Source organism: Nafulsella turpanensis ZLM-10 (genome assembly GCF_000346615.1).
Taxonomy (GTDB): Bacteria; Bacteroidota; Bacteroidia; order Cytophagales; family Cyclobacteriaceae; genus Nafulsella; species Nafulsella turpanensis.
In genome coordinates, this window is sequence record NZ_ANNU01000038.1 from 1 (window position 1) to 86,599 (window position 86,599).

Below are 86,599 nucleotides of genomic sequence, written 5' to 3' on the forward strand. Positions count from 1 at the left end.
GCTGAAAATTGTCTTCTCTTTTGCATAGGATAACAAGTTAATAATTTACACTTAACCTGCTGTCCTATTTTCGGGGTCCATTATAGAAAGCCTGTCCGCCCCTGAAGCTTACTAGTTTTTATTCTTTCAGGAGTAGCTTCGGGGTGGCTTTGTCCTGCAAGCTTAATCCCCACTTAGCCAGTATCGGTTCTTCCAGTGATTTTTCACGGTACTCATCGGGCGTCATAATTGGGATACCGTATACGATGGGGTAATATCGGCGGCACTCCGCACAGCTTAGAAGGCCTTCTACGATATCTCCGTTTTCGTCTTTTACAAAAGGCCGGAAGGCCAGCTCGTGTTTATCTACGGGACAGCATAGATTATCTAAAAGTGATACTTTCATTTGATTTCTTTAGTTTAGTTTGTTTAAAGCATCCTGATAGGAAGCAGCAGCCTGCCGGGAAGATTCAGCATTCAGTATACCTGAAATAACCGCGACTCCGTTAAAATCCAGCTCCTGAAGGTGAGACATATTGTCCACGCTGATTCCACCGGAAAGGAAAAGCGGCATTTGGGTTATTTCCCTGGCTTTCCTGATGGTTTCCGGCTTTACAATTTCGCAGCTGGCAACGGAGGAGGAAGGAAAGACGGAGCAAAAAGAAACATAATCCACCCTGTTTTCCTCGGCCCAGTAAATAGGGGCCAGGTTATTGCTGCAGGTAATACCTGCCATAAACCTCCTCCCAATCTCCTGTTTTATGCGCTCGTAATTTTCAGGAATGGCATCAAAATGTACGCCATCCAGGGAAGTGCCCTTCAGCAGCTCCCATTCTTCGTTGATCAAAACAGGCACCTGGTAAGCGGAGGCAAGTTTGATTATGGGCCCGATAAGTTCCCTCTTTTCGGTCAGGCTAAACGTATCCACCCAGTTATTCCATATCTGCAGCACCGCTATCCCTCCCTCCAGGGCCTGCTCCAGCTTTTCCAGCAGAACCGGCTTTTCAAGAGCGGGATTCAGCACCAGGTAAATGCCTCCGGTAATCTTCTTCCCTCTTTGCATCGGTAATTTTTTAGCGTTGAAAGATCTCCATTATCGCCTATTCCTTTTTAAGCCAACAGGTGTAGCAGCGGCCTTTATTTACTTCATACCGGCTTTCATGGCTTTAAAAAAGGCTTCCCAGTAAGGGTCCTTCCCATCAAAGAAAAGATGTTTCTCTTCCTCATTTTCAACAATGCGGAAACCTTCCTGCCGGTCGGTCATTTCGCCCACTACCGTAGCTTTGATGGACTTGCTTTGAAGGTGCGTAACCAGTTCCTGCTCCCTGCCTTTCCTAACGGCCATAATCATGGAACCCGCCCCTACACAAAAGCGGTGATCAATGCCAAACAGCCGGGTAATCCGCCGCTGAGCTTCTCCCACCGGCAGCTTATCGTTGTGGATGAGGAAACCACAGCCGGAGGCCTGTGCCATTTCGATAATAGCCCCCACTACGCCTCCTTCGGTTGCATCATGCATGGCTTTTAACTCCTCCCGGTTCCGGAGTAGTTCTGTCGCACGGAGGGCATCCTGCAGGGAAGAGGTCTGGTAGAAATTCTCACAGCCCCTCTCAAACACTTCTTTCCCTAGCTTATTTTTTACCGTTTCCGGAAAGCTCATGGCCAGAATGGAGGAGGAAGCTAAAGCGGTTTCTTTGGTAACCACAATTACATCTCCGGGCGCGGCACAATTGCTCGTAATAATTTCGTCTTTAGGAGCCGTCAGAAACATGGTTCCCCCTCCTGAAATGGTCGAATCCTGGCCTTCGGCCTGTCCTGTATGCCCACCGGTGATAGCTACCCCGATTTCTTCACAAAACTCATGGATGTACCTCCAGTATTCTTTAAATGCCGCTAAAGAAAGGCTGGTGGGCAGGTTGAGCACAAACTGGGCATACATAGGCGCAAAGCCGGTTGTAGCCATATCGTTCGCCAGCAGATGAACCGAAAGCCAGGCCGATTCCCTGAGCCCCAGGGAAGGAATAAGGGACAGCGGATCGCTGGACACAGCCATGCCCATCCCATTTCCCAAATCAATAACGGCCGTATCTACTCCAAAGCGGGGACCTGTCAGCACTTCCTTTCTGCTGTACCCGCATTGCGGAAGCAGCACTTCCTTAAAGGTTCCGCTGCCTATTTTTCCTGAATTGTCTTCGAAAGCACTCATGAATCCACATCATTCAGCCGCACATGTAAACCAAAAAAATCGCCATAGGGCATTCCCCACTGCTGCACCGGGAACCATTTGGGTAGACCGGTGGCCTTCCACTCCACGGTGTAATCTCTTCCCTGCAGGGCTTCCTGGATGACGGCAATTAATTTCTTTGGCGTATAGAAAGTAGCGGTTACGTAAAAAGGATTTTTGCCGAACATTTCCTGAATCCTCCTGCGGGCAACTTTCGGGGAATTCCTGTTCATCATGCCAAACACAATGCCGTACTTCCCTACACGAACAGCCTCCCTGATTACCTTTACCGGGTCTTTATAGTATTCGAAGGTGGTAATAAAGGCAAGTGCATCGAAGGTATGATCTTTAAAGGGCATGTGGTGAGAATCGGCCAGGACAAGATCTCCATCGAAAAGGTGAGCTCCCTGCCCCAGCATAAAAGGAGAAATATCGCCGCCGCTGGCTTCAATGCCTATTTCATGCCACCAGCGGGTAAAGCGGGTGGTTCCGCAACCAAATTCCAGCAGGGTCTTTACCCGGGTGTCTTTCTTTATAAGCTGGCCGATAACTTTCTTTTGCCAGATTTCGGCCCGCTTGTAGCGGCCTTCGTACCACAGCTCATAGGTATCGGTGTGGTCCCTGTTAAAAAACCATTCTTCACGCCCCTGCCACTTACGGAGGTTTTGGGTAACAAGGTCGAATTTCTTTTGCTCAATATTGCTCATTGTCCATTATTTAAAACAAAAAATGCCACAGCCCGGATCCAGCAGACAGGCAATGGCACTTACGCATTAAATAACAACTAATGTGCTAAGCAATTTTGCATTTCCTACGCTGGTATTATCCAGATCAGGTTGCGGGTATAATCTCAGCCTCCCATTTGGTCTAATACCAATTGTTAAGCACCCCGTGCAACAGTACGAAGATATATAATTATAAGCAGAAGGCGAAAAAATGCCTGCCAAAAATACAAATCTCAACTTACTCAGGGCTGCCACTTTATTGTTCCTTTACCTTTATGAATAGGCTAAGGAATATTGTCGGCTATTAGTTGTCGGTGAAAACACGAAAACTATTAATATAATTGCAAGAATTAACCTTACCCAAAGTCCGGTAAATTACTGGTCACCTTCTTCACAGCATCCTCCTTTCTAAACCTTTTACCTTTTCCGGTTCTTTACATTAGCTTTTTTAGCTGTTCACACAGAGCCTTATTGGATTTATTTACAAAACCTCTTACCTAAACGGCATTGATTTTTAATCCTTCAACCCATGAGCAGGATTAAAAATCCTGCCCCGTAACTATTTATAAACTCAACTGACTTTGCAGGAATCTTCCAAATACTTGGCGAGCCAAAAGGAAAAAGCTCAGGTCTCTTCAACTTCTGAAACATCCTCATTTCCAAGAGTATACCCAAGCGGGTTTAGGATGGGCACATGATCTGCAACTGCTTTTAAAAAGCTGAATAGCGGCAGAAAGACGATCATACCAATAATACCCCAAACGGCTCCCCCCACCACAATGGTGAATATCGTAAACAGCGGATTGATATGGACACGTTTGCCGACTAAGTAGGGAGAAATAAAATAACTTTCAACAAACTGGGTAATGACCATGGTACCCAATACAATCCAGACAGATTGCAGACTTGCTGTGGTGATAAAGGCAAGGACAACGGCAATGGAACCTCCCACAATATTTCCAACATAAGGAACTATAGCCAGTACTGCAGCAAGAATGGCAGTAGTGATAGGGCTTTTTATCCCGGAGATCGAAAATCCTATCGCATACAGACTGGCGTCAATCAGGATGACAATCATTCGGGCAAAAAAGTAATGCTGGGCATTTTTTATGATTTCTGAAAGAACCTGTTTCCCCCTGTTTTTATCTTTATCAGGAAGGTACTTTAGTACCGCATTTTCAAATTTTCTGCGGTACAGCAGCATAAAAAAAATATATACCAGAATTAATAAAATGGTTCCTGAAAAATTAAGCACCTTTTCCAGAGATGTTTGCAACCAGCTCCTTACCGGTAAGTCTTCAATGGGAATGCCGATTTCTGCCTCCTGCCCTTGGGCAATTTCCTGCTCAGGATTGGTAAAGCCGGGGCCTCCCATCGTAAAGCCGCTTTTTTCCTCGATAAAGGCCTCCAGCTCATTCATTCGGGAGGTGAGCCGGTTTTGGATATCCGGCCATTGTTTTACCACCCCCTGGAGCTCTAAACCTACCGCTCCCATTATGCTAAGGATTAAAACAAGGAAAATAAGGTCAGAAAAAAAGGAGGACCAGGCTCTTTTGAACCCTTTTCTCTCCAGGAAATTCGCAACAGGAGTAAGTGTCATGGCCAGAATGATGGCAAGAAAAAAGGGGGCCAGCACACCTTTGGCCAAAGCAAGGCCATGGAAAATAAAATAAGCGATACCTGAAAGCAGAAATAAAACCAGTAAAAATCGCTTCTTTTTATTATCCATAGAATGAGTTCAAAACTAATGCATATACCTCAGATCCGGACATTCCTCCCTCACACTTTCCGGGCAGAAATAATAGTGCCATAAAACTTAAGAAAAAGCACCTTGTCCGGCATTAAAGGAATCTTATAGCATTACCGTTTAAAAGCCATTTTGTTTGGTTTTAAGCCTCTTTTCCTGTTTGAAGAAGGATTGTTTACTTCATTAACAGAAAAGAAAGAAGCGAAACTGGCTTTCCAGTAATTTTAGAAAGCAACAGGCATGTTCTGGCAGATTATTCCAGCTGCTACTGAGCTCTACTTTGCCTTTTGCCGAATGCTTTATTGAAATTTATGCAGGGACTTCATCCGGGCCGCTGGCAGCATACCCGCATCCGTTAAAAAGTAAGCATATCATGGCTTGGAACTCACCTCACAGAAATAAAAAACCTCTCTTCCTCCTCCAAAAGGGAAGGGTTGGATTAGATTTTAAGGTACCCGTTCCTTTAAATTATAGACATTGACTGATGATTTATAAAAGACAAACCGGCAGAAAAAATCCGGCACAAAGGCATCCAAGGCCCTTTCTATAAAAGGTTTATGTAAGCTTACTAATAGAAGTCCTACACATTACCCGCCACCTTCTTCACTGCATCATCAAAGCCGACCCAGTAACTTTTAATGGTTACCACACTCTGATGGTCCCTAAGGGCCGGAGACCTTTTCAAGAGACGCACCTTTGCGCACAATGGTGGTGAAGGTAGCCGAACCCAGCAGGTGGTGATTTCTTCTGTTCTGTAATGCGATTGTAAAAGGTCCCCTCGTATTTCCGCGCACTTCTGCAACCCTTACCCGCGTCCCGGATTATTTAATGGCAAAGAGTTTTTGCGCCTCTGCCGCCGTGGCCGGGCAAACTCTGCTTTTTAAAGTTCCGGTAACGGCCGCTTTCTCCTCTTTACATTAGCCCGATTTATTGGGAGAAGGTCAATTGGTTACTTTCATGTCTTTTCCCTCAACAATCAGTATTCCTTTTCCTCTTGTCGCTACAACTAAACCGATAAAGACCTTTTGCTGGGGCATAAACAGCACTTTATGTACGGGTCGTGGGGCTTTATATTTATATCCTCCGCTAGGGGTAACCACCTGAACTAAACCTGAAATTCGTGATAGAACGATTATTTCCTCACCGCTAATGTTGTTCATTTGGTCAAGACTAAGAACCCAACCTCTTCCCTTCTGCAGTCTATGAAAGTCAGCTAAAGAATCACCTATATGATAATAGGTTACCCTTGTATCATCTCCGGCAGCATAAAGCGTTTCACCTGATCTATTAAAATGGAGAGCTCTTACCCACTTTTTTGCTTTTGGCAGGGTATTTAAAAGACGAGCGGTCTTTGTGTCCCACAGGAAAATATTTTTAGCTGCGTCTGCGCTGGCAGCTGTTTTACCATCTGCCGAGAGGGCCAGTGCAGTAATATCGGCTGTGTGCAGGCTTAGCCCGGGCAGCTGTTTGTCTTCACGATAGTTATAAACCGCAAGCTTCCCGTCTGCTCCGCCAAAAATGAAGACATCTTCTTCAGGAATAAATTTAGCAACAGTTACCGCTGCGGTATGGCGGATGGTTCTCAGTGGCCTTTCTGACTGAATATCCCACAGAACTACTAAACCATCTTTACCTCCGGATACTATTTTACTGCTATCCCGGGAAATATCAACAGCTAAGACCGACCCGGAATGCGCTCCCTCAAAGGTCTTAACTGCCTTCGCAGAGGAAAGCTCAAACAGATTAATACGTTTGTTTTCTGTTGCTGCCAATTGGCTTCCTCCTTCAGAGAATGCCATATCATATACAATGCTGTTCGGGTTCCCCAGTACTTTTACCTGGGCAAAGCAGGGAGAAAAATTGATGAAGAGGAGGGCAAGAAGGATGAGGGGCATTGTTCTCTTTTTCATTTTTTTCACAGGTAAAACCGCTTGTTTTTAACAAACCTATAAAATATTCCTGCCTCCAGGAAAGTTTGCTTCAGTTCGGTGTCAGGATATAATTGAGGTGATAGCGAATAGTCTTTAATACCAAAGGCAGCAGAGAATCCCGCGTTCTGATGGATAACTACATCAAGACCTACCGATGCTTTAATGCCCCTGAAGGTATTGGTGGCTGATAAAATCTCACCCGGTGAGATCGGAAGCATAGACTTTACGAAGAAATGAGGATGGGCAAATGAGACCTTTGCACGGCCTATTACCGGGCTAAATTGCAACCTTGGTCTAATCCTGTTGAAGAAGCCCCTGGTGGTTTGCTCTGTATGGAGTTCGAGTAGCGGGTAAAAGGCTGTTTCTGTAATTTTAGCATGGCTGTAATGAGTATAGTCATTATACGTCCAGTTTTTATAATGGCTTCTGTCTGTACCTATTCCCAGGCTTAAGTAAGGCAGTACCTTATAAGATGCCTTCACGGAAAAAGAAAGCCTGGTGTTCATATTATTAAACAGAGAAGGGGTGTAATATTCTCCCTCCCTTACATGATCTTCCTGTTCAGGTATCAGTTGCGCATAGCTCAGGTGAAGGTTAAGCTTGTTTTTAATAAACTGCGCCTGCACAGCTGTTCCTGCCAGGAAGGTGAGGAGAAACAGAAGGATAGTCTTTTTCATCATTACTTATTTTTTCGGTTCGTACACCCAGATAGCCCTGCTTCCGCCAAGACCGATATAGTCTTTGCCATTTATCTGAAAGCTTATTCCACCTCGTATATTTTCAGGTACTTCAACAGGAGAAGGAACCCATGATCTATAAGCCCTTTGATATGAATGGAAATTAGTGGCGGCATCTGTTTTTAGGTACAGGAAGTAGTTATTGTAAGAGAATATTAGTGGCTGATAGGAAAATGTGCTGTTTGGATAACTTGATAATTCCCTCCATTGCCAATGGATGTCGTCGGTAAAGGAGTAAGAGTATGTTTTGATGTCTCTATAAAACATTGTTCTCTGAAATCCCAAGAAAAGCTCGTTACCAACCACATGAGCAAAGTAAGAGCTATGGTATTTAGTAGAAAAACTTTCGGGGAAAGCAGTATAATGGTTCCATAAATCCTGCTCCTCGTTATATACAATGATGTTATTTTGAGAACTCTCCGGATTACTCACGACCAGGTATCCCTGCATATTATACATGAAACCCAGGATGGAAAATCCGGAAGTGGCGGTTAAGGGTAAATCATTCTTTTTGCTCCAGCTGTCAGTTGAAGGATCGTAGAGCCACCAGTCCTGCAGGTGTCCATGATTATAGCCTCCGCCAAAGTAAACTTTACCGTTTAAGACAAAGCCTGTTCCTTTAATTCTTGGCTTGCCAGGAAAATCGGCTAATTTATGCCATTGCAGGGAGGAAGGTTCAAAAGACCACCACTCATTAGAGAAACATAAACCTATATAAACTTTATTACCTATTACAAAACTTTCGTAATCAATAAACTGCTGATTTAAGGAGTAGCTGTTCGTAACACCGGGAAACTCACTTATTTGGCTCCAGGGAATATCAATTAAAAGCTTTTCTTCAAAAGTTTTGAGATCTCCCATAACCTCTACTGATACTGATACTTCAGCTGGCGGATAGTGGGGTGCCGGTTGGGTAGGTACTTCTACTTTTAATTCATTTACACTTACCTGTAAAACTCTTGCCTCAGCGCCTCCTATTATTACTTTATTTCTCCATCTAACTGGGTGAAAGTCTGCTCCGGTAATGGTTAGTTCCTGTCCTGTAGAGATAACTTTCGGGTAAAAATCATCTAAGCGCAGGGGAGCAATAAGTAATATTCCTGGAGCCTGTTTTTTGAAGTTATTCATCTGAACATACACCTGGCTTTCTCGGACTGCAAAACCTGCCGGAGTGAGCACTTTTAGCTGGCTGGGTGTAATTTCCTGTATAGTGGCTTCATGTTCACCAATAAATACTTTTAATGATGCAGGGTTTTTAGTAAAATTAGTCCCCTTAATAATAATGGGAGTGCTTTCCCAGAGGCTTATTTCTTCAGGTGTGAATCCTGACAACTCGGGGGTAATAAGGGTAATCTTTTCCCCGGCAGTAACCGTAATCAGGTTGTGGTTTTTTATTTTTATTTCTGCAGTTTCCTCTCGCATGAGGTCTGGTATTAGAACTTTTATGGTATCTCCGGAAGCATGCAATGGCTGCAGATTATAATGATTTCCTATGGTTACCCAGCTTTGGCCAGAAGGCATGGCAAGGTTGGTTCCGTAAATTACAAGGGTATCATTAATATTAACCTGATGCGGATAAAAGCCTGAAATGAGAGGCGCATTGAGGTTGAATTCTTTCTCTGCGGTATGGCGCAAATAGTTTTGGTTACGGATCTCTACCGAAAGAGCTTCAGTACTGTAAGAGTATGTCGGTACCTTAACGATTACTGTGTCAGGTGATAGATGTAGAATCTCGGCTGCTACGCCACCTAACTTAACCTCTGTGTAATTATAATTATTTTCCATATAATCAGCACTGAAGTTCTGCCCAACAATTACCAAACTGTCCCGGAGGTTTCCTTTTTCAGGATAAAAACCAGAGATACGAGGAGCGAGGAAGGTAAACTTTCGGCTATATGCGGCAGCCTCCTTTAATAAGGAAACAGATACTTTAGCAGAATCCTTTAACAGCTTTGGTACAATAACCTTCAGGGTATCAGTAGAAGAGTAAATAATGGAGGATGCCACTGAATCAAAATATACCTTATTATGTTCAGTTGTGGTGCTAAAGTAACGTCCTGTTAACACTAGGGTATCCATACTGTATCCTTCCTTAGGAAAAAAATCGATTAATTCCGGGGCTTCACTTTTCAACCCTAAAAAAGACACCTCAGATCCATAGCTCACATGGTGTCTGGTTCTTACAAAGGCTCTAATGTATATCTCTGTTGGCTGGGACAAAACAGTAGGAAAAAAAGCTGAAAATGTGCCGCTTTCCGGCACTCCTTCTATGGCTAATATTTGTGCTTTTTCATGGGAGAAGCCCTTACGGTCACCCCATATAAAGCCATGTTCAATAATCTCATCTTCCGCAGTTGCCAGCAGTTTTGCATTGAAGTTGCCCCCTCTTTTAGTTATGTCCGTTACCTCACCGGTTTGTACAAGGGGATACTCAAATTCAACTTCCTTTTCACAGCCCAGTAAAAGGATGATTAAAGCGATATAGAGTTTGTTTTTCACGTTTCAGTTCTAATAAATGGCTCTTTACCCATTACATAAGCCTTCAGGAAGAGCTGTTATAAATATGTAAATGTTTCTCTGTTAATCGGTATAGTGAATCATTAATAGCTCCGTATTTGAACCTTGCCTGGCAATTACCATTCCCACTCTCAGTATGTCGGATTCTCTAAACTCCATTTGCTCAGGCATTTTAAAATAGAATCGCTTTAAAGATGGCTGCGGAGAAGAGGAAAAGACTTTGAACTTCAGGGTAACTCATAGGTAAAATGAAGATAGTTTTCAGCCCACCTGCCAGTTGTGGCAACAGTAACTTTTACTGTTTCATTCGTCCTGTGGTTAGGAACCAGCACCTGCAGGTTTGTATCCGTGCTATAAGTAATTTCTGCTTCTAGCTCTCCAAACAGCAGCTGGTTTTCTTCCTTTCTGTAGCTAAAACCCTGTCCCTTAATTTCAACCGTATCGCCCCAAAGCCCGGCAGAGGGTGTAATGGCTATGACTTCAGGTGCACCGCTTCCCTTGCTGATAAAGTAGGTGGTCGTTCCATAAATCATTTTATCCTGCACTTTTAGGAAGGGCCGTACATGGTATTTTTTGTATGCCTGTAAGGTAGTTTTGATAATAGCAGAAAAATTCCCTTCTGTTAAGGGAGCAGACAGCACCTTTTTATTAGATGTATCATAGTCAGGCTCCTCTTCTTTTTGCCATAAAAACCCGTACTCTATAATTTCTTTTTTTCAGAGTTACTTAAGCCGGCATGAAAAACAGCGCCTGCCTCGGAAATGTCTGTTACAGGAAGTGTACTGAGGCTTAAATGTTGCTCAGGAATTAACACCTCTTCTTTACAGCCCGAAACAAGCACAATCAGTAGCAGCAGGAAATTAAGGGAGGCTGAACGGCACTTACTCATTCGCTATTGGTTAAAAGTTTATTCCAGCCATGAGAGAAAGAGAAAGTAAAGAGGAAGTAATTTGTTTTGCAGCTATTCCGGTAAACTCATCGAAGTTAGTCGCATGGAAGTTTTCGGCACTTACAGCCCTTAACTCGATGAATCCGCTTGTACCTGCTGAAAAGCTTTTGCTTAGCCCAACAGTGCCGGTAAACCCAAAGAGTGCTTTTTTTACAACAAAAGGCTCTGCCTTCTCTTCAATATACGGAGTGTCTTTACTTCCAATTTCCCGTACATAGTTCATTTCAGTACCGAAATTCCTTTGGTAACTAATTCCAAGATTTAGATAAGGGTTTAGGATTTTCTTTTTAAGCATGTACTGGAAGGTTACAGGCAATGTAACGGAATGAAGGGAGAAGTCCATTTGTTCATTATTCAGAAAGTCCCTGTAGTTATTAGAAATAAGAGCTGTAAAACTGCTTTTATGGTACAGGATATCGGTTCTAAATGAAATCCGTTCATTAATTCTTGGCGATGAAACTGCTAAAGAAGCCATTAATGCAAGTGATTTGCTTGTGCTGAACGTACCTTCAGAAATAACAATGTAAAGTGTTTGGGTGGAAGTGAAACTTATATTCGAGGAATTCATTCCGCCTGCAACTCCAAAACTGAATGAAGTCCAGGGTTTTTCATTCTTAAATACAATAAAGTTTTCTGAAGTACATTCATTGTAATCCACTATCAGGTTGGTAAGGTTTCTCTCCGTAAGAATCCGGAAACCAGTTACAGAGGGTAAAAGGGAGCAATCGCTTAATAAATAGGAGAGCTTTCCTAAGTTGGTATATGTTTTCCGAATCACCCTCTTCTCCCCAACATACTCTTCTTTTTCCACCATTTTAATCTGGACTGAAACTGAATCGTCTTTCGTAACAAAGAAAAATTCCCTGTACTGGTAGAGAGATACTTTCCCTATTACAAGCGCCTGAACAAAGAGTAAATTTGGTCCTTCATCGCCTAAATTCACCTCTATGCCCACATAGGATTTTCCATTTTTTGTTTTGTAGCCCTTTACCTGACCCACAGAAAAATCCTGAACAGAATTTGTAGCAGACTGGAAGCGGATAGATTTTGAATCGAGGCCCTCCTGAATCTCCCCATAAAGGGTGTCGCTGGACTGGAGAATAACATACTCCTGGTATCCCCGGGTGGTTTGGTTCTGCCCCAGTAGCGGAAAGCTAAAAAGCAGCAGAGCCAGAAAAGCAGGTGGAAATTTAAATAGTTTCTCTCGCATCTATCTATTGGTTAAACTTTTTTTGAAATGATCAACTCCGTTACAATTCAAATATAATATTTAATTCTATTTAGCTATCCACTTGTAATGTGCAAGTACTTTATTAGAAAATTTTGCTGTTTTTCAGAGGCATCTGCAAGCTTACCCGAAAATGGACTATTGAAAAGTTGGTGGGCTTCGCGCCTGAGGCCCTCCCAAAACCAGGACGCTCCAGGGCAGAAAAACTCGTTCAAAAAAAAGTCCGGACAATGCCCGGACCTCTTTTCTTTACTTTGCTTTTTCAACCAATTATTTTTCGATAAAGCGAATAATGGTTTCCACCCTCCTGTTCAGGTCCCTGCCTTCATCCGTTTCATTTGGTGCAACAGGCTCGCCTTGCCCGGCACCAATTATCTCAATTCTGTTACTGCTCACGCCCCGCTCTGTCAAATAGCGTCGTATGTTCGCCACCCGAAGTCTGGCCACCTCTTCATTTACCTCCGCCGAACCAATGCTGTCGGTATGGCCGATTAACTGCAGCTTCAGCTCATCTTTTTCCTTCAGCACATTCTTAATGTTGTTCAAACGATCATAGTAGGTTCCCTGTGGATAGACGCTGTTAAAATCATACAGAATATTCTGGACCAGCTTAAACTCTGCCGTGTCGCCCTTCAGGCGCACCGCCAAATCGGCCTCAGGAAGTTCTTCCTCCAGGAAATCGAGTACTGCAGCTGCTTCCGCACTCAGGTTACTCACCTCTGCCACCGGCTGGAATCCTCTTAACCTTTCAGGTAAAAAAGGATTCTCTTCCTCTGCACTTTCTTCAACGACCACTGCCGTATCTGCTTCTTCCTCCTCAACCGGCCAGCCGGGGAAACCAACACCCTGTGCATTGGTCTTTCTGCCAGCCGGGTTAATTTCATAGTTACCACTGTCCATTATTTTCTTAATCTCCACCCCGTTGAGGCGCGACAGCACCGGACCGTTTATCGCCGTAAAATCTTCCGGCAACTGAACCTCTATGATCCCTCCATCCTGCTCTCCTTTTATCTGGCTGGTATAATAAAGGTGGTTAAATTCCTTGTCCATTGAAAAGTAATTTTCATCCCCTTCCGTATTTATTTCCTCCCCCAGCTTCACCGGTTCCGACCAGTTGGTCCAGCTATCATCCAGGCGCACCGACATAAAGATGTCGCTGCCGCCCCCTGTGTCATGTCCATAGGAGCTAAAGAAAAGCGTTCTGGTATCCGCCCCCATAAAAGGCGCGAAATCGTCTTTGGCACTGTTCAGCACCGGCCCCATATTAAGGGGTTCCGACCAGCCACTTTCGCCCTGTGGAAAGGATACGAAAAGGTCCTGCCCGCCCTCGGTTTCTTTGGGCTGAATGGCCATCAGTAAAACTTCCTTTTTGTAGTCCACAAAAAAATCGGAATAGGGACTGAAGTTTTCATAGCCCTGGATGTTAATTTCCTCGGGGGCCGACCAGCTGCCATTCTCCTTGATGGTCCGAACGAGCGGCACATTATCCGTTCCTTTGTAGGTATTAAAGAGCACCAGTTCTTTGCCGCTCGGGTTGGCGCTGGCCACCGCATTCATGCGCCTGTTATTCAGGCCGTCCCCCAGCAGGCGGGGTTCTCCCCATTCCCCGGTCTCCGGGTTTTTCTCCACTACATAAATATCCTGGTCCTTCTTTCCACTAAAGCGGCGATTAAAGAAAAGTATTTCTCCATTATCCGTAACCAGTGGCCTCACCTCCAGGTATTCTGAATTAATATCCTCAATCGGTGTTTTATTAAAAGTAGCGTCCGCTGTTTGAGCAGTATCCGAGCCGTCCTGCGCCCATAAGGAGTTTGTCCCGAAAAGGGCTATCAGCCCCAGAAAGTAAGTATTCTTTCTCATTTAAATTTTGCTTTGTTCGCCTCTGGTATCATTCCTGTTCTTAGCACCCTCTACAGGAGCACTAAATCATAACATCCTGTTAGCTAAAGTCTCCTCTCTGCCCAGCCTGTTTTACTGAAAAGAAGAGCAGCCGAAAGATATTCCCCTTACCTGAAGGAGGGGTTTTTATTGCTCAGTGGTGGGGTATAGCGCACTTTTAAACCGGTAATCAGGTACCAGTCATTGGATTTGCCGTTTCCCCTATCTTCGAATCCGGCAGGTGCAGGAGCAAGTCCTTTTTCAGGTCTACGGTCGGAAAGGGCCCGGCGGATGGGATCTTCAATATTTTCCACCCCTACATACGAGCCGCTTGCATCATCGAGGTAATCGGTAAAGGCATAACGGTATCCATACTCAAAGGAAATATCCCACTGGTCGTCGAGCACGTACGACACCCCCACGCCAAAAGGAATTACCAGGGTCAGCGGGCTGTAGGCTTCGCCTTCCGTCATCAGCGGGCGCAGATCATACCATTTCCCTTCATAAAAGGCTTCCGGGCTCACGGTGGTAAGGCCCAAACCAATAAACCCATAAGGGATTAGCAGGGGGCGGTTCTGCGAGTAGCGGTTATACAATTCATAAAGGGCCACGGCATTCAGTTCTATATTATCGGAACGGAAAGAAAGGTTACGCCCATAGATGCGGGTATCCTCGTCATTCAGGGAATCGGCCCCGGAAATACGGTACCAGATCAGTTCTGTCCGGAAATGCAGGTGGTTGTTAAACCGGTAAAGGGCTCCCAGCTGTATGCTTGGTTTTCCCCATATGTCGATGCTGTTCGCCTTGAGGTCTCCATAGTAAGTGCTTAATCCAACTCCGGCACTGTATGAAATGTCTCCATGCCTGTTTTTGGGTTTATAAGCGGGCGTTTCTGTAATCTCTAATTCCTGTCCCCAGGCAAGGGTGGTGCACAGTAAAAGGAGGCAGGCAAGGAGGGTTGAGCGTTTATACTGCATACTTTATTTGAAAATGTTCGATGGCTGGAGGGCCTTAGCTGAAGAAAAGCGGCCGTAAGCATCAAATATAAAACAACATTAATAATTTTTATAAAAAAGGATCAAAATCATGCAAAATTCCACCCTTTCCACCCTAGCAGCGCCCGTCCCGAATCAACTAACGGTAAGGCTAAGCGGTAACAAGAGCGGGGCGAGCTGAAAGGCATTTCTTTACACCTTGCGGCCCCACACCCTAGGCGGCTCCCCAATATTTTAAAAAACATTTTCATTTCCCCGCAATACCTGCCATACGGTCCTGAAAATAATTTTCACATCCAGCAGAAAGCTCCAGTTCTCCAGGTACCAGAGGTCGGCTTCCACCCGCCTGTTCATCGCCCCTGCTTCCTTGGTTTCTCCCCTATAGCCATTTACCTGGGCCCAGCCGGTAATGCCGGGGGTAAGGAAATGCCGGACCATAAAGTTGTTAATCTGCAGGGAGTAGTCCTGCGTATGCCGGAGCATGTGGGGGCGCGGCCCTACTACAGACATATCGCCCATTAATACATTGATAAACTGGGGCAGCTCATCGAGACTGCTCTTGCGGAGAAAGGCCCCTACCCTGGTAATGCGCGGGTCCTCTTTGCTGGCCTGCAGGCGGTCGGCCTCCCTGTTTACCTGCATACTCCTGAACTTGATACAGTAAAAAGGCTTATTTCCCTTACCGGAGCGCTGCTGCCGGAAAAATACAGGGCCGGGAGAATCGAGCTTAATCAGGAGCGCAATCAGCGGCACCAGCCAGCTCATGACGAATACAATGACCAGCAGGGAAAAGAATACATCGAATGCCCGCTTTACCAGCTCATTTGCCTTATTTTCCAGCGGCTCAATTCTTGGGCTCAGCACCGGCATTTGCCCGAAGAGCTCCGTTTCTATACTGGTGCCTGCAAAAGCCGGCACATCCGGCACCAGGCGCAGGCGCAGCATATGCCGGTCGGCCTCTTCCATCAGCATTTTCGCTTTTTCCACCTCATGCCCGGGCAGTGCACAAAATACCTTGGAAATTCCGTTCGAGAGCGCATAGGAAAAGCAATCTTCCACCCTGCCCAGCAGCTGTAAGGCTCCGGGTGCAGGAGGGGTGGTATCATCAAATATTCCCTCCACGCTATACCCCAGCTGCGGGTTAGCCTTTAAATAGCGGTACAGCTCCATACCGGCCGGACCAGCACCCACAATCGCCACCTTCTCCACATCCAGCCAGAACCTTCGCTGCGATCTCCTCAAATAGAGGAAGAGGAATTTCAGCAGCAGCAGAGAAGCAGACAGGATGACAGAAACCCTTACCACAAAGCCTATCGTAAGGCTAAAGCGTGGAAAGGCAAGGGAACAAATGAGAATGCCCGCCAGGAACATCAGCAGGGAAATAATGAGTGCCATGGCGGTCGGGCCGGCATCCCTGTTCAGGATGTCATCGTAGAGCTTCACCCTCCTGGAGCAGAAGTACCAGAACAGGTTAATGCCCAGGAAGTGCAGCCGGTAATGCTCCGCCTCTGCCTCCCAGAAACCCCAGGTGCTTTCCATCAGGAAGCTGACAAAAAGAGCCAGGTTCAGGAAGGCGAAATCAGAAAGTATGGAAATCCAGCGAAAGAAGGTCGTGTATTTATACGTCATATTTAAATAAGAAAACTTCCCTGCTACCTGATTCTTTCATTAAACAATGTCGCAACAGCTTTCAAAGCTACTACTTTTAGTCCACATTTTTTACCCGAAAAATGCTGTAGTTCCATTTTGTTAAATATGTCATATCTTCCTGTTTCTGCCAAAAAACGGCCCCCATAAAAACACCCATTTAGCCCGAACTATAACAACCTGAAAGTGTGAAACTTAAAATGAAAGGAGTGGATGAGCATGCTTACTCACAGCATATCCTATCCCCCTCCTGCTTTGAAAATTCTTCCAATAATCCTATGCTACTTTTCCCAATACCAACCCGGGTGAAGAAAACCGGCCGGGCTGATTTTTCAGAATCGCCTGGCCCGTTTCTCACTCATCGTGGCAATTACTCGTGGTAATTCAGTACCCGGTGGCCGGCTTCCAGCAGGTAGGTGTCGCGTTTAAAGAGCTCCCCAGGTCGGCTTCCATCATGTCTTTTACCAGGGCAGGCAAATCATACTTTGGTGTCCAGCCCAGCTTCTCTTTGGCTTTGCTGCCGTCGCCTATCAGCAGTTCTACCTCTGTTGGGCGGAAATATTCGGGGTCGACACTTACCACTTCCTGGCCGATTGCTAGCTGGTAGTCCGGGTGACTGCAGGACACCACATAGCCCTTTTCTTCTACGCCTTCACCGCTGAACGCAAGGGCAATGCCTACCTCCGCAAAGGCCATGCGCACAAATTCGCGAACCGTTGTTGTTACACCGGTGGCAATTACAAAGTCTTCGGGCTCGTCCTGCTGCAGGATGCGCCACATGGCCTCCACATAATCTTTTGCATGCCCCCAATCGCGGCGGGCATCGAGGTTCCCCAAGTACATCTTTTCCTGCATCCCAAGGGCAATGCGGGCAGCGGCGCGGGTAATTTTACGGGTTACAAAGGTCTCTCCCCGCAGCGGAGATTCATGGTTAAAGAGAATACCGTTACAGGCAAACATATTATAGGCTTCGCGGTAGTTTACGGTAATCCAGTAAGCATACAGTTTGGCTACGGCATAAGGGGAGCGTGGATAGAAAGGAGTCGTTTCCGACTGCGGGACTGCCTGCACCAGGCCGTACAGTTCTGAAGTAGAGGCCTGGTAAACCTTTGTTTTGTTGGTGAGGCCCAGGATACGGATAGCCTCCAGGATGCGGAGCGTACCCAACCCATCGGCATTGGCGGTATATTCCGGCGTATCGAAACTTACCTTTACATGGCTCATGGCCGCCAGGTTGTAAATTTCGTCCGGCTGCACTTCCTGAATAATACGAATCAGGTTGGTAGAGTCGGTCAGGTCGCCATAATGCAGCTTGAAATTAATGTTTTTTTCGTGCGGGTCCTGGTAAAGGTGGTCGATGCGGTCGGTGTTGAATAGGGAGCTGCGGCGTTTGATGCCATGCACCATATAGCCTTTTTCCAATAAGAGTTCTGCTAAGTAGGCACCGTCCTGCCCGGTTACACCTGTTATTAATGCTGTTTTCATAGTTTAAGAGGTTCACGCAAAGGGCGCTAAGCTTTAGCGCAGAGAACGCGAAGTTTTCATTTATTCTTTAATTTTTTTGGTAAAATGATGTTACCAAACATCCGGAAAGCAATTAAGCTTTCTTTGTCAGCCATAAATTAATTTGGATGTTAGTAAATTAAAACCACATAAAGGTTTCAAAAATCGTAGTAGCGATTGGTCAGGGCTGTTTTCAGGCCGAAGTAGAAAAGTTGCGTGTTTGTATCAAGCAGTGAGGAAAACTCTTTCCGATAGATATGCCCCACTTCCAGCTGCATATTGGTGGCAGGGTTTAGCAGGTAACTAAAGCTTGTTGTAAGGTGGTAAAGATTTGTTGCCGTTCCCTGGCCTGTAAAATTTCCGAAAGAAAATTCACCGCGTGGGGCTTCATAGTCTGAGCGGAAAATATCTTTCCCATAGTGCAGGCCGGCAGAATCCGCTCCGAATCGTGCGGCTACAAGTTTAGTGCTGAGCTCTGCCCTTCTGTATCGGTAAGCGCCTATCAGCACCCATTCCTTAAAATTGGCGCCCAGGGGGTGTGCCAGGGCCTCATTAAAGTGGGCATTGGCCAGTCGCGGGTCTTTATGCCCATGAACATACGGACGAAGCGTATTAAACTCTGCCTGAGCGAATAGGTTAGGCAGACCAAAAACATCAAAAGCCTTTACCCCAACTTGATATCCATACTTTTGCTGGAAAAAGCCGTCCCCCTCCTGCAGCTTTGCCACATGAAAATCATCCAGGATAAATTGTCCGTACAGCCTGACACTATTTAAAAGGTCGTAGCGGATGTTGAATCCCATGGTGACATTGGCAGGCGAACCCTGGTTAAAGTTCATGGAGTTGGCAAAAATAATCGGGTTCAGGTACGCCAGGTTAATTCCCCCGGCTCCACTCGTGTCCGGTGCCCAAATCATGGACTGGAATATGCTGATGTTCAGCTTAGGGATGGGCAGAAAGGAAAGGTACTGGTAAGCCGCATATTTTTTCGGGTACACCGGACCTTTAAAACCCTCGCTGATGTCCATGTACTGTGCCCAGAGGTTTACATATTTTATTTTCCAGAAGCGGGTACTGATTTTGAAAAAAGGATAATTGTAGGCAAAGTCCGACAAAATGAGGGACCGATAGCCATCGCCCAGGAAGTTCTTATCCTGCCCGAACTGGAAATTCACATACTGATTTGGCGTATAGCTGATATAGCCGTAGGGAATAGCATAGTCTACCTCATTCTCACCTCCAAAACGGGCCATCCCCTGCCCCGGCACTACCCTTCTTTTTTTTATGTACCCGCTAATGTAGTCAGGAAAGTGGGCCTGGTTTTCATAAAAAGCGGTGTAGAAGGAAAATTGCTTTCCAAGGTCTCCCTGTAATTGTACCCCACGAGTATTGGTAAATAAATACTCCCCGTTCCTTTCTTTTCCCACCGCTAAATCAAACAGGATGTCTGCTGATATGCTAACAAGGCTATCGCTGTATTGCAGCAGGTGCTCCTGGTACAGCTTGCGGTATAACCAGGAGCGGTTCTTCTTTGGAGAAGAGCCAAACCGGCTAAGCAGAAGTAAATCTACCTCTGTCAACTCATTAATTTCGCTCCGCAGATAAGGACGGACGGAAGTGTGCAAATCCAGATTCTGCTTCACAGCCTCACGCTCAATGATTCGCTGGTAATCATGTTGCAGCGGTAAATGTGTTTGCTGAGCCCGTAGCGCTAAACAAGGGAAACAGAAAAGGAAGAGTAAGAATATATAATTATGCACGTATTAAAACAAACTATGGGTGCAAGCTAATTTAAAACAACAATGGACAAGCAAGGAATATCTTTATAAGCCGTCATTCCTGCCCAGGCAGGAATCTCCAAATGGGTGTTGTTCGGAAAACATTACCAGTCTTCATCATGCATCGGTAAGAGAATAATGTCTGGATTCAAAACAGCCTACATACAAGTCCAGCAGGATTACTGCACTCTCCCAAAACGCTTCCTTGACTTTTCTCTAAGCACATAGTAAGCAAAAACGCCACCATAGTACAGATACCGCTTCCACATTCGCTTTGGCTCTTTGACCAGACGGCCCAACCACTCCAACCCTAAGCTAATCCAGATTTCCCCTGGCCGTTCTATGGTGCCGGCATAGAAATCAAATACGGCCCCTATAGAACAAATAAGCTTCGCATCCAGCTGGTCTTTATGGGCAAAGGCCCATTTCTCCTGCTTGGGTGCAGTCATGCCAACAAACAGGACATCCGGTTTAAAAGCATTCACTGCTTCTGTCATTTGCTGGTTTTCGGTTTCATTAAACTTGGCTTTGAAAGGAGGAGAATAAATACCAACTCCAACTAACGGATAGTCTACAGCAAGTCGTTCTTTTATCCTGCTCAAGGTCTTATCAGACGAGCCCAGGTAAAAGCAACTGCCTCCTTTTTTGTTGAGTTGGGTAAGGAGATAGGCATGTAAGTCTGCCCCGGCAATCTTCGTAATCTTTTGCCCTGACAATAGCCTTTCAGCTCCTACTATACCGATTCCATCCGGTAGAAGGATGTCTGACTCCTGTAGTACCTTTTTAAAACCGGCATCTTTCTCTGCCACACAATAGGAATATTGATTAATGGTATTGATTAAGGTCTTGCTTAATTTTGGCAATTGGTTTAAGCTCCCTGTAAATAAAGGGTAGCCCATACAATTGATAGTGTTTAATTCTTTATCCATTGAAGAACTTAAATCTTATAGGAAGAAAGAGCTAAAGAAAAGCTGTTTCTTGAAAAGGCTTCTTACCTATAGCTAACGGTGAGCGTATAAATATTTATAAAATTAATTAATGAAAGTTAATTTTTGGAAGGTAGACTAAAAAACTATTTCTAGTTTCTAATTCACTGTAAAGGCAACTACAGCGAATATTATTGCTTGATAATTATTATATTTAGGTTAACTTGTGCCTAAATCATAAACCTACACGTCTATACTCTCTACTCCTCTATAGTTCTTATGACTTGCCAGAATCTGCTCTTCTAGCCAGATATGTTTTTCAAGTTCATCAGGAGAGTCAAACCTCGATTTAATTTTTCGCGCAGGGTTTCCTGCATATATGGAAAATGGCTCAACATCCTTTGTAACAACAGAACCTGCGGCAACAATACTTCCCTTTCCTATTCTTATCCCCCCCATTATAACTGAGCCATACCCTATCCAAACATCATCTTCAATTATGGTAAGTTGGTCTAGCCCCTTCCAATTGTAGTTTTTATCTCTTATCCTGGGAGCTAAACGGGTTGGCACTCCAACCTTTTGGTAGTGATGATCATACCTTCCAACAATTGCTACTTTATTCCCGAAGATAACATTATCACCAATAATACTGTCTGTTTCTATTTGGGAGTCTCTTCCAATGTAGAAGTTATTCCCAATCATTAACTTTTCTCTTGCCCAAAAATAAACCCTTACCCCCGCATAGAAATTTCTTCCAATTTTGTACTTACGCCATTTAAATTTAACAAGGTAAAGAAAGCGAAGCTGTTTGATAAATTGTTTCATTCTTTAGAAATATTTAAGAACAATGCTTTCTATTTTAGATTTTAGCCGGGCTCTAATTCCCATCTTTTGCTGAAACTTCATTTGATAAAATGGATGCTTCTCTACTAAATCTGGAAACAAAAAGGCGTCTGCATGTTCAACATCTAAAAATGGGCGATATCTTTTATCAGAACCATTTGTATGTGTTGCATAGGCATCAAAACCGTTATTATATACCTTTGAATGAACGGGATAAAGGGTAAGTCCACCTTTTATAAACTGGTGATAAAACCACCGTATTGCCCACGAATCCAACTTACCCTCCATTTGGTGACGCAGCATTTTATTTAAATCAGAACCTCCTTGTGCAAATTCCTTCTGTCTCCGCTTATCAGATTTAAAATTCTCATAATCCTTTACCTGCCAATCTACCTCACCCCACCTATTTTTCCAAGTAGCCCATCCCCAGGACCATCCACGACTAAGAAAATAAGCATCTGCACTATCCAATGAGCTTTTTCCTAAATTAAATGAATAGCCAGAAATGGAGAAAACTAGTGAAATATTTTCAAATTGGACTAGGCTCTTATTCATAAAGTTTAAGAAATTTGGAGTTGTTAGTAAGTCATCCTCTAGTACGATTACCTTATCAAATGATTCTAATACTTCTGTAACTCCAGTAATTATAGAATTGGCTAAACCTTTATTTGATTGGGCTTCCTTTACTTTTACGTTTTTAAACCCATTAACATTTACTAAAAATGCTCTTACCTCATTTACCTGCATTTGATCCTTTTCACTTTTTGGCCCATCAGAAAAAATAAAAAGCTCAGACTCGTTTGCTAAATAATTTTTCTGTAAAGCAGAAATTGTCTTCTTTAGAGTATCTAGTCTTTTATAAGTAAAAAGCAAAATAGGTGCGTAATTTTTCATGATTCTACCCAAAATCCTTTAAGAAGACGCTTTCATTTTAAGCTGGGAATAAGTCATTCTAGCTAAATCAATACAGAAATATAAAACAGGAAAAGGAGTATTCCTTATAGCCCATCTCCAACGGTATTTTAAGTTGCATGGTGATTTTATTGAGGTAAAATAGGCTTTCCAGTAACCTAGATCTTTTTTAAAATGGCTTTGTTTTAATCCAGTCTCCTCAGAATAGGAATAAACTACTGCTTTAGTGGCTACCAAAGTTTTATAACCATGTTTCATACACCTTAAAGAAAACTCCTCATCTGCCAAATAGTGAGGAAAATTCACCTGATCAAAAAGCCCTACATTTTTAATGCATTTAATGGGTATAAGAACACCCCGCCCAGGCAGCAAATCTGTTGAAACCCAACTATTTCTATCTTGTACAGCCTTAAGTGATTCTTTTGTATCAACTACAGATTTGTATTTTGCAGTAATCCTATTCCATTGAACCCCTGAAAAGACAATTTTTTCTCTATTATTTATATCCACTGAAATTGAACCAATAATCGCTGTTTTGTTCTTTGCATTAACTTGTAATAATTCTGTTAAATAATTTTCCTCAACCTCAAGGTCATTATTTAATGTCAAAACAAAATCACTATCTGATTGAGACATTTCAAGGGCTCTCTGAATCCCAACATTAGTCGCACCAGCCCACCATAAATCTTCAGTTCCTCTTACCAACAATACTTCAGGAAAACCAGTAGTTATCATTTCTTCCGTCCCATCAGAAGAGCCATGATCAACTACAATAATCCGAAAATCCTTGTAAGTCTGGCATAATAAGCCTGCAAGGCAATGAAAAGTAAATTTCCTCCTATTGAATACTGGTATAACTATAAATATCATTTCTTTTACGCTTGGGGAAAATCAATTTTAACGCCTTGAAAATTATGAAAATATAAATTACTATTGTCAAACATCCAAAGAATACAGTGGATTGACCATTTATTAAAAAAAATATTAGTGAAAATATTATTGAATTTTGAACTAGATTAAAAAAAGATCTGGGGTTTTCTAACCTGTGTGAAATAAGATTAAGAAAGTATGCCAGTGGTACCATCATGACTAAAACAAAATAATTATATGCAAAATATAATTCTGAAATTATGCCAGTTCTTATCCCAAATTCTTCATTGTATAATTTCATCCAAATGTTAGCACTCCCCATCATTACTAATTCTTCTTTATTAAGCCCTAAAAGCCTTAGCATTTCGGAATTAAAAAATGCACCAACGGAACTTAATTCATAACTGTATCCAGCAATTGGCCCTCCATAGGTATTAAAGGAGTGAACATAATCTTTGTACTCTACCCCAAAAGGTAAATTCTCAAAGATTGAAGTTAAGGACTCTTGCAAGTCTCCACCAGTTCTAATGACATTTAGTAAGATATAAATCCCTGAAATAGAAACTGAAGCAACAATTATTGGAAACCAAGTGTCCACCTTTTTACCTTGTACATTAATAAAATAAAAAACTGGGATAAATGCGACAAAACAAAGAAGGAGTAAAAACCTTTTCCCATCTATTGAGAGAATAAAAAATAGTAAGATTATATAAGATATCGGTATTATTTGGTTACCTCTTTTTGTCTTTAATATTAAGAAAACAATTAAAAAGCTATAAACGCACACAAATTTGTACCCATACAAAGGCCCATAATTAAAGTGATACATTTCCTCCACAAAACTTTCACCACTCATAATTGGAATATAGCCAATATTATAAACAACAGAAACAAACAATAAAAGAGGAAATACAAGAATAAACATAGAAAAAAGGGAATAAGTTACTTCGCCAAAATCATTCCTAAAATATGCGATCCTTCCTTTTACTGCCCCCTTCTTCTTTCTTTTTTCCAGAAGAAATAGACTTACGCTCAATATTACCAAGCAAAATAAATAAAGCAAGCTTGCATCATAGACCTCAAGATTCCATACATTCGTACGCATCCTAACGCTATTTATATTTAAAATACCTAGAACAAAAAAAAGCAACCACCCCTGGACAATTATTTTATTATACTTATTACATAGTCTTGTTGATACAAAGTAAACTATCCATACCAAGAAAATCAGCTCAAAGTCTACAGTGACGTTTGTTATAGGTTCGAATAACAAATCATTGATTTCATTTATTAGACTAAATACAACATAAGGCAACCATTTTAATACCAATGCAGTTCCAGTTGTTTTTGTCATTTTACCCTTTTGCAATTTGAGACTGAATTACCTCTTATTTCAAAATTCTCCTAATGAATTTTGCAGGATTACCAGCCCACACTTCATAAGCTGGGACCTTTTTTGTAACCAGTGAACCAGCTCCTATAATGGAATTTTCACCAATTACTACGCCTTTCAATATAGTAGAATGAGCCCCAATAAATACATTATCCCCAATAATTACTGGGGAAGTAATCGTGTGAGCTTTATCTGAAGACTTGTCTCTTCTTAAATTAGCATCCAGGGAATGAAAATCAGTATCATAAATTACCGTATTTCCTCCTATCTTCACGTCATTACCAATGACAATTTTATTTGCACAAACTATAGCTGAACCGCTGATCCCCACATTGTTACCAATTATTAATTCTCCACTATTCTGAACAATAAAGTAACACGGCTGCTGACGCCCAATTATATTATGCAATTTACCATTATTAATTTTAAAGTTTTTACCAACCTTCATCTTCCCACCTCTCCACACATCAATAGTTGGTATTCCATTTGACACTAAGCCAGGCCCATAATCTACATTATTAGCTTTTAGCAACAACTTAGTTATTAATGAATCAAAAATAGATCTAATGAGTCTACTTATCCTTCTTTGACCTTTATATATCAGAGAAATGGCCCTCATTTAAAAAATATGTTTACCACAACGTTAGAAATAATAAATTTTAAGAGCTCCGCAGCTATCTGAATTCATTTCAACTATTCCAAATTCCAAAAGCTTTTCCTCTTAATATTTTATCGCTTTGGATCCAGAGGATCAAGGTCATAATTGAAAATGCTATAATATTTGAGATTACCACTCCTACTACCCCATGAGACTTACACAGAAAGACAGAGAGGGGAATGTTCAAAATGCACACCACTAAATACAATAAAAACTGAACTCTTACCTTACCAATTCCATTCAAGAAATAGCAATTTAGCATCAATCCGGTAAAGCCAATTACATAAACTGCCATACTTATGGATAAGGGCCAAGAAATTGAAACGGAATCCCCAACCCAAATGCTAAAAAGGTTCTTAGATAAAAGGCACAATACTGGAACTACTGTAAAAGAAATTATTAACCATATTTTCCTGATTAGTTTAAGGTTTGATTCGAGCCACTGGAAATCTTCTTTAGCATAAGCATCTGTAAAAGCACTCCAATAAGGTGTTACAATAATTGAAAACACCATAATTACTATTGAAAATAGTTTATAGGAAACATTAAATTCTGTTACTGCTCCAGGGCCTAAAACTTGGGCAATAACCATATTATTGGTCTGAAACAGGACTAATGCACCAATTTGGATTATAAAAAAAAGGCTACCAACATTAACTAAATTCTTCGCATACTTAAAATCCACACTACCCATTGATGGCGCGATAGAATTAAGTTTTGTCCTATATAGGTAGCTACTTGCAAAAACCGTCACAACCACCGGAACAACCGTTAAAACTAACACTAAGGCTGTCAGGCTACTTGTCACAAACCACTGAACAACCACAATAGCCAATAAAACACCTAATTGACCAATAAATGAAATTAATGCCGCCTTAGATGGTTGCTGTTGAGCAGCAAGTACCACATTAATTATCTGCACAATAAACTGAATACAAAAAGAGCTAAAAACAATTAAGATTATCACCTGAATATCTTCGGAAACAGTTTCAGGGATATTTAAAAGCCTATTCCAGTTAATAATAGGATTTACAATATTAAAAATTAAAAAAAGGCCAAGGGAGATTAGTAATAAAACAATATAAGTTGTACTTATATAGGCCTTTGCTTCATCATATTCTTTGAGTGCTAAAGAATGTGCAAGTTTATTTCTTAAGCCATTACCCATTCCTACATCAAAGAAAGTCATCCAACTGACAACAGAGCTTATCGTTAGCCAAACCCCATATTTTACTGGGTTTACATAGTCAAGTGTAATGGGAACCAATAGTAAACCTACTAAAATTCCTCCGCCCTTTACTACAAAGGAAATTAGTACATTCTTCCAAATCAGCTCAGACCTTTCATTCTTCTGAGCTAACAAACTACTCATCTTAGCTGAAACAGAATGCAACATAACCAATTTTATCAATGAATAATGCACTCAATCTACCACCCAATGTAGTCTGCAGGCGAAGTTTAATATCAACCAATTTTCTATATTTTTCTTTTATTTCCTTCTTCACTTCCATAGCCATAACCATAGCCATAACCATAGCCATTTTCTTTCTTTGCATCATTTAGCACAACCATAGGAGAACGGAGCTTTTTACTCTTATAAATTTCTTCAATGAGAGATAATTGGTTTTTATAAGTATATCCATACCTGACAATATAGATGCTTGAATCAATGTACGGCTTCAATGAAAAAGCATCAGCTACCTGTCCTACCGGTGAAGAGTCAATCAGCACATAATCAAACTTCTCTTTCAGCTCTCCTATTAATGCACCCACCCTGCTGCTTAACATCAATTCAGCGGGGTTGGGTGGTATGGGTCCGGAACCCATCACAAATAAATGGGGCTGATCTTTTACCGGAACCAGACCGTCTTCTACCCTCATCTTCTCTGTTACGAGATAGTTGGTAATACCAACTCCACTTTCTATCCCCAGTTCCTGTAAGAGCCGGGGCTTCCGAAGGTCGAAGCTGAGAATCACCACCTTTTTCCCTGAAAGGGCCAGGCTGGCCCCCAGGTTAATGCTGAAAAAGGTTTTCCCTTCCCCGCTCATGCTGGAGGTAATGAGGATCACCTTATTTTCCCTCCCCAAAGTGGTAAACTGAAGGTTGGAGCGAACCAGGCGGAACATCTCGGCAACAGGGGTTCTGTTATTTTCTTTTACCACAAGGGCTTCTCCCCCTTCGTTATGCGAAATTTCCCCCAAAACAGGTGCTCCCGTTGCCTCCTCCACTTCTCTTTTCTCCTGCACCTTATCATTCAGCAGGTCCTTTGCGTAAATAAGGGCAAAAGGAGCTCCTACTCCCATGAAAAAGGCAAGTAACAGAATCATGAGCTTCTTCGGCTTCACCGGCTCTCTTCCTGCCATAGCAGGGTCAATGATCCTGGAATTGGCAACTGAGGCAGCCAGGGATAAGGCCGATTCTTCCCGCTTCTGCAAGAGGAAGAGATACAAGCCTTCTTTGATGCCCTGCTGCCGGCTGATTTCTACCAGCTCCCGCTCAATGGTCGGCACCTGTTTGATACGGGAAGCAAATTGTGCGGAGTTTGCCTCCAGGTTATCGCGGGTAATGATAAGGCCCTCCTTTATATTCCGGAGGTTTTCGCTGATGTTGGCCCTGAGGTGCAACAGCTGGTCATGGACATTCCCTACCAGCGGGTTATCCGGCGGAAGGGTGCGGAGCATGCGCTGGCGCTCCAGCTGCAGCTCATTAAAGGTGGTAATAAGGCCGAGCAGGGTGGGGTCCGGAATGCTCAGGGAGCTGGGTACCAGCTGGATCTGGTTATCCGGCTTATGCAAATACTCCTCAATGGATTTTAATACATCTATCTGGATCTCCAGCTCCCCCAACTGCTTGCTGTAGTCGCTGGCCCGCTCCAGGTATAAAGTGGCTTCGGAGCTTACATCCGTCAGCCGGTTTTTCCGCTTAAACTGCTCCACATCTCTTTCCACACTCGTCAGTTCAGTCGTCAGGAACTTGAGCCTTTCGTCGATAAACTCGATGGTGCTGGCGGCAATTAAATTCTTATCCTCCACATCTTCCTTATTATAAACTTCTACGAGTTTATTAATGATGTCTTTGCCTCTTTCCGGAATGGAAGTTTCCATGCTTATTTTCAGCACACTGGCATCCTTATTGACCGTTTCCACCTTCAGGAGCTCTGTACTGTAATAGTCGGCTATTAAATTGATGTCCTGAAACTTCACCATCACATCTCTTTTACGGCCTTCCAGGGCAGCCAGGTCGGTAGTGGCCAATACCGTAAAGGTGCCATAAGGCTTTTGTATTTCCTGCCCGAACGGGTGGGTGGTGAGGGAAACATTTCCTTCCTCATCTTCCTCTTCCAGTTCAAAGCGGTTATGGTCTTTTACATGGATCACAATTTGCTTTTCGAAGGCGGTGGAATCGAGGCGGTTTACCAGCACCTTTACCGGCAGGTCTTTGCCATAAATTTCCTGGTCCTTTACGGTTCCATCGAGGTAATAAGTACAGTAGAGAGAGAGCTCTGTAAATACCCGCCGCATCAGGCTCAGTGATTTTAAGACCTCAATTTCATTTTCAACATTTTTAGTAGTCTTAAAGATATCCAGATCACTAAAAAGGCTGTTCCCTCCTAAAATATCCGGGCCTTTTTTATCATCCTTAATCAGCAGTTTACTGCTGATGGCGTACTGCGGTGTACTATAGCGCAGGTAGATAAACGCCAGCCCCAGGCATAGCACTACCCCCAGCACAAAAAGATACCAGTAGCGCAGGTATTTGTATAGAAGGGCTTTTATATCTACTTCCTCTTCCTTCCCTGCTCCAAAGGCAAGCTGCATTAATTCTTTCTCCGTCATGCCTGCAAAATGTTAAAACCTGGAAATAGCTAATATTAATACTGAAAGGGCCGAACCGGCTATGGCGATCCAGCGGGTATCGGTGCTTACCTGTGCCTTTTTCATCCGGTGTGGCTCCACATATACCACATCCTTCGGCTGGAGGTAGAAATAAGGAGAGCTCAGCACCTCCTTGCTGTTCAGGTTCAGCCTCGTTGCTTTCCGCACCCCTTCTTCTTCCCGCATAATCAGCACATTCTCCCGCTTACCATAAGCTGTCATATCGCCGGCCAGCCCCAGTGCTTCGATGATGTTGATTCTCTCCGAGGGGATGGTAAAGGTGCCGGGCCGGTTCACTTCCCCCACCACCGTAACGGTATAGTTCAGGTATCGGATATTAATGATGGGATTTATCAATACCTTCTCCAGCTTTTGCTTCAGCATTTCTTTTGCTTCGGCCTTCGTTAGGCCGGCAATGTGTACCCTGCCTAAGACAGGAAAATCAATAAAGCCTTCCGGATCAACTAAATAACCCTCCCGGTAGAGGTTGGAATTGGTGTGCAGGTAACTGCTCTGGGCACCATAGTTGGCGGTTGCACCGGCAGGAATAACTTCACCCCGGTTAAACAGCATATTGCCTTCGGGGCTCAGGCTGGTGACGCTGATGCTCAGCAGGTCGTCGGGCTGGATTTCGGGCTCAATGACATTGCTTACCTCCTCGGCATAACCAGTTGCCTCGAGGTCGCTAAGGTAAGCCAGGTTACGCTTGGCGCAGGAAGTGAGTAAAAGGATTCCCAGGAGGGAAAGGATTAGCTTGTTCATTATTATATTAGACGGGAGATGGGAGACTGGAGACAGGAGAACTGTTTTTTACAGCTCCGGCTCGTCCCTGTTTTCATCCATTTATTTTATATCTGTAGCTTTTATGTTCATTTTTTTTGGGTGCTTTTGATAGCACGTCTAACAGCACGTCATTCCTGGCGGAGCTTAGCGGAGACCGGGAATCTTCTCACTGGATTGTACAAACCCTTGCAAGAGATCCCTCCCTACGCGGGCCGCCCTGCGCGGGCCGCCTCCGTCGGGATGACAAAGTAGGGAAGTGTCTGCTCCTATTCAGGAGATTGCGGCAGCGGCCGACCGCCACACTACGCTCTGCTTCGTTCGCAATGACAAATTATCGAGTCCTCTGCCCTTTACCCAATATTCAATACCCACTAGTCAATACCCTTTTTAAGCCACCTGTTGCTTTTCAATTCTTTTCACCTCTGCCAGGCTTACTTCGGTATGCACGCAGAAGCCGAGGGAGTGGAAGCGCAGCAGGAGGCGGTGATGGCCGCGGATTTGCTGCAGCTCTCCCCGTACGCCGCGAAGAGGACCGTCGGTAATTTCCATCAGGTCGCCGGCAGCCAGCTGCCCTACTTCTACCTGTACATCTTTCGGCTTGCTGAGCACGAAATGCTGCAGGGCCAGCATCTGGCTTTCCGGGATGGCCGCTGCTTTACCCTCCTGGCAAACGAAACGTACGGCCCCTGCCGTATTCAGCACCTCGAAATACTCGCGCTGGCTGATTCGTACAAAAAGGTAGCAGCGCAGGAGCGGCTCCTCCACCCATTTTTTACGATCGCTGTACTGGCGAAGCGTTTTTTTCAGGGGAAGATAACAATCTATTCCCTTCTGGGTTAATAAGGTGTAAAGCTTCTTTTCTGCACGTGAGCGGGTATACAAAGCATACCACTTTTCCCGCCCGTCTATCTGTCTTTCCATTTTCCCAAGGCTTTATTTAGCAGTCACAGCTGAGAATCCGGTTCGGCACTACACAGCTTCGCTCTCTCAGTCACACCCTTCAGCTGCAACCTAGCGTTTTATTGATTCTTTCCGGGCTATCGAAGAATAAAGCCTTTCCGCAAGACCCATTTTATTATTCCTGGCCATGCAGAAAAATTTGCCCTTCTCTGCTCTTCCGGATTTTATTTATATCGTTACAAGGCTGCAATTTAGATCTTAAATATTATTTATTCTCTTCCCTTCAACTGAATTTATTTTTATTTTTCCTCCATTTCATACACACTTTTTCCTTCTCCCCGCCCTCGCCCTTTTGCTGTGATTTTCCAATATCTGTTGTATCCTTCTTATAATTAAGCACTTATAAGAACTATCCTAAGCAGGTAAAACGGGTAGCTTTTTGTAGCAGGCATCTTTAAAATCTGCAACAAGCTCTCCCTCTGCTGCTCTCTATCCCTCTTGAATAAAAAATAATTCAAGTTCGGCAACATAAAAAAGAAGCCGCTAGCCCACCATTTCCTGTTTTTACCAGTTGTAGCTATCTGTACTTCTTCAACCAAATAAGCATCAGGACCTTACATGCAAAACCAAAATGGGTGGCACTTCTTTTTTGATTTTAAACCATCATCCTGCTGGATTCACTCAGTTCCATACCAGGCTATGCTGGGGTACTGCTAATACATGTTTGGGTTAGGCAACAATTAAGAGGACAACCCTGATGAATAAGCTGGAAGAGTTTCTGGGAGCAGAGCACTTAAAAATCTCCATGCATGAAGGAAGGGGACACCTTGTCGGGGCAAGCGGTTCCAGGCGGCCAGCCGCTGCGGTCAGGGCAAAAGTACAAAGAACGTAGAGAAGAAGCTTAAGGGGCTTTTAATACCTCCATAGTTCAGGAAAGGCTGACTTCCCACGAAAGCAACTTTTATGGAACAAAAACCACACATTATTCACCTCGTTTACTTTAAAAAAGTACGCCTCTCTCTTCCCGAATATAGCAGTTCTGGCGCCGAAGGCTTTCGGGGAGGGAGCATTCTTCCTCTTTAAAGGCAGATAATTTAATCCTTTTTCTTACGCCAATTTTAGTCGGCTTTATTTTTAGGATAATAAAGTCTTTATCTATTATTTAAATAATAAATGAGTCAAATTTAGTTATTTTTCCTATCCTTTCCCTAGGGCTTTTTACTACGGCCTGCCAGCCTGTTTAGCCAACTCAGCGGGGAGTCCTGTCGGGGCTTCCATAGGTGTTTTTCTATAATGACGAAACAGGAAGCTGACCTTACCCAACACAGCAGGCGAAGCGGAGCCTGGAGGATGGTATAATTTCCATCCTGATCAGCTGCTGATTAATTTCAGCTGTTGAAACCGTTAAAAACGGTCGTTTAAACCATTCATTTTCCGCGTAGCGGTAAAAAATGGATCAATCAGAAAAAATCTCATCTCCCAAACCACCTTATCTATGAAAAAACATTTACGAACGTTCACCTCCTCCTTTTCGGGCAGGAACCGACAACCGCTTAACCGTAGTGGCCATCCCTTTCAAAGGCTGCTCCCCAAAGGGGCGGGGCTTTTCCTCTTACTATTCACCCTGCTGAATACAGGGGCACTGGCCTCCCACTTTAAGGGCGGGTATTTTACCTATACCTATCTCGGGAAAGGGACATATGAAGTTTTAATGACCGGCTACTGGCACAAAAGTGAGGTAGGCTCCATTGTACCGCGCTACCAGGGATACCCTGCCCTGGATGATTCGCCGGTTACGGTTTCCAAAACCCTGCTGAAGGATGGCGAAACAGTAGAACATGTACAAAAACAGGTGGTTACCTGGTCGAAGCCCGGCCTTTACACCATCTCCTGGAGAAGTTGCTGCCGCGGGGAAGGTGCAAACTTTAATGGTGGTATGATGGGACTGTACGGACTCATCAATTATAAGCCGGAGGCTCCCAGCTCATCGCCCCGCTTTAATAATGAGCGGGCCCTCTCGTTCAATTCAAGACAGCGGATTAATTATGTGATGGAGCTGGAGGACCCTGATGGACATGAGCAGGAGTTTACCTTAGAGACTCCCTTTGGCCTAAAAGGGGCTCCCTATCAGGAAATGCTGGCATCTGGTTTCCAGCTAAAAAAGGATGGCACTATCGTATGGACGCATCCCCGGGAGGGAAATTGGCTGGTCAACCTGAGAGTGCGTGAAAAAATAAACGGCCTGTATACCGGGGCCTATATCGACCGGGAAGTCATTATTGAGGTAAGTTCTCCCGGCAATAAGCCTGATAAAAACAGCAGGAATTCCACTTTGGCGCCCGCCAGCCTGCTGGCAGCAGCCACTGAGGTGGAAACAGGCGTGAGCCTGTACCCAAACCCTGTTCAGAACGCAAGCCTCTTAAAAGTAGCCCTTGAGGAAGCCGACTGGGTAAAAATAGATATACTGAATGTATCGGGCCAGCTGGTGAAGGAGCTGTATGCAGGAAAGCTGGAGGCAAAGCAGTCACTTGAGTTAAAAATTGATGCAAAAGAACTCGGGACGGATAAGCTTTATATTGGCCGGATTACCAGCAGCAAGGGGATTAAGACCTTTAAACTGCTGATACAGTAGCGGAAATAGTTTTACCTAACAACCATTCATGCGGAGGTCAGCCTACCGCATGAATGGTTGTTTTTCTCCTCCACCCCTTCCGCTAAACCAGCCTTTCCACTGACGACTTCTCCTTAAGCAGATGAAATTTAAAGCTCTTATACCGGCAGTAGCCCTATTCTGCTGCATGACAAAGCAGGGATTCACCTCTACTTCTCCCTTTTTCATAAACACGACAGTTGCAGCAACAGAGTCGGCAGCCGGGCTAAAGGTATTGGGAGGTGAACCTTATTTTTATGTCGATAACGGGATGAGTCCCTTTGAAGCGGAAGTTGGACAGGAGCACCTGCAGAGTTATTATATAGAGGTGTTTAACCTGGCACCGACAGAATCCTTCACTATTCAGCTCACCGATCCCGCCGGGCCTTTCTCTATTTCTACCTCGAGTAGCTCCGATTTTGGCTCAAGTATAGAACTGAGCGCGACCAATGATGGGGTAATTACACGCTATATATGGGTAAAGTACGTGCCGGAGACAGCAGGAGGCCATGTGGCCACCATTCAGCATTCCACCGCCAGTAGTGAACTGGAGGCCGTAAATGTGGAAGGTAATGCCACCTCTCTTCCGGTTAAATGGCATTCCTTTACCGCCCGAAAGACCGAAGGAGCTGTTCTGCTGGAGTGGGCTACTGCTACAGAAACAAACAATTCGCATTTTGAAGTAGAATGGTCGGGAAACCCTTTAAACGGCTTTGAACAAACCGGCCGGGTAGAAAGCAAGGCACACAATTCAGAGTGGCTTACCCGCTACAGCTATCAGCTTCCGCTGAAAGATCATACTGCCGGCACTCTTTACTTTCGGCTGAAGCAGGTAGACATTGACGGCAGATTTGAATACAGCAAAATTGTTGCAGTGGAGCTGGCTGGTTTCGCAGGAGTCACCCTTACCCTTGCGCCCAATCCTGTAACAGATGCTACTTTTCTCCTTATAAGCACCCCGGCAGAAGGCCCCCTTGAGGTACAAATACGGGATAGCAGCGGCACCCTGGTGTGGCAGCAGTTTTACCAGGTGTACAAAGGCTCCCAGCAAATAAAATTACCCTACTCCCGAATGCCTGCTGCCGGCCTGTACGTACTGCTCACTAATTTCAGGGGCGAAGTAAACCGCCAATGGTTTATCCGCTTATAAGTAGCCATTGCTGGACACGGAAACAAGTAGTTTCCTGCTGCTACGGCCAATATTTCTAAAACCAGCCGTTCTGCCAGATCCTTTTTTTTGCGACAATATAATTAGCGTGAATTATGGGTTAAACCATTCTTTATACAGGAGAGTATTGCTGAAAAAGCGTGAAGAATTTCAGGGAATGGAACGGTTAAAAAACTCCATGTTTGAGCGAAGAGAGTTTTGGAGGTTTTCAGTGGAATGGACTCTAATTTAGTTTTTCCATCACAGGCTTGACCTTAGGACGGTCCGCCCCTGCGGAACTATTGTCGGTCTCCGGGGGTAGCCCGCCGCTGCGCTCAAAAAAGTACAGAGAAGATGGAGATACAGCCTCAGGTGCTTCTTTTTAATAAAAACACCCCTTACCTTCAGGAGGCAAAATACCCTTTCACTGCCTTTACCACCCGTGCTAAATCTTCCTTTGTTAAATTGGAACCCGAGGGCAAACACAGCCCTTTTTCAAAGAGGCATTCACTGCTGCCATCTCCGTAAAAGGGAGCAGTTGCGAACACCGGCTGCAGGTGCAGGGGCTTACAGAGCGGGCGTGCTTCAATATTTTCTTTTTCCAGGGCCAGACGAATCCTTTCCCTGTTAATGCCCTTTTCCTCTGCATCCTCAAGCAGAATGGCAGTGAGCCAGTGGTTGGAATAATAGTCAGCATGGGGTGCGATATGGAATTTGATTTCCGTCATGGCTGCAAAAGCTTCCTGATAGAAGAAAAAGTTTGCACGCCTTTGCACTATCCGCTCCGGCAGGATTTCCATTTGCCCGCGGCCAATCCCTGCACAGATGTTGCTCATCCGGTAGTTATAGCCGATATGCGAATGCTGGTAATGCGGAGCCGCATCACGAGCCTGGGTAGCCAGGAAACGGGCTTTCTTTATCCACTCCTCATTTGCTGATACCAGGGCGCCACCACCCGAAGTGGTAATAATTTTATTCCCGTTAAAGGAAAGAACACTCAGCGCTCCAAAGGTGCCCAGCGGCTGCCCTTTATAAGAAGAGCCCAAAGCTTCCGCCGCATCTTCCACCACCGGAATATCATAGCGGTCGGCAATTTCCATGATCCTATCCATTTGGGCAGGCATACCGTAGAGATGAACGATCATAATGGCCTTTGGCTTCTTCCCCTTTGCGATGCGGTCCTGAACGGCTTCTTCCAGCAGCTCCGGCGACATATTCCAGGTACTGCTTTCACTATCCACGAATACGGGCGTGGCGCCCTGGTAAGCAATGGGATTGGCCGAAGCAGAGAAGGTCTTGGACTGGCAGATGACTTCATCCCCTGCCTGCACCCCCAGGAGGATCAATGCCAGGTGAAGGGCCGCAGTGCCGGAGCTGAGAGCTGCTACATGTACTCCTCTTCCCAGGAAAGCGGCAATATCCTGTTCAAAACCATCCACATTCGGCCCCAGGGGGGCAATCCAGTTGGTATCGAAGGCTTCTTTTATATAAGATAACTCCTCCCCTCCCATGTGGGGGGAAGAAATCCAGATTTTACGGTTCATTTGTTGGCTGTTTTATAATCCTGGCCGGGTTCCCCACGGCAGTCACCCTATCCGGAATATCCCGGATGACGACCGCCCCTGCTCCTATTGTGCACCAGCGTCCTATTTTCACCCCCGGGATTACCAAAGCCCCCGCTCCTACATAAGCACCCTCCCCAACCTGCACGTTGCCGGATAATACCGCCCCGGGAGAAATATGCACAAAATTATCAATAAAGCAGTCATGGTCTACAGAAGCCCCGGTATTAATAATTACATGCGACCCAATATGAGCCGCTGCCTGGATAATGGCTCCCTGCATCACCACGGTTCCTTCTCCGATGCGGGCGGAAGGAGAAATAAGGGCGCTTGTATGCACAGCACTGCCAAAGGAGAACTGTAATTTCCCTGCAATCCGGGCACGCACCCGGTTATTCCCGATACTGACAAGCAGCGGAGCATCCAGTTCCTGTCCGCTAAACTTCCCCAGCACTTTAATGCCATTGAGCGTCTCCAGCGCCGGATTATCATCGAAAATCCCCGACACCCTTATACCTGCACTTTGCAGTACATCAATAATTACTTTGGCATGGCCGCTGGCGCCGTAGAGGTACATGCTTTGTCCTGAGTCTTGAGTCATTAGCCTAGAGCCTCGTATCCTGAGAATTTCTTTTCCCTTGTAGTGGGAATTATATAAAAAATGTATTACTGCAATAAAAATTTCAACTCATTTTTATGTTTCCACACTTGTCCCGCTGCCCCTAAACTTCGGCATGATCACCACGCCTTCCTACAGGATACTTTCAGCATGGTCAGGAAGATAATTTTCAGGTCCAGGAGAAAGGAAACATTCTCCACATACCAGATATCATAACAGAGCTTTTCTTCCCAGCTAATGGTGTTTCGTCCGTTTACCTGAGCCCAGCCGGTAATGCCCGGGCGTACCTCATGCCTCCGCTGCTGCTCCATATTGTACAGTGGGAGGTATTCGACCAACAGAGGGCGGGGACCCACAAGGCTCATATCACCTTTCACTACATTCAGCAGCTGGGGGATTTCGTCCAGCGAATTTTTACGAAAAAAGCGACCAATGGTGGTCAGCCTTTCTTCATCGGGCAGCAGACTACCTTCACCATCCTTCCTGTCGTGCATGGTCTTAAATTTAATAATGCGGAAAATACGGCCTCTCTTACCCGGGCGCTCCTGTAAGAAGAATGGGCTTCCGTTATTGGTTACCGTAAGCCCCAGCACGAGCAGCAAAAATACCGGCGATAATAAAACGAGCGCCAGCAAGGCAAGGGAAAAGTCAATTAACCGCTTCAGGAGCCGTAGATACATAAGAAGACAAACTAATATTCCCTAATTTAAAACTTAATGTGCAAAGTTCATTATAATGATAACGTGAATGGTGGATTAAAATATTGCTACTGGTGGAGGCCCCTGATAAGAAAGTGTGAAAAATTTTAGGTATTGGAGCGGTTAAAAAACTCCACCTTTGAGAGAGGACACCTAGCCGAGACACCTTGCAGGGAACGACTGGTCGGGGCATCCGGCAAGCCAGGATTAATCGCCAAACCACTACCTTACGACATTTTCAGAATTAGCTTTTCTTCTTCAGCACCTCCATGAACTCCTGGAGGGCCTTCTTAAACAGCTCTACTTCTTCCCTGGTATTGTAAGGGGCAAGCCCGATGCGAATCCAGCCTCCACCGGGGTTTACGCCCAACTTCTCCGCCATGGTGGAAGCATAGAAGTGGCCGTCGGCAATACACATCCGGTAGTTTTCTGCAAACCAGCGGCAGGCCTCCCGGGAATTTACCCCTTCTATGGTAAAAGCAAAAGTGGGTGTTTTCCTGACGCCTGCCGGTGCCCGGTACAGGTGGAGTCCAGGCAAACCTTCCAGAAAATGCTCCAGTTCCTGAGCCAGCTCCTGCTCCCAGGTATCAATGGCATGCATGCCGGATTGAAGTCGCTCCCTTCGGCTCGCCCCCTCTCCCAAACCTTCGATGAAAGAAATGGCTCCCAACAGGCCTGCAACAGCCTCGTGATTCTGAGTGCCGGTTTCCAGCTTATCGGGAATTTGCTGCGGGGCCGGCTGTAATTTATACACCGGCAGCTTTTCAAACAGTTCAGCAGAAAGCACTGCAATGCCAAGATGCGGCCCGAAAAACTTATAGGCGGAACAAAAGAGAATATCACAACCGAGTTCTTTAAAGTCGAGACTCAGGTGAGGAGCTGCATGTACGGCATCGGTAATGGTGACGGCATTTACTGCCTTCGCCCTGGCAATGATTTTCTCCGCATCCGTAACCGTGCCGGTAACATTAGAAGAGAGCCCTACCGCTACCAGCTTTGTCTTCTCCGTTATCAACTCATCCAGGTGGTCCTGCTCAAGGGTATAGGTCTCAGGGTTCAGCTTAATAAATTTCACCTTCGCACCACGGTCCTTCGCCAAGGTCAGCCAGGGGTCTACATTTGCCCGATGGTCCTGCTCCGTTACCACCACCTCATCCCCTTCTGTTATGAAGTGAGCAAGACTGCGGGCAATGGAAAAAGCCAGGCTGGTCATGTTCTGCCCGAAGGCTACTTCGGAAGGATGGCAGTTCAGAAAATCTGCAACGGCCATCCTTCCCTCATCCAGTAGTTTGTCGGTACGAATACTACTTGGAAAGGTGCCATGCAGATTGGCCATGCCTGCTGTGATATAGGTCAGCATGCCATTCACGCACTTTTGCACCATCTGAGTGCCACCGGGGCCATCGAAAAATATCAGCGGCTCTTCTGTGCCATTGTTTTGCAGGGCAGGAAACTGGGCGCGTATCTTTTGTATGGGAAAATGATTCATTTTAGCTCAATTAAATATTTTTGTTTTCATTAGCCGAGTGATAGATACCGACCGCTAATGGAAGATGACCCTGAAGAAAAGGAGGTAAGCATTTCAGGGAACAGAGCTCCCTCATCAAAATCCAGTCCCTTTTCAGGTAAGCCTGCTCTGCCATAGTCCATTGAAATACATTAAGCAGGCAGGCCGTTATTTTTAGTACCATTCCCTTAAACGTACTTCAATATTGGGATTTTGCGACTCAACCTTCTGCTTAAAGGCTTCCACATCGCTTCCTTTATAATGATAAGGATAAATAACTTCTGGTGCAAAAGCCAGCACACCTTCCGCTGCCTGTTGAATATCCATGGTATAAGGCAGGTTCATCGGCACGAAAGCGACATCAATATCTTTCAGCGCCCGCATTTCCGGAATAGCTTCTGTATCGCCGGAGATATATACTCTGGTACCATCAAAACTGAGCACATAGCCGTTACCCCTGCCCTTCGGGTGCCTGGAGTCAGAAGTTTCCGGAAGATTATACATGGGGATGGCTTCAATTTGAATGCCTTCCCAGCTGGTCTGTTCGCCATTGGCTAAAACTTCCGGTTCAGGAATACTCAACTCCATCTCCCCCAACTTTTCCTTTACTGCTGCAGGCACAATAAAATCAGCCTTTTCTAAACTGAGCGCCTTCAGCGTTTCTTCATGCAGGTGGTCGCCATGAATATCGGTAATCAGCACCAGGTCCGGTTCCTTTACTTCCTGGTAGCTCTTCCCTCCCCCATAGGGATCTACATAAATAGTCTTCCCCTGGTACTCCAACACGAGGGAACCATGCTGGATAGGGGTAATTATCAGCTCTCCCTGCCCGGTCTGGATGGTATCGGGCTGGGCATGCACTGGAAAGTGAAGCAGGAGAAGAATTGGGAGGATGAAAAACTTGTTCATAATCAAAAAAATTTGCTGGTGGTTTTAACAAAATAATAAATCTCTTTCGATTGTTTAACCTAAACCAGGGGCAAATAAATAACTATTTCACCCCCGGCAATCCGCTTTTTCTCCACTCTATAGGTTTGCCTACGGCTCCTGGAAGGCATGCAGTATAGCCTAAGGCAAAAAGCCCCGGGCTTACCCACTGGAATCAATCCCGCAAAACATTAAAAACCAACCGATTAAACCCTTTACTTTGTTGAACTAATTGAATTTGTTTTTTAAATTTACTTAAACACAACTATCCGCCTATAAGGAATAGAAATTCTTTCCTTTTGGTGATTTTTACCGGCAGTCATGGCCGCTGCAGGGAGCAGTTAGTAAGAATGAAGCTCCTTGTCAAAGAGTATATCAGCTCTTTATTTTTGATTCGAAAGGGCTCTCCTCTCTGGTACTGCTTATTTCTACAGCAGGCGCTATGCATTGATTGATGAAAAAAGACACTGCCCTTCGGGAGCTGCTGCTTTTACCCGTACCGGTATACGGAATCAGTTCATCATCAAAAACCTACTGTCCATTTTAAAAACCTTACTATCATGAAAATTTTTTTTACTACACTCGGGTTGGGGAGCCTCATGCTGCTCTTTTTCAACCTGGATGGGCATGCCCAGCTGAGCCTTAACTGGGAAAAAACCATTGGCGGAAATCAGGATGACAATTTAAGCAGCGTAATTTTAACGCACGATGGAAATTACCTGCTGGCAGGCACCTCTTCTTCCAAGGTTTCCTACGAAAGAACGGCCGCCCATAAAGGAGGCAAGGATTACTGGATTGTAAAAACAGATGCGCAGGGAAACATTATCTGGGACCATGCTTATGGTGGCCGCGGTGATGATGAGCTACATGCGGTACTGCCTACAGAAGATGGCGGCTTTCTGCTGGCCGGGAATTCCTCTTCCGGCATGTCGGGCGAAAAAGAGAGTCCCTCTCAGGGTGGAACGGATTACTGGCTGGTAAAGACTGATGCATCTGGCAGATTGCTGTGGGAGCAGACCTATGGCGGAAACGCCGATGACCGGCTGCAGGCCATCACGCCTGCTCCGGGGGGTGGTTATCTTTTATCCGGCTATTCTGCCTCGGGTGTATCGGGTAGTAAGTCGGAGACTGGCAACGGCGGTACGGATTTTTGGGTCATCCGCATTGATGCCGAAGGCCTGTTACTGTGGGATAAAACCTTTGGTGGAAGTGAAGATGAGCAACTGTTGGCTGCGACAGCCGCTCCCGACGGAAGTTTCCTGCTGGGGGGTACTTCACTCTCCGGTGTGGGCGGCGACAAAACCGAGGCCTCCAGGGGCGACATGGATTTTTGGGTCATCCGCATCGATGCAGCGGGCCGCCAGCTGTGGGACAGAACCCTTGGAGGCTCCGGTTACGACGGCTTACAGGCGGTAGAAGCTATTGAGGGAGGCGGTTTTTTAGTAGGCGGCTTCTCCCACTCCGATGCTTCCGGCGACAAAAGCCACAACCGGATCTCCGACCAGTATTACTATTCCGATTATTGGTTCCTTCGCCTGGATGAGCAGGGAAATATTCTCTGGGACAATACCCTGGGCGGCGAGGGCTACGACCGGCTAACGGCTATTTTACCTGCTCCTGGCGGGGGCTATCTGCTCGGTGGCTACTCCTTCTCCAACTCCACGGCCTTTAAATCGGAAAATTCACAGGGAAGTTCGGATTACTGGCTCATAAAGGTAGACGAAAATGGCAAAAAGCTGTGGGACAAAGGTTTCGGCAGCGCCGGCTCCGACTTGCTGACGGATATGCTTAGCACTTCCAATGGCAGCTACCTGCTGGCAGGGTACTCCTGGGGCTATGCCTCGGGAGATAAATCTTCCGATAGAAGAGAAATATCCAGTGATTTCTGGATCCTGGAGGTGGAAGAAAGTGAGGGCACCCCTCCTGTTCTTCCAAGGCCGGAGATAATGCTGGCATGGGATAAAGCCTATGCTCCCTCCCGTGGTTTAGGGCAGGGAGAATTAACTTCTGTAGCCGCTACGGCCGATGGCGGTTATTTGCTGGGCGAAACCACCGCTTTTAAAGCCGGCTTCTGGACCGATTACGGCATTATAAAACTTGACGCTTCGGGCAACCAACTGTGGAGAAAAACCTACGGAGGAAACCAGCAGGAGGAACTAAGTGCGCTGGTGGCCCTGCCCGACGGGGGTTTCCTCCTGGCCGGCACTTCAAAATCGGGCATTTCCGGCGATAAGACGGAAGAAAACAGGAGCCGTCGCAATTACCCTGGTTTTGTGTATATGGGCCCGGATTACTGGGTAATCCGCATTGATGCCGAAGGAAACAAGCTCTGGGACAAAACCTTTGGAAGTTCCGGGAATGATTATCTGATAGATGCTATCCCAACAGCTGATGGAGGATTTTTACTTGGCGGACACTCCTTTGGTGGGGCCACGGCCGATAAAAGCGCGGTTGAGAGAGGCACCTGGGTGGTACGCATCGATGCCTATGGCAATAAGTTATGGGACAATGCCTTTAACGGTTCGGGCTCTGTTACTTTTACGTCCTTCACAGAAGCGGCTGACGGAAGCGGCTTTCTTTTAGGGGGAAGCACTTTGGGAGGTGCAGATTCCCGGGGATCCTCGGATTACTGGGTGCTGCACATCGATCAGCAGGGCGAGCAGGTATGGGAAAGAACCTTTGGCGGAAAGGGTTTCGAACGGGTAGGTGCTCTGGCAGCCCCTGCCGAGGGAGGATTCCTGATTGGTGGTTCGTCGACCTCCGGGGCCTCGGGCGACAAATCCCAGGAGAACAGGGGGCACAATGATTTCTGGGTGCTACGGGTTGATGCCTCCGGCAATATCCTGTGGGAAAAAACATTCGGGGGAAATTTATGGGACAATTTCCGGGATATGGTGGCAAGCCGGGACGGTGGATTTGTACTGGCCGGCGAATCCGTTTCTGAAATTTCCTACGAGAAAACAGAGGAAAGTAGAGGGCAAGCAGATTACTGGGCCCTGAAAATAGATGCTGAAGGTCATGTACAATGGGATAAAACCCTTGGGGGCAATGGCTTTGAAGAGCTGGTTAGTATAGCGGAAGCCCAGGACGGTGGTTTTCTTTTGACCGGCACCTCCAGGTCCGGGCTGTCCGGCGATAAATCAGCTGATGAGGAAGGAGAAACTGATTACTGGCTAAGCAAAATAACTGAACCTTCGCAGGGAATGTTAAGCGGCGGCGGCAGGTTCGACTCTCCTGAAGGGGCTTATTTTCCCGAGCCTTTCATGCATGGCAGGGCTCAGTTTGGCCTTGGAGTTCGCAGCCAGGAATCGGGCAGCGTAAACGGAACCTTAAGCTTCCATTTACCGGAAGCCCTGCTGAACTTTCGTTCCCACCAGCTGGACTGGCTGGCCATAGCCGGAGAGAAGGCCATGCTCACAGGCAGCGGTATTTTAAACCGAGAAGAAGGCTACCGCTTTTTTCTTTCGGTGGATGACCGAAACCTAACTACCCGGGCGGCAAAAGATGCCTTCAGGCTTATGATCTGGGGCCCGGATGGTCGGATGGTCTATGATAACCAACGGGGAAACACCTGGTCTGTCCCTGCCACTATCACCATCAGCGCCGGCAACATTAGCGTAATGCCACTCCAAACAAAGCATAAGGCGAAACAGTCAGGCAAGTGGCAACACCTCAGGCAGCAACCCGATATCCGCACGGTTCTGGAAGGCTTCAAGGCGTACCCTATGCCGCTAAACCAGGAAGGTTTATGGCTGCTTTTTCCGGAGGCAAACCATACAAGGACGCTGAGAATTGGCATTTACGATATGCAGGGAAAAGCCAGAGCACGTACCACTGTTCATTTAGGGCGCTCAGCCGAACAACACTTCTGGAAGCTTGACCACCAGGGCTGGCCTGCCGGTGTATACATCCTCCGCATCAGCGGCAATGGGTTGCTGCATCAGCAAAAATTGATAAAATAGGGCTCCGGTTTTTTTAATCCCTCAGAGCCTGTTTAAATTTATTGTTGATTTCGAAAGGCTTATATTTTGTGCGAAGGCAAAGCTCTTTTCTCAGGTAATAGCAGCGCTATTACCTGAGAAAAAGCCAAAGAAATCGTGCAAAATATTGATTTGTAATTCAAAATATAAATTTTTAAACAGGCTCTCAGAAAAAAAAGAAAACGACAGTTAGCAAAGTTTGTAGTTCTGAAACTGAAAAAGCAGCTCCGAAAACAGGGCTGCTTTTTTAGTTTGCCTGTTTCGCAGAAAAAAGGAAACTTAAAGATCCACATCGAACCAGGTCAGCAGAAAAAAGAGGTTCTGGTACCTGATGTTGAGAATACTAATTTGCGACTATCTTAAGCGAATGCGTTAAAGCCCGGCCCAGGCTGAATTTTGGTTATATAATATAATTTATACTAAAAAAAGTGTTACACCGCCAGGAAATAAAATTCGTATATTGCCATCATATTCATTTTTTTATTCTGTAACCAAGTAGTAAACACAGGAAGCAACCCCTATTCGTACGCCATCTAAGAACTTTCTTTCGAAATCTGTTCTCCGGCTCACTACGGACTTCCTGAATTAGCATCTCCCACCTTTAGCTGGTGTGACTGCTTTTATTTTTAGTAAAGACTTATGATGTTTTTATTCCCATATTTTTTTCCAACTAATCCTTTTTTTTATGAAGAGAATACTACTCCTTATTCCCCTTTTGGGGCTGTTATGCTCTGGCATTTACAGCCAGACATTAACTGATCCGAGCCTGACAGAGGATGTTATCCGCTGCTACAGCGTGGAATATCACGAGTTCAGAAAAAGCAGCAATCCTGGCATTCCGTCTACCGAAGATTTTGAAAAAACCCTGGCTGCCCAAATGGAAGCCGCTATGACCGATGAAACCAATAACGGCATCCTGAAAGGGGTACTGCAAATTCCGGTTATTGTGCATGTAGTCCATTTTGGAGAACCCGTCGGAACAGGCCCTAATATTGCAGCAGAGCAGGTGTACTCACAAATAGAGGTGATGAACGAAGATTTCCGGCGTATGCTGGGCACCCGGGGATATAACGACGACCCCCGTGGAGCCGATGTGGAAATAGAATTCGTACCAGCCCTGGTGGACCCGGAAGGCAATTTGCTGAAAGAACCTGGCATACACCGCTACCAGGGCCCACTCCCTGCCTATGTGCTGGAAGACATTGAATTGCTGATTAAGCCGGCTACCATTTATGACCCTAACCGTTACCTGAACTTATGGACGGTGAACTTCGCAGCCCTCCTGCTGGGTTATGCCCAGTTCCCTGACCCTGCACACGGCCTTGCCTTTGGCGTAGGCTGCGACACCGGCGGGTCAAATACCGATGGCGTTGTGCAGCTTTACAGTGCTTTTGGCTCCAGGGAGAAATATCCCGAAGGTACCTATACGGCTAATTACGACCTGGGCAGAACAGTTACCCACGAAGTAGGCCACTGGATGGGACTTCGCCACATTTGGGGCGATGGCGGTTGCGGAGTCGATGATTATTGCGGCGATACACCAATGGCAGCGGCCTCGAACAGCGGTTGTCCAACAGGAATTGTTTCCTGCGGCAGTATAGATATGATAGAAAACTACATGGACTATACCTACGATGCCTGCATGAATATTTTCACGAACGACCAGGCACTGCGTATGCGTACGGTAATGACGAAGAGCCCTCGCCGCAGAGAGCTGCTAAGCTCCACTGTTCACCTGCAGCCGGTGGCATTGGATGCCGCCATCATCGATATTGCCTCGCCTAAAGGTGAGCGTTGCAATAGCAATGTGCTGCCGGAAGTGTTGCTGCGCAACCTGGGTCAAAGCACCCTCAACACCGTTGCCATTAACTACCAGGTAGATGGAGGAGACGTACAAACGTACCAGTGGAATGGCTCCCTTGGTACAGGCGATATAGAAATAGTGACTCTCCCGGCTATTAGCACAACGGAAGGAACCCACACCCTTACAGTTTACACTACAAGCCCGAATGGCAGCACTGATGCCTATGCGCACAATGATCAGTGGAGCGATGAGTTTATCGTTTCAAGCATCGGCGAGAAATTAGATTTTCTGGAAGCTTTCGAGAGCGGCCTGTATCCGCCAAGCAACAAATGGGACATTCAGAACCCAGACTTCTGCGAATCCTGGAGCCCCTATTCAAATATTACAGGTCCGGACGGGACACTTACTACCGGCGCTTTCTTAAACTACTATAACTATGATGCGACCGGAACAACAGATGGTCTTGTACTGCCGCTCATTAACCTCAGCACCACTGAAGACGCTGCCCTGGAGTTTGATGTAGCCTATGCCTCCTCCGGCGAAGCACAGGATAGACTGGAAGTATTTATTTCCGTGGACTGCGGTCTGACCTTCAAAAATATCTACAGCAAATCAGGGGCAGATCTGGCTACTGCTCCTGAAGCCGATGGCGCCTTTTTGCCAGGTGCTCCGGAACAGTGGAGACGGGAGGTTCTGAACCTGAATAACTACAGAAGCAGCCAGGTGCTCATCAAGTTCGTAGGTACGAACGCCTATGGCAATAATATCTTTGTGGATAATATTTATGTGAGCGGCGCATCCGACAATGCTGAGCCAATTGAACTGAAAAAGTTTACGGCCTCCAAAACAGATAAAGGGGTGGAGCTGCAGTGGGTAACAAGCGCTGAAGAAAACTACCTCCACTTCGAGCTGGAGCGTTCGCCAGATGGAGAAAGCTTTATTTATGCGCAGACCATCGATGTAAAAAAAGGCACCTCCTCGGGCGCTTCTTATAAGACCCTGGATGCTGAACCGTACAGCGGCAATAACTTTTACCGCTTAAAAATTGTGCGCGATTATGGCCTAAATCCGCTGTATAGCCAAACCATCAGCCTTAAATCGAATAACACTGGCAGCAATGCCAGAATAGCGGATATCGGTCAGGAGGCATTAAAAGCGACAGGTATCTATCCGAACCCGGCTTCCGATTATTTTGAGCTCAACTATGAGGCATTGATGGACGGCGAGGTAGAAGTGGAGCTGATTGATGTAATGGGCAAAGTGGTTTACACAGGCAGGCTACAATCGCAGGAAGGCCACAACCAGGCAAAAATCTCTACGGTAGATTTACCCTCCGGTGTATACGCTATTGTAATCCATCATGCAGGCGGAATCACAAAGGAGAAAATAATTATCCAATAAACAGAAATCCTGCTGTGCGTTAAGGCCTGCCGAACCGCCGCTTTACGCACAGCAGAATTCTCATTCAAAGCATCATTTTTATTTCTTTTTTCCAACTTTAACCCCTTTTTAAATGCGAAGATCTTTTACTAATCCGAAGGCTGTTTTGCTGGCCTTCCTCTCACTATTTATTTTCTGTGCTGCCTATGCGCAGGACCCGCTCGAGCGGGCGCTGGCTCATCTTTCAGCGAATAAAGAAAAATTCAACCTGACGAGTGCCGATATTTCGGACTATACGATAACCGACCAGTATGTAAGCAAAAGCAGTGGCATTACCCACATTTACCTCCGCCAGCGTCACAGGGGTATTGAAGTTGAAGGAGCTGTCATCAACATAAATATTGGGCCCGATGGCGAGGTCATCAACATGGGCAGTCGCTTTATCCCTAACTTAAAAGCAGCCGTAAGAGGTGCTGCTGCGGCCCAAACACCCGTGCAGGCCGTGCAGGCTGCGGCCCGCTCACTAAAGCTGCCGGTAGAAAAAGCCCTGAAGGTACAGGAGGAAAAACCTGCTCGCGGTAGTGGCAGAGAGGTTCTCGTGAGCAAGGGAAATATTTCCCGCCAGGCTATTCCGGTGAAGATGATGTACCAACCTATGGAAGACGGTACTGTAAGGCTGGCCTGGATTGTTTCCATTTATTCGATAGATGCCCAGCATTACTGGAACGTGGCCATCGATGCCACCAACGGCAGTATGCTAAAAACAGAAGATCAGGTAATCCACGATGTGTGGGAAGGGACCCCTATCGTTACCGATGCGCCGGCAGTTGAAGCAGCAAAAAAATCGCCGGCACCCGCAGAGGTAAATAAAGTACCTTATGCGCCGGCAAGCGCCAAGGTGGCTGCGGCAAGTGGTACCTACCGGGTGCTCGACGCTCCTTTTGAAACACCGAACCATGGCGAGCGCAGTCTGGTAACAGGAAAAGAAAATCCGGCTGCCTCCCCGCTGGGCTGGCACAACGATGGCGCCCTGAGCTATACCATCACCCGGGGCAACAATGTTTTTGCCTATGAAGATCGTGCCGGCGCCAATGCAGGTACCAGCCCTAATGGAGGTCCCGGGCTGGTATTTGATTTTCCTCTTGATTACAGTCAGCAGCCAACCACCTATGTAGAGGCCGCTACCACCAATCTGTTTTACTGGAACAACCTTATGCATGACGTCTTTTACCAGTATGGCTTCGATGAGGTAAGTGGCAACTTTCAGCATACCAACTTTACAGGCGAAGGCGAAGGGCTGGATGCCGTAAGTGCTGAAGCCCAGGATGGGGGCGGAACGAACAATGCGAACTTCCTTACCCTGCAGGATGGAGTGCCGGGCCGTATGCAAATGTATCTCTGGACCTCCGCCCTGCCGGCAGAACTTCTTTTTGTAGATGCTCCCGCCTCTGTTGCAGGAGCTTATATCGGAATAGAAGCTGCATTTGGAAAGCCCCTGGACGAAACAGGCGTAAGCGGTCGTATTGTTTTGGCAGACCCAGCCAATGGCTGTAGCGGCACGCCCGCCCTGCCGGAGGGTGCCGTACCGGTACCTTTCAATAACCAGGAAGAAATCAACGGCAATATTGCCCTTATCGACCGGGGAGAGTGTACATTCATAGAAAAAGCCTTGAATGCACAGGTTTCCGGCGCTACCGGTGTTATTGTAGTAAACAATATCCCCGGGGCAGATCCGATTTCCATGGGCGGCGGAGAAAGCGGCAAAGCCATTGTTATTCCGGCCATCATGATTAGCAAGGAAGATGGTGATAAGCTGAAGGCGGAACTTGCCAATGGCCTAAGCGGCAGCCTGAAGCGGGAAGGTGGCGTACCTCCGCTCAAAGATGGGGACCTGGACAATGGCATTATTGCGCATGAATATGGTCACGGCATTTCTACCCGCTTAACCGGCGGCCCCAGCACCCAATGTCTGAGCGGTGCCGAACAGGGTGGCGAAGGCTGGAGTGACTTTTTCGCTCTCTTTATGACCATGCAGGAAGGAGATGTTGCAACAATGCGCCGAGGCATTGGCACTTATGTGCGTTCTGAAGGTACCGACGGCAACGGCATTCGCCCGGCTCCTTACAGCACCGACATGAGCGTGAACGGCTATACCTATGGCGATGTATCCAACCCGGAAATTAGCGTGCCTCACGGCGTAGGCTTTATCTGGGCTACCATGCTGTGGGACATGACCTGGAACCTTATTGACGAGTATGGTTACGACCCTGACCTTTATAATGGCACCGGCGGTAACAATATAGCACTGCAGCTTGTTATAGATGGGCTTAAACTACAGCCTTGCAGCCCCGGCTTTATCGATGCCCGCGATGCCATTCTGGCAGCAGATAAAATTCGTACCGGCGGAGCCAATGCCTGCTACATCTGGCGCGCCTTTGCCAAAAGAGGCCTGGGTTACAGCGCAAGCCAGGGCAGCCAGAATGACCTGACGGATGGGGTGGAAGCCTTCGACCTGCCTCCAAGCTGTGAGCCAAATATGGCCATTAACTTAAAGGCCAATCCATCTCCTGTAGAAGACGGTGCCGAGCTTACCTATACCATCCGTGTTCGTAACGACACCAAAGCCTCCCTGGCCGGGGTTCAGATTACCGATACCCTGCCGACAAACACTACTTTTGTATCGGCTACCGACGGAAGCCTGAAAAAAGGAATTGTTACCTTTAAGCCGGTAAAACTTAAAGAAGGTGAAATTATTGAACGCCAGCTGACCGTGCAGGTAAATTCCGGACAGGGAACGAAGGTATACTTCAGCGATGACATGGAAAATGGCGGGGCTAACTGGAAGACTTTCCACGATGTAGGTGTAAACGACTGGGCCTTAAGCACGGCCAATCCGCACAGCGGAAGTACCTCCTGGTTTGCCGTAGATCCGGATGCTTACAGCAATCAGTCCCTCATTTTAAAATCTCCTGTACAGCTTGGTGAAAATTCCCTGCTGCGCTTCTGGCACGACTTCGCTACCGAGGATACCTTCGATGGTGGTGTGGTGGAAATTACGACCAATGGCGGACTTACCTGGGAAGACCTGGGTGATAAAATGATACAGAACGGTTACAACGGAAATATACCGCTTGAGAATGCTTCTACAGTAAGTGGTCCTGCCTTTACCGGAGGCAGCGGAGGTTACATTCAAACCATTGTCGACTTAAGTGCCTACAGCGGACAACAGGTACAAATCCGCTTCCGGATGGGCTCCGATGTACTTACGGCTGCCACCGGCTGGTATGTGGACGATGTGGATATTGTAAGCAACCCGACCACTGTGGTAAATACCGCAACAGTCGATTCTAAGCAGGGCGGCCTGAAGAGTACCACCATTGAAACCATGGTGCTCGAAAGCAGCGCCACCGTTGAAGGAACCGGCACCTTAACAGCCTCCGCAGAACCTGAAACAGTTACGCTCAGTTTCTCAGCTGAAAACCTGAAACCGGAAGAATATTTACTGGAGAGAAGTCTCGACAATAAGGAATTTGCAGCGGTTGCTACGCTTTCCATCACAGAAGGCGAAGGAGAACACTTCCGCTACGAAGACCGTGAAGTTAAAGCCGGCGCAATTTACTACTACAGGGTCAGAAGAACTTCGGATAACCATGGGAAGGGCGTGGCCGTGGAGGTAAAAGTGCCAAATCCTGCCCTTGAGGTAGGAATACATCCAAACCCGGCAAGTGCGCAGCTAAACCTGCGATTCCCTTCGCAGCTGAATAAAACAGTAGATGTTCGCATTACGAATACAGCAGGCCGGCTCGTTCAAAGCCAGTCCTTTGATTTGACGGAAGGCAACGGAAAAACAGTCCTGGATGTAAATAGCCTTCAGCCGGGAATCTACTTTATTCTTATTAGTACAGGCGAAGAGCTCACTACCGAAAAAGTGATCATTAAATAATCAGTCACACTAAGCATTTTAAAAGAGGCTGCCTCAACAGTCTCTAAATCTAAACAAGGAGAAAAGGCCATCCGTGAAAGGGTGGCTTTTTTTATGTTCTTTAAATGAAGGCTATGTAAACTTCATCAGCTACTGAGGCCTTCAAAGGCTGTAATCCTTGAGGGTTAATGTTCACGTGAATTATGGGTTAAACCCTTCTTCAATTAGAACGGCCTTGATGAAAAGTGTGAAGACTTTCAGGTAATGGAGCGATTAAAAAAACTCCATGTCTGAGGCAGGGGCGCCTAGCCGGAGCGAACGGTTCGCAGCGGCGGTCCCTGGTGGGCAGCCTGCCGTTGCGGTCAGGACAAAAGTACAGAGAAGGTAGCCAGTCACACAGCTTAAGATGTTTACAACACTCCAATATGAATTTCTTTTCTCATACCAACAAAGCATAACTCATGTAATTACAGCTTATTAACCGGCAAAAAAGAAACCATTCGGAACATTCTGCCAGTTCAATACCAAACCTCCTTCTCACCCACCGAAAAAAACATCCCCCCTGTGGGAAGAGGGTAAAACACCCTCCAATAAGCAACCTTTATTGCGGCTGGGCACCGATGGTTTCTTCCGCTGTTTTATTTTCACCGGAAACCTCCAGAGGCTCCTCCGGGTAGAGGAGTTGTTCCACCTCATCCATATATCCTAAAATGCCATTGGTTACATTACTCAGCATAATAAGCGCACTGTGGTCCTTTGGATTACGCCACAGGTAGCTGTTGTAGCCGTGCCACCAGCCGGCATGGTATACTACGGTATCGCCACTCTCAATAGGCTTAATGCGCCAGCCAAAGCCATAGTCTTCTGTAATATTCTTCCTGGTTCTGGAGCCGGTAAAAGCTTCTTTCAGCGTTTCCTGTGTCACCAGCTTTTCTCCATACAGGGCCTGGTCCCACTTATATAAATCTTCTACTGTAGAAAATACTCCTTTATCTCCCAGCACGAAATCCAGGTAATCGGGCCTCCTTCTTCGGTTGCGGCTGGTATGACCAAAAGCAAGTTTTTCTGTCTGGGTCAGCAGACTGTCGCTGAAGGTATAAGTATCTTCCATATCTGCCGGTTCAAAGATATACTCCTGCAGGAAGACAGCAAAAGGCATTCCGGATGCCCTCCTGACAATAGAAGCCAGCAGAAAATAGCCGGTATTACTGTAATCGTAATGGGTATTGGGCTGGTAGTAAGGCTGGGGCTGATGCTCCTTCATGAGTCCCAGAACGTCATCGTTGGTGATGGGAATGTCGCGGTCGGGCCAGAGGGCATCGCTGAAATAGGTATACTCCGATAAGCCGGCGCGATGGTTCAGCAACTGCCGGATGGTAATGCCCTCATAGGGAAAATCGGGGATGTACTGCTGTACGCTGTCATCATAGCTGAGTTTGCCCTGCTCCTTCAGTATCATGATGGCCATGGCCGTAAACTGCTTGGAGACGGAGGCCAGCTGAAAAACAGATTCCGTGGTGAGGGTATCTTTACTGGGAAAATCTTCATAGCCAAAAGCGCCCTTATAAATTACCCTGTCATATTTACTTACCAGCACGGTTCCGTTAAAGCCTCTTTTTTCGTGAAGATAGGTAAAAGCAGAATCCAGCTTATCTGCCAGCTCCTGTCTTTTTTCGGGAGTGAAGGAAGGTGGAACAGGCATTTTCTGCCTTTCCTTTTCTTTCACCTCCAAACTGCTGATGGCTCTTTCCTTTACGGAGCGGGAGCTGGACTCTCCGCAGGAATACAATAGCAAACATAAGACAGATGCGGCAATGCACCTGAGTATTAAAAATTGTACTTTAAATACCATACCTGATTTTACCAACACCAAAACAGCCATAAATATAGCCGATCGACTTCAGTATTCCGGTGCAAATAGTAAAAAATCCTGATTCAGGCCTCCCGGCATACAGCAGGATGGCACCACTCACGGGCAGAATGAGGAAAAAAAACTTCTGCAAAACCCGGACTATTATTACTTCAGGCCGCTTTCTACCCACGATAAAATCAACTTACCGCTAAATCATCTGCTGAACAAGGGGCCTTTCCAGCGGTTACCTACACACGAACGTTTGACAACAGGCAGGAGATACAAATGAAAGAAATCAGGGATATTGTGGAGGCTTATGAGGCGGCGCAGAAAGAAGGGAAACAGCTGGCGCTGGCGACGGTGGTAAAGGTGCAGGGTTCTTCTTACCGACAGCCCGGTGCCCGGATGCTGATAACGGAAGACGGGCAGCTAACCGGTGCCATTAGTGGCGGATGCCTGGAGGGAGATGCGCTTCGCAAAGCACAGCTGGTGATGCTGCAGCAAAAGCCAAAACTGATCAAATACGATACCATGGATGAGGATGATGCCCAACTGGGGGTGGGCTTAGGCTGTAATGGTATCATCCATATCTTAATCGAGCCAATTCTTCCTGAAGAACCTCATAACCCTCTTCAGCTACTCAGGCACTTTCTTTACAAACGGCAAAAAGCTGTACTGCTCACCCTCTTTTCTTTTTCCAATCCAAAAGCAGCCGGTGCGGGTTCCACGCTGCTCCTTACCGAAGAAGGAAATACCTACGGCCAACTCTCCGCTCCTGAACTGCAGGATGAATTACTGGCCGATACCGAAAATGTGCTTCAAACGGGCGTCTCCACTATGAAGAGCTATACTGAAAAGATGAGCGCATTTATAGAAGTTCTGGAACCGGCTGTTTCTCTTGTGATTGCCGGTGCGGGGAATGATGCCATCCCACTCATGAAGCTGGCGACGGTATTGGGCTGGCAAACCACCCTTGTAGACGGGAGAGCCCACTATGCCACCAAAGCCCGTTTCCCTGGGGCAGAAGATATTTTTATTACCAAAGCGGAAGAGGCCCTCACCCACCTCTCACCTGACGAGCGGACTGTTTTTGTATTGATGACGCACAATTACCATTACGACCTTACACTACTGAGAAAACTGCTTCCCCTTCGCCTTCCTTATATTGGTGTTCTCGGCCCTAAAAAGAAGCTGAAGCGGATGCTGAATGAGCTGGAGGAAGAAGGGCTGGAGATAGATAGCAGCCAGTTACAGGCGGTATTCGGACCTGTGGGGCTGGATATAGGAGCGGAAAGTCCGGAAGAAATTGCCCTTTCCATTACAGCGGAAATAAAAGCAGTACTGGCCGGAAAAAAGGGTAACTCCCTCCGCGAAAAAACCGGACCTATTCATGAAAGCACAACTATCCGTCCTGCCCATGAAACCGCTGAGCCGGCTGTCCCGGCTAAGGCTACAAAGACAGCAGGAAACTACCAAAGCTGTTCCGTATGACGGGCACCATTATTTTAGCGGCAGGTGCCTCCACCCGGCTGGGTGAGCCAAAACAATGCTTGGCATTCGGCGGAAAAACTTTATTGCAGAAGGCCCTCCAGGCGGCCGGGGAATCTTGTAAAAACACGGTAGTCGTTCTGGGAGCCCATGCCAAAAGCATTCTTCCCATTATCGAGAAGGAAGCCGTTCATGTAGTGCATAATGAGCACTGGCAGGAAGGAATGGCTTCTTCTATCAGAAAAGGATTAGAGGCCCTGCTCCGGCTGGCACCGCAAACAACAGAAGTAATTGTAATGCTCTGCGACCAGCCCTTTGCAGATACATCTCTGCTAAACCGGCTTATAGCGGAAAAGAACAGAACAGGCAAAGGAATTATTGCCAGCGCCTATGAGGATACAGCAGGGGTACCGGTTTTATTCGATAAAAAATTCTTTCCTGAACTGCTGTCTTTACGTGGCCGGGAAGGCGCAAAGAAGCTGCTGTCCAGGCATCCCGAGGCCCTCACCACCATCCCCTTTCCTTTAGGGGCCATCGACATTGATACTGCAGCGGATTACCAGGCCCTCCTTCATCAAAGGGAACGCCACCATAAGTTTTAAAGAAATTTGTCATTCCCGTAGGGAATCTATCAAAGCTATTGCTGGCTGAGGAGGAAAGAAGGCTCCTGCCATTCCATCTTTTCCTTTTCCGCTCATTCCCCAGATGCCCTGCAGGCATGACAAAAGGTTCCATTGCTCCTAATCCCAACACCTCCTCTGGCCCATACAGTGAAGAGTTTTATCAAACCGAAAAGCTTCTTATACTTTTACCCTAACTACCTCAACAGGATTTTCAACAAGCAAATCAATCCGAAAAATACTACTCATTTCCTCACCTGCCGCAGGATTTCGATGGTCTTGCCTATTTCCCCGATTGCAAAATCCACTTCTTCTTCGGTGGTGAAGCGGCCCAGGCTCAACCGAAGGGTACTCATGGCAAGCCTATGCGGTACTCCCATGGCTTCCAGCACATGAGAAGGCTGCTGAGTTACAGAAGAACAGGCAGAGCCGGAGCTTACCGCCAGGCTTTTCGCCAGCTGAAGGAGCAGGCGCTCCCCTTCCACCGCTTCAAAAGATATATTGCATACATGCGGGAGCCGTGGTGAAGAATATCCGTTTACATGACTTCCTTCTACCCTGCGAAGGGCATTTTCCAGCTTATCCCGCAAACGCTTTAATCGGCTGAATTCGGCTTCCATTCCTGCCATGGCCAGTTCAGCCGCTTTTCCAAAACCAACTATTCCCGGCACATTAAGCGTACCACTCCGCTGGCCCCGCTCGTGGCCTCCCCCTTCTATCTGCGGAACAGGCTTCCGGCCTGAAAGCTTCCTGCTGATATACAAGGCTCCGACCCCTTTCGGTCCATACATTTTATGGGCTGAAAAAGCCAATAAATCGACACCCTCTTCCTTTACATCTACAGGAATTTTACCGACAGCCTGTACCGCATCACAAAAAAAGGGCACCCCATGTTTCGCTGCGATACCTGCTATTTCCTTTACAGGCTGGATGACACCGGTTTCATTATTGGCATACATTGCGGCTATTAAAGCCGTATTCGGTTGTATGGCCGCTTCCAGCTCCTGTACATCCGGAAGGCCGGCAGCATTCACCTCCAGGTAAGTCACGGTGCCACCCGCTTCCTCTACCCGCCTGCAGCAATCCAGCACGGCTTTATGTTCAGTTTTAAGGGTGATGATATGCTTATCCGGACCCGAAGCTCTTTCGAACATTCCTTTTATGGCAAGATTGGCGGCCTCTGTTGCACCGCTGGTAAAAATTATTTCCAATGGTTCAGCGCCAATCACCCGTGCCAGCTGCGCCCTTGCTTCCTCCACCGCTTCTTCGGCCAGCCAGCCATACGCATGGGTACGGCTGGCTGCATTCCCAAACTGCTCTGTAAAAAAGGGAAGCATGGCTTCCACAACTTTAGGGTCGCAGGGAGTGGTGGCATTATAGTCCAGGTAAACGGGCGGATTTCTCATTTCAGGTTCTGGATTGAGTTTCTGGCAGATCTACTGTTTAGGGTAACCCCTTTTCAACTTCTCCTTCTGCCGGAATGTTATGGGCTCTACACTTCCTCCATCCTTTCTTAAAAATCTCAAAACCTTCAGCTGCCAGGCCGGTTCAAACTCTATATCCGGCAGATGCTTAATTTTTTCACTCACAGACCTTTCGCTTTTAAGCTGCAAAGTATCACTCCGGCTAGCCCGTTTTTTATTCATTCGGATATTCAAGAAAACATCCTCCTATGGAAAAGAATACCATCGCTCCTATCTCTAAGGAAAAAGTCACCCTCACCATCAATGGCAAGGAACAGCAGCTGGAGGTGGAGGTCTGGACTTCCCTCCTGGACCTGCTCCGCGAACAACTCCATTTAACCGGAACCAAGAAGGGCTGCGACCATGGCCAGTGTGGCGCCTGCACCATTCTGCTGGACGGCAAACGCATCAACTCCTGCCTGTCACTGGCAGTTATGCACGATGGTGCCGACATTACCACCATCGAAGGTATTGCCAATGGGGAAGAGCTGCACCCGGTACAGCAGGCATTTATCGAGCACGATGCCTTCCAGTGCGGTTACTGCACCTCCGGCCAGATTTGCTCCACCATCGGCCTCCTTAACGAAGGCAAGGCCAAAACCCTCGATGATATCCGCGACCTGATGAGTGGTAACATCTGCCGCTGCGGGGCCTATTCCAACATTATAAAAGTAGTGCAGGAAGCACTGGAAAGGAGCCGGACAGCATGAGGAGTTTTAGCTACACACGGGCACAGGATGTAAAAAAAGCGGTGAGTGAAGTGAGCAGTCATGAAGATGCTAAGTTTATTGCCGGCGGCACCAACCTGCTCGACCTGATGAAGTACGACATTATGAAGCCCCGCCACCTCGTGGACATCACCCGCCTGGAAATGAAGTCCATTGAAGAAACCGAAGGGGGAGGTCTGCGACTGGACGCCCTGGTAAGCAATGCCGATACCGCCTACCATCCGCTGGTGGAAGAGCGCTATCCGCTCCTCTCCCACGCCATTCTGGCGGGAGCCACTGCCCAGCTCCGAAACAAAGCGACCGATGGAGGCAACCTGCTGCAACGTACCCGATGCTATTATTTTTACGACACTACTACCCTTTGCAATAAGCGCGAGCCGGGCACAGGCTGCTCTGCCATTACAGGTTACAACCGCAATCATGCCATTTTAGGGCACAGCCAGCACTGCATTGCCACCCACCCTTCCGATATGGCCGTAGCCCTCGCCGCGCTGGAGGCTACCATACAGGTAAGTGGTCCTGAAGGGGAACGGAGCATCCCCATAGCCGACTTCCACCGCCTGCCCGGCGACAAACCGGAAAAGGATACCAATCTGGCCGAAAATGAAATTGTTACCGCCATTGAGCTGCCCAAAAAAGGCTTCGCCCGGCACTACACTTACCTGAAAAATCGCGACCGTGCTTCCTTTGCCTTTGCACTGGTATCTGTTGCGGCTGCCCTCGAACTGGATGGAGACACCATACAGGAAGCCCGCATTGCTCTGGGAGGAGTGGCTCATAAGCCCTGGCGCAAGCCGGAAGCGGAAGCCCTGCTTCAGGGAAAAGAAGTCAGCAGGGAACATTTTCAGCAAGTGGCCGATGCCTACCTTGAAGGGGCAGAAGGCTTCCAGTATAATGAATTTAAAATAGAACTGGCCCGCCGCTCCATTGTACGTGCACTCATGCAGGCCGCTAAAACTGATCAATAAAGATGGCAACAGATTTTATCGGGAAGCCCAGCAAACGCGTTGACGGACTTAAAAAAGTGACCGGCCAGGCCAGATATGCCGGAGAATTTGAAGTGCCTGAGCTTACCCACGGAGTGGTTATCAACAGCAGCATTGCCAGAGGAAAAATAAAATCTATCGACAGCAGTAAAGCCCTGCAACTGGAAGGAGTGCTGCAGGTATTTACCCATGAAAACCGGCCGAAGCTGGCATGGTTCGATAAGAGCTACAGCGATATGGACTCCCCTCCGGGCTCCCCTTTCCGCCCGCTCTACAATGAGAAAGTTCAGTTTAACATGCAACCTATTGCCCTTGTGGTAGCCGAAACGCCTGAACTGGCACAGTATGCCGCCACGCAGGTAAAGGTTGAGTATGAAACGGAGCCACATGAAACCAACTTCGACAGCCAGCTGAAAAGCGCCTATGTTCCCGAAGAATTTAACTCCACTCCACCACCGGAGCCGTGGGGGGAGTCGGAAGAGCAGTTTAAGAAGGCAGCTATTCAGCTGAAAGAAGAATATTTCCACCCCAGCCAGCACCACAACCCCATGGAAATGCATGCTTCCACGGTTCACTGGGAAGGCGACGGGCGAATAACGGTTTACGATAAGATTCAGGGCGCTCTCAACAGCCAGAAGTACCTGATGGGCGTTTTTGGCCTTGCCAAAGAAGAGGTGCGGGTGCTTTCGCCTTTTGTCGGCGGAGCGTTTGGCTCCGGACTACGACCACAGTACCAGCTGTTTATGGCCACCATGGCTGCACTGGAACTAAAACGCTCGGTAAGGGTCATGCTGAGCCGGACCCAGATGTTCTCCTTTGGCCACCGGCCAAAAACCCTGCAGCGCTTTTCCATCGGGGCATCGGCTGAAGGAAAGCTCCAGAGCATTATCCACGAAACCTATGCTGAAACCTCCAAATTTGAGGATTTTCAGGAGGATGTGGTCATCTGGCCGGCCGTCCTTTATAAATGCGATAATGTAAAGCTCAGCCACCAGCTGGTAGGGCTGGATGAATATACGCCGCTCGATGTGCGTGCCCCTGGTGGCACCACCGGCATTTTTGCCCTGGAGTGTGCCATGGACGAAGTAGCTTATAAAGCTGGATTGGATCCGTTGGAATTCCGGAAAAAGAATTATTCGGAAATGGACCAGACCAAAAAGGTCCCTTTTTCGAGTAAAGAACTGATGGAGTGTTACCGGCAGGGAGCCGAAAAGTTTGGCTGGCAAAATCGGAAGCAGGAGCCTCGCTCCATGCGGGAAGGCCACCAGCTGGTTGGCTGGGGAATGGCCCAAGGAGCATGGGAGGCCAACCAGAAGCCAGCCAATGCCAAAGCCATTTTATCGGTCGATGGGAAGCTCAAAGTCAGTAGTGCCACGGCCGATATTGGCACCGGCACCTATACCATCATGACTCAGATTGCTGCCGACACCCTGGGCCTTCCACTGGAAGATGTCTCCTTCAAACTGGGCGATTCTTCCCTGCCCGAGGCGCCGCTGGAGGGCGGTTCCGCAACAGCCTCTTCAGTAGGTTCTGCGGTAAAAGCGGTTTGCCAGAAAATACAGGAACAGCTATTGGAGCTGGTAAAGAAGCAGGGGAATACCGACTTCGCAGGCAAAGAAGTTGAGGAACTCGACTTTAAAGATGGGCAGATGAGCCTGAAGGACCAGCCTGCTACCGCTGTTTCCATTACTGAACTAATGGCCCAGAACAAGGAAGACCAGCTGCAGGCGGAGATTTCTGCGGAGCCTGCCAAAGAGGAACAAAAGAAGTGGGGCCGCTATTCCCACTCCGCCACTTTTGTGGAGGTAAAGGTCGATGAAGAACTGGGGACCATCAAGGTAACAAGGGTGGTAAGTGCCATTGCCGGCGGGCGCATCCTGAATCCAAAAACCGCCCGCAGCCAGATTCTCGGTGGAGTGGTTTGGGGAATAGGAATGGCCATGGAAGAATATTCCGTGATGGACAACCAGTACGGCCGCTTCATCAACCATAACCTGGCGGAATACCATGTTCCGGTGAATGCCGATGTACAGGAGATTGACGTAATTTTCGTGGAGGAGAAAGATGATGTGGTGAATCCCATCGGGGCCAAAGGGCTGGGCGAAATTGGTATTGTAAGTGTGGCTCCGGCCATTGCCAATGCTGTTTTCCATGCCACCGGCAAAAGGGTGCGGGCCCTTCCTATTACGCTGGATAAAACCATGTAGCGGGTTAGGCTGCCGGCATTTAGAGGTGCAGTAAGGCTCTCTTTCAGCCATACTTTTTTAGCTAAAAAGCAGGAGGAGCTTCCCTCCTGCTACTCCACTAAAGTGCGTATTTCATCAACAAAGATGATGGCCAGCAGCAAGACAGCTCCCACTGCTGCCAGTATCGTGTAAATGGTTTTTGCCTCATAAATGAAGGGCAGCTGCTCGTCCATTCCTTCGCGATTTGAATTTTCCTGAGAAGAGGCCGGAGGCTCAGGAGCTGACTCGGCAGGCTTCCGGAGTTGATCCAGTAGGTTCGACTGGTGGTTTAAAAGGTAGTGCAGCTCTTTTTGCCTTTCCTGTAAACGGACAATCATCTGGTCTTTACGCTCCATTTGTTCATCTTTCCTGTCCAGCAGTTGCCGGTAGTAATTCTTTTCATGGAGCAGCTCTTCAATAAAAATATCCACCAGTTCCCGCCGGCTTTCTCCAGGTAAGCGATCTCCCTCAGCATCACTGGCGGGTGATTCATAGTGCTGGGAAAGAAAGTCTTCGTCTATCAGGAATTTCTTGTCCTCCCGCATCACATGCTTGGTGTGCTCATGTTTCCTGCATAAACGGTAAATGGTGGTCGATCCTTTACCTGTTCGCTCCACTGCATCTGCCACTGAAATATAGGCCATGATAGGGTTATTTTTCGTTGAAATAAAGCCGTAAAAAGAATAGAAGTAAAACAACAGTTCAACTGCTGTAAACGAAGATTATTAAGTTTTGGTATATATTTGGCAATGGAGGGCTGTTGGTTACTTCGCCTGTTAAACCCACCACTCTTTCGATTGTTCGGCTGTTGAGGAAAGGATTTTTTTCATCCCGGCTGCAGACTTAGGCTTTTAAGAATTCATTTACCTGCAGGTGCTACCTACTCCTTAAGGCAACTGGATAATCCTGAGCTGGAGGGCTTTAACAATTAGTTCAACAGGGGAGCTCTTCAGAATTTTTTTCCGGTGGGCATTAACGGTATGAGGACTAAGGTTCAGGCGGTCGTCCATTTTCTCTGTGGAAACTCCCCGTGAGATAAAGCTTATGGTCTGGATCTCCCGCTTTCTGAGGAGTTCGTGCGCCGGCGGCTCCTGCTGGTAAAACTGCTTGTCCATGGGTATATCCAACACCATAGCTAACGCAATAAAACTTTTAAGGAATTACAAACAAAAAAGGTGAGTGTCCTGCGAGTCCTTTTCTTCCCTGGACCTGCTACAGCCTCAAAAAGCCAATGCTCTAGGTTTTACATTATTTATGCACCAAAACAGTAACAATAAAACACATCAGCAGTAAAATACTATAAATGAGAGACTTACTCATTTTTTCCATTATCACAATTAAACTTTTTAAACTATGTTAGTTGACAAAATAATTAAGAAGGGAAACAGGAAAATAGCTAAACTCACCCACCTGAATTCCTACAAGTTTCATGTACCACCCGGGCATTTCTACAGTCCGCTGATATCCGAAGATTTTGTTCGCCAGTATGAAGATCGGATTTTTGAAAACAGAAGTAAGGAAATTCCTGCGGTCGACCTGAATGAAGAAGGACAGGTAAAATTGCTGAAACAGTTTCAGAAGTATTATGACGAGCTTCCTTTTACGGAAGAGAAGCAGCCAAATTTAAGGTACGCCCTGCGAAATGAGTATTTCGATTATTCAGATGGCTTTTTTCTGCACGCCATGATCCGCCATTACAAACCAAAACGCATTGTAGAAGTAGGTTCCGGCTTTTCATCGGCCATGATGCTGGACACCAACGATTTATTTTTTGAAAATAAAATTGACTTAACCTTTATTGAGCCAAACCCCGAGCGCCTGAAGTCTAACCTGAAACCGGGTGAAGAAATTAATTTATATGACCAGAATGTGCAGGATGTAGAGCTTGATGTGTTTACGCAGCTGGAGGAAAATGATATCCTGTTTATTGACACCTCCCATGTGGTAAAAACCGGTGGCGAACTAAACTACCTGGTGTTTAACATTCTTCCCCTCCTGCAGAAGGGTGTTAAAATTCATATCCACGATATTTTCTTCCCCTTCGAGTATCCGCGGGAATGGGTTATCGAGCAGAAAAGAGGCTGGAATGAGACCTACTTTATCCGTGCATTTTTAATGTACAATAACGCCTATAAAATTATTGCCTTCAACTCTTTCCTGGAGTTCCACTATACGGACCTGCTGAAAGAGCGCTTCCCCATCCTCCTGAAGCAGGAAGCCAAAAGCTTATGGCTCACAAAAGAGTAGAATACCAACAGGAATAAAAACAAAACAGCAGAAAGAATAAGCATCTTCCTGCTGTTTTTATTTCTACTGAACACCCAAGGACTTTCTGCCCTTCGGAGAGCTGTTTATCTTTCGGCGGATTCTTCTACCTTTCCACCAGGTTTTTTTGCTTTGTTCTCCCTGATAAGCTCAAAGAACTGTTCAAACAGATACTCCGAATCATTAGGCCCTGGCGAAGCTTCCGGGTGGTACTGCACGGAAAACACAGGCTTATTTCGGAGGCGCAGGCCGGCAATGGTATCGTCGTTTAGATGGATATGGGTAATCTCCACACTTCCGTTTTTCTCTGCCGATTCTCGTGAAACCGCAAAGCCATGGTTCTGGCTCGTTACTTCACACCTGCCCGTCAGGAGGTTTTTAACCGGGTGATTAATACCCCTGTGGCCGTTAAACATCTTAAATGTTTCCAGCCCCTGCGAAAGAGAAATAAGCTGGTGGCCCAGGCAAATTCCGAAAGTAGGCATTTCCTGGTCGATCAGCTTTTTAACCAGCTCGGCCTGCTCGTGCAGTGGCTCTGGGTCGCCGGGACCATTAGAGATAAGGATGCCATCCGGCTTCCAGGCCGCAATTTCCTCCAGGCTGGCATTATGCGGAAAAACGCCTACATAAGCATCATACTTCAGGAGGCTGTCCAGTATATTCCTTTTTACCCCCAGGTCCAGCACTGCTATCCGGTACGCCCTGTTCTCATCGCCCAGGGTATACATCTTTTGAGTCGACACTTCAGAAGCAAGCCCCATCCCCTTCATGGACGGCGCCTTGGCCAGGATGGCTTTAAGTTCCTCCAGCGGTTTATCTTCGGAAGAGATGAGGGCATTCATGGCGCCTTTTTCCCGTATATGCCGCACCAGCTTGCGGGTATCGACTTCCGATACTGCCAATATTCCTTCTCTGCGAAAAAAGTCCGGCAGGCTTTCCGACTCCCTTACCCTGGAATGCTGCTCGTTAAAATTGCGGCAAACAAAACCGGCAATTTTTACACTGCCCGACTGCGACTCATCCCGGTGAATACCATAATTCCCGATATGGGTATTGGTGGCGACTACAATCTGGTTAAAATAAGAAGGATCGGTAAAAACCTCCTGATAGCCTGTCATGCCGGTTGTAAAGCATATTTCGCCCACACTGGTCATAGCCGGCCCTTCGGCTTTGCCGTAAAAAATTGTTCCGTCTTCTAGTAATACTATTGCTTTATTCATTTCAGTTCATTTTTTGCATCCCTACCGCCCGGGGCGGCTTATTAAGTCCACAGAAGCACCAGGTCAGGCCGATTTTCTGCGAAAGCTGTTCCGGCCAGTCAGAACCTTTACGGCTCATTTTCAGGTATTCCCTAGCGGCTATTTCTTATCGACTAGTCCCTAGCGGCTCAAATAAAGGTTTCTTTCGCCGTATATTTTGTGGAAGTACTCATCCTTCAGGTTATCGATAAAGTGGATGGCCTCCCCGGTCGATTTCATTTCAGGTCCGAGCTCCTTGCTTACTTCATGGAACTTATCGAAAGAGAATACCGGCACCTTAATGGCATAGCCTTTCTTTACCGGCTTAAAGTCGAAGTCCTTCACCTTCTTATGCCCCAGCATTACTTTCGTAGCATAGTTTACATAAGGTTCCTGGTAAGCTTTCGCTATAAAGGGCACTGTTCTGGAAGCTCGTGGGTTTGCCTCAATTACGTAAACCACATCGTCCTTTATGGCAAACTGAATATTAATCAGCCCGACCGTATTCAGCGCCAGTGCCACTTTTTTGGTAATTTCCTCGATTTGGGTAAGGATCAGGTCTCCTAAATTAAAGGGTGGCAACACCGCATAAGAATCGCCCGAATGGATACCGGCCGGCTCTATGTGTTCCATGATGCCGATGATGTACACATCCTCCCCATCGCAAATAGCATCGGCCTCGGCCTCTATCGCACCAGACAGGAAGTTATCAATCAGTATTTCATTGCCGGGCATCTGGTGGAGAATGTTTACCACGTGCTGCTCCAGCTCCTCTTCATTGATCACTATTTTCATGCTCTGCCCACCTAAAACATAGGAAGGGCGCACCAGCAACGGAAAGCCCAGCTCTCTGCTCATTTTTACTGCCGCTTCGGCACTTTTTACAGAACCGAACTTTGGATAAGGCACCTCATTTTCTTTCAGTAAGGACGAAAAACGGCCCCGGTCTTCAGCCAGATCCAGCGCATGATAACTGGTTCCGATAATTTTAATACCATATTTATCGAGCTTCTCAGCCAGCTTCAGTGCTGTTTGTCCGCCCAGCTGCACAATAACCCCTATAGGCTTCTCGTGCAGAATAATATCATAAATATGCTCCCAGAACACCGGCTCAAAATAGAGCTTATCGGCCGTGGTAAAGTCAGTAGAAACCGTTTCGGGATTACAGTTAATCATAATGGTTTCATAGCCGCACTCTTTGGCTGCCAGCACCCCATGAACACAGGAATAATCAAACTCGATTCCCTGGCCGATGCGGTTTGGCCCTGAGCCCAGAATAATCACTTTTTCCCTTCCGGACTGTACCGACTCATTCTCCTCTTCGAAGGTGGAATAGTAGTAAGGAGTCTCTGCCGGAAACTCTGCCGCACAGGTATCGACCTGTTTGAATACTCTTTTAATGCCAAGCTTATTTCGTTTCTCATACACCTGGCTTTCCAGGCAGCGCAGCAGGTGGGCAATCTGCCGGTCGGCATAGCCCTTCTTCTTCGCCTCCCGCAGTAAGCCTTCCGGTATGTTGTCTAATGTGTACTGCACAATCTCCCCTTCCAGCTCTACCAGTTCCTGTATCTGGCGAAGAAACCAGGGATCGATTAAGGTTGATTTGTGGATAGTACTAAAGGAGATGCCCAGCTTAAAGGCATCGTAAATATGGAACAGCCGGTCCCAGCCCGGGTGTTTAAGGCTGTCGAGGATCACGTTCTGGTCAGTAAGCTCCTTTCCATCGGCCCCAAGTCCATTGCGACCAATCTCCAGCGACTGGCAGGCTTTCTGCAGGGCTTCCTGGAACGAACGCCCAATGCCCATGGCCTCTCCTACCGACTTCATCTGGAAACCTAAGCGGCGGTTGGCACCCTTAAACTTATCGAAGTTCCAGCGTGGAATTTTAACAATTACATAGTCCAGAGTAGGCTCGAACATGGCAGAGGTATTTCCGGTTACCGGATTTTTCAGCTCATCGAGCATATAGCCCAGTGCCAGTTTCGAAGCAATTTTAGCGATAGGATAGCCGGTAGCCTTCGATGCCAGCGCTGAGGAGCGCGATACCCGCGGGTTAATTTCGATGGCTATAATTTCTTCCTTCTCATCATTACTTACCGAAAACTGCACATTACAACCGCCGGCGAAGTTACCGATGGAACGGATCATTTTGATGGCCATGTTCCGCATCTTCTGGAAGGTAGTATCGGAGAGGGTCATGGCCGGGGCTACCGTAATTGAGTCGCCGGTATGGATGCCCATCGGGTCGAAATTTTCGATGGAGCAAATTATCACCACATTACCGTTGCGGTCGCGCAGCAGCTCCAGCTCGTATTCCTTCCAGCCAATAACGGCCTTATCGATCATTACCTCATGAATGGGCGAAGCCTGCAGTCCCCGCTGCAAAGCCGACTCCAGGTCTTCCTTATCATAAACCACTGAGCCACCCGAGCCGCCCAGGGTAAAAGACGGGCGAATAACCAGCGGAAGGCCAAATTCCTGTGCTACCTCTTTTCCCTCCAGAAAGGACTTGGCTGTTTTGGAAGGAGCCATGGGTATACCAATTTCGGCCATTTTTTGCCGGAAGAGCTCTCTGTCTTCGGTAATTTCAATGGCATTGGTATCCACGCCAATCATTTTCACCCCGTACTCTTCCCAAATCCCCTGCTCCTGGCATTTTATGGCCAGGTTAAGGGCTGTCTGTCCCCCCATGGAAGGCAGTACAGCATCAATCTGGTGTTCCTTTAAAATCTGGACAATAGAAGCGGGTTCCAGCGGCAGGAGGTAAATATTATCGGCAGTCACCTTATCCGTCATAATAGTGGCCGGATTGGAGTTGATGAGGGTAACTTCTATCCCTTCCTCTTTTAATGAACGGGCGGCCTGTGAGCCTGAATAGTCGAATTCGGCGGCCTGCCCGATGATGATAGGTCCGCTTCCAATAATTAAAACAGATTTGATGGATTGATCTTTCGGCATGTATCTGAATGTATATTCGGTTTTAAATTCAAAATTTTCCACAGCAATTGTGCTCCCTGAGCAAGTACAACTGCCATATTGCAATGGTCAGCCGCTCAAAAAAAGCACTACCGCATACCCCCTCTAAAAGAACTTCTCTCGAAGCCAGTTCAGGCATAACGGGTGTATATATTCAGCAGATTTTGCAGGTGATTCTGCTCACTGAATATTTTTGCATACTCCTCCGCATTTGCCCCCAGCTGCAGTCTTAGTTCTTTATTCCGGCACAATTCCAACGCCTTTTGCTGTAGCTCCGTTTCTGAGTGCACAATATAGCCGGTTTCTCCGTCTTGAACAATTTCTTTGTTCCCTCCCACGTCAAAAGCAATACAGGGAAGCCCGCAATTATGGGCATCTATCAGGGCTAAGGACAGGGCCTCTTCTTCAGAAGGAAGGATAAATAAATCGAGCTGGTTATAGAGATTTTCCACATCGGTTCTGAAGCCCAGGAACTTCACCTGCTCATTTACTTCTTTGCTCCCGGCCAGCTCCTCCAGTGCCTTTCTTTCCGGCCCGTCGCCAATTACCCATATTTCAAAATCCATAAACTGCCTTTCTTTTAACCAGGCAGCAAGATTAATAAGGTACTGCACCCGCTTAAGGCCCACCAGCCGGCCCACAAAGCCAATCCGAAGAGGCTCGTCTTTTCCTTTTAAAAGTGGCTGCTTTTTACTTTGGGAAGAATTATAAACTACCGCCATTTTGTTTTTCGGAAACCAGAAATTCTTTTCAAAGTAACGGGACAGCATTGAGCTGACAAAAATAATCTTTTTTACGGTAGGTAAAAGGGACAGGAGGTTTAAGGGAAGCTTTCGGACCTCGAAGTGGTGGCCGTGAAAATGCCAGATGACCGGCACTCTTGCCATAAGGGAAGCCAAACCGGCAGTGAGCATGGGGGCGTACAAATGGCAATGTACCACCTGGACCTCCTGCTCTCTCAGGAACCTTGCCAGCCGGACAGCCGTGGAAATATAATTGGTCTTTCGGAAGATGGCTACCTCTACCCGTCCATCCAGCATTTCACGAAGGGCTCCTCCTGTTTCACCGGAATCAAACATTCCCAGGGTAATTTTATGAGAGGGGGCAAGCATATTCGCATCTACCACTGCCTGCTTCTGCGCTCCCCCCATATCCAGGGAACTTACCAGGATTAATATATTCATTATCAGTCTAAAAAATTAATTGACATTTCTACTCCTACCATTTACAACCCCCACCTACACACAATGTTGCCTCAGGCTGAACAACAACACCCTTCACTGCATGGCAGGGAATAAAAAAGAGCGGGAGAATAGAGCTCCCCCGCCATTGAGTCAGAAATATCAATCCATTACATATTTTGAACGGGAAACGGTATTTTCCACCTCGGAAGCATCCAGCTTGTATTTGTTGGACAAGCGCACAATTTCATTCAGCAGTGGGAGAAAATCGGGTTTTGCCCGCTCGGGTACGACTGTCCACTTACACAGAATTTCTTCGGCATGTAAGGGTTGGCCCGGATGGATACTGTCGAAGGCTTTTCCCTTCCCGAAATCTGTCCAGCCAGAAGTACCCCTGGTATTAAAGGGCTTAAACAGGCTTTTATAAGCCGCCAAATCCGGAATATACTCATGAAAGAGCCGATCGGCCTGCTTTTTCACTTTGGCAACTTTCTTCTCGTTCACTTTTACTTCCGGACGCTTGAATTTAAGCTCCTCCAGGTCTCTTTCCTCCTGTTCTTCCTTAAAGAGAATATAGTTGTTCATTACCAGCACATCCATATTGGTGGTCATAAAGCAGGTAACAGCATCTTTAGGCGTACACACGATGGGCTCCCCGTTTACATTAAAAGAGGTGTTAATGACCACGCCGTAGCCTGTCAGCTTTTTAAATTCCTGTATCAGGTCGTAGTAAACAGGGTTGCTTTCCTTACTTACCGACTGCACACGGGCAGAGTAATCGATATGGGTAATGGCCGGCAGGTCGCTCCGCTTCTGGTTCACAATTTTAATCAGGTCGTGCTCATACCCTTCTGCCCGGGGGAGACAGCGGTCTTTCTGAACATCTGACACCAGCACCATATAAGGGCTTGGGCGGTCCAGGTCGAAGTATTCGGCAATATCTTCTTCCAAAACAGAAGGCGCAAAAGGACGGAAAGATTCGCGGAATTTAATTTTCAGGTTAAGCGTAGACTGTGCCGTTTCGCTGCGCGGATCGCCTAAAATAGAACGGGCTCCCAGGGCTCTCGGCCCAAACTCCATGCGCCCTGAAAAATGACCGACAATTTTTTGTTCAGCCAGCTGCTCTGCCACTACCCGGTTTCTTTCCTCCGGCTTTAACTCCCGGTACTGGTAGCCGTGCGAGTCGAGGTACGCTTTTATTTCGCCGTCTGAAAAGGACGGCCCCCAGTAGGAGCCTTTCTGCCGGCATTCTCCTTCTTTTCTTTCTAGCTTGTTTACATTATACTTTTCATAAAAGAGGGCTAAAGCAGCTCCCAATGCACAACCGGCATCGCCGGCAGCAGGCTGAATCCATATATCTTTGAATACCCCTTCGCGCAGTAGCTTACCATTGGCCACGCAGTTAAGGGCAACCCCGCCGGCAAGGCATAAATAATCGGCACCGGTTATCTTTTTGGCATGTCTTGCCATTTTAATTACGACCTCTTCGGTAACCGCCTGAATGGAGCGGGCCACATCCCTTATTCTCTTATCCACATCTACTTTAGGGTCGCGGGCCGGGCCACCAAACAGCTGTTCAAATTTCTCCTCGTTAATCATAACCAGCTCTTCCCGGAAGGTGAAATACTCCAGGTTCAGCTTAATGGAACCATCTTCCTGTATGTCCACCAGGTGCTCCTTTATCAAATCTGCGTAAACAGGTTCGCCGTAAGGAGCGAGTCCCATTAGTTTATACTCCCCTTCGTTTACTTTAAAGCCGGTGTAATAAGTAAAAGCAGAATAAAGCAAACCAATGGAATGCGGGAAATCCATCTCCTTAAGCAGCTCTACCTTATTGCCTTCTCCATAGCCAATGGTAGCAGTAGCCCACTCCCCTACCCCATCGACGGTAAGGATGGCTGCTTTGGTAAATGGCGACGGATAAAAGGCACTGGCGGCATGCGATAAGTGGTGGTTGGTAAAATGGACTTCTCCTCTCCAGTTTAGCTCCTCCTGGATAAGCTCCGGAATGTGCAGCTTGGTTTCCACCCACTTCGGCAATGCCTCTCTCCATACCTTTTCTCCTTTAGGATACACCGAAAGCTGGGAAGCTATAATTCTTTCGAGTGTACGGTAAGGGTGGTCGTAAAATACCACCGCCTTCACCTCTTCGATATCGATTTGAGCCTCTTCAAGGCAATAGTTTATCGCTTTGTGAGGAAAGCCGGAGTCGTTCTTAACCCTGGTAAAACGTTCTTCCTGGGCCGCAGCCACTATTTCCCCTTCTTTAATAAGAGCACAACCGGAGTCGTGGTAAAAAGCAGAGATACCAAGGACATAAGAAGGTTTCGTCTGCCCGGATTTTCCACTTCCTGAGCGAAGGCTAGGCTTTAACAGTCCTTCCCGCACAATGCCTTCTGCAATGGCTTCTGCCACTTTCTCATGCCCAAACTCTGAATAGTGGGCATCTTTTTCGTAATGGAGGCTATCGGTGTCCGGCACTTCTTTAAACTTCTCCAGCACATCCACAAAATGCACATTATCATACTGGCCGGCCAGTTCTACAAAACGTTCTTGATAGTCGGGGTTTTGGCCAATACGGTGGTAAGGCAGGGGAGCAAGAATGACAGGTCGTTCTCCGGCCAGTGCAATAATTTCTTCCAGCAGCTTGCGCATTAATACCCAGCGGGGATCCTGCGGACTCTCATAGCCACCATGCTGCTTTGAAAACTGTAGTTTGAGGAGCTTTTCTTTGGCCTTCTTTGGCACAAACTGGTGAAATACTTTACGGGCGACCGGGCCCGGACTAAATATCTTTTCCTGGCTGGTCTGCTCCTCTACCACCGTTCGCTCTCTTGGCACCGGCAGGTTATGGGGCACCAGATTCCCCTCTTCCAGCGTAAAGTAGGGCTTTGGCACCAGCACTTCTTTTCCGGTAGAACCATCGATTGAGAGCCGGGAATCAAGCAGGTTCCGTCCAATATCCATAATATGTGGAGAGACGACCAGTACATCGTGCTCATACTGGCTTGCAATGTTCTTATAAACCAGGTACTGCTGGTCTACCCCGGACCCTGACAAGCCAAAGTTGTAAGGCCGGGCACCAAAAGCCTCCGCAACAAGGTTAGAGAATCGTTTTTCATTCGCTACTCCATCTCCGGCAGCAAAGGAATCGCCCAGGAAAGCAATCCTTTTTTCCCCCTTCTTTTTTGTTTTTTCAAAATCGAAATCAGACCTGAATCCCTGCCGGTTTGTGCGGATGTGGTAAGGCTTTTCACTATAAAGCTTCCTCATGTTAAGGTTTGGGGTAAATAACTGCCCAATATTTTCATTATAGCGCAATAAAGACCGGTGGGTGATTTGCTTGAATTTCATATTCTCCTGGTTTAAAAAATTTTCTTATTCAGTTTTTAAAAAGTTGGAGCATAGCCATTTTGGAAGATAAGGCCAGAGGATTCCAGCTCAGTTCCTCTTTCAGCACAGAGATTTCAGGGATTTCCGGAGAGTTCCCAGCTTTCTATGGATGGGAGCAGAGTATAAAAAGACCGCTCATTCTATATTCCCCTCCTCGGTACAATGTTACAGAGTCCTGTTTTAGCGAATGCTTCAGGTGCTTACAGATTAATGGAGGCTTTTCTTCTTTGATAGCAAAATAACGTTCACCTATTCCTAAAAAAAAATCCTGCTCCGAATTTAATTTATCTTTTTCCCCGTCTCCCTCAAAGCAAAGGATTGGCTACAGCTCTACAAAAATTAACGACCAAACCTTCTTTGTGTTCTGACTTTTTTCCTGATTCAAAGAAAAAAGTACAAACTATCTAACATAAACACAGACCGTTCAGCATCATCATCAACCTTAAAAAACAACTACTTACCCCATTTATTCAGCAATATCACAACTCTGCCTCTATTTGTATTTTAATATTAACACCTGCGCAAAGAAATGCATGTCCGACCAACATACTGAAGCATCTCTTTTTCAATAGTTAAGGAATTTAAACCGTTAGCACTGTTGGTATTCCCCTATAGTTTTATTCGGCAGGGAAAAAACTCACTTCCCATCGAACTTTTCCTGCCCCTTATTCTGCCTGATGGTGCAGGTGCTGCATTAAGTTAACGCTCCCCATACTTCCTTATTTTATACAAAAAAGAGTTAGCTGCTCCTCAACATCTTTTGCCCAATGTAATGGAGAATCCTTCAGGAACGACCTGAAACAGAAATCATCACCATATCATAAAACAGAAAAAGATTCAAACGCTGCTTTTTTATTTTGCCAAATCAGCAGTTTCAATCGTTTGAACAAAACTTTATTTGGAGCTCATTTTATCTTTTTCAGGTTTTCCTACCTATTCCGCCGTTGGTTCCTTATCTTTGTAGCTCATCTAATGTATGAATGCAACTACATTCACCTCTCTCCCGAGGATTTTTGAGTGGTTTTCTGATGATATCGCATTCTACTATTTGCAACCTAAAAACAATTACATGAAAGTTTTAATGATTGGAGCCGGAAACATGGGACTCACCTATGCAGAAGGAATGGCAAAATCTGAATTCCTGAACAGGCATAAGCTCATGGTGTATGACAACTCCCCGGAAAAAATCCTTTCCTTAATCAAAATCCCTCACTTCGACGAATACGAAAATATTGAAGACTGCCTGCCTATTGCAGACATGGTTTTTATTGCCGTTAAGCCCTACCATTGCGAGGAGCTTTTCAACAACATCAAACACCTGGTAAACCAGGAACAAATTTTTATTTCGCTGATGGCAGGTGTTACCATCGAAAAAATTCAAAGCCTGCTGGGCGTAAAAAAGGTGGTTCGCACCATGCCAAACCTGCCGGCACAGGTAGGAAAAGGCGTTACCTCCTATACCGAAGCGAAAGAAGTTACACGGGTAGAGCTGGCCATGGTCAGGAATCTGCTCGACACTACGGGGGTGTCCCTCCTGGTAAAAGATGAAAACTTTATCGATGCCTCTACGGGTATTTCCGGCAGCGGCCCCGCCTATGTATTTTATTTTATGCAGTCCATGATGGAAGCTGCGCAAAAAATGGGATTTTCTGAAAAAGATTCCAAGACACTGGTAAGCCAGACCTTCGAGGGAGCCGTAGAGCTCTTCAACCAAAATGACCTCTCTCCTAAAACCTGGATGAACAGGGTAGCCTCAAAAGGGGGCACCACCCGTGCCGCCCTCGATTCCATGGACGATAACAATGTGAAGGAGCTGATTAAAGAGGCAGCTTTTGCAGCCTTTAACCGCGCGGTAGAATTAGGGAAAGAGTAAAACCAAAAATATTTATAATGGATAAAAAACGAATAGTTATAAAAGTTGGCACCAATGTAATGACCAACCGGGATAACCGTATCGTAGGTCCTATATTAAAAGGAATTGTTCGCCAGATAGCCAATTTATACGAGAGAGATATAATCTGCGTGTTGGTTTCCTCCGGCTCCGCTATTGCCGGCAAGGAAATACTAGGCGAAATAAGCATAAAAGAAGAATCGCGGCGCCGGCAGGTGTATTCTGCTGTAGGCCAGCCGCGGATGATGCGCCACTACTACAGCCTTTTTCACGATTATGGAATGCGTTGCGCCCAGGTACTGGCTACTAAAAGAGATTTTAGCGAAGGTAAGCACCGCGACAATATGATTAACTGTTATGAGGGCCTTTTAGCAGAAGGAGTAACTCCCATTGCCAATGAAGATGATGCGGTGTCGCTTACCATGTCGATGTTCTCCGATAATGATGAACTGGCCAGCCTGGTAGCAGAATTGATCCATGCGGATATGATGATCATCCTTACCGATATCGACGGACTGTATACCGGCCACCCGGATGACCCTGAGTCTCAGCTTCTGAACGAGGTAAAGGTAGGGGAGGATGTAGAGAAATATGTTCATGAATCAAATAAAGGCGAAGCTGAAGGCCGCGGAGGCATGGGCTCAAAATTAAAAGTAGCCAAAGGTACCGCCTCTAAAAACATTCCCACCTATATCGCCAACGGAAAGCGGGAAAATGTAATTCTAGATATCGTAAGCGGTAAAAGTGTAGGGACCCTTTTCACAACCTAAGTTAAAGGTTGTAGCTGAAAAGAAAAGATACCGGCAACAATAACAAATCTCTTAGAAGTGGTCTCTATCAGAAGAGGCCACTTCTTTTTTTCCCGCCAAAGTAAAAAGCAAAAATTCCTGGCGAAGAGCAAACCATTCTTTCTCATTTTTTGTCATCATACAGCAAAAGCACTTACCTTTGCACTTATTTTTCCGGGCATGATCAATATAATCATCTTTACCTTCTTAATCAGCATTTCTCCTTTTGGAGAAGCAAGAGCCGGTATACCTTATGGCATACTAAATGGCTTAAACCCTTTAACGGCTTTTATTATTGGCCTCATCGGTAATCTGCTGATTTTTCCGCTCTTCGCGCTATTAATTGATGCCTTCAATGCTAAACTGTGGCGCTATAAATTCTATAAAAAGCAGAACATCCGCCTTATGCGCCGGGCAAAAAAAGGAGTTGGCGCCAACATACAGAAGTACGGCTTCTGGGGATTGATGATTTTTGTAATGATACCGCTCCCGACCACCGGGGCATACATTGGCACCATAGCCGCTTACATCTTTAAACTTCCTCGGAAGCAGGCTTTTCTGGCAGTTAGCCTTGGAGTAATTATTTCGTGCACCATTATGGCCTTCGGAACACATTTTGGCTTGTTAGGCGCCGAACAGCTGTAAGCGGCCGGTATGGTATGGAAGCCGTGCCAACTATTATCAGGCGTACGCACTGCCTCTATTTATACCTATGCCTGCTCAGATAATTTGAACGATAGGTCGACGAAAGTCCGGAATACCTTTATTTCCACCAGCCTTCCATTCTCATAAAAATAATGGTTGATTTTTCCCCCCGGAAGAGCAAGCTCGTAGCTGTGCGGGCCAATCTTTTTTAAATCACACAGAACCTGGTAGTTCTCCGAAAACACCTTTTCAATTCCTACAGGCTCTTCGTAATACATCATAACGGTACTAAACAGAAAAGGAGCCTCTTCTTTTGTGAAGGACTCTTCCTCATGCTGCGTGTAATGGTAATCCTTTCCTTCTTTTTTAGTGGTATTATACTCCCGGATATTATCATTCAGGATAATTTTAGAAACTGCCTGCGTTAGCTTATTATCCTCAAAGCTGGCGGCCGTAAGAGAGGTGAGCCTGTTTTTGAAGATGACACGGAATTCTGCCTCCGAATTGGCTGCATAATGAACTCCCTGCTCGTCTACTGTTTTCTCAACTGTAATTCCACCAATCTTATCCTCTCCTTTATAGATGTCGAAGTAAAGGCTTTGCCCGTAAAGCGCATTGGCTGAAATAAAAAGGAAAAAGGAGCAAAGAATAAGAATCTGATTCCATTTAATGGTCATTGTTGGTATTTGCATGGGAGTATTTTTATCAAACAGAATACAATGTTTTTATTTGAACCTTCGCAATATCTAATTGTTGAAGCAGGAACGTTTTAAAAGCCTATATCCTGCATATGCAAAATAAAGTATCATAAATTAAGAAAAAACAAAACGTAAAGAAGCTTCAGTATTATATAACAGAATGCTATTCTCTTTCTCAACCGCTAACTCCATTAATACGTTCCTTCCCCTCACCCCCTATAAACAATTATCCAACCCTTATGCCATACTTCCTTAAAAGTCCTTCCAGCCCTTCCATTGAAAACATGGCCTTTTTAAGATGATTAAGCTCCGGATCGATGGTAAAATTAGTCGCAGTCCGGAAGTCAGCTTCCTTTAGATCCGTCCTGCTAAAAACAGCTCCTTCCAAATTAGTATAATCGAAAACCGCCCGCTCCATTCTGGCATTGGTGAAATCAGCCCTTTTTAAGGAACTATGGATAAAAGAGGTGCCACTCATCTTTTTTTGCTGAAAAGAAGCATAGTCCAGCAGGCATTTCTCAAAGGAAACACTAAACAGAAAGTCGTTGCATTCACTGAAATTTACCCCCAGCAGCTTACATTCCCTGAAGGATACCTCATGGAGGGTAACACTGTTTAATTTTATCAGGGCCAGATTACAGGCCGTAAAAGTACAGGCGGTAAAGCGGCTATAGGAAAAGTTGCTGTCGGAGAAATCGCAATGGTGGAAAGTACAATTTTCGAACTCCCGCTTCTTTACTTCCTTTCCTGCATAGCTAATGTTTTTGTACGCCTGGTTCTGGTGTATAATAGACTGCATCTGATTATCTATGTCTTCTGACCCGGTAATTCCATCTGCATTTTTATGCCTGCTCTCCTGAAAAGGTTTTGCTCCTCTGCTGTTAAAGGGGCCAGCACGAAACCCTGCCGGATATAGAAGTTAACACTTTCGACCATTTTGGCACTGGTGTAGAGTGTGAGCACTTTTCCGCCTCTGGCTTTGGCAAAGGCCACCGCCTTTTTCAGCAGTGCCTTTCCAATCCCCCTCCCTCTCAACTCCTTTTGTACGGCAAACTTTGAGATACGAAACACCTCCGAACCTTCTTCTTCAATTGCCGCGGTTCCTACGGCATTCCCCTGGTGGAGCGCAAAGAAAACCATACCGCCTTTTGCTATTATTTCCTCTTCGGGCCGCTCCAGCACTCGTCGGTCTGCCTCTTCAAGCGCACCAAAATTTTCTTCTATCCACAGCCGGTTCAGGCCTATAAAATCTTCTTTGTAGGCAGGATCGTAAGTGCTGACAGAATAACCCTGCTCATACAACTGAAGGTTATCGAGAATGCGATCATACATGGGCTTTTCCTCCAGCGCCTGTTCTATCATTTCGATTCCTCCTAAAAAATCGGGAGAAGCCAGCAAGAGCAAATCTTTGTTCGCCTGCTCAATAGCCTGGAGCACAGGTTCCACCTCCTTAAACAGAAGCAGGCCTTTCTGACTCAGGCTTACCCGCCGGCGGCGCTCGTCCTGTTTATCTTTCTGGCTCACCAGCAAACCTTTTTTTTCGAGCAGGTTGGTAAGCTGCACGATGGCAGCATGCGTTTGGCGGAGTTCCTTTGCCAGTTCGGTAATGGTAAGGGCGTTTTGCGCTTTCAGCGTCCAGAAGAGCGTAAACCAACGAGCCTCAAAGCTTATATCCAGCTTTTGGTACACGGCAGACACTTCTTTCGACAGCGTTTCACTCAGTTGCTTTAAACGACTGGCCAGGGCGAGAGGCCCCAGTTCTTCAAATACACTCATAATAAGTAAGTGTTAACGAATGTTAAATCAGGGGTTTTATCAACAAATAGCACCACTCATCACAAAGTGATAGGACGACACCCTTACCTCTCTTACTTTTGATATGTAAGTTGTAACGCAATAAAGTTTTACATCCTTACCACAAGTAATTGAAAGTTCCGCAAACAAGATGATTGTATCCTGATGAAAAAGCAAATCTTACTCTCATTGTTTCTCCTGGTCGCCTACAGCGGCTTTACTCAAACAGCTAAGGTCAGCGGCAAAATAACTGACAGCAAAGGTCAGCCACTGGAGTATGCCACCATCATGCTCCTGCGGGCCAGTGACTCTTCCCTGGTAAAAGGGGCCATCTCCGACTCCACAGGGAGCTACCATTTCGAAAAGCTGGAGTGGGGAAGCTACCAGATTAGCGCAGGCATGGTCGGCTATGAAAAAAAGGCAAGTGAAATATTTTCGCTTACAAAAGATACACCCTCCAGGCAACTCCAGCCTCTACCCCTGGCGGAAGAAACACGCCGCCTTGATGAGGTGGTCGTGGAAGCACAGCGGCCACTCCTGGAACAGCAAGCCGACCGCCTTGTCATTAACGTAGAAGGAAGCATTCTGGCCGGCGGAGGCACTGCCATGGAAATTCTGGAGAAAAGTCCGGGCATTACCGTAGACCGCGACGGCAACATCAGTCTTAAGGGCAAGCAGGGCGTTATCATCATGATGGATGGGAAGCAAACCTATCTTTCCGCTCAGGAAGTATCAAATATGCTGAGCAGCATGTCGGCCGATGCTATTGAAAAGATAGAGCTCATTACCAACCCATCGGCCAAATACGATGCCGCCGGCAATTCGGGCATTATCAACATCCGAACCAGGAAGAATAAAAACATGGGGATGAATGGCAGCCTTACCGCCGGCACCGGCTATGGTCGCTATGAAAAAGCCAATACCGGCATCAATCTCAACTACCGAAAGTCTGACATCAACCTCTTCGGCAGCTACGATTACCGTTACAACCACGGCTACAGCAATACTTTTGTTATCGACCGCTACAGCATTACCCCTACCGATACCACCATCTTTAATCAGCGCAATTTCCGCCCCTTCTGGACAAGCAACCACCAGTTTAAAGGCGGCCTGGACTGGTTCCTGAACGAAAAGAACACGCTCGGCATTCTTGTTCGAGGCTACTCAAATGTACTGGAACTTGACATTACCGGCGATGCCACGGCCACAAACCCGGATAATGAAAAACTGCTTTGGCTCGACTCCCATAACGATGCCTATCATGGCTACGACAATATGAGCTACAACCTTAACTACCGCCGCACTTTTGAGCAGGAAGGCCGGGAACTAACCGCCGACCTCGACTACTCCCGCTTTATCGGCACCACATTTAACGGTATTGACAACTACTTTTATTACGGAAGGCTCTCCGCCACCCCCGACTCCAGTCAGCACCTGAGAAGCGACATCCCTTCTGTAATTGATATTAAAGTAGCAAAGATAGACTATATACACCCCCTGCGCGAAAAGGGCGGGCGACTGGAAATAGGCGCAAAAAGCAGCATGGTTACGACAGACAATGATGTGCACTTTGATGAAAAGCAGGGCGAACAGTGGGTGGTGGACGAAGGCAAAACAAACCATTTTGTGTACCAGGAAAACATCCATGCCGCCTACCTCAACTGGAGCGGAAAAATAGGGAACTACGACCTCCAGGCAGGCCTGAGGGGCGAGCAAACCTCTTATGAAGGAGAATCCATTACGATGGACTCCCTTGTAAATGACAGCTACCTGAAGCTGTTTCCAAGCCTCTTCGTGAGCCGTAAATTTAATGAAGCCCACCAGCTTAACTTCTCCTACAGCCGCCGCATCGATCGCCCTTCTTACCAGTCGCTGAACCCCTTTATTTACTACCTCGACCCTTACCAGTACTACCAGGGCAACCCCCTGCTGCAGCCACAGTTTACCCATAATATTGAACTAAGCCATACCCTTAAAGGCACCTATATTACCAGCCTGGGTTACAGCCACACCAGCGATGTATTAACCCAGGTAACAGAGCAGGACGACGTGCGCAAGGTTACCAAGGCCACCACCCGCAACCTGCAAACGCTAAGCAGCTACAACCTCACCATGAGTGCCCCTGTAACGGTAGCAAAATGGTGGAATATGAGCAATAACTTCAATGCCTTTTACAACCAGTACGAAGGACTCTACCTTGGAGAGCAGCTCACGAGCGAACAGTTTTCCTTTAACCTGAACATCAATAACCGCTTTACCCTTCCGGCAGGATTTTCGGCAGAACTGAGCGGCGTTTATCACTCGCCTGGCACCTTTGGCCTTGCCCGCTACCTCTCACGCTATGCCGTGAATGCCGGCCTGCAAAAAACGTTCTGGGATAAAAAGGCTAACCTCAAACTAAATGTGAGCGATCTGTTTAACACCCTCCGTTTCGACGATGTGGTAGACTTTGCCAACATGGATTATAAAACCGAAAGACGATGGGAGAGCCGTGTGGCGCGCCTTACTTTCACTTACAATTTTGGTAATAAGGACGTAAAACCACAGCGCCGCCGCCAGACTGGCTCTGAAGAAGAGCAGCAAAGAATTGGCGGGTAAAACAGCTTTTCAGCATTAAAAATCCTCTTTATAAATGGCACGCTTCCGGAGAAATCCGGGGCGTGTTTTTTTTTTAAAACAGAGCAGGTAATCAGCTACCTGCCCTATCAAACCTTTTCATCAACTATTTCATTTCTCCGCCAGGGAGAATCGATCGGCGGCAGCGGTAATTTTATCATGCTCTTCCTTGCTAAGGCTAAAGCTAAATGCCCTGGCGTTATCTGTCACCTGTTGTTGATTTCGGGCTCCGGCCAGTACACAGGCAACACCGGGGCGGTGCATGGTCCAGTTGATGACCAGCTGCGCCAGAGTAGCATTGTGGCTATCGGCTATCGGCTTAATTTCGTCCAGCAGCGCCTGAGTTCGTCGAATATTTTCGTCGGTATAGTAAAGGCTGCCTTCGCGGGTATCACCTTCATTAAACTGGTGCCCGGGCTTTATTTTCCCTGTCAGCAGGCCCCGCTGCAGCGGGCTGTAAGGAATAATTCCAAGGCCTTTTTCCTGTGCCTGCGGAACCACCTCCTTTTCAATCCCCCTGTTAATCATGGAGTAGGGCACCTGGTTAGATGCCAGTTGAACGGTTTGGAGCGCCTCCTCTACCTGTGCGGTAGAATAGTTGCAAACACCTGCCGCCCGAATTTTCCCCTGCTCCATCAGCCGCTCTACTGCCTCAAAAGTTTCGCTGATGGGGGTGGTGGCATCCGGCCAGTGTATCTGGTAGAGGTCAATATAATCTGTTTTTAAACGGCGAAGGCTGTCCTCACATTCCTGCATCACTTTTTCTTTCGACGCCCATTTGTACATCTTAAATGGGCGGCCTTCCATATCTTCACTATCAAAGAAATACTCCCCCTCCTCTGTTTGCCAGTTCATGCCAAACTTTGTCAGTATCTGGTATTGGTCGCGCCCTATGCCCTCCAGGGCTTTCCCGACCAGCCCTTCGCTGCGGCCAAAGCCGTAAACAGGTGCCGTATCGATGGTGGTAATACCTGCCTCTAATGCCGCTTTAATAGCTCCGAGGGCTGCCTTCTCCTCGGCTCCACCCCACATCCAGCCGCCAATGGCCCAAGCACCAAAAGCCATAGGAGTTACTTTCACATCTGATTTTCCTAATTTTCTAAGCTCCATTATTTATTCTTTTAAGTTTCCTCTATTTTTAAGAGAATTAAGGGAAGAAGGTTTTTAGGATTCGCTACAAAGGGGATGGTAAAATCAGCAGAAGACAGCTATTCAAACAACAATTTTAACGTCCTGCCATTCCTGCTTCCTCTTTAAGGAAATCAACCGCCATCCTTTCTATCCCTTAGGTTAGCAATTAAAATTTTTCCTGCATTTTGTCACAAAGAAGGATTTTATTTGTCTGGTATTTAAAGGGTAGGTATGTTCGGGAATAAATCTATTATTGATTCTCAACCTCAACCTGAAAAATCGGTTATAAACTATAGCATATATCCTCAAAGAAACGACAACTATGAAATTAGCCTACGAAAGACTCGAAGTAATGCACCACCTGGAAGGTACCGTGGAGGAAGTGATGCAGGATTATCTCAAACCCATAGAGACGATGTGGCAACCTTCTGACCTGCTTCCTGATTCACGGGATGAAGATTTCTTTGACAAAGTAAAAGCTCTGCAGGAAAGTGCCCGTGAACTGGAGTATGACTACTGGGCCGTTCTTATTGGCGACACCATTACAGAGGAAGCCCTCCCCACTTATGAAACCTGGCTGGCAGGTATGGAAGGGGTACAAAACGATTACCACAACCCCTGGATGAAGTGGATAAGAGGCTGGACTGCAGAGGAAAACCGCCATGGAGACCTGCTGAATAAATATCTGTACCTCTCCGGCAGGGTAAATATGCGCGAAATGGAAGTTTCGACCCAATACCTGATTGCCGATGGCTTTGATATACAAACCGGTGCCGACCCTTACCGCAACTTTGTGTATACCAGTTTCCAGGAGCTGGCTACCAATATGTCGCATGGTCGCGTAGGCGCCCTGGCTAAAAAAGCCGATAATGCGGAGCTCTCCAAAATATGTGCGATTATTGCCGGCGATGAAATGCGCCACGCAAGAGCCTATATGGCATTCGTGAAGAAGATTTTCGAGGTCGATCCGAACGAAATGATGCTGGCTTTTGATGATATGATGAAGAAGAAGATTGTAATGCCCGCTCACTTCCTGCGCGAAACAGGCGTAAAAATAGGCAGCACCTTCGACCATTTCTCCAATGCCGCCCAGCGGTTAGGCGTGTATACCGCCCAGGACTATATTCAAATCCTGAAAAGACTGATTAAAGACTGGGATATTGAAAATATGGGTGGACTGAATAGCGAAGGAGAAAAGGCAAGAGATTACCTAATGGCTCTGCCGGACCGACTAAAGAGGATTTCCGAGAGAATGAAAGTTCCGCCACTGGAATACGAATTCCGCTGGATCGGCGCCCGCCCTTAAACTTTAAATGCGGTGCTTTGGCACTATTGTAGTATATTAAAAGCAGTGGCTGATAGCGGTTCAGGCACTGCTTTTTATTTTGTATAATTATACAGCCGGTCTTCGGCACTCCAAAAGCCTTAGAAACAGTACCGCTAATTTTTGAACCGAGAATAAAACTTTTTAACATGAAACAAATCGTTCTGGCCAGCAGGCCTAAAGGAGAACCCACTAAAGATAACTTCCGCTTTGAAGATCTGGAACTACCTGCCCTCCGGGAAGGGGAAGTACTTCTGCAGCCACTTTTTATGTCTGTAGACCCCTATATGCGCGGGCGAATGAATGAAGGGAAATCTTATGTAGCACCTTATGAAGTGGGGCAACCTATCGATGGTGGCGTTATTGCCCGGGTTGTAGAAAGCAGGAGCAATGAGTTAGCAGAAGGAGATACAGTATTGGGCACGCTGCCATGGGCAGAAAAAAGTATTGAGCAGGCCCGGAAGCTCCGCAAAGTAGATCCTCAGCTGGCGCCCGTCTCCTGGTACCTCGGCATTTTAGGCATGCCCGGCCTCACCGCCTACTTCGGTCTGCTCGATATTGGCCAGCCTAAAGAAGGCGAAACCGTAGTGGTTTCAGGGGCCGCCGGTGCGGTAGGCACCGTGGTGGGCCAGATTGCCAGAATAAAGGGCTGCCGTGTAGTTGGTATCGCCGGCACGGACGAAAAAGTTGAGCTATTGAAAAAGGAATTTGGCTACGACGAAGTTATCAATTATAAAACAGTCGGCGATATGGGACAGGCCTTAAAAACCGCCTGCCCTGATGGGGTGGATGTCTACTTCGATAATGTAGGCGGAGACATCACCGATGCCGTAATTGCCCGCATTAACTTTCACGCCCGTATAGTATTGTGCGGACAAATTGCCCTCTACAACGAAACCAGGGTTCCTGTGGGGCCACGCTTCCTCCCCCTCATCCTCACCCGCAGCGCCCTAATTAAAGGCTTTATTGTGAGCAATTACAGCAAACGCTGGCCCGAAGGCATCCAGCAGCTGGCAAGCTGGATTAAGGAAGGCAGACTCCACTATAAAGAAACCAAAATCAAAGGCTTCGAAAAGCTTCCTGAAGCATTTCTTGGCCTCTTTGAAGGAAAGAACCAGGGCAAAATGCTGATAGAGGTGTAAAGACCAGCAACAAGACGAATATCTGGCGTCCGATTGCAATGCGTGCCCCTCCCTTTCACAATACTTCAGAACCCAGATAAAGGATGCTGACAAGGTCTAAAAAGTGCTTAACTCCTTCTAATCAGTCAATTATTGTCGGAGAATATAAATTTCATAGTCCGGAGGCCTGCTATTTCGTCACCTCAATCATTATCCACGGATTGACCCCTTTAGCAGACAAGAGCTGACACATCATGTAGTATCGAATTCCGGCTTTTGTCAGCAAGAGATTTCTTTATTGTATATTTATGATACAATGATGATTGAATGAAAAATTCATAAAAAGAAAAAACATGAAACTATTATTAAAAAGCAACCTGATATCACTTTTAGCAATAACCATATTGATTTCTTGTGATGAATTGAGCAAAAATGCAGAGGGAAGATTAAATGAAATAATAAACAACAAAACGGAGCAGTTGGATTCTATGGTGAACAGTGAAATAAATAAAGTTTTTGAAATAGACTCTGCTAGAAATTTAAAGGATAAGACCATCAAAAAATTAGATTCTTTAGTTAATGACGCTTCTTCAAAATTCGACTCTGTTGCAAAAAAGAATATTGAATCATTTAAAAACATTGAGAATCAATAAACAGGAGGAGGAAACATCTCTTTGTAATATTGTTATCTTTTGAATAAGTAATGGTGAAATCTTTTTTGGAGAGAATGTTTTTGCGCTGCCTGCTCAGATTTCACTGGAAAAGAAGATTAACATGCCAGGCAGCGAATTTCAGTAAAATGTAGACCGTATTAAAGTCTATTACATCCATCACAAGCCTGTGCTGAAGTGGTAGACGAACCGGGACACTATTGGTACAGACAGCTCTGCCAGAGATCATGCCGAACAGGATGGCTTGCTGCCAGTGAAATTACTATTTTAGGTGTTAGTCTTAAGGAAGCACGCGTTGCAAATGCGCGCCAGTGTGATAATGGGCAACTATCAAAAATAATCTTCCCTCCTATTTCGTCTGACGTCAGAATCAGCCAATAATCCCTTACATTTGCGGCAGATTTCTGATTGAGCATATGCCAACCATATTACAAAAAGAGCCGGCTGCCACACCCTCCGTTAGCCCGGCAGCTAAAGACCTGGCCGAAAAGACGGTCTTTCCGGTACTACTGGCCCTTAGCTTTACGCACCTGCTCAACGATACGATTCAATCGCTGATTCCGGCTATGTACCCGCTGATAAAATCAAAGCTTCAGCTGAGTTTTTCGCAGGTAGGCCTGATTACCTTCTGCTTTCAACTTACAGCCTCCCTTCTGCAGCCGCTGGTAGGCATGTATACCGATAAAAAACCCAAGCCATATTCGCTGGCCATAGGGATGGGCTTTACCCTGGCAGGCCTGGTGCTGCTCTCCAGAGCCTACAGCTTTCCGCTGGTGCTGGTATCGGTAGCACTAATCGGACTGGGTTCGGCGGTATTTCACCCGGAAGCTTCCCGCCTGGCGCGGATGGCCTCAGGAGGAAGACACGGAATGGCGCAATCGCTCTTCCAGGTAGGAGGAAATGCCGGCAGCTCCCTTGGGCCGCTGTTGGCGGCACTGATAATTGTACCATACGGGCAGGCGAATATCATCTGGTTTTCACTGGCAGCCCTGCTGGCTATTATCATTCTGTCCAAAATTGGCGGATGGTACAGCCGTAATCTTTACCGGATAAAAAAGAAAAACAGCCTCCTGGCGGCCCCCTCCCTGGCCGCAGGATTTACTCGCAAAAAGGTTATTTACTCACTCTCCATTCTGCTGGTCCTTATCTTTTCGAAGTATATTTATATGACGAGCATGAGCAGCTACTTTACCTTTTACCTGATCCATAAATTTGGCCTTTCAGTACAGGACTCCCAGTTTTACTTATTCATCTTCCTTTTTGCGGTGGCGGTAGGTACTTTTATCGGCGGGCCCGTGGGCGACAAAATTGGCCGGAAGTATGTAATCTGGATTTCCATTTTAGGGGCAGCTCCCTTTACCCTGCTTCTTCCTCATGCCAACCTCTTCTGGACGGCGGCACTCTGTGTATTCATTGGCATTATTATTTCCTCTGCCTTCTCTGCCATACTGGTATATGCACAGGAGCTGATTCCCGGCAAAACAGGCCTGGTTTCCGGCCTTTTCTTTGGCTTTGCTTTTGGCATAGCGGGCATTGGGTCTGCTGTTTTAGGCGAACTTGCAGATAGAATCAGTATTTACTTTGTTTTTGAAATCTGTGCCTTCCTTCCGCTGATTGGCTTACTGGCCGCCTTTTTACCAAAGCTGGAACAGGAGGCTCCATAATAAAAACACCTTTACCCAAAAGGATAAAGGTGCCACACGTTCAACCTTTTTTAAAGGGGTTAAATGTCACCATTTTATTGTAGAGCCGTAGTTAAAATCATAAGGCTTTAGCCCTCGCTTCCTTTCTTTACCCACTGGGCCACCTGCACGGTTCGCCTGGCCTGGTACTGGACGGCATCTTTCACATCTTCTTGCATATTACCATCCTGATCTACGGTTACACTGGTACCATAAGGGTTACCGCCTGCTGCAAAAGTAACCGGATCGGTATAGCCCGGGGCCGCAATTATGGCTCCCCAGTGCATCATGGTTTTATAAAGGCTCTGGATGGTTGCTTCCTGCCCTCCGTGTGGGTTCATGGCGCTCGACATACCACTTACAACCTTATTGGCCAGCTTACCCTGGAACCACAGCCCTCCCGTGGTGTCAAGAAAGCTTTGCATCTGCGAAGGCATATTACCGTAACGGGTAGGGATACTAAAGATATAGGCATCGGCCCATTCCAGCACGTCAAGGGTAGCTTCCGGCACATCCTTTGTTTTTTCGGTATGGGTTTTCCAATTTGGATTCCCCTCAATTGCGGCTTGGGGAGCAGTTTCTTTTACCCTTACCACTTTTACTTCCGCACCTGCCTGTTTAGCGCCTT

At 46.5% G+C, this 86,599-nt stretch carries 63 protein-coding genes, 1 pseudogene and 1 riboswitch; of the genes and pseudogenes, 19 read left to right on the forward strand and 45 right to left on the reverse strand.

The features are described from left to right. Positions 1-118 precede the first annotated feature (118 nt). The 27 genes and pseudogenes from F752_RS0115210 to F752_RS26270 form a co-directional block, all read right to left on the reverse strand. Positions 119-385, reverse strand: a complete 267-nt coding sequence (locus tag F752_RS0115210) for a Trm112 family protein (RefSeq protein WP_017732603.1) — start codon at positions 383-385, stop codon at positions 119-121. Positions 386-394: 9 nt separating this feature from the next. Then, positions 395-1,042, reverse strand: coding sequence for a thiamine phosphate synthase (locus F752_RS0115215; RefSeq protein ID WP_017732604.1), 648 nt, complete (start codon positions 1,040-1,042; stop codon positions 395-397). Positions 1,043-1,120: 78 nt separating this feature from the next. After that, entirely contained in the window at positions 1,121-2,185 is a 1,065-nt protein-coding gene (locus F752_RS0115220; protein WP_017732605.1) for an AIR synthase family protein, read from the reverse strand. After that, positions 2,182-2,910, reverse strand: coding sequence for a class I SAM-dependent methyltransferase (locus tag F752_RS0115225; RefSeq protein WP_017732606.1), 729 nt, complete (start codon positions 2,908-2,910; stop codon positions 2,182-2,184). Before F752_RS0115225 ends, F752_RS0115220 begins: the two co-directional genes overlap by 4 nt. A gap of 83 nt (positions 2,911-2,993) precedes the next feature. Next, a riboswitch (TPP riboswitch) is annotated at positions 2,994-3,105 on the reverse strand. A gap of 448 nt (positions 3,106-3,553) precedes the next feature. Beyond that, positions 3,554-4,657, reverse strand: coding sequence for an AI-2E family transporter (locus tag F752_RS0115230; RefSeq protein ID WP_017732607.1), 1,104 nt, complete (start codon positions 4,655-4,657; stop codon positions 3,554-3,556). 959 nt (positions 4,658-5,616) lie between these two features. After that, complete coding sequence (locus F752_RS0115240) at positions 5,617-6,585, reverse strand: WD40 repeat domain-containing protein (RefSeq protein WP_081604585.1); 969 nt, start codon at positions 6,583-6,585, stop codon at positions 5,617-5,619. A gap of 5 nt (positions 6,586-6,590) precedes the next feature. Further along, a complete protein-coding gene (locus tag F752_RS0115245) occupies positions 6,591-7,286 on the reverse strand; it encodes a hypothetical protein (RefSeq protein WP_026135775.1) in 696 nt (231 codons plus the stop codon). A gap of 3 nt (positions 7,287-7,289) precedes the next feature. Then, positions 7,290-9,842 carry an IPT/TIG domain-containing protein gene (locus F752_RS0115250; protein ID WP_017732611.1) on the reverse strand — a complete coding sequence of 851 codons (2,553 nt, stop codon included), beginning with the start codon at positions 9,840-9,842 and terminating at the stop codon, positions 7,290-7,292. Positions 9,843-10,087: 245 nt separating this feature from the next. Further along, on the reverse strand, positions 10,088-10,393 hold the full coding sequence (locus tag F752_RS0115255; RefSeq protein ID WP_152425157.1) for an IPT/TIG domain-containing protein: 306 nt from the start codon (positions 10,391-10,393) through the stop codon (positions 10,088-10,090). Between the two features lie 167 nt (positions 10,394-10,560). Further along, a complete protein-coding gene (locus F752_RS0115260; RefSeq protein WP_017732613.1) occupies positions 10,561-10,749 on the reverse strand; it encodes a hypothetical protein in 189 nt (62 codons plus the stop codon). A 10-nt stretch (positions 10,750-10,759) separates the two neighbouring features. Then, entirely contained in the window at positions 10,760-11,809 is a 1,050-nt protein-coding gene (locus F752_RS0115265) for an outer membrane beta-barrel protein (RefSeq protein WP_160164120.1), read from the reverse strand. A 498-nt stretch (positions 11,810-12,307) separates the two neighbouring features. Continuing rightward, positions 12,308-13,897 carry an OmpA family protein gene (locus F752_RS25460; protein WP_017732616.1) on the reverse strand — a complete coding sequence of 530 codons (1,590 nt, stop codon included), beginning with the start codon at positions 13,895-13,897 and terminating at the stop codon, positions 12,308-12,310. Between the two features lie 146 nt (positions 13,898-14,043). After that, positions 14,044-14,892 carry a DUF6089 family protein gene (locus F752_RS25465; protein ID WP_017732617.1) on the reverse strand — a complete coding sequence of 283 codons (849 nt, stop codon included), beginning with the start codon at positions 14,890-14,892 and terminating at the stop codon, positions 14,044-14,046. A 252-nt stretch (positions 14,893-15,144) separates the two neighbouring features. Next, a complete protein-coding gene (locus F752_RS0115280; RefSeq protein ID WP_017732618.1) occupies positions 15,145-16,539 on the reverse strand; it encodes an undecaprenyl-phosphate glucose phosphotransferase in 1,395 nt (464 codons plus the stop codon). 388 nt (positions 16,540-16,927) lie between these two features. Further along, positions 16,928-18,042, reverse strand: a pseudogene (gene gmd / locus F752_RS24340) (GDP-mannose 4,6-dehydratase). Positions 18,043-18,218: 176 nt separating this feature from the next. Next, positions 18,219-19,703 (reverse strand): hypothetical protein, encoded by a 1,485-nt coding sequence (locus F752_RS24345; protein WP_017732620.1) that lies wholly within the window; start codon positions 19,701-19,703, stop codon positions 18,219-18,221. A 314-nt stretch (positions 19,704-20,017) separates the two neighbouring features. Then, positions 20,018-20,767 (reverse strand): WecB/TagA/CpsF family glycosyltransferase, encoded by a 750-nt coding sequence (locus F752_RS0115300; protein ID WP_040664722.1) that lies wholly within the window; start codon positions 20,765-20,767, stop codon positions 20,018-20,020. Between the two features lie 240 nt (positions 20,768-21,007). After that, on the reverse strand, positions 21,008-21,589 hold the full coding sequence (locus F752_RS0115305) for an acyltransferase (RefSeq protein ID WP_017732622.1): 582 nt from the start codon (positions 21,587-21,589) through the stop codon (positions 21,008-21,010). A 3-nt stretch (positions 21,590-21,592) separates the two neighbouring features. After that, complete coding sequence (locus F752_RS0115310) at positions 21,593-22,501, reverse strand: glycosyltransferase family protein (RefSeq protein WP_017732623.1); 909 nt, start codon at positions 22,499-22,501, stop codon at positions 21,593-21,595. 18 nt (positions 22,502-22,519) lie between these two features. Beyond that, positions 22,520-23,389: a glycosyltransferase family 2 protein gene (locus F752_RS0115315; protein ID WP_017732624.1), complete on the reverse strand. Its 870-nt coding sequence runs from the start codon at positions 23,387-23,389 to the stop codon at positions 22,520-22,522. After that, complete coding sequence (locus tag F752_RS0115320; RefSeq protein WP_017732625.1) at positions 23,358-24,743, reverse strand: O-antigen polymerase; 1,386 nt, start codon at positions 24,741-24,743, stop codon at positions 23,358-23,360. Before F752_RS0115320 ends, F752_RS0115315 begins: the two co-directional genes overlap by 32 nt. Before the next feature lie 34 nt (positions 24,744-24,777). After that, positions 24,778-25,401, reverse strand: a complete 624-nt coding sequence (locus F752_RS0115325; RefSeq protein ID WP_017732626.1) for an acyltransferase — start codon at positions 25,399-25,401, stop codon at positions 24,778-24,780. A 70-nt stretch (positions 25,402-25,471) separates the two neighbouring features. After that, positions 25,472-26,851, reverse strand: a complete 1,380-nt coding sequence (locus F752_RS0115330; protein WP_017732627.1) for a lipopolysaccharide biosynthesis protein — start codon at positions 26,849-26,851, stop codon at positions 25,472-25,474. Positions 26,852-26,916: 65 nt separating this feature from the next. Beyond that, positions 26,917-29,277: a GumC family protein gene (locus F752_RS0115335; protein ID WP_017732628.1), complete on the reverse strand. Its 2,361-nt coding sequence runs from the start codon at positions 29,275-29,277 to the stop codon at positions 26,917-26,919. Between the two features lie 12 nt (positions 29,278-29,289). Then, entirely contained in the window at positions 29,290-30,078 is a 789-nt protein-coding gene (locus F752_RS0115340; RefSeq protein WP_017732629.1) for a polysaccharide biosynthesis/export family protein, read from the reverse strand. Positions 30,079-30,486: 408 nt separating this feature from the next. After that, positions 30,487-31,020, reverse strand: a complete 534-nt coding sequence (locus F752_RS0115345) for a UpxY family transcription antiterminator (protein WP_017732630.1) — start codon at positions 31,018-31,020, stop codon at positions 30,487-30,489. A gap of 371 nt (positions 31,021-31,391) precedes the next feature. Further along, positions 31,392-31,598, reverse strand: coding sequence for a hypothetical protein (locus F752_RS26270; protein WP_017732632.1), 207 nt, complete (start codon positions 31,596-31,598; stop codon positions 31,392-31,394). An 896-nt stretch (positions 31,599-32,494) separates the two neighbouring features. On the opposite strand from F752_RS26270, the gene F752_RS0115365 reads away from it, so the two are divergent. Together F752_RS0115365 and F752_RS0115370 are read left to right on the forward strand one after the other, a co-directional pair. After that, positions 32,495-33,631 carry a T9SS type A sorting domain-containing protein gene (locus F752_RS0115365; protein ID WP_017732635.1) on the forward strand — a complete coding sequence of 379 codons (1,137 nt, stop codon included), beginning with the start codon at positions 32,495-32,497 and terminating at the stop codon, positions 33,629-33,631. A gap of 121 nt (positions 33,632-33,752) precedes the next feature. Then, the gene (locus F752_RS0115370; RefSeq protein ID WP_152425159.1) at positions 33,753-34,799 is read left to right on the forward strand and encodes a T9SS type A sorting domain-containing protein; all 1,047 of its coding nucleotides are present in this window, start codon (positions 33,753-33,755) and stop codon (positions 34,797-34,799) included. A gap of 401 nt (positions 34,800-35,200) precedes the next feature. Here F752_RS0115370 and F752_RS0115375 read toward each other — a convergent pair whose 3' ends face one another. The 5 genes from F752_RS0115375 to F752_RS0115400 all read right to left on the reverse strand — a co-directional run bounded on the left by F752_RS0115375 (position 35,201) and on the right by F752_RS0115400 (position 40,091). After that, positions 35,201-36,340, reverse strand: coding sequence for a DegT/DnrJ/EryC1/StrS family aminotransferase (locus F752_RS0115375; RefSeq protein ID WP_017732637.1), 1,140 nt, complete (start codon positions 36,338-36,340; stop codon positions 35,201-35,203). Then, positions 36,330-36,959: an acetyltransferase gene (locus tag F752_RS0115380; RefSeq protein ID WP_236614015.1), complete on the reverse strand. Its 630-nt coding sequence runs from the start codon at positions 36,957-36,959 to the stop codon at positions 36,330-36,332. The genes F752_RS0115375 and F752_RS0115380 overlap by 11 nt, the downstream gene beginning before the upstream one ends. Before the next feature lie 137 nt (positions 36,960-37,096). Beyond that, entirely contained in the window at positions 37,097-37,657 is a 561-nt protein-coding gene (locus F752_RS0115385) for a sugar transferase (RefSeq protein ID WP_017732639.1), read from the reverse strand. A gap of 262 nt (positions 37,658-37,919) precedes the next feature. After that, positions 37,920-39,164 (reverse strand): cysteine desulfurase-like protein, encoded by a 1,245-nt coding sequence (locus F752_RS0115390; protein ID WP_017732640.1) that lies wholly within the window; start codon positions 39,162-39,164, stop codon positions 37,920-37,922. A 192-nt stretch (positions 39,165-39,356) separates the two neighbouring features. Continuing rightward, complete coding sequence (locus F752_RS0115400; protein WP_017732642.1) at positions 39,357-40,091, reverse strand: MBL fold metallo-hydrolase; 735 nt, start codon at positions 40,089-40,091, stop codon at positions 39,357-39,359. 578 nt (positions 40,092-40,669) lie between these two features. Here F752_RS0115400 and F752_RS0115405 point away from each other — a divergent pair. From F752_RS0115405 to F752_RS0115415, 3 genes are all read left to right on the forward strand, one after another. Further along, positions 40,670-44,071 (forward strand): T9SS type A sorting domain-containing protein, encoded by a 3,402-nt coding sequence (locus F752_RS0115405; RefSeq protein ID WP_017732643.1) that lies wholly within the window; start codon positions 40,670-40,672, stop codon positions 44,069-44,071. A 703-nt stretch (positions 44,072-44,774) separates the two neighbouring features. Continuing rightward, entirely contained in the window at positions 44,775-47,294 is a 2,520-nt protein-coding gene (locus tag F752_RS0115410) for a M43 family zinc metalloprotease (protein WP_040664724.1), read from the forward strand. A 112-nt stretch (positions 47,295-47,406) separates the two neighbouring features. Continuing rightward, positions 47,407-51,216 (forward strand): T9SS-dependent M36 family metallopeptidase, encoded by a 3,810-nt coding sequence (locus F752_RS0115415; protein WP_026135776.1) that lies wholly within the window; start codon positions 47,407-47,409, stop codon positions 51,214-51,216. Between the two features lie 580 nt (positions 51,217-51,796). Here F752_RS0115415 and F752_RS0115420 read toward each other — a convergent pair. Further along, on the reverse strand, positions 51,797-53,047 hold the full coding sequence (locus F752_RS0115420) for a serine hydrolase domain-containing protein (protein ID WP_081604586.1): 1,251 nt from the start codon (positions 53,045-53,047) through the stop codon (positions 51,797-51,799). A gap of 285 nt (positions 53,048-53,332) precedes the next feature. Here F752_RS0115420 and F752_RS0115430 point away from each other — a divergent pair, with 285 nt between their 5' ends. Further along, complete coding sequence (locus tag F752_RS0115430; protein WP_017732648.1) at positions 53,333-54,538, forward strand: XdhC family protein; 1,206 nt, start codon at positions 53,333-53,335, stop codon at positions 54,536-54,538. Then, entirely contained in the window at positions 54,535-55,137 is a 603-nt protein-coding gene (locus F752_RS0115435) for a nucleotidyltransferase family protein (protein WP_017732649.1), read from the forward strand. The genes F752_RS0115430 and F752_RS0115435 overlap by 4 nt, the downstream gene beginning before the upstream one ends. A 263-nt stretch (positions 55,138-55,400) precedes the next feature. Here F752_RS0115435 and F752_RS0115445 read toward each other — a convergent pair whose 3' ends face one another. After that, positions 55,401-56,561 (reverse strand): cysteine desulfurase family protein, encoded by a 1,161-nt coding sequence (locus tag F752_RS0115445; RefSeq protein WP_017732650.1) that lies wholly within the window; start codon positions 56,559-56,561, stop codon positions 55,401-55,403. Positions 56,562-56,827: 266 nt separating this feature from the next. On the opposite strand from F752_RS0115445, the gene F752_RS0115455 reads away from it, so the two are divergent. From F752_RS0115455 to F752_RS0115465, 3 genes are read left to right on the forward strand one after another with little or no spacing between them, the layout of a single operon-like run. Beyond that, a complete protein-coding gene (locus tag F752_RS0115455) occupies positions 56,828-57,328 on the forward strand; it encodes a (2Fe-2S)-binding protein (RefSeq protein ID WP_017732652.1) in 501 nt (166 codons plus the stop codon). Beyond that, positions 57,325-58,314, forward strand: a complete 990-nt coding sequence (locus F752_RS0115460; RefSeq protein WP_017732653.1) for an FAD binding domain-containing protein — start codon at positions 57,325-57,327, stop codon at positions 58,312-58,314. The genes F752_RS0115455 and F752_RS0115460 overlap by 4 nt, the downstream gene beginning before the upstream one ends. A gap of 2 nt (positions 58,315-58,316) precedes the next feature. Further along, positions 58,317-60,539 carry a xanthine dehydrogenase family protein molybdopterin-binding subunit gene (locus F752_RS0115465; RefSeq protein WP_017732654.1) on the forward strand — a complete coding sequence of 741 codons (2,223 nt, stop codon included), beginning with the start codon at positions 58,317-58,319 and terminating at the stop codon, positions 60,537-60,539. An 89-nt stretch (positions 60,540-60,628) separates the two neighbouring features. Here F752_RS0115465 and F752_RS0115470 read toward each other — a convergent pair whose 3' ends face one another. Both F752_RS0115470 and F752_RS0115475 read right to left on the reverse strand, forming a co-directional pair. Next, entirely contained in the window at positions 60,629-61,201 is a 573-nt protein-coding gene (locus F752_RS0115470) for a hypothetical protein (RefSeq protein ID WP_152425160.1), read from the reverse strand. Positions 61,202-61,444: 243 nt separating this feature from the next. Continuing rightward, a complete protein-coding gene (locus tag F752_RS0115475) occupies positions 61,445-61,690 on the reverse strand; it encodes a LuxR C-terminal-related transcriptional regulator (RefSeq protein ID WP_017732656.1) in 246 nt (81 codons plus the stop codon). Positions 61,691-61,910: 220 nt separating this feature from the next. Between F752_RS0115475 and F752_RS0115480 the strand changes: the two genes are divergently transcribed. Then, positions 61,911-62,804 carry a class I SAM-dependent methyltransferase gene (locus F752_RS0115480; protein WP_017732657.1) on the forward strand — a complete coding sequence of 298 codons (894 nt, stop codon included), beginning with the start codon at positions 61,911-61,913 and terminating at the stop codon, positions 62,802-62,804. Between the two features lie 104 nt (positions 62,805-62,908). Here the strand turns inward: F752_RS0115480 and carA are convergent, their stop codons facing one another. The 4 genes from carA to F752_RS0115505 all read right to left on the reverse strand — a co-directional run bounded on the left by carA (position 62,909) and on the right by F752_RS0115505 (position 71,571). Further along, positions 62,909-64,042, reverse strand: a complete 1,134-nt coding sequence (gene carA / locus F752_RS0115485; protein WP_017732658.1) for a glutamine-hydrolyzing carbamoyl-phosphate synthase small subunit — start codon at positions 64,040-64,042, stop codon at positions 62,909-62,911. A 159-nt stretch (positions 64,043-64,201) separates the two neighbouring features. After that, on the reverse strand, positions 64,202-67,018 hold the full coding sequence (gene carB, locus F752_RS0115495) for a carbamoyl-phosphate synthase large subunit (protein WP_026135778.1): 2,817 nt from the start codon (positions 67,016-67,018) through the stop codon (positions 64,202-64,204). 149 nt (positions 67,019-67,167) lie between these two features. Further along, positions 67,168-68,220 (reverse strand): glycosyltransferase family 4 protein, encoded by a 1,053-nt coding sequence (locus F752_RS0115500; protein WP_017732661.1) that lies wholly within the window; start codon positions 68,218-68,220, stop codon positions 67,168-67,170. A gap of 159 nt (positions 68,221-68,379) precedes the next feature. Beyond that, entirely contained in the window at positions 68,380-71,571 is a 3,192-nt protein-coding gene (locus F752_RS0115505) for a carbamoyltransferase N-terminal domain-containing protein (RefSeq protein WP_017732662.1), read from the reverse strand. A 1,108-nt stretch (positions 71,572-72,679) separates the two neighbouring features. Here F752_RS0115505 and proC point away from each other — a divergent pair. From proC to F752_RS0115525, 3 genes are all read left to right on the forward strand, one after another. Then, positions 72,680-73,483, forward strand: coding sequence for a pyrroline-5-carboxylate reductase (proC, locus tag F752_RS0115515; protein WP_017732664.1), 804 nt, complete (start codon positions 72,680-72,682; stop codon positions 73,481-73,483). A 17-nt stretch (positions 73,484-73,500) separates the two neighbouring features. Continuing rightward, on the forward strand, positions 73,501-74,271 hold the full coding sequence (gene proB / locus F752_RS0115520) for a glutamate 5-kinase (protein ID WP_017732665.1): 771 nt from the start codon (positions 73,501-73,503) through the stop codon (positions 74,269-74,271). A 198-nt stretch (positions 74,272-74,469) separates the two neighbouring features. Beyond that, a complete protein-coding gene (locus F752_RS0115525) occupies positions 74,470-74,934 on the forward strand; it encodes a COG2426 family protein (RefSeq protein ID WP_017732667.1) in 465 nt (154 codons plus the stop codon). Between the two features lie 65 nt (positions 74,935-74,999). Here F752_RS0115525 and F752_RS0115530 read toward each other — a convergent pair whose 3' ends face one another. The 3 genes from F752_RS0115530 to F752_RS0115540 all read right to left on the reverse strand — a co-directional run bounded on the left by F752_RS0115530 (position 75,000) and on the right by F752_RS0115540 (position 77,408). Beyond that, positions 75,000-75,626 (reverse strand): DUF6134 family protein, encoded by a 627-nt coding sequence (locus F752_RS0115530; RefSeq protein WP_152425161.1) that lies wholly within the window; start codon positions 75,624-75,626, stop codon positions 75,000-75,002. Between the two features lie 232 nt (positions 75,627-75,858). Further along, complete coding sequence (locus F752_RS0115535) at positions 75,859-76,431, reverse strand: pentapeptide repeat-containing protein (protein WP_017732669.1); 573 nt, start codon at positions 76,429-76,431, stop codon at positions 75,859-75,861. Between the two features lie 8 nt (positions 76,432-76,439). Beyond that, positions 76,440-77,408 carry a bifunctional helix-turn-helix transcriptional regulator/GNAT family N-acetyltransferase gene (locus F752_RS0115540; RefSeq protein WP_017732670.1) on the reverse strand — a complete coding sequence of 323 codons (969 nt, stop codon included), beginning with the start codon at positions 77,406-77,408 and terminating at the stop codon, positions 76,440-76,442. Between the two features lie 183 nt (positions 77,409-77,591). On the opposite strand from F752_RS0115540, the gene F752_RS0115545 reads away from it, so the two are divergent. Continuing rightward, positions 77,592-80,024 (forward strand): outer membrane beta-barrel family protein, encoded by a 2,433-nt coding sequence (locus F752_RS0115545; RefSeq protein ID WP_017732671.1) that lies wholly within the window; start codon positions 77,592-77,594, stop codon positions 80,022-80,024. Positions 80,025-80,153: 129 nt separating this feature from the next. Here F752_RS0115545 and F752_RS0115555 read toward each other — a convergent pair whose 3' ends face one another. Continuing rightward, positions 80,154-81,152, reverse strand: coding sequence for an aldo/keto reductase (locus tag F752_RS0115555; RefSeq protein ID WP_017732673.1), 999 nt, complete (start codon positions 81,150-81,152; stop codon positions 80,154-80,156). 343 nt (positions 81,153-81,495) lie between these two features. Here F752_RS0115555 and F752_RS0115560 point away from each other — a divergent pair, with 343 nt between their 5' ends. The 4 genes from F752_RS0115560 (at position 81,496) to F752_RS0115575 (ending at position 85,953) form a co-directional block, all read left to right on the forward strand. Beyond that, positions 81,496-82,479, forward strand: coding sequence for an acyl-ACP desaturase (locus tag F752_RS0115560; RefSeq protein ID WP_017732674.1), 984 nt, complete (start codon positions 81,496-81,498; stop codon positions 82,477-82,479). A gap of 167 nt (positions 82,480-82,646) precedes the next feature. Beyond that, positions 82,647-83,639 carry an NADP-dependent oxidoreductase gene (locus F752_RS0115565; protein ID WP_017732675.1) on the forward strand — a complete coding sequence of 331 codons (993 nt, stop codon included), beginning with the start codon at positions 82,647-82,649 and terminating at the stop codon, positions 83,637-83,639. A gap of 332 nt (positions 83,640-83,971) precedes the next feature. Continuing rightward, positions 83,972-84,271, forward strand: coding sequence for a hypothetical protein (locus tag F752_RS0115570; RefSeq protein ID WP_017732676.1), 300 nt, complete (start codon positions 83,972-83,974; stop codon positions 84,269-84,271). 434 nt (positions 84,272-84,705) lie between these two features. Further along, positions 84,706-85,953: an MFS transporter gene (locus F752_RS0115575; RefSeq protein ID WP_017732677.1), complete on the forward strand. Its 1,248-nt coding sequence runs from the start codon at positions 84,706-84,708 to the stop codon at positions 85,951-85,953. Positions 85,954-86,060: 107 nt separating this feature from the next. Here the strand turns inward: F752_RS0115575 and wrbA are convergent. Continuing rightward, positions 86,061-86,599, reverse strand: a 539-nt coding sequence (wrbA, locus tag F752_RS0115580) for an NAD(P)H:quinone oxidoreductase type IV (RefSeq protein WP_017732678.1), incomplete at its 5' end; no start/stop codon positions are given.

What these genes read in the sequence shown, in the direction of transcription:
- F752_RS0115210 (WP_017732603.1), bottom strand. Translation starts at nt 385, where the DNA reads ATGAAAGTATCACTTTTAGATAATCTATGCTGTCCCGTAGATAAACAC.
- F752_RS0115215 (WP_017732604.1), bottom strand. Translation starts at nt 1,042, where the DNA reads ATGCAAAGAGGGAAGAAGATTACCGGAGGCATTTACCTGGTGCTGAAT.
- F752_RS0115220 (WP_017732605.1), bottom strand. Translation starts at nt 2,185, where the DNA reads ATGAGTGCTTTCGAAGACAATTCAGGAAAAATAGGCAGCGGAACCTTT.
- F752_RS0115225 (WP_017732606.1), bottom strand. Translation starts at nt 2,910, where the DNA reads ATGAGCAATATTGAGCAAAAGAAATTCGACCTTGTTACCCAAAACCTC.
- F752_RS0115230 (WP_017732607.1), bottom strand. Translation starts at nt 4,657, where the DNA reads ATGGATAATAAAAAGAAGCGATTTTTACTGGTTTTATTTCTGCTTTCA.
- F752_RS0115240 (WP_081604585.1), bottom strand. Translation starts at nt 6,585, where the DNA reads ATGAAAAAGAGAACAATGCCCCTCATCCTTCTTGCCCTCCTCTTCATC.
- F752_RS0115245 (WP_026135775.1), bottom strand. Translation starts at nt 7,286, where the DNA reads ATGATGAAAAAGACTATCCTTCTGTTTCTCCTCACCTTCCTGGCAGGA.
- F752_RS0115255 (WP_152425157.1), bottom strand. Translation starts at nt 10,393, where the DNA reads ATGATTTATGGAACGACCACCTACTTTATCAGCAAGGGAAGCGGTGCA.
- F752_RS0115260 (WP_017732613.1), bottom strand. Translation starts at nt 10,749, where the DNA reads ATGAGTAAGTGCCGTTCAGCCTCCCTTAATTTCCTGCTGCTACTGATT.
- F752_RS25460 (WP_017732616.1), bottom strand. Translation starts at nt 13,897, where the DNA reads ATGAGAAAGAATACTTACTTTCTGGGGCTGATAGCCCTTTTCGGGACA.
- F752_RS25465 (WP_017732617.1), bottom strand. Translation starts at nt 14,892, where the DNA reads ATGCAGTATAAACGCTCAACCCTCCTTGCCTGCCTCCTTTTACTGTGC.
- F752_RS0115280 (WP_017732618.1), bottom strand. Translation starts at nt 16,539, where the DNA reads ATGACGTATAAATACACGACCTTCTTTCGCTGGATTTCCATACTTTCT.
- F752_RS0115300 (WP_040664722.1), bottom strand. Translation starts at nt 20,767, where the DNA reads ATGGATAAAGAATTAAACACTATCAATTGTATGGGCTACCCTTTATTT.
- F752_RS0115305 (WP_017732622.1), bottom strand. Translation starts at nt 21,589, where the DNA reads ATGAAACAATTTATCAAACAGCTTCGCTTTCTTTACCTTGTTAAATTT.
- F752_RS0115310 (WP_017732623.1), bottom strand. Translation starts at nt 22,501, where the DNA reads ATGAAAAATTACGCACCTATTTTGCTTTTTACTTATAAAAGACTAGAT.
- F752_RS0115315 (WP_017732624.1), bottom strand. Translation starts at nt 23,389, where the DNA reads ATGATATTTATAGTTATACCAGTATTCAATAGGAGGAAATTTACTTTT.
- F752_RS0115320 (WP_017732625.1), bottom strand. Translation starts at nt 24,743, where the DNA reads ATGACAAAAACAACTGGAACTGCATTGGTATTAAAATGGTTGCCTTAT.
- F752_RS0115325 (WP_017732626.1), bottom strand. Translation starts at nt 25,401, where the DNA reads ATGAGGGCCATTTCTCTGATATATAAAGGTCAAAGAAGGATAAGTAGA.
- F752_RS0115335 (WP_017732628.1), bottom strand. Translation starts at nt 29,277, where the DNA reads ATGACGGAGAAAGAATTAATGCAGCTTGCCTTTGGAGCAGGGAAGGAA.
- F752_RS0115340 (WP_017732629.1), bottom strand. Translation starts at nt 30,078, where the DNA reads ATGAACAAGCTAATCCTTTCCCTCCTGGGAATCCTTTTACTCACTTCC.
- F752_RS0115345 (WP_017732630.1), bottom strand. Translation starts at nt 31,020, where the DNA reads ATGGAAAGACAGATAGACGGGCGGGAAAAGTGGTATGCTTTGTATACC.
- F752_RS0115365 (WP_017732635.1), top strand. Translation starts at nt 32,495, where the DNA reads ATGAAAAAACATTTACGAACGTTCACCTCCTCCTTTTCGGGCAGGAAC.
- F752_RS0115370 (WP_152425159.1), top strand. Translation starts at nt 33,753, where the DNA reads ATGAAATTTAAAGCTCTTATACCGGCAGTAGCCCTATTCTGCTGCATG.
- F752_RS0115375 (WP_017732637.1), bottom strand. Translation starts at nt 36,340, where the DNA reads ATGAACCGTAAAATCTGGATTTCTTCCCCCCACATGGGAGGGGAGGAG.
- F752_RS0115380 (WP_236614015.1), bottom strand. Translation starts at nt 36,959, where the DNA reads ATGACTCAAGACTCAGGACAAAGCATGTACCTCTACGGCGCCAGCGGC.
- F752_RS0115385 (WP_017732639.1), bottom strand. Translation starts at nt 37,657, where the DNA reads ATGTATCTACGGCTCCTGAAGCGGTTAATTGACTTTTCCCTTGCCTTG.
- F752_RS0115390 (WP_017732640.1), bottom strand. Translation starts at nt 39,164, where the DNA reads ATGAATCATTTTCCCATACAAAAGATACGCGCCCAGTTTCCTGCCCTG.
- F752_RS0115400 (WP_017732642.1), bottom strand. Translation starts at nt 40,091, where the DNA reads ATGAACAAGTTTTTCATCCTCCCAATTCTTCTCCTGCTTCACTTTCCA.
- F752_RS0115405 (WP_017732643.1), top strand. Translation starts at nt 40,670, where the DNA reads ATGAAAATTTTTTTTACTACACTCGGGTTGGGGAGCCTCATGCTGCTC.
- F752_RS0115410 (WP_040664724.1), top strand. Translation starts at nt 44,775, where the DNA reads ATGAAGAGAATACTACTCCTTATTCCCCTTTTGGGGCTGTTATGCTCT.
- F752_RS0115415 (WP_026135776.1), top strand. Translation starts at nt 47,407, where the DNA reads ATGCGAAGATCTTTTACTAATCCGAAGGCTGTTTTGCTGGCCTTCCTC.
- F752_RS0115420 (WP_081604586.1), bottom strand. Translation starts at nt 53,047, where the DNA reads ATGGTATTTAAAGTACAATTTTTAATACTCAGGTGCATTGCCGCATCT.
- F752_RS0115430 (WP_017732648.1), top strand. Translation starts at nt 53,333, where the DNA reads ATGAAAGAAATCAGGGATATTGTGGAGGCTTATGAGGCGGCGCAGAAA.
- F752_RS0115435 (WP_017732649.1), top strand. Translation starts at nt 54,535, where the DNA reads ATGACGGGCACCATTATTTTAGCGGCAGGTGCCTCCACCCGGCTGGGT.
- F752_RS0115445 (WP_017732650.1), bottom strand. Translation starts at nt 56,561, where the DNA reads ATGAGAAATCCGCCCGTTTACCTGGACTATAATGCCACCACTCCCTGC.
- F752_RS0115455 (WP_017732652.1), top strand. Translation starts at nt 56,828, where the DNA reads ATGGAAAAGAATACCATCGCTCCTATCTCTAAGGAAAAAGTCACCCTC.
- F752_RS0115460 (WP_017732653.1), top strand. Translation starts at nt 57,325, where the DNA reads ATGAGGAGTTTTAGCTACACACGGGCACAGGATGTAAAAAAAGCGGTG.
- F752_RS0115465 (WP_017732654.1), top strand. Translation starts at nt 58,317, where the DNA reads ATGGCAACAGATTTTATCGGGAAGCCCAGCAAACGCGTTGACGGACTT.
- F752_RS0115470 (WP_152425160.1), bottom strand. Translation starts at nt 61,201, where the DNA reads ATGGCCTATATTTCAGTGGCAGATGCAGTGGAGCGAACAGGTAAAGGA.
- F752_RS0115475 (WP_017732656.1), bottom strand. Translation starts at nt 61,690, where the DNA reads ATGGTGTTGGATATACCCATGGACAAGCAGTTTTACCAGCAGGAGCCG.
- F752_RS0115480 (WP_017732657.1), top strand. Translation starts at nt 61,911, where the DNA reads ATGTTAGTTGACAAAATAATTAAGAAGGGAAACAGGAAAATAGCTAAA.
- carA (WP_017732658.1), bottom strand. Translation starts at nt 64,042, where the DNA reads ATGAATAAAGCAATAGTATTACTAGAAGACGGAACAATTTTTTACGGC.
- carB (WP_026135778.1), bottom strand. Translation starts at nt 67,018, where the DNA reads ATGCCGAAAGATCAATCCATCAAATCTGTTTTAATTATTGGAAGCGGA.
- F752_RS0115500 (WP_017732661.1), bottom strand. Translation starts at nt 68,220, where the DNA reads ATGAATATATTAATCCTGGTAAGTTCCCTGGATATGGGGGGAGCGCAG.
- F752_RS0115505 (WP_017732662.1), bottom strand. Translation starts at nt 71,571, where the DNA reads ATGAAATTCAAGCAAATCACCCACCGGTCTTTATTGCGCTATAATGAA.
- proC (WP_017732664.1), top strand. Translation starts at nt 72,680, where the DNA reads ATGAAAGTTTTAATGATTGGAGCCGGAAACATGGGACTCACCTATGCA.
- proB (WP_017732665.1), top strand. Translation starts at nt 73,501, where the DNA reads ATGGATAAAAAACGAATAGTTATAAAAGTTGGCACCAATGTAATGACC.
- F752_RS0115525 (WP_017732667.1), top strand. Translation starts at nt 74,470, where the DNA reads ATGATCAATATAATCATCTTTACCTTCTTAATCAGCATTTCTCCTTTT.
- F752_RS0115530 (WP_152425161.1), bottom strand. Translation starts at nt 75,626, where the DNA reads ATGCAAATACCAACAATGACCATTAAATGGAATCAGATTCTTATTCTT.
- F752_RS0115535 (WP_017732669.1), bottom strand. Translation starts at nt 76,431, where the DNA reads ATGCAGTCTATTATACACCAGAACCAGGCGTACAAAAACATTAGCTAT.
- F752_RS0115540 (WP_017732670.1), bottom strand. Translation starts at nt 77,408, where the DNA reads ATGAGTGTATTTGAAGAACTGGGGCCTCTCGCCCTGGCCAGTCGTTTA.
- F752_RS0115545 (WP_017732671.1), top strand. Translation starts at nt 77,592, where the DNA reads ATGAAAAAGCAAATCTTACTCTCATTGTTTCTCCTGGTCGCCTACAGC.
- F752_RS0115555 (WP_017732673.1), bottom strand. Translation starts at nt 81,152, where the DNA reads ATGGAGCTTAGAAAATTAGGAAAATCAGATGTGAAAGTAACTCCTATG.
- F752_RS0115560 (WP_017732674.1), top strand. Translation starts at nt 81,496, where the DNA reads ATGAAATTAGCCTACGAAAGACTCGAAGTAATGCACCACCTGGAAGGT.
- F752_RS0115565 (WP_017732675.1), top strand. Translation starts at nt 82,647, where the DNA reads ATGAAACAAATCGTTCTGGCCAGCAGGCCTAAAGGAGAACCCACTAAA.
- F752_RS0115570 (WP_017732676.1), top strand. Translation starts at nt 83,972, where the DNA reads ATGAAACTATTATTAAAAAGCAACCTGATATCACTTTTAGCAATAACC.
- F752_RS0115575 (WP_017732677.1), top strand. Translation starts at nt 84,706, where the DNA reads ATGCCAACCATATTACAAAAAGAGCCGGCTGCCACACCCTCCGTTAGC.